This is a genomic window from Parenemella sanctibonifatiensis, from assembly GCF_002250565.1.
Lineage (GTDB): Bacteria > Actinomycetota > Actinomycetes > Propionibacteriales > Propionibacteriaceae > Parenemella > Parenemella sanctibonifatiensis.
This window is the reverse complement of sequence record NZ_NMVJ01000010.1, coordinates 1-115,343: the sequence shown is the minus strand read 5'-3', so window position 1 is coordinate 115,343 and position 115,343 is coordinate 1. Positions and strand designations below refer to the sequence as shown.

95 protein-coding genes, 4 tRNA genes and 3 pseudogenes are annotated in these 115,343 nt (G+C 67.8%); 46 read left to right on the top strand and 56 right to left on the bottom strand.

From position 1 onward, the window contains the following. Nucleotides 1-57 precede the first annotated feature (57 nt). Together CGZ91_RS12290 and CGZ91_RS12285 are read left to right on the top strand one after the other, a co-directional pair. A complete protein-coding gene (locus tag CGZ91_RS12290) occupies nt 58-951 on the top strand; it encodes an aminoglycoside phosphotransferase family protein (RefSeq protein ID WP_229116610.1) in 894 nt (297 codons plus the stop codon). Nucleotides 952-1,265: 314 nt separating this feature from the next. After that, nucleotides 1,266-1,475 (top strand): hypothetical protein, encoded by a 210-nt coding sequence (locus CGZ91_RS12285; RefSeq protein ID WP_144276900.1) that lies wholly within the window; start codon nt 1,266-1,268, stop codon nt 1,473-1,475. A 37-nt stretch (nt 1,476-1,512) separates the two neighbouring features. Here CGZ91_RS12285 and CGZ91_RS12280 read toward each other — a convergent pair whose 3' ends face one another. Continuing rightward, nucleotides 1,513-2,538 (bottom strand): 6-phosphofructokinase, encoded by a 1,026-nt coding sequence (locus CGZ91_RS12280; RefSeq protein ID WP_094450902.1) that lies wholly within the window; start codon nt 2,536-2,538, stop codon nt 1,513-1,515. A 126-nt stretch (nt 2,539-2,664) separates the two neighbouring features. Between CGZ91_RS12280 and treY the strand changes: the two genes are divergently transcribed. Both treY and CGZ91_RS12270 read left to right on the top strand, forming a co-directional pair. After that, nucleotides 2,665-4,962: a malto-oligosyltrehalose synthase gene (treY, locus tag CGZ91_RS12275; protein WP_229116609.1), complete on the top strand. Its 2,298-nt coding sequence runs from the start codon at nt 2,665-2,667 to the stop codon at nt 4,960-4,962. An 87-nt stretch (nt 4,963-5,049) separates the two neighbouring features. Continuing rightward, a complete protein-coding gene (locus tag CGZ91_RS12270; protein ID WP_094455571.1) occupies nt 5,050-5,736 on the top strand; it encodes a hypothetical protein in 687 nt (228 codons plus the stop codon). 103 nt (nt 5,737-5,839) lie between these two features. Here the strand turns inward: CGZ91_RS12270 and tuf are convergent, their stop codons facing one another. From tuf to rpsL, 4 genes are all read right to left on the bottom strand, one after another. Then, nucleotides 5,840-7,030, bottom strand: a complete 1,191-nt coding sequence (gene tuf / locus CGZ91_RS12265) for an elongation factor Tu (RefSeq protein ID WP_094450771.1) — start codon at nt 7,028-7,030, stop codon at nt 5,840-5,842. Between the two features lie 193 nt (nt 7,031-7,223). Then, the gene (gene fusA / locus CGZ91_RS12260; protein ID WP_229116625.1) at nt 7,224-9,266 is read right to left on the bottom strand and encodes an elongation factor G; all 2,043 of its coding nucleotides are present in this window, start codon (nt 9,264-9,266) and stop codon (nt 7,224-7,226) included. Between the two features lie 116 nt (nt 9,267-9,382). Further along, on the bottom strand, nt 9,383-9,853 hold the full coding sequence (gene rpsG / locus CGZ91_RS12255) for a 30S ribosomal protein S7 (RefSeq protein WP_094450769.1): 471 nt from the start codon (nt 9,851-9,853) through the stop codon (nt 9,383-9,385). Continuing rightward, nucleotides 9,853-10,224, bottom strand: coding sequence for a 30S ribosomal protein S12 (gene rpsL, locus CGZ91_RS12250; RefSeq protein WP_094450768.1), 372 nt, complete (start codon nt 10,222-10,224; stop codon nt 9,853-9,855). The genes rpsG and rpsL overlap by 1 nt, the downstream gene beginning before the upstream one ends. 369 nt (nt 10,225-10,593) lie before the next feature. Between rpsL and CGZ91_RS12245 the strand changes: the two genes are divergently transcribed. Then, complete coding sequence (locus tag CGZ91_RS12245) at nt 10,594-11,181, top strand: AAA family ATPase (protein ID WP_229116041.1); 588 nt, start codon at nt 10,594-10,596, stop codon at nt 11,179-11,181. A gap of 15 nt (nt 11,182-11,196) precedes the next feature. Here CGZ91_RS12245 and CGZ91_RS12240 read toward each other — a convergent pair whose 3' ends face one another. The 5 genes from CGZ91_RS12240 to rplJ all read right to left on the bottom strand — a co-directional run bounded on the left by CGZ91_RS12240 (nt 11,197) and on the right by rplJ (nt 20,977). Further along, nucleotides 11,197-12,051: a metallophosphoesterase family protein gene (locus CGZ91_RS12240; protein ID WP_094455566.1), complete on the bottom strand. Its 855-nt coding sequence runs from the start codon at nt 12,049-12,051 to the stop codon at nt 11,197-11,199. Between the two features lie 120 nt (nt 12,052-12,171). Continuing rightward, nucleotides 12,172-16,038, bottom strand: coding sequence for a DNA-directed RNA polymerase subunit beta' (locus tag CGZ91_RS12235; RefSeq protein WP_094455564.1), 3,867 nt, complete (start codon nt 16,036-16,038; stop codon nt 12,172-12,174). Nucleotides 16,039-16,128: 90 nt separating this feature from the next. Then, on the bottom strand, nt 16,129-19,608 hold the full coding sequence (gene rpoB / locus CGZ91_RS12230) for a DNA-directed RNA polymerase subunit beta (RefSeq protein WP_179229353.1): 3,480 nt from the start codon (nt 19,606-19,608) through the stop codon (nt 16,129-16,131). A 337-nt stretch (nt 19,609-19,945) separates the two neighbouring features. Beyond that, nucleotides 19,946-20,341 carry a 50S ribosomal protein L7/L12 gene (gene rplL / locus CGZ91_RS12225; protein ID WP_094450764.1) on the bottom strand — a complete coding sequence of 132 codons (396 nt, stop codon included), beginning with the start codon at nt 20,339-20,341 and terminating at the stop codon, nt 19,946-19,948. A 15-nt stretch (nt 20,342-20,356) separates the two neighbouring features. Continuing rightward, nucleotides 20,357-20,977 (bottom strand): 50S ribosomal protein L10, encoded by a 621-nt coding sequence (rplJ, locus tag CGZ91_RS12220; RefSeq protein ID WP_094455560.1) that lies wholly within the window; start codon nt 20,975-20,977, stop codon nt 20,357-20,359. 373 nt (nt 20,978-21,350) lie between these two features. Between rplJ and CGZ91_RS15030 the strand changes: the two genes are divergently transcribed. Then, complete coding sequence (locus CGZ91_RS15030) at nt 21,351-22,136, top strand: septal ring lytic transglycosylase RlpA family protein (RefSeq protein ID WP_407670881.1); 786 nt, start codon at nt 21,351-21,353, stop codon at nt 22,134-22,136. A gap of 4 nt (nt 22,137-22,140) precedes the next feature. Here CGZ91_RS15030 and CGZ91_RS12205 read toward each other — a convergent pair whose 3' ends face one another. Then, nucleotides 22,141-22,347, bottom strand: coding sequence for a hypothetical protein (locus CGZ91_RS12205; protein WP_179229352.1), 207 nt, complete (start codon nt 22,345-22,347; stop codon nt 22,141-22,143). Between the two features lie 218 nt (nt 22,348-22,565). Here CGZ91_RS12205 and CGZ91_RS14685 point away from each other — a divergent pair, with 218 nt between their 5' ends. The 3 genes from CGZ91_RS14685 to CGZ91_RS14680 all read left to right on the top strand — a co-directional run bounded on the left by CGZ91_RS14685 (nt 22,566) and on the right by CGZ91_RS14680 (nt 24,705). Then, complete coding sequence (locus tag CGZ91_RS14685) at nt 22,566-22,880, top strand: nucleoside phosphorylase-I family protein (protein ID WP_229116608.1); 315 nt, start codon at nt 22,566-22,568, stop codon at nt 22,878-22,880. An 85-nt stretch (nt 22,881-22,965) separates the two neighbouring features. Then, nucleotides 22,966-24,399 carry a sugar porter family MFS transporter gene (locus CGZ91_RS12195; RefSeq protein WP_229116607.1) on the top strand — a complete coding sequence of 478 codons (1,434 nt, stop codon included), beginning with the start codon at nt 22,966-22,968 and terminating at the stop codon, nt 24,397-24,399. A 15-nt stretch (nt 24,400-24,414) separates the two neighbouring features. Beyond that, a complete protein-coding gene (locus tag CGZ91_RS14680) occupies nt 24,415-24,705 on the top strand; it encodes a PIG-L deacetylase family protein (protein WP_324252665.1) in 291 nt (96 codons plus the stop codon). Between the two features lie 37 nt (nt 24,706-24,742). Here the strand turns inward: CGZ91_RS14680 and rplA are convergent, their stop codons facing one another. The 6 genes from rplA to CGZ91_RS12160 all read right to left on the bottom strand — a co-directional run bounded on the left by rplA (nt 24,743) and on the right by CGZ91_RS12160 (nt 29,043). Further along, nucleotides 24,743-25,447, bottom strand: coding sequence for a 50S ribosomal protein L1 (gene rplA, locus CGZ91_RS12185; protein WP_094455554.1), 705 nt, complete (start codon nt 25,445-25,447; stop codon nt 24,743-24,745). A gap of 71 nt (nt 25,448-25,518) precedes the next feature. Next, a complete protein-coding gene (gene rplK / locus CGZ91_RS12180; protein ID WP_094450760.1) occupies nt 25,519-25,950 on the bottom strand; it encodes a 50S ribosomal protein L11 in 432 nt (143 codons plus the stop codon). A 136-nt stretch (nt 25,951-26,086) separates the two neighbouring features. Then, the gene (gene nusG / locus CGZ91_RS12175; RefSeq protein WP_094455552.1) at nt 26,087-26,920 is read right to left on the bottom strand and encodes a transcription termination/antitermination protein NusG; all 834 of its coding nucleotides are present in this window, start codon (nt 26,918-26,920) and stop codon (nt 26,087-26,089) included. Nucleotides 26,921-26,947: 27 nt separating this feature from the next. Beyond that, complete coding sequence (gene secE / locus CGZ91_RS12170; protein ID WP_229116604.1) at nt 26,948-27,523, bottom strand: preprotein translocase subunit SecE; 576 nt, start codon at nt 27,521-27,523, stop codon at nt 26,948-26,950. An 82-nt stretch (nt 27,524-27,605) separates the two neighbouring features. Next, a tRNA-Trp gene (locus CGZ91_RS12165) sits at nt 27,606-27,678 on the bottom strand. Between the two features lie 126 nt (nt 27,679-27,804). Next, nucleotides 27,805-29,043, bottom strand: a complete 1,239-nt coding sequence (locus CGZ91_RS12160) for an aminotransferase class I/II-fold pyridoxal phosphate-dependent enzyme (RefSeq protein ID WP_094450757.1) — start codon at nt 29,041-29,043, stop codon at nt 27,805-27,807. Nucleotides 29,044-29,157: 114 nt separating this feature from the next. On the opposite strand from CGZ91_RS12160, the pseudogene CGZ91_RS15025 reads away from it, so the two are divergent. Beyond that, nucleotides 29,158-29,256 (top strand): annotated as a pseudogene (locus tag CGZ91_RS15025) (twin-arginine translocation signal domain-containing protein); the annotation flags it as partial. Between the two features lie 12 nt (nt 29,257-29,268). Beyond that, complete coding sequence (locus CGZ91_RS12155; RefSeq protein WP_229116603.1) at nt 29,269-33,285, top strand: heparinase II/III domain-containing protein; 4,017 nt, start codon at nt 29,269-29,271, stop codon at nt 33,283-33,285. Between the two features lie 132 nt (nt 33,286-33,417). On the opposite strand, the gene treZ is transcribed toward CGZ91_RS12155, so the two are convergent. Then, nucleotides 33,418-35,244 carry a malto-oligosyltrehalose trehalohydrolase gene (gene treZ / locus CGZ91_RS12150; protein ID WP_229116602.1) on the bottom strand — a complete coding sequence of 609 codons (1,827 nt, stop codon included), beginning with the start codon at nt 35,242-35,244 and terminating at the stop codon, nt 33,418-33,420. Nucleotides 35,245-35,426: 182 nt separating this feature from the next. On the opposite strand from treZ, the gene CGZ91_RS12145 reads away from it, so the two are divergent. Further along, nucleotides 35,427-35,738 (top strand): hypothetical protein, encoded by a 312-nt coding sequence (locus tag CGZ91_RS12145; RefSeq protein ID WP_229116034.1) that lies wholly within the window; start codon nt 35,427-35,429, stop codon nt 35,736-35,738. A 23-nt stretch (nt 35,739-35,761) separates the two neighbouring features. Here CGZ91_RS12145 and CGZ91_RS12140 read toward each other — a convergent pair whose 3' ends face one another. From CGZ91_RS12140 to CGZ91_RS12105, 8 genes are all read right to left on the bottom strand, one after another. Then, nucleotides 35,762-37,531, bottom strand: coding sequence for an acetyl/propionyl/methylcrotonyl-CoA carboxylase subunit alpha (locus CGZ91_RS12140; protein ID WP_094455543.1), 1,770 nt, complete (start codon nt 37,529-37,531; stop codon nt 35,762-35,764). Continuing rightward, nucleotides 37,528-39,276 (bottom strand): 5-oxoprolinase subunit B/C family protein, encoded by a 1,749-nt coding sequence (locus CGZ91_RS12135; RefSeq protein WP_094455541.1) that lies wholly within the window; start codon nt 39,274-39,276, stop codon nt 37,528-37,530. The genes CGZ91_RS12140 and CGZ91_RS12135 overlap by 4 nt, the downstream gene beginning before the upstream one ends. 12 nt (nt 39,277-39,288) lie before the next feature. Continuing rightward, entirely contained in the window at nt 39,289-40,032 is a 744-nt protein-coding gene (locus CGZ91_RS12130; RefSeq protein WP_094455539.1) for a LamB/YcsF family protein, read from the bottom strand. A 37-nt stretch (nt 40,033-40,069) separates the two neighbouring features. Then, nucleotides 40,070-41,167, bottom strand: a complete 1,098-nt coding sequence (gene ald, locus CGZ91_RS12125; protein WP_094455537.1) for an alanine dehydrogenase — start codon at nt 41,165-41,167, stop codon at nt 40,070-40,072. A 51-nt stretch (nt 41,168-41,218) separates the two neighbouring features. Continuing rightward, nucleotides 41,219-42,319, bottom strand: a complete 1,101-nt coding sequence (locus tag CGZ91_RS12120; RefSeq protein WP_094455535.1) for a UDP-N-acetylmuramate dehydrogenase — start codon at nt 42,317-42,319, stop codon at nt 41,219-41,221. After that, a complete protein-coding gene (locus CGZ91_RS12115; RefSeq protein WP_094455533.1) occupies nt 42,316-42,732 on the bottom strand; it encodes a MaoC/PaaZ C-terminal domain-containing protein in 417 nt (138 codons plus the stop codon). The genes CGZ91_RS12120 and CGZ91_RS12115 overlap by 4 nt, the downstream gene beginning before the upstream one ends. Further along, complete coding sequence (locus tag CGZ91_RS12110) at nt 42,729-43,124, bottom strand: FAS1-like dehydratase domain-containing protein (RefSeq protein ID WP_094455531.1); 396 nt, start codon at nt 43,122-43,124, stop codon at nt 42,729-42,731. Before CGZ91_RS12110 ends, CGZ91_RS12115 begins: the two co-directional genes overlap by 4 nt. A 65-nt stretch (nt 43,125-43,189) precedes the next feature. Then, on the bottom strand, nt 43,190-43,831 hold the full coding sequence (locus CGZ91_RS12105; RefSeq protein WP_179229351.1) for a helix-hairpin-helix domain-containing protein: 642 nt from the start codon (nt 43,829-43,831) through the stop codon (nt 43,190-43,192). Nucleotides 43,832-43,981: 150 nt separating this feature from the next. On the opposite strand from CGZ91_RS12105, the gene CGZ91_RS12100 reads away from it, so the two are divergent. The 8 genes from CGZ91_RS12100 to CGZ91_RS12065 all read left to right on the top strand — a co-directional run bounded on the left by CGZ91_RS12100 (nt 43,982) and on the right by CGZ91_RS12065 (nt 50,854). Further along, on the top strand, nt 43,982-45,742 hold the full coding sequence (locus CGZ91_RS12100; RefSeq protein WP_179229350.1) for a heparinase II/III domain-containing protein: 1,761 nt from the start codon (nt 43,982-43,984) through the stop codon (nt 45,740-45,742). A gap of 16 nt (nt 45,743-45,758) precedes the next feature. Next, nucleotides 45,759-45,831, top strand: a tRNA-Thr gene (locus CGZ91_RS12095). 63 nt (nt 45,832-45,894) lie between these two features. After that, a tRNA-Met gene (locus CGZ91_RS12090) sits at nt 45,895-45,971 on the top strand. 35 nt (nt 45,972-46,006) lie between these two features. Further along, the gene (gene rpmG / locus CGZ91_RS12085) at nt 46,007-46,174 is read left to right on the top strand and encodes a 50S ribosomal protein L33 (protein WP_094450747.1); all 168 of its coding nucleotides are present in this window, start codon (nt 46,007-46,009) and stop codon (nt 46,172-46,174) included. Nucleotides 46,175-46,331: 157 nt separating this feature from the next. Next, nucleotides 46,332-46,694, top strand: a complete 363-nt coding sequence (locus tag CGZ91_RS12080; protein ID WP_094455525.1) for a YciI family protein — start codon at nt 46,332-46,334, stop codon at nt 46,692-46,694. An 11-nt stretch (nt 46,695-46,705) separates the two neighbouring features. Then, on the top strand, nt 46,706-47,059 hold the full coding sequence (locus CGZ91_RS12075; protein ID WP_094455523.1) for a YciI family protein: 354 nt from the start codon (nt 46,706-46,708) through the stop codon (nt 47,057-47,059). 1 nt (nt 47,060) lies between these two features. Beyond that, nucleotides 47,061-48,317 (top strand): RNA polymerase sigma factor, encoded by a 1,257-nt coding sequence (locus tag CGZ91_RS12070; protein WP_094455521.1) that lies wholly within the window; start codon nt 47,061-47,063, stop codon nt 48,315-48,317. A gap of 107 nt (nt 48,318-48,424) precedes the next feature. After that, nucleotides 48,425-50,854, top strand: a complete 2,430-nt coding sequence (locus CGZ91_RS12065) for a lamin tail domain-containing protein (protein ID WP_094455519.1) — start codon at nt 48,425-48,427, stop codon at nt 50,852-50,854. 490 nt (nt 50,855-51,344) lie between these two features. Here the strand turns inward: CGZ91_RS12065 and CGZ91_RS12060 are convergent, their stop codons facing one another. After that, nucleotides 51,345-52,346 carry a helix-turn-helix transcriptional regulator gene (locus CGZ91_RS12060; protein ID WP_179229349.1) on the bottom strand — a complete coding sequence of 334 codons (1,002 nt, stop codon included), beginning with the start codon at nt 52,344-52,346 and terminating at the stop codon, nt 51,345-51,347. Between the two features lie 183 nt (nt 52,347-52,529). Between CGZ91_RS12060 and CGZ91_RS12055 the strand changes: the two genes are divergently transcribed. From CGZ91_RS12055 to CGZ91_RS12045, 3 genes are all read left to right on the top strand, one after another. Next, nucleotides 52,530-52,730, top strand: a complete 201-nt coding sequence (locus CGZ91_RS12055) for a hypothetical protein (RefSeq protein WP_094455515.1) — start codon at nt 52,530-52,532, stop codon at nt 52,728-52,730. A gap of 79 nt (nt 52,731-52,809) precedes the next feature. After that, nucleotides 52,810-52,891, top strand: a tRNA-Tyr gene (locus CGZ91_RS12050). Between the two features lie 229 nt (nt 52,892-53,120). Beyond that, entirely contained in the window at nt 53,121-53,849 is a 729-nt protein-coding gene (locus CGZ91_RS12045; RefSeq protein WP_179229348.1) for an alpha/beta fold hydrolase, read from the top strand. 31 nt (nt 53,850-53,880) lie between these two features. Here CGZ91_RS12045 and CGZ91_RS12040 read toward each other — a convergent pair whose 3' ends face one another. Beyond that, nucleotides 53,881-54,693 carry an exodeoxyribonuclease III gene (locus tag CGZ91_RS12040; RefSeq protein ID WP_094450897.1) on the bottom strand — a complete coding sequence of 271 codons (813 nt, stop codon included), beginning with the start codon at nt 54,691-54,693 and terminating at the stop codon, nt 53,881-53,883. Between the two features lie 102 nt (nt 54,694-54,795). Between CGZ91_RS12040 and CGZ91_RS12035 the strand changes: the two genes are divergently transcribed. Then, complete coding sequence (locus CGZ91_RS12035) at nt 54,796-55,677, top strand: peptidoglycan DD-metalloendopeptidase family protein (RefSeq protein WP_094455511.1); 882 nt, start codon at nt 54,796-54,798, stop codon at nt 55,675-55,677. Nucleotides 55,678-55,774: 97 nt separating this feature from the next. Here the strand turns inward: CGZ91_RS12035 and mptB are convergent, their stop codons facing one another. Next, a complete protein-coding gene (gene mptB, locus CGZ91_RS12030; protein WP_094455509.1) occupies nt 55,775-57,310 on the bottom strand; it encodes a polyprenol phosphomannose-dependent alpha 1,6 mannosyltransferase MptB in 1,536 nt (511 codons plus the stop codon). Nucleotides 57,311-57,356: 46 nt separating this feature from the next. Beyond that, a complete protein-coding gene (locus tag CGZ91_RS12025) occupies nt 57,357-59,234 on the bottom strand; it encodes a glycoside hydrolase family 2 protein (RefSeq protein ID WP_094455507.1) in 1,878 nt (625 codons plus the stop codon). Between the two features lie 94 nt (nt 59,235-59,328). Between CGZ91_RS12025 and CGZ91_RS12020 the strand changes: the two genes are divergently transcribed. The 3 genes from CGZ91_RS12020 to CGZ91_RS12010 all read left to right on the top strand — a co-directional run bounded on the left by CGZ91_RS12020 (nt 59,329) and on the right by CGZ91_RS12010 (nt 62,586). Beyond that, a complete protein-coding gene (locus tag CGZ91_RS12020; RefSeq protein WP_179229347.1) occupies nt 59,329-60,408 on the top strand; it encodes a LacI family DNA-binding transcriptional regulator in 1,080 nt (359 codons plus the stop codon). Between the two features lie 79 nt (nt 60,409-60,487). Next, nucleotides 60,488-61,639 carry a Gfo/Idh/MocA family protein gene (locus CGZ91_RS12015; RefSeq protein WP_229116601.1) on the top strand — a complete coding sequence of 384 codons (1,152 nt, stop codon included), beginning with the start codon at nt 60,488-60,490 and terminating at the stop codon, nt 61,637-61,639. Beyond that, nucleotides 61,639-62,586: a DUF6807 domain-containing protein gene (locus CGZ91_RS12010; RefSeq protein WP_094455501.1), complete on the top strand. Its 948-nt coding sequence runs from the start codon at nt 61,639-61,641 to the stop codon at nt 62,584-62,586. Before CGZ91_RS12015 ends, CGZ91_RS12010 begins: the two co-directional genes overlap by 1 nt. A 6-nt stretch (nt 62,587-62,592) precedes the next feature. Here the strand turns inward: CGZ91_RS12010 and CGZ91_RS12005 are convergent, their stop codons facing one another. Then, entirely contained in the window at nt 62,593-63,498 is a 906-nt protein-coding gene (locus CGZ91_RS12005) for a sulfatase-like hydrolase/transferase (protein ID WP_144276898.1), read from the bottom strand. A 36-nt stretch (nt 63,499-63,534) separates the two neighbouring features. Between CGZ91_RS12005 and CGZ91_RS12000 the strand changes: the two genes are divergently transcribed. The 9 genes from CGZ91_RS12000 to CGZ91_RS11960 all read left to right on the top strand — a co-directional run bounded on the left by CGZ91_RS12000 (nt 63,535) and on the right by CGZ91_RS11960 (nt 71,557). Next, the gene (locus CGZ91_RS12000) at nt 63,535-64,002 is read left to right on the top strand and encodes a LacI family DNA-binding transcriptional regulator (protein ID WP_094455496.1); all 468 of its coding nucleotides are present in this window, start codon (nt 63,535-63,537) and stop codon (nt 64,000-64,002) included. A 251-nt stretch (nt 64,003-64,253) separates the two neighbouring features. After that, a complete protein-coding gene (locus CGZ91_RS11995) occupies nt 64,254-64,712 on the top strand; it encodes a hypothetical protein (RefSeq protein ID WP_094455494.1) in 459 nt (152 codons plus the stop codon). A gap of 9 nt (nt 64,713-64,721) precedes the next feature. Further along, nucleotides 64,722-65,114, top strand: coding sequence for an MmcQ/YjbR family DNA-binding protein (locus CGZ91_RS11990; protein WP_094455493.1), 393 nt, complete (start codon nt 64,722-64,724; stop codon nt 65,112-65,114). 80 nt (nt 65,115-65,194) lie between these two features. Next, nucleotides 65,195-65,587, top strand: coding sequence for a YceI family protein (locus CGZ91_RS11985; RefSeq protein ID WP_094455491.1), 393 nt, complete (start codon nt 65,195-65,197; stop codon nt 65,585-65,587). Further along, on the top strand, nt 65,587-65,880 hold the full coding sequence (locus CGZ91_RS11980) for a substrate-binding domain-containing protein (protein WP_094455489.1): 294 nt from the start codon (nt 65,587-65,589) through the stop codon (nt 65,878-65,880). Before CGZ91_RS11985 ends, CGZ91_RS11980 begins: the two co-directional genes overlap by 1 nt. Nucleotides 65,881-66,191: 311 nt before the next feature. Then, nucleotides 66,192-68,135 carry a 2-oxoacid:acceptor oxidoreductase subunit alpha gene (locus CGZ91_RS11975; RefSeq protein WP_094455487.1) on the top strand — a complete coding sequence of 648 codons (1,944 nt, stop codon included), beginning with the start codon at nt 66,192-66,194 and terminating at the stop codon, nt 68,133-68,135. After that, on the top strand, nt 68,132-69,250 hold the full coding sequence (locus CGZ91_RS11970; protein ID WP_094455485.1) for a 2-oxoacid:ferredoxin oxidoreductase subunit beta: 1,119 nt from the start codon (nt 68,132-68,134) through the stop codon (nt 69,248-69,250). The genes CGZ91_RS11975 and CGZ91_RS11970 overlap by 4 nt, the downstream gene beginning before the upstream one ends. 289 nt (nt 69,251-69,539) lie before the next feature. Then, entirely contained in the window at nt 69,540-69,956 is a 417-nt protein-coding gene (locus CGZ91_RS11965) for a DUF485 domain-containing protein (RefSeq protein WP_094455482.1), read from the top strand. After that, the gene (locus CGZ91_RS11960) at nt 69,953-71,557 is read left to right on the top strand and encodes a solute symporter family protein (protein ID WP_094455480.1); all 1,605 of its coding nucleotides are present in this window, start codon (nt 69,953-69,955) and stop codon (nt 71,555-71,557) included. The genes CGZ91_RS11965 and CGZ91_RS11960 overlap by 4 nt, the downstream gene beginning before the upstream one ends. 31 nt (nt 71,558-71,588) lie before the next feature. Here CGZ91_RS11960 and CGZ91_RS14675 read toward each other — a convergent pair. Together CGZ91_RS14675 and CGZ91_RS14670 are read right to left on the bottom strand one after the other, a co-directional pair. After that, a pseudogene (locus tag CGZ91_RS14675) lies at nt 71,589-71,819 on the bottom strand (integrase core domain-containing protein); the annotation flags it as partial. Nucleotides 71,820-71,822: 3 nt separating this feature from the next. Then, nucleotides 71,823-72,104, bottom strand: a pseudogene (locus tag CGZ91_RS14670) (transposase); the annotation flags it as partial. A 74-nt stretch (nt 72,105-72,178) separates the two neighbouring features. Here CGZ91_RS14670 and CGZ91_RS11950 point away from each other — a divergent pair. Both CGZ91_RS11950 and CGZ91_RS11945 read left to right on the top strand, forming a co-directional pair. Continuing rightward, nucleotides 72,179-73,564: a hypothetical protein gene (locus CGZ91_RS11950; protein WP_094455476.1), complete on the top strand. Its 1,386-nt coding sequence runs from the start codon at nt 72,179-72,181 to the stop codon at nt 73,562-73,564. Next, nucleotides 73,561-74,664, top strand: a complete 1,104-nt coding sequence (locus CGZ91_RS11945; RefSeq protein ID WP_094455474.1) for a hypothetical protein — start codon at nt 73,561-73,563, stop codon at nt 74,662-74,664. Before CGZ91_RS11950 ends, CGZ91_RS11945 begins: the two co-directional genes overlap by 4 nt. A 3-nt stretch (nt 74,665-74,667) precedes the next feature. Here CGZ91_RS11945 and CGZ91_RS11940 read toward each other — a convergent pair whose 3' ends face one another. Continuing rightward, entirely contained in the window at nt 74,668-74,874 is a 207-nt protein-coding gene (locus CGZ91_RS11940) for a DUF5302 domain-containing protein (RefSeq protein WP_094450728.1), read from the bottom strand. Nucleotides 74,875-75,029: 155 nt separating this feature from the next. Between CGZ91_RS11940 and CGZ91_RS11935 the strand changes: the two genes are divergently transcribed. Continuing rightward, nucleotides 75,030-76,946 (top strand): M13 family metallopeptidase, encoded by a 1,917-nt coding sequence (locus CGZ91_RS11935; protein ID WP_094455780.1) that lies wholly within the window; start codon nt 75,030-75,032, stop codon nt 76,944-76,946. Further along, nucleotides 76,943-78,160, top strand: coding sequence for a glycosyltransferase 87 family protein (locus tag CGZ91_RS11930; protein ID WP_179229346.1), 1,218 nt, complete (start codon nt 76,943-76,945; stop codon nt 78,158-78,160). The genes CGZ91_RS11935 and CGZ91_RS11930 overlap by 4 nt, the downstream gene beginning before the upstream one ends. Nucleotides 78,161-78,267: 107 nt before the next feature. On the opposite strand, the gene CGZ91_RS11925 is transcribed toward CGZ91_RS11930, so the two are convergent. Further along, nucleotides 78,268-79,737: an amidase gene (locus CGZ91_RS11925; protein ID WP_094455470.1), complete on the bottom strand. Its 1,470-nt coding sequence runs from the start codon at nt 79,735-79,737 to the stop codon at nt 78,268-78,270. Nucleotides 79,738-79,876: 139 nt separating this feature from the next. On the opposite strand from CGZ91_RS11925, the gene CGZ91_RS11920 reads away from it, so the two are divergent. Both CGZ91_RS11920 and CGZ91_RS11915 read left to right on the top strand, forming a co-directional pair. After that, on the top strand, nt 79,877-83,128 hold the full coding sequence (locus CGZ91_RS11920) for a hypothetical protein (protein ID WP_094455468.1): 3,252 nt from the start codon (nt 79,877-79,879) through the stop codon (nt 83,126-83,128). Between the two features lie 165 nt (nt 83,129-83,293). After that, a complete protein-coding gene (locus tag CGZ91_RS11915) occupies nt 83,294-86,653 on the top strand; it encodes a family 16 glycosylhydrolase (RefSeq protein WP_094455466.1) in 3,360 nt (1,119 codons plus the stop codon). 142 nt (nt 86,654-86,795) lie between these two features. Here the strand turns inward: CGZ91_RS11915 and CGZ91_RS11910 are convergent, their stop codons facing one another. Further along, a complete protein-coding gene (locus CGZ91_RS11910) occupies nt 86,796-88,055 on the bottom strand; it encodes a sensor histidine kinase (RefSeq protein ID WP_094455464.1) in 1,260 nt (419 codons plus the stop codon). 233 nt (nt 88,056-88,288) lie between these two features. Between CGZ91_RS11910 and CGZ91_RS14665 the strand changes: the two genes are divergently transcribed. The 3 genes from CGZ91_RS14665 to CGZ91_RS11895 all read left to right on the top strand — a co-directional run bounded on the left by CGZ91_RS14665 (nt 88,289) and on the right by CGZ91_RS11895 (nt 91,696). Further along, nucleotides 88,289-88,966 (top strand): response regulator, encoded by a 678-nt coding sequence (locus tag CGZ91_RS14665; RefSeq protein ID WP_267490245.1) that lies wholly within the window; start codon nt 88,289-88,291, stop codon nt 88,964-88,966. 74 nt (nt 88,967-89,040) lie between these two features. After that, a complete protein-coding gene (locus CGZ91_RS11900) occupies nt 89,041-90,141 on the top strand; it encodes a fatty acid desaturase family protein (RefSeq protein ID WP_094450723.1) in 1,101 nt (366 codons plus the stop codon). A gap of 76 nt (nt 90,142-90,217) precedes the next feature. Next, on the top strand, nt 90,218-91,696 hold the full coding sequence (locus CGZ91_RS11895) for an Hsp70 family protein (protein ID WP_094455462.1): 1,479 nt from the start codon (nt 90,218-90,220) through the stop codon (nt 91,694-91,696). Nucleotides 91,697-91,890: 194 nt separating this feature from the next. On the opposite strand, the gene CGZ91_RS11890 is transcribed toward CGZ91_RS11895, so the two are convergent. The 16 genes from CGZ91_RS11890 to CGZ91_RS11815 form a co-directional block, all read right to left on the bottom strand. Then, nucleotides 91,891-92,790: a polyprenyl synthetase family protein gene (locus tag CGZ91_RS11890; protein WP_094455776.1), complete on the bottom strand. Its 900-nt coding sequence runs from the start codon at nt 92,788-92,790 to the stop codon at nt 91,891-91,893. A 75-nt stretch (nt 92,791-92,865) separates the two neighbouring features. Beyond that, a complete protein-coding gene (gene nuoN / locus CGZ91_RS11885) occupies nt 92,866-94,482 on the bottom strand; it encodes an NADH-quinone oxidoreductase subunit NuoN (protein WP_094455460.1) in 1,617 nt (538 codons plus the stop codon). Next, on the bottom strand, nt 94,479-96,041 hold the full coding sequence (locus CGZ91_RS11880; RefSeq protein ID WP_094455458.1) for an NADH-quinone oxidoreductase subunit M: 1,563 nt from the start codon (nt 96,039-96,041) through the stop codon (nt 94,479-94,481). Before CGZ91_RS11880 ends, nuoN begins: the two co-directional genes overlap by 4 nt. Nucleotides 96,042-96,051: 10 nt before the next feature. Further along, on the bottom strand, nt 96,052-97,941 hold the full coding sequence (gene nuoL, locus CGZ91_RS11875) for an NADH-quinone oxidoreductase subunit L (protein WP_094455774.1): 1,890 nt from the start codon (nt 97,939-97,941) through the stop codon (nt 96,052-96,054). A gap of 28 nt (nt 97,942-97,969) precedes the next feature. After that, nucleotides 97,970-98,269, bottom strand: coding sequence for an NADH-quinone oxidoreductase subunit NuoK (nuoK, locus tag CGZ91_RS11870; RefSeq protein WP_094450719.1), 300 nt, complete (start codon nt 98,267-98,269; stop codon nt 97,970-97,972). Next, nucleotides 98,266-99,078, bottom strand: coding sequence for an NADH-quinone oxidoreductase subunit J (locus CGZ91_RS11865; protein ID WP_094450718.1), 813 nt, complete (start codon nt 99,076-99,078; stop codon nt 98,266-98,268). The genes nuoK and CGZ91_RS11865 overlap by 4 nt, the downstream gene beginning before the upstream one ends. Then, nucleotides 99,075-99,641: an NADH-quinone oxidoreductase subunit NuoI gene (nuoI, locus tag CGZ91_RS11860; protein WP_094450717.1), complete on the bottom strand. Its 567-nt coding sequence runs from the start codon at nt 99,639-99,641 to the stop codon at nt 99,075-99,077. Before nuoI ends, CGZ91_RS11865 begins: the two co-directional genes overlap by 4 nt. Then, entirely contained in the window at nt 99,641-101,023 is a 1,383-nt protein-coding gene (gene nuoH / locus CGZ91_RS11855) for an NADH-quinone oxidoreductase subunit NuoH (protein ID WP_094450716.1), read from the bottom strand. The genes nuoI and nuoH overlap by 1 nt, the downstream gene beginning before the upstream one ends. Then, a complete protein-coding gene (locus CGZ91_RS11850; protein WP_094455456.1) occupies nt 101,020-103,449 on the bottom strand; it encodes an NADH-quinone oxidoreductase subunit G in 2,430 nt (809 codons plus the stop codon). Before CGZ91_RS11850 ends, nuoH begins: the two co-directional genes overlap by 4 nt. Then, nucleotides 103,446-104,765 carry an NADH-quinone oxidoreductase subunit NuoF gene (gene nuoF, locus CGZ91_RS11845; RefSeq protein WP_094455454.1) on the bottom strand — a complete coding sequence of 440 codons (1,320 nt, stop codon included), beginning with the start codon at nt 104,763-104,765 and terminating at the stop codon, nt 103,446-103,448. Before nuoF ends, CGZ91_RS11850 begins: the two co-directional genes overlap by 4 nt. Then, nucleotides 104,762-105,505, bottom strand: coding sequence for an NADH-quinone oxidoreductase subunit NuoE (gene nuoE, locus CGZ91_RS11840; protein WP_094450713.1), 744 nt, complete (start codon nt 105,503-105,505; stop codon nt 104,762-104,764). Before nuoE ends, nuoF begins: the two co-directional genes overlap by 4 nt. 40 nt (nt 105,506-105,545) lie before the next feature. After that, the gene (locus CGZ91_RS11835) at nt 105,546-106,901 is read right to left on the bottom strand and encodes an NADH-quinone oxidoreductase subunit D (RefSeq protein WP_094455452.1); all 1,356 of its coding nucleotides are present in this window, start codon (nt 106,899-106,901) and stop codon (nt 105,546-105,548) included. Continuing rightward, entirely contained in the window at nt 106,901-107,767 is an 867-nt protein-coding gene (locus CGZ91_RS11830) for an NADH-quinone oxidoreductase subunit C (protein WP_094455450.1), read from the bottom strand. Before CGZ91_RS11830 ends, CGZ91_RS11835 begins: the two co-directional genes overlap by 1 nt. Beyond that, nucleotides 107,764-108,318, bottom strand: coding sequence for a NuoB/complex I 20 kDa subunit family protein (locus tag CGZ91_RS11825; protein ID WP_094455448.1), 555 nt, complete (start codon nt 108,316-108,318; stop codon nt 107,764-107,766). Before CGZ91_RS11825 ends, CGZ91_RS11830 begins: the two co-directional genes overlap by 4 nt. A 12-nt stretch (nt 108,319-108,330) precedes the next feature. Next, nucleotides 108,331-108,690, bottom strand: a complete 360-nt coding sequence (locus CGZ91_RS11820) for an NADH-quinone oxidoreductase subunit A (protein ID WP_094450709.1) — start codon at nt 108,688-108,690, stop codon at nt 108,331-108,333. 73 nt (nt 108,691-108,763) lie between these two features. After that, on the bottom strand, nt 108,764-110,089 hold the full coding sequence (locus CGZ91_RS11815) for a geranylgeranyl reductase family protein (RefSeq protein ID WP_094455446.1): 1,326 nt from the start codon (nt 110,087-110,089) through the stop codon (nt 108,764-108,766). Nucleotides 110,090-110,264: 175 nt separating this feature from the next. Here CGZ91_RS11815 and CGZ91_RS11810 point away from each other — a divergent pair, with 175 nt between their 5' ends. Further along, nucleotides 110,265-111,548: an isochorismate synthase gene (locus CGZ91_RS11810; RefSeq protein ID WP_094455444.1), complete on the top strand. Its 1,284-nt coding sequence runs from the start codon at nt 110,265-110,267 to the stop codon at nt 111,546-111,548. A gap of 7 nt (nt 111,549-111,555) precedes the next feature. Here the strand turns inward: CGZ91_RS11810 and CGZ91_RS11805 are convergent, their stop codons facing one another. From CGZ91_RS11805 to CGZ91_RS11790, 4 genes are all read right to left on the bottom strand, one after another. Next, the gene (locus CGZ91_RS11805; protein ID WP_094455442.1) at nt 111,556-113,214 is read right to left on the bottom strand and encodes a DUF6297 family protein; all 1,659 of its coding nucleotides are present in this window, start codon (nt 113,212-113,214) and stop codon (nt 111,556-111,558) included. After that, nucleotides 113,207-113,872, bottom strand: a complete 666-nt coding sequence (locus CGZ91_RS11800; protein WP_407670883.1) for an ABC transporter ATP-binding protein — start codon at nt 113,870-113,872, stop codon at nt 113,207-113,209. Before CGZ91_RS11800 ends, CGZ91_RS11805 begins: the two co-directional genes overlap by 8 nt. A gap of 165 nt (nt 113,873-114,037) precedes the next feature. Next, nucleotides 114,038-114,607, bottom strand: coding sequence for a hypothetical protein (locus CGZ91_RS11795; protein ID WP_144276897.1), 570 nt, complete (start codon nt 114,605-114,607; stop codon nt 114,038-114,040). A 50-nt stretch (nt 114,608-114,657) separates the two neighbouring features. After that, the coding region (locus CGZ91_RS11790) for an IS256 family transposase (RefSeq protein WP_144276896.1) at nt 114,658-115,343 on the bottom strand (686 nt) is incomplete at its 5' end.

Below are 115,343 nucleotides of genomic sequence, written 5' to 3'. Positions count from 1 at the left end.
GGGGGGCCGCTGTCTTCGCCACGGAGAGGCCCTCGATTGACTCCTAGGGTGGTGCTCATGCCCATCCCGCCGGCCGAGGTGCCCATCGATGCCGAGCTGGTGCGCGCTCTGCTGGATGTCCAGCACCCTGACCTGGCCGAGTTGCCGCTGACGGCCGCCGGCGAGGGTTGGGACAATGCGTTGTTTCGTCTCGGCCCAGACCTGGTGGTGCGGCTGCCACGGCGAGCCCAGGCCGTGGCGCTGATTGAACATGAGCTGCGCTGGATGCCCACCGTGGGCGCCGAACTGCCGGTGCCGGTGCCCACCCCGGTGCGGCAGGGAGTGCCGGGCTCGGGATACCCCTGGCCGTGGTCGATCTGCCGTTGGGTGGATGGCACCTCGGCCGTGGCCCTGGACGCCCGTGCGCGCGACGGCTACGCGGCCGAGTTTGGGACGGCCCTCGCCAAGGTCCACCGCATCGCCCCGGCCGGGGCGCCACCGAATCCCTTTCGCGGGGTGGCACTCACCGACCGGGCCGACAGACTCCGGCAACTGGCGGCGTCGACACGATCGGTCGCGCAGTGGGCCATCATCATCGAGGATGCTCTGGCCGCCCCCGCGCACCGGGGCCGGGCGCTGTGGGTGCACGGTGACCCCCACCCGGGCAATGTGGTCGTTGATGTCAGCGCTGGGAGCACTCGCCTGGCTGGTCTGGTCGACTGGGGTGATCTGACGGCAGGTGACCCGGCCAGTGACCTCGCCTGCCTGTGGTTGCACTTCACGCGTGCTGGTCACGAGCGGGCCTGGGCTGGGTACTGTGACGCCCGGACGCCACTGGTCGACGCCGGGAGTCTGCATCGCAGGGCTCGCGGCTGGGCTCTGATGATGACGGCGGTCATGCTGCAGCACGAGCCGTCCGACCCTATGTGGGCCTGCGGCATCCACGCCCTCGAGCGGCTGGAATCGGAGTAGTCGACCCACAGAAACCTTGACGACAGGGTGTCCTCATGATTGGCTGGAGCGCGTTAGAGACACCCTGTCGCATCCGCTGGATGCCGCGCTGTCGCCACATTCGTCGCCATGAACGCCACCACCCCCGCCCGCTGGCAGCCTTTCTTCTGGGCCAGCGCCATCTTCACCGCCGTGGGCCTGCTGTCGGGTCTGTTCTACCGCGAGTTCACCAAGCACTACGAGTTCGAGGCGCCGCCTGACTCCGACTCCCGTCGCAGGGAGTCGGAGTCCGCGGCCCGATGGCGAGGTCCCGAATCGGCGGCACAGTGGGCGGCATGGACATCACCCAGCTACTCATCACCGTTGGCTCGGTCTTCGGCATCGTCATCATCTGTGCGCTGGCGATCGTGCCGTCCATCCCCAGCGTGCCGATGTCGGAGAGCCGCCGCTGGCCGGTCGAGATCGACGAGCCGACAACGGGGACCGCGTCATCCACTACAGCCGCAAAGGCCGCCGAGACCCGGGAACGAGACCTGGCCGCCTGATCCGCGCCCGGCAGCGCCCCCTCCAACGCCCTGGCCCTCAGGCCAGGGCGTTTGCCGTGCGCAGGAGATCCTCGGGCACGTGCTTCACCTTGCCCTCCACCTCTGCCAGATCCACCAGTTCGATGTCCATGCCGCGCTTGGCGGTCATCACATTGGATCGGCCCTGCTGGATCGCATCCACGGCCGCCACCCCGAAGCGCGACCCCAGGATCCGGTCCGTCGGCAGCGGCGAGCCGCCCCGTTGGACGTGACCGAGCACCGTCAGCCGGGTCTCGAAGCCGGTCCGCTGCTCGATCTCTCGGGCCACCACGCTGCCCACCGAGCCGGCGATCAATTCACCGTGCTTGCCGTACGCCACCTCGTAGTCCAAGGTGCCTTTGGCCGGATGAGCGCCCTCGGCGACCACCACGATCGAGAAGGACTTGCGGGCCCGGTGCCGGTGCTTGAGGAAGCGTTCCACCCGATCCATGTCGAACGGCGCCTCGGGCGCGAGCACGATCTCGGCGCCGCCGGCAATGCCGGCCATCACCGCGAGCCAGCCGGCACTACGGCCCATCACCTCCAGCACCATCACCCGGTTGTGGGACTCGGCAGTGGTGTGGAGCCGGTCGACCGCTTCGGTGGCGATGTTGACCGCCGTGTCGAAGCCGATCGTGGAATCGGTCATCACGACGTCGTTGTCGATGGTCTTGGGGATGCCGACCACGTTGATGCCGGTCTCGGCAGCCACCCGCGCGGCCGCCGACAGGCTGCCGTCACCGCCGATGCAGATCAGGGCCGAGATCTTCTCCTCCTCGATGGAGGCCGCCACCGCAGCCATGCCGGCACCGTCCCAGTCCGGGTGGTAGCGGGCGGTGCCGAGCAGCGTGCCGCCCAGCGGCAGTACATTGCGTACGTCGTTGCGTGACATCGGCTGGGCTGCGCCCTCAGCGAGCCCCTTCCAGCCGTGCCGGAAGCCCACCACTGAGTGTCCGTAGCTGTTCTCGGCATGCTTGACCACGGCCCGAATCGCCGCGTTGAGTCCCGGGCAGTCGCCCCCGCCAGTGATCAGTCCAATCCGCATGATGCCCCTGTCGCCTCGTGTCCCGGGCCCCAAGACGGTGGCCCGACTCGCCTGCAGCGCCGCTGGCCGTCCCCAGCGTATCGCCGCCCTGCCGAGCCGAAACAGGGTCGCTCTAGGCTTGGACCCGTGAGCACACCGACTTCGACCTACCGCCTGCAGATCACCGCCGACTTCACCTTGACCGATGCCGCCGCGCTGGTGCCCCAGTTGCGTGACCTCGGTGTCGGCGCCCTCTATCTCTCCCCCGTCCTGCAGGCCACCAGCGGGTCCGACCATGGCTACGACACCACCGACCCAACCATGATCGATGTCTCCCGCGGCGGCGAGGAGGGCTGGCGCACCTTGATCACCGCTGCCCGGGAAGCCGGGCTCGGCGTCGTCGTCGACATCGTGCCCAACCACCTCGGCATCTCGGTCCCGCACGAAAACCCGGCCTGGTGGGATGTGCTTGCGCAGGGGCAGGACTCCCCGTACGCCGACTGGTTCGACATCAGCTGGGAGGAGGGACCGATCCTGGTGCCCGTGCTCGGCGATGACGAAGACAACCTGCTCCTCGACACCGAGGCCGGCGAGATCCGATACCACGAGCACCGCTTCCCGCTGGCGCCGGCCAGCTTCCGGCCGGGCGATGACCTGGCCGAGGTGAGGCAACGACAGCACTATGAACTGTGTCACTGGACCGAGGGAGACCAGCGGCTCACCTATCGCCGCTTCTTTGCGATCAGCACGCTGGCCGGCGTACGCCAGGAGGACCCGGCCGTCTTCGCTGCCACCCACCAGCGGATCGCCGGCTGGATCGCCGACGGCGAGGTGACTGGCCTGCGGGTGGACCATCCCGACGGCCTCACCGACCCGGCCGACTACTTCACCCGGCTGCGCGAGCTGGCACCGGACGCTTGGATCGTGGGCGAAAAAATCCTCGAACCGGGCGAGGACCTGCCGGCCTGGCCGATCGCCGGCACCACCGGCTACGACGCCCTCAACGAGGTGCTGTGGCTGTGGTTCGACCCGGCACGCGAGGCCGAGGCCACCGCCGGCTGGCAGCAGCTGACCGGGGACCAGGGCGATGCTGCGGCCCACATCCGCGACGGCAAGGAGCTCGCCGCGACCACCATGTTGGCCGCCGAAACCACCCGGGTGGCGCGTCTGGTCGCTGAAGCCGGAGGCCGCGCATTCCCACAGGAGCTCGAGGCAGCGATCGCCGCGCTGGCCATCCACTTCGAGGTGTATCGCAGCTACCTCCCCCACGGCCGGGAACTGCTCGACCGAGCTGCCGAGCTGGCCCGCGCGGCGCAGCCGGACCTCACCGACACCATCGCCGCCGTCCTACCGGTGCTGGCTGACCCGACCCAACAGGCCGCGCGCCGCTTCCAGCAACTCACCGGCGCGGTGATGGCGAAGGGAACCGAGGACACCGCGTTCTATCGGTACGCCCGCGCCATCGCCCTCAATGAGGTCGGCGGTGACGCCGCCCGCTTCGGCACCGCCCTGGCCGACTTCCACACCGCTCAGGAACGCCGCCAGCACCACTGGCCCGACGCCATGACCGCCCTGTCGACCCACGACACCAAGCGCGGCGAAGACGTCCGGGCCCGGTTGGCGGTGTTGTCGGAACTGCCGCGGGAGTGGCAGGGGTACGCCCGGCAGTTCGTCGAGACCGGCGCCGAACTCGGTGTCGATGCTCCGATGGCGTACCTGTTGGCGCAGATCCTGGTCGGCACCGGACCGCTCACCGACCGGCAGCGGCTCTACGACTACGCCGACAAGGCGGCCCGGGAGGCGGGCACGCGGACGCGGTGGACCCAGCAGGACCCCAGCTATGAGCAAGCCCTGCACGCGCTGATCGACCGCGGTCACGACAACTCCGGCCTGCGTGATGCTCTCGGGCGGCTGCTGGGAGTGGTGGCGCCCGCAGGTCGGGTCAACGCGCTGAGCCAAAAGCTGGTGCAACTCACCATTCCGGGCGTCCCGGACGTCTATCAGGGCACCGAGTTGTGGGATGACTCGCTGGTGGACCCCGACAACCGGCGACCGGTCGACCATGACCGACGCCGACAGTTGCTGGCCGAGATCGACAGCTGCCCGCCACTGGACGAGACCGGCCGGGCCAAGTTCTGGGTGGTACGCCAGACCCTGCGGCTGCGCCGGGAGCGGCCTGAACTGTTCACCGGTTACACCCCAGTCCTGGCCGAGGGCGAGGCACGCGAGCACCTGGTCGGATTCGACCGGGGCGGCGTGATCACGCTCGCCACTCGACTCCCGGTAACGCTCGGAGCACACGCGGGCCCTGGCTGGCCCGACACGACGGTGCAGTTGCCCTGGTCGGCCACCGATGTGCTCACCGGGAGGCAGTGGTCTGCCGGCGCGCTGGCGCTCAACGCGGTCTTCGACCGGCTGCCCGTGGCCCTGCTGGTGAAGGACTGAGCCCAAAGGACTGAACTGGCGCGAGCGTCCCAACCGGCCTCCCGAATGGCCCGTCGCGACGCCGCCGTAGGCTGGCGCCATGAAGGAGTGGTTGGATCCACCGCCCACTGGACCAGGCTCGGCGAGGTCAACCACGCGCTGTGGCCGGGGCGTGACTGGCTGCCGGTGGAGGCGCTGCCGCTGGACAGCATCGCACCCGCGGCAGCCCTGCCCGCCACTACTGCACCGGTGGTACGCCTGATCGTCGACTCGCTGGGTCGGACCACCCTGATGCGCGAGGACCAGGACCGCAGCCTGCACGCCAATGGCGGCTGGATGCCGCGGCTGGACCTGTCCTCAGTCTCCGGCGCCCGCGCGGCGATGGCTGAGCTGGCGGCAGCGACCGGCCCTACGGCCACCGCCGTCGGCTCCTTCGGAGACTCGCTGTGGGTTGACCTGTGGCATGCTCTCGCGCGGCGCCAGCTGCGGGCGTGGCGCTCACCCGACAGCCCGGTCCGCACCACAGACATCTGGGGTGGCGAGGAAGCACAGCCGCCGCCGATGTTCGATCCGGCGACGCTCGATCCGGCCCAGGCGCTCCAGGGCTGGTCGACCATCGTCGAACGGGCCGGCCTGCGGCGCGGCCGGGTCACGAGTTGGGCGTACCGGATCCCCCGGCTCCAGCACCAGGAACGGGGGCCGCTGCTGGTCTACAGCATCGGCAGTACGCCCGCGGTCCAGGTCTGGGTCGGCCCCGACGACGAGGTGATCTCGGTAGAAGCCACGGACTACTGAGCCGCGGCGCCAGGGCCGTTCGCCCCGGGGAACAGCAAACGGGGCCCCCGCCGCAGCGGGAGCCCCGTTCAACTGATCAGATCAGTTCAGCCGATTGGCTGGGTCACTTGATGACCTTGGTCACACGACCAGCGCCGACGGTGCGACCACCCTCGCGGATGGCGAACTTCAGCTGCTCCTCCATGGCGACCGGCTTCTTGAGCTGGACGGTCATGTCGGTGGTGTCACCGGGCATCACCATCTCGGTGCCGTCGGGGAGCTCGACCTCACCGGTCACATCGGTGGTGCGGAAGTAGAACTGCGGGCTGTAGCCACCGAAGAACGGCTTGTGACGGCCGCCCTCGTCCTTGGTGAGGATGTAGACGTTGGCCTCGAAGTCGGTGTGCGGGGTGGTGGTGCCCGGCTTGATGACGACCATGCCGCGCTCCACGTCCTCCTTCTTGGTGCCGCGGAGCAGCAGGCCGACGTTCTCGCCTGCCTGGCCCTCGTCGAGGATCTTGCGGAACATCTCAACACCGGTGATGGTGGTGGTCTGCTTCTCCTCGCGGATGCCCACGATGTCGACGGTCTCGCCAGTCTTGACGATGCCGCGCTCGATACGGCCGGTCACCACGGTGCCACGACCGGTGATCGTGAAGACGTCCTCGACGGGCATGAGGAAGGGCTTGTCGACCTCGCGCTCCGGGGTGGGGATGTACTCGTCAACGGCGTCCATGAGGGACAGCACGGAGTTGACCCACTTCTCCTCGCCCTGCAGGGCGGGGAAGGCAGCGACCTGGACGACCGGGCAGTCCTCGTCGAACTCCTGGCTGGCCAGCAGTTCGCGGACCTCCATCTCGACGAGCTCGATGAGCTCCTCGTCGTCCACCATGTCGCACTTGTTGAGCGCAACGACCATGGCGGGAACGCCAACCTGACGGGCCAGCAGAACGTGCTCGCGGGTCTGGGGCATCGGGCCATCAGTGGCGGCCACGACCAGGATCGCGCCGTCCATCTGCGCGGCACCGGTGATCATGTTCTTGACGTAGTCGGCGTGGCCGGGGCAGTCAACGTGCGCGTAGTGACGGTTCTCGGTCTGGTACTCGATGTGAGCGATCGAGATCGTGATGCCGCGCTGACGCTCCTCGGGAGCCTTGTCAATCTGGTCGAACGGCGACTGCTCGTTCAGGTCCGGGTACTTGTCGTAGAGCACCTTCGAGATCGCCGCGGACAGCGTGGTCTTGCCGTGGTCGATGTGCCCGATGGTGCCGATGTTGACGTGCGGCTTGTTCCGCTCGAACTTGGCCTTTGCCACTGGGGCTCCTTCTGGATTCTCACCACGCGGCCGCGCGGCGATGGAAATGAACTGTACTGCTGGTCACTGTGACCATCGGTCATGGTCCCGGCAAGGGACCCGGACCATTTTTGTGCACGGTGACAGCAGAGTCAAACTGGATTCTGCTGTCACCGCGCTTGCTGGGTGTCGGGTGGGGCGAGAGCCCCACGCCTCACTCCCCGCGAACCTTGGCGATGACCTCGTCGGCCACCGACTGCGGGCACTCGCCGTAGGAGTCGAACTCCATCGAGTACGAGGCCTGACCCGAGGTCTTGGACCGCAGGTCACCCACGTAGCCGAACATCTCCGACAGCGGAACCAGAGCCGTGATGACCTGGTTGCCGTGCTCGGCCCGGGTGCCCTGCATCTGGCCACGACGGGAGTTGAGGTCGCCGATCACCGTGCCCAAGTGGTCATCCGGAGTGGTGACCTCGACGCGCATCAGCGGCTCGAGGATGGCGGGGCTGGCCTTGCGGGCCGCCTCCTTGAAGACGGCGATGCCGGCAATCTTGAAGGCGAGCTCGGAGGAGTCGACGTCGTGGTACGCGCCGTCGAGCAGGGTGACCTTGATGTCCTCGACCGGGTAACCGGCCAGAACGCCGAACTGCATGGCCTCCTGGATGCCCTGGTCCACCGCGGGGATGTACTCCTTGGGGATGCGGCCACCGGTGACGCCGTTGACGAACTCGTAGCCACTGCCGGCTTCCTGGGGCTCCAGGTTGATGATCACCTTGGCGAACTGGCCCGAACCACCCGACTGCTTCTTGTGGGTGTACTCGACCTTCTCCACCGGCTTGCGCAGGGTCTCGCGATAGGCGACCTGCGGCTTGCCGATGTTGGCCTCGACCTTGAACTCACGACGCATCCGGTCGATCATCACCTCGAGCTGGAGCTCGCCCTGACCACCGATGATGGTCTGGCCGGTCTCCTCGTCGGTGTGAACCTTGAAGGTCGGGTCCTCCTCGGCGAGACGCTGGATGGCGACGCCGAGCTTCTCCTGGTCGGACTTGGTCTTCGGCTCGATGGCCTGCTCGATGACGGGGTCGGGGAATTCCATCGACTCCAGGATCACCGGGGAAGCCGGATCGCACAGCGTGTCACCGGTGGTGGTGTCCTTCAGACCCATCACGGCGCAGATCTGACCGGCGCCGATCTCGGAGATCTCCTCACGCTTGTTGGCGTGCATCTGGTAGATCTTGCCGATCCGCTCCTTGCGCTGCTTGTTGCCGTTCTGCACCTGCGAACCAGCGGTCAGGACGCCGGAGTAGACGCGTACATAGGTCAGCTTGCCCAGGTGCGGGTCAGCGGCGATCTTGAAGGCCAGCGCGGCCAGCGGCTCATCGGCGTCAGCGTGACGCTCGATGACATCCTCCGGATGCCCGGGCTTGAAGCCCTGGATCGCGGCGACGTCGGTCGGCGCAGGCAGGTACGCCAGCACCGCGTCGAGCAGCGGCTGGACGCCCTTGTTCTTGAACGAGGTGCCACACAGCACGCCGGTCACGGAGCTGGAGAGCACCGCGCGACGGATGCCCTGCTGCAGGTCCATGTCGGTGAACTCGCCCTCGAGGTACTTCTCGGCGAAGACATCGTCATGATCGGCGATGACCTCGAGCAGTTCCTCACGAGCGGTGGCCGCCTTGTCGGCGAGGTCGGCCGGGATCTCCTCGACCTCGTAGTCCTCGCCCAACGCGGTCTCGCCGCGCCACACCAGGGCGCGCATCTTGACCAGGTCAACGACACCGATGAAGTCAGCCTCGGAACCGATCGGCACCTGCAGCACGGCCGGGGTGGCGTTCAGCCGATCCCGGATGGTGCCCACGCAGAAGTCGAAGTTGGCACCGGTGCGGTCCAGCTTGTTGACGTAGCAGATGCGCGGCACGCCGTACTTGTCGGCCTGACGCCACACGGTCATCGACTGCGGCTCGACACCGGCAACACCGTCGAACACCGCGACAGCGCCATCAAGGACGCGGAGCGAGCGCTCCACCTCAACAGTGAAGTCGACGTGCCCGGGGGTGTCGATGATGTTGATCTGGTGGTCCTTCCAGTGGCAGGTCGTCGCAGCGGACGTGATCGTGATGCCGCGCTCCTGCTCCTGCTCCATCCAGTCCATCGTTGCGCCACCCTGATGGGTCTCACCGATCTTGTGGTTGATGCCGGTGTAGAACAGGATGCGCTCGGTCGTGGTGGTCTTGCCCGCATCAATGTGGGCCATGATGCCAATGTTGCGGACTTTGCCCAGGTCGGTCTCGATTGCGACTGCCACGGAAGGATTCCTCTTATCTGATTCGGGTGTTCAGCGATGGATGCCGGCGCGCTGCGACAGCAGGTTCACCAGCGGTAGTGAGCGAAGGCGCGGTTCGCCTCAGCCATCTTGTGGGTGTCCTCACGACGCTTCACCGAAGCACCGAGGCCGTTGCTGGCGTCGAGGATCTCGTTCATGAGTCGCTCAGCCATCGTCTTCTCGCGGCGCTGCCGGGCGAAGCTCACCAGCCAGCGCAGCGCCAGCGTGGTGGAACGGCCGGGCTTGACCTCAACCGGCACCTGGTAGGTGGCGCCACCAACACGGCGGCTGCGCACCTCGAGGGAGGGCTTGATGTTGTCGAGCGCACGCTTGAAGGTCTGGACGGGGTCAACACCAGTCTTCGCGCGGGTGCCCTCCAGCGCGGTGTAGACGATCTGCTGAGCCACGGTCTTCTTGCCGTCATAGAGGATCTTGCTGACGAGCTGGCTGATCAGCGGCGACCCGTAGACCGGGTCGACCATGACGGGACGCTTCGGGGCGGGACCCTTGCGAGGCATTACTTCTCCTTCTTGGCGCCGTAGCGGGAACGGGCCTGCTTGCGGCCCTTGACGCCCTGGGTGTCAAGGGTTCCGCGGATGATCTTGTAGCGCACGCCCGGCAGGTCCTTCACACGACCACCGCGGACGAGCACCATGGAGTGCTCCTGCAGGTTGTGGCCAACGCCAGGGATGTAGGCGGTGACCTCGATGCCACTGGACAGCTTCACGCGCGCCACCTTGCGAAGCGCCGAGTTCGGCTTCTTGGGGGTCGTCGTGTAGACGCGGGTGCAGACGCCGCGGCGCTGGGGCGAACCCTTGAGCGCAGGGGTGTTGCTCTTGCTGGCCTTGTCGGCTCGTCCCTTGCGGACAAGCTGCTGAATTGTGGGCACCGGCTGGTATCTCTTTCGTCTCGGGAAACCGAAGATGTTTCGGCAAGCTCCTTGGTGGCGAACTCTGTGCGGACCATGGCACCGCGTTGCCAGGACGGTTGATCCGGCACCTGCGGGTCACGCTCTCCGCATCTGATCGAGGGCCGCTTCCACGGCCGCGCTCAGGCGAATTCGCCGTGTGTGAGTCCAACTGCGCGAAATCACCTCTCAGGGATGACACGCTCGGGCACACACGAGGTGCCCGGTCAGCCCGGGCACACTGCTCTAGATTAATCGCCAGTCCCTCGCAGGTCAAAATTTCCCGGTTCAGCGGGGAACACACCCACGCACCTGGCCCGGTTCCGCACCAGCGTTGGCATACTTGGGCCCGTGGCTGACGAGGCGGATCTGGCTGACCGGCGGGACGAGGAGGTTCGGATTCCCGCCCAGTCCCAAGGGCGGGTTCTGGTGATCACCGGCGCCATGGCCTCCGGCAAGTCCACGGTAGCCGAGTTGCTCGCGAGCCGTTTCGAGCGATCCGTTCACGTACGCGGCGACAGCTTCCGACGCATGATCGTCAACGGCCGCCAGGAGATGACCCTCCACCCCAGCGACGAGGCAACCGCGCAGCTGAAGCTGCGCTACGACATGGCCGCGGCCGTGGCGGACCAGTGGGCTGCGGCCGGCTACGACGCGATCGTCCAGGACGTCATCATCGGCGCCCACCTGCAGCATTTCATTGATGCGATCGCCACTCCGCAGCGGCATCTGGTGGTGCTCTCCCCCAGCGTGTCCGCCCTGGAATGGCGTGAGCAGCAGCGCCACAAGGCGGGCTACGTCTACTTCTCCCCCGGCGCGATGGATCAGGTGCTGCGCCAGGAGACCCAGCAGATCGGCTACTGGCTGGACTCCAGCGCACAAAGCCCGTCCGAGACCGTTGACGAGATCCTCGCCAACCTGGACCTCGCCCGGGTCTGATGCTGACAGCCCGACTCAGGCCTCGGTGTGTTCAGCCAGCCAACGCTGGTCCGCAGCCGCCAACTGCTCGGCGACGTCAGCCACCTGCTCCAGATCCGGGTCCTGCTTCACCCTGGTGTCGGGGGCGGCGGCGTACACCTGTGAGGTCCACCCGCCGTCGGGCCGGATCTCGGTGTGGACGACGCCGCTGGCCACCAGCCAGCGTTCGCGCTCCGCCGGCAGCCGGGTGTCGACCAGGTAGGTGATCGCCGGTGCGACCTGGACCGGCACCCGCCGGTTGCCCACCACCCCATCGGTGTGAAGGTGGTAGTGCAGGTGCCCCGCCAGCACCATGCGTACGTCCTCGAAGTCACCGATCAGTTCCCACAGCGCCTCGTGGTCATGCAGCCGGATCCCTCGCTGCAACCTGGTCAGCGGATCCACAGGCGGATGGTGCAGTGCCAACACCGTCGGCTCGCCGGGCCGGTCGCTGAGTTCCTGACGCAACTGGCCCAACTGCTCGGCGCCAACCACACCGCCCACCAGTCCAGGCCGGTGGCTGTCGATCATGATGATCCGGAAGCCGGCCACCCGGTGCACCGCGATGGCGCCCAGCGGCACATGCAGCTCCGCGGCCATGGTGGGACCGTCGTCATGGTTGCCGACCGCCCACAGCACCGGCACTTCGCCGGCCCAGCCCTGCACCAGATCGTGGACCTTGCGATAAGCCTGCGCACTGCCGTCCTCGCTCACGTCACCGGTGTGAATCACCACGTCGACGTCGCGCTCACAGCCCGCGAGCATCTCCTCCAACGCTGCGGTGGTGTCACGCCCGTGATGCCGTCCCCGATTGGCCAACAGATGGGTGTCCGAGAGGTGCAGGATCCGCATGCGGACACTCTAACCGGCGCCCGGGCGCCGGACAGCAACGGCGGGACAGGAACGAGCACGGGCCGGCGTACCAGTTGGTACGCCGGCCCGTGAGGTGCCTCAGTTCGTGACGGTACGCCCTCAGGCGCGGTCGAAGTCACCGCCCAGGTCGTACTCCTCCAACGGCACTGCGTCACCGGAACCGGTGCCGAAGTCGAAGCCGTAGGCGTCGTAGGACATCGTGTACGCCGCCGCCTTGGCATCGGCGGTGGGCTCCACCCGGACGTTGCGGTAACGGTCCAGACCGGTACCCGCCGGGATCAGCTTGCCGAGAATGACGTTCTCCTTCAGGCCGACCAAGGAGTCCGACTTGCCGTTGATGGCCGCGTCGGTGAGGACCTTGGTGGTCTCCTGGAAGGAGGCCGCCGACAGCCACGACTCGGTCGCCAGCGACGCCTTGGTGATGCCCATCAGCACCGCACGACCCTGAGCCGGCTGGCCGCCCTCGGTCACGACGCGACGGTTCTCGGCCTCGTAGGACAGCCGGTCCACCAGCTCACCCGGAAGCATGTTCGCGTCGCCGGACTCGATCACGGTGATCCGTCGCAGCATCTGGCGAATGATGATCTCCAGGTGCTTCTCGTGGATACCGGCGCCCTGCGCCTCGTACACCTTCTGTACCTCGCTGACGAGGTGCTGCTGCACCGAGCGGACACCCCGCACCCGCAGGACATCCTGCGGATCCGGCGTACCCGTGGCCAGCTGGGCACCGGCCTCGACGGCCTGGCCGTCCTCGACCAGCAGTCGGGCCCGCTTGGCAACGGTGTACTCCAAGTCCTCGCCACCGTCGTCACGGGTGATGATCAGCTTGCGGCTGCGCTCACCCTCCTCGATCGTGACGCGGCCGGCGGCATCGGAGATGGGCGCCTTCCCGCGCGGCGTACGAGCCTCGAAGAGCTCGGTGACACGGGGCAGACCCTGCGTGATGTCGTCACCGGCCACACCACCGGTGTGGAAGGTACGCATCGTCAGCTGGGTGCCGGGCTCACCGATCGACTGGGCTGCGACGATACCGACGGCCTCGCCGACGTCGACCAGCTTGCCGCTGGCCAGCGAACGGCCGTAACAGGTGGCACAGGTGCCCACCGTCGACTCACAGGTGAAGACCGAACGGACCCGGACCTCGGTGACGCCGGCGCGGATCAGCGTGGCGATGTTGGCATCGCCGAGGTCGGCACCGGCCGGGACCAGCACCTCCCCCTTGTCGTCGACGGCATCCACCGCGAGGGTACGGGCGTACACCGCGGTCTCGACCTCGTCGTGAGGCACCAGGGTGCCGTCCTCGTCCTGGGCGATGAGCTTGGTCAGACCACGCTCGGTGCCACAGTCCTCCTCACGGATGATGACGTCCTGGGCGACGTCCACCAGTCGACGCGTCAGGTAACCGGAGTCTGCGGTACGCAGCGCGGTGTCGGCCTGACCCTTTCGACCACCGTGGGTGGAGATGAAGTACTCCAGAACCGTGAGGCCCTCACGGAAGTTCGACTTGATCGGACGCGGGATGATCTCGCCACGGGGGTTGGCCACCAAGCCACGCATGGCGGCAATCTGGCGGACCTGCACGAGGTTTCCTCGTGCGCCCGAGCGCAGCATCATGAAGATCGGGTTGGTCTCCGAGAAGGTCTTCTCCATCTCCGAGCCCAGCCGTGCCACGGCGTCGGTCCAGATCTGGATGAGCTCCTGACGGCGCTCCTCCTCCGTAACCGCACCACGCTCGTAGAGCTTGTCGATCTTGGTGGCCTTCTCCTCGTAGAAGGCCATCAGTTCCGGCTTGTTCGGCGGCGTGGTGACGTCGCCGATCGATACGGTCACACCGGAGCGGGTGCCCCAGTAGAAGCCCATGTCCTTGAGCCGGTCCAGGGTGTCGGTGACGTCAGCCTTGGTGTAACGCTCGGCCAACTCGTTGACGATCCGACCAATCGCCTTCTTGCCGACCAACTCCTCCACGAAGGGGAAGTCCTTGGGCAGCGACTGGTTGAAGACCAGTCGTCCGAAGGTGGTCTCCACTACAGCAGAGCCGTCGGAAGCCAGGTCGATCGACTGGCCCACCGAGGGGGTGTAGTTCGGGACCCGGACCCGGATCTTCGAACCCACCTCGATCTCACCGTTCTCGAACGCCATCTGCGCCTCGGCGGGCGAGCTGAAGCGACGCCCCTCACCCTTCGCGCCCTCGATGAGCATGGTGAGGAAGTACATGCCGATGATCATCTCGTGCGAAGGCATCGTGACGGGACGACCGTCAGCCGGCTTCAGGATGTTGTTCGTCGACAGCATCAGGATGCGCGCCTCGGCCTGGGCCTCGGGGCTCAACGGAAGGTGCACAGCCATCTGGTCACCGTCGAAGTCAGCATTGAAGGCGGCACAGACCAGCGGGTGGAGCTGGATGGCCTTGCCCTCGATCAGCTGCGGTTCGAACGCCTGGATGCCGAGTCGGTGCAGCGTGGGGGCGCGGTTCAGCAGCACCGGGTGCTCGGAGATGACCTCTTCGAGGACGTCCCACACGATCGGGCGCTGACGCTCCACCATCCGCTTGGCGGACTTGATGTTCTGGGCGTGGTTGAGGTCGTCCAGCCGCTTCATGACGAAGGGCTTGAAGAGCTCCAGCGCCATCGCCTTGGGCAGACCACACTGGTGCAACTCGAGCTGCGGACCAACCACGATGACCGAACGGCCGGAGTAGTCGACGCGCTTGCCGAGCAGGTTCTGACGGAACCGGCCCTGCTTGCCCTTGAGCATGTCCGAGATCGACTTCAGCGGGCGGTTGCCCGGTCCGGTGACCGGACGGCCCCGGCGACCGTTGTCGAACAGCGAGTCCACGGCCTCCTGCAGCATCCGCTTCTCGTTGTTGACGATGATCTCGGGCGCGCCCAGATCCAACAGCCGCTTGAGGCGGTTGTTGCGGTTGATGACGCGACGGTAGAGGTCGTTCAGGTCGGAGGTGGCAAACCGGCCACCGTCGAGCTGGACCATCGGACGCAGGTCCGGCGGGATGACCGGGACGGCGTCCAGGACCATGCCGCTGGGGGCGTTGGTGGTGTCGCGGAAGGCGGCGACAACCTTGAGGCGCTTGAGGGCACGCGTCTTGCGCTGGCCCTTGCCGCTGCGGATGGTCTCGTGCAGGCTGGCCGACTCGGCCTCCAGATCGAAGTCGATGAGCCGGCGCTGGATCGCCTCGGCACCCATCGATCCGCTGAAGTACTTGCCGAACCGGTTCTTCATCTCGCGGTAGAGGATCTCGTCACCCAGGAGGTCCTGGACCTTGAGCGACTTGAACTGACTCCACACGGCATCGAGGCGGTCCAGCTCACGCTGGGCACGGTCGCGTACCTGCTTGATCTCCTTCTCGGAGCCGTTCTTGACCTTGTTGCGTACATCGGCCTTGGCGCCCTCGGCCTCGAGACGGGCCAGGTCCTCCTCGAGCTTCTGCATCCGGGTCTCGATGTCGGCGTCGCGACGGTTCTCCAGCTGCTTGCGCTCGACGTCGACCTTGCCTGCGAGCTGCTCCAGGTCACGGTGGCGGGCATCCTCGTCAACCGAGGTGATCATGTACGCCGCGAAGTAGATGACCTTCTCCAGGTCCTTCGGGGCGATGTCCAGCAGGTAACCCAGCCGGCTCGGAACGCCCTTGAAGTACCAGATGTGGGTGACCGGGGCGGCCAGCTCAATGTGGCCCATCCGCTCACGGCGGACGTTGGAACGGGTCACCTCGACGCCACAGCGCTCGCAGATGATGCCCTTGAAGCGGACACGCTTGTACTTGCCGCAGTAGCATTCCCAGTCCCGGGTGGGACCGAAGATCTTCTCGCAGAACAGGCCGTCACGCTCAGGCTTGAGGGTGCGGTAGTTGATGGTCTCGGGCTTCTTGACTTCGCCATGCGACCACTCGCGGATCTGGTCGGCAGAGGCCAGACCGATGCGAAGCTGATCGTAGTAGTTGACATCCAGCACGGTGGTTTTCTCTTTCTGTCGAATCTGTCTGAGTCCGGCGCCGGAGCGGGCGAGAAGAGCTCACCCGCACCGGCAGGGCGGGGTCAGGACTCAGAGGTCGTCGACGCCAGCGAAGGAATCGGAGCCAGGTCGGCGGGAGAGGTCGATGCCGAACTCCTCGGATGCGCGGAAGTCATCCTCGGAGTCACGCAACTCGACGATCGTCCCGTCCGAGGAAAGGACCTCGACGTTCAGGCAGAGCGACTTCATCTCCTGGATCAGCACCTTGAAGGACTCAGGGATGCCGGGCTCGGGGATGTTCTCGCCCTTGACGATGGCCTCGTAGACCTTCACGCGGCCGGGGACGTCATCGGACTTGATGGTGAGCAGTTCCTGGAGCGCCCACGCTGCACCGTACGCCTCCAGAGCCCACACCTCCATCTCACCGAAGCGCTGACCACCGAACTGCGCCTTACCACCCAGCGGCTGCTGGGTGATCATCGAGTACGGACCGGTCGAGCGGGCGTGGATCTTGTCGTCCACCAAGTGGTGCAGCTTCAGCATGTACAAGTAGCCGACACCGATGCGGTCCGGGTAGGGCTCACCGCTGCGACCGTCGTACAGCTGTGCCTTGCCGTGTCCGTCAACCATGCGGTTGCCGTCGCGGTTGGGCATGCCGTGGTCCAGCAGACCGGTGATCTCTTCCTCGCTGGCACCGTCGAAGATCGGGGTGGCCAGACGGGAGTCCGGATCGACCTTCTCCAGGCCGACCTCGCGCAGGCGCTCGGCCCACTCCTCGGAGACACCGGAGACGTCCCAGCCGGCCTTGGCGATCCAGCCGAGGTGCATCTCGAGGACCTGACCCAGATTCATCCGGGAGGGCACACCGAGCGGGTTGAGCACGATGTCGACGGGAGTGCCGTCCTCCATGTAGGGCATGTCCTCGACCGGCAGGATCTTGGAGATGACGCCCTTGTTGCCGTGACGGCCGGCGAGCTTGTCACCGTCGGAGATCTTTCGCTTCTGGGCGATGTAGACGCGGACCAACTGGTTCACGCCGGGCGCCAGCTCGGCGCCCTCCTCACGCTCGGAAACCCGGATGCCGATGACGGTGCCGGTCTGGCCGTGCGGCACCTTCAGGGAGGTGTCGCGGACCTCGCGGGCCTTCTCGCCGAAGATGGCGCGCAGCAGGCGCTCCTCGGGAGTCAGCTCGGTCTCGCCCTTGGGGGTCACCTTGCCAACCAGGATGTCACCGGCAGTCACCTCGGCGCCGACGCGGATGATGCCGCGCTCGTCGAGGTTGGCCAGCATGTCCTCGCTGACGTTGGGGATGTCCCGGGTGATCTCCTCGGGGCCCAGCTTCGTGTCGCGGGCGTCAACCTCGTGCTCCTCGATGTTGATCGAGGTGAGGGTGTCGTCCTGGACGAGGCGCTGCGACAGGATGATCGCGTCCTCGTAGTTGTGGCCCTCCCACGGCATGAAGGCGGTGAGCAGGTTCTGCCCCAGCGCCAGCTCGCCGTTCTCGGTGCAGGCACCGTCGGCAATCGGCGTACCGGCCTCGACCCGGTCACCCTCACGCACCAGCGCCCGCTGGTTGATGCAGGTGGCCTGGTTGGAGCGCACAAACTTCTTCATGCGATAGGAGTCGTAGGTGCCGTCATCGTTGCTGATGTCGATGATGTCGCCGCTGAGCGAGGTGACCACACCCGGCTTGGCTGCGACGGTGACCTCACCGGCGTCGATGGCCGTACGCCATTCCATGCCGGTGCCGACCAGCGGGGCCTCGTTGTGAACCAACGGCACGGCCTGCCGCTGCATGTTCGCACCCATGAGGGCGCGGTCGGCGGCGTCGTGCTCCAGGAACGGAATGAGGGCGGTACCCACTGACACCATCTGGCGCGGCGAGACATCCATGTACTGCACCTCGGCCCGCGGGATGGTGTCCACGTCGCCGTGGCGCTTACGCACCAGCACCCGCTCCTCGGCGAAGGACCCGTCCTCGTCGAGGATGGCGTTCGCCTGGGCGATCACGTAGCGATCCTCCTCACCAGCGGTGAGGTAGTCGATCTGGTCGGACACCTTGCCGTCGATGACGCGGCGGTAGGGGGTCTCGATGAAGCCGAACGGGTTGACCCGCGCGTAGCAGGCCAAGTAGCCGATCAGGCCGATGTTCGGGCCTTCCGGCGTCTCGATCGGACACATACGCCCGTAGTGCGAGGGGTGGACGTCACGGACGTCCATGCCGGCGCGGTCACGGGACAGACCGCCCGGGCCGAGCGCGGACAGACGCCGCTTGTGGGTCATGCCCGACAGCGGGTTGTTCTGGTCCATGAACTGCGACAGCTGGGAGGTGCCGAAGAACTCCTTCAGCGCCGCCGAGACCGGGCGTACGTTGATCAGGGTCTGCGGCGTGATCGCCTCGATGTCCTGAGTGGTCATCCGGTCGCGCACGACGCGCTCCATGCGACCGAGGCCGGTACGCAGCTGGTTCTGGATCAACTCGCCAACGGTGCGGACGCGACGGTTGCCGAAGTGGTCGATGTCGTCGACCTCGACCAGAACGCCACCGGGCAGCTCGGTGCGACCCTCGTGCAGCGCGACCACGTAGCGGATGGCGGAGACGATGTCGTCCTCGGTCAGCACCTGCTGGTCGAAGGCAACCTCGAGTCCGAGCTTCTGGTTGACCTTGTAGCGGCCCACCTTGGCGAGGTCGTAGCGCTTCTCGTTGAAGTAGTAGTTGTTCAGCAGCGTCTCGGCGGCCTCACGCGTGGGCGGCTCGCCCGGACGCAGCTTGCGGTAGATGTCGAGCAGCGCTTCGTCGGTGTTCGACGTGTGGTCCTTCTCGAGGGTCTGGCGCATCGACTCGTACTCGCCGAACTCCTCCAGGATCCGATCCTCGGTCCAGCCAAGAGCCTTGAGCAGGATCGTGACGGGCTGCTTGCGCTTCCGGTCCAGGCGTACGCCGACCTGATCGCGCTTGTCGACCTCGAACTCCAGCCAAGCGCCGCGGGAAGGAATGATCTTGCAGGTGAAGATGTCCTTGTCCGAGGTCTTGTCCGGGGTCTGCTCGAAGTAGACACCGGGCGAACGGACCAACTGGGACACGACGACCCGCTCAGTGCCGTTGATCACGAACGTGCCGTGATTGGTCATCAGCGGGAAGTCACCCATGAACACGGTCTGCGACTTGATCTCGCCGGTCTCGTTGTTCATGAACTCGGCAGTGACGAACAGCGGCGCCGCGTAGGTGACGTCCTGCTCCTTGCACTCCTCGACGCTGTACTTCGGGGCCTCGAAGCGATGCTCGCTGAAGGACAGCGACATGGTCTCGCCGAAGTCCTCGATCGGCGACAGCTCCTCGAAGACCTCCTCCAAGCCGGACCGGGTGTTGATGTCGGTACGTCCCTGCTCCAGGGCGGCGTTGACGCGCTCCACCCACGGTTCAGCAGCGATCAGCCACTCAAAGGACTCGACCTGGAGGTCGAGGAGATCGGGGATCTCGAGTGGTTCATGAATCTTTGCGAAGGAGATCCGCCCACTGGGCGAGATGACGTTGGTGTTCTTCTTCGAGGCAGTGCGCGAGGCGGCCAAGAGTCGATCCTTCCAAGCACCGCTTGCGAGGCGGTTCATTGCAGGCGGAACGGCCCGTGTCAAGACACGGGGCGTCGACGAGCGTGGGGCAAATACTTAGCATAGTGATTGGGTGCACGCAACGCAAGTGGGTCACGGATCGCGACACTCGCCGACGCGTCGCCGGCTCCGGCGTCACTGCCGAACGGGACCCACGATACCGGACCTGTCACCCTTGTCCAGCAGGTGCGCGCCGGCACGTCGCTGCCATCGGGACAGCACGGAGACGCAGACGTGGCGGCCACCCCAAGGGTGACCGCCACGCGTACAGCTGGGTGAATCCCTGGCGGGGATCAGATCACTTGAAGCTGACCTTGCCGCCGGCAGCCTCGAGCTTCTCCTTGGCAGCCTCGGCGTCTTCCTTCTTGACGCCCTCGAGGACGGCCTTGGGGGCGCCCTCGACGAGGTCCTTGGCCTCCTTGAGGCCGAGGCTGGTGAGCGCGCGAACCTCCTTGATGACCTGGATCTTCTTGTCGCCAGCGGACTCGAGGATCACGTCGACCTCGTCGCTGCCAGCGTCAGCAGCGTCGCCCTCGCCGCCGGCCGCAGCAGCGCCCGGAGCAGCGGCAACCGCGACCGGAGCGGCGGCGGTGACGTCGAAGGTCTCCTCGAAGGTCTTCACGAACTCGGAGAGCTCGATGAGGGTCATTTCCTTGAAGGCCTCAAGGAGTTCTTCGGTGGTGAGCTTTGCCATGGTGGTGGTCCTTCCTCAGTTTGCAGCGTCGGCCGCGTCGGCCGCGTCGTCGGTGTTCGCAGCAGCAGCTGCATCGGTGGTGTCCTGGTCGGTGCTGCCAGCACCGGCAAGGGCGGAGGGGTCGGCCTCGGCCTTGGCCTGCAGCGCACCGAGGGCGCGCGCAGCCTGCGCCAGCGGCGCGTTGAACAGCTGAACGGCCTTCTGCAGGGACCCCTGCATGCCGCCGGCCAGCTTGGCCAGGAGGACCTCACGCGACTCGAGATCAGCAAGCTTGCTGACCTCGGAAGCGTCGAGGACGCGCCCGTCCATGTATCCGCCCTTGAGTTCCAGGAGCGGGTTGTCCTTGGCGAAGTTCTTCAGACCCTTGGCGACGCTGGCAACGTCACCGGTGATGAACGCGATGGCGGTCGGCCCGAGGAGCTGGTCATCCAGTCCCTCGATACCGGCTTCCTTGGCCGCGATCTTGGTCAGAGTGTTCTTCGTCACGGCATAGGTGGCGTGCTGTCCGAGGTCGCGCCGAAGTTGCTTCAGCTCGGCCACCGACAGACCGCGGTAATTGGTGAGCACGACGGCGTCAGAATTGCTGAAGCGTTCCTTCAGCTCTGCCACCGCGGCCACCCGATCCGGGCTCGCCATGGGGTCTCCTTCCCACTTCTGTGCAGTAACCGCCGAAGACTGCTGGGAAGTTCCCGGACATCAAAAAAAGCCCCATGCACAGGAGCACGGGGCAGGAACACGACTGAGTCGTGCCACCATTCCAGTTCAACCTGCGCGGGCCACGTCCGCCCCACTCACGCGGGGCTGAAGCACTTGGGGTCCAGGGACCAACCAGCGGTCTTCGGCAGCCACGAACTCTACGCGAGGTCGGGGCGTACGCCAAATCGACGCTGTTCCGAATCGTCAGCCCGCAGCCTCAACCCGAGGTCAACACCCCGATTGCCAGCCTGCCGCGGGTGTGATTCGGTCAGCTTGCTCGATCTGCACGTACTTCCCCACCGCAAGGAGCACCATGTCCGCATGGACTTCCCGGGCCCGGTCCGTCCTGGGCCGCGGCGCCATCGCCATCGCTCTCGGCACCGCTCTGGTGATGCCGAGTCAGGCGTACGCCGCCGTCACCGCCCTGGACTGCGACACCAGCGGGGTGTTGTGCGGCTCCTCGGAGCGGGTCGACCCGCCGCTGCAGCAGGGCGATCGGGGCCCGGATGTGGTGCGCCTGCAGCAGTGGCTGAGCACGGTCGGGATCACCGTGCCCGACACCGGCAACTACCTCGAACAGACCACCGCCGCCGTCCGCACCGCCCAGGAACGTTACGGCCTGTCGGTCACCGGTCGCGCGGACGCGGCCCTGTGGAAGGCACTCGACGCCGACATCCAGGACGGCCTGCCCACCCCGGAGCCGCAGCCCGAGCCTGAGCCGCAGCCCGAGCCTGAACCCGAACCCGAGCCGGAGCCGCAGCCCGAACCCGAGCCGGAGCCGCAGCCCGAACCGGAACCGGAACCGGAGCCCAGCGGGCCGGTGCAGCGGTGCGGTGCTTCCTTCTATTCCGATCCGCAGCCCACCGCCTCGGGCGAACGGTTCGACCCGACCGCCCTGACCGCTGCCCACAAGGAACTGCCCTTCAACACCCGCGTGAAGGTCGCCAACCCCTCCAACGGCAAGAGCGTGGTGGTCCGGATCAACGACCGCGGCCCCTACATCGACGGTCGGTGCCTGGATCTCTCCCGGGCTGCCTTCGCTGAGATCGCCGATCTCAACCAGGGCGTCCTGGAGGTGGAATACCAGGTCCTCGACTGATCGCTCAGACCGTGAAGCCGCGGTGCCACCTCAGCAGTACATCCAACACTGACCGGACCACCGAGGAAACCGCCGCGGCATCCAGCGGAGCCAGGGCGAGGTGCTCGCCGTGCTGGCGGGTCATCAGCATCAGTTGCTGCACGATCCAGCTGGTCCCGGGCTGGGCAGTGACCAGTAGCAGCAGCGGCAACTCACTGGTCTTGCGCGCCATCAGCCACAGCACCCCTTCACCGACGGGAACGGCCGCACGGGCCGAGCGCGGGTCCACGCGATGCTCGCGGGCAAGGGGCTGACCAGCACCACCGCGCCCGTCTCCGCCGGGCTGCTCACAGATCTGGAGGCGTACACCGCGGCGCTGACCGCCTATCGCGCGCGGGCGACGCCCGGCCGATCGTCGAGGAGTTCGCGCGGGCGGGGCGCTTCGCCGCCGTGACCGCGACCCGACTGGTGGACGACCTCTCCGCGCAGCTGGACGAGGATCGCGCTCACCTGGCCGGGCTGCGCCGCCACGCCCTCGCCTGGCGGGTGCTCCCGCTGCTGGTCGGGCAGCCGATCGTCGCCGCCGCCCATCTGCGGGACGTGCTCGAGGTCCCCGCGATGTCGGCCCAGCGCGCCCTCGCCCAGCTCGCCGAGGCCGGGATCCTGCACGAGGCGACCGGTCGGACCAGGAACCGCGTCTGGCAGCACCGCGACCTCCTGGCGATACTCGACGACTACGCGGAGCAGGTGCGCCGCAGCGGGTGAGCTGCAGTCCTCGCCCGTCCCCGGGGGTGTACGGTGACCGGCACGTGGACGACGCATCTGACGCCGACCCGAGGAGATGGTCCCCATGAGCGCACCCGCACAGACCCTCAACCCGAAGGTGGTCGGGATCAGCATCGCCGCGGCCGTCGGCGGCTTCCTGTTCGGCTTCGACACCTCGGTGATCAACGGCGCGGTCGGTGCCCTCTCCGCGGAGTTCTCGCTCGGGGCGGGCCTGACCGGCTTCGCCGTCTCCTCCGCGCTGCTCGGGTGCGCCGTGGGCGCCTGGTTCGCGGGCTCCCTCGCCAACCGCTTCGGCCGCATCCCGGTGATGGTCATCGCCGCGATCCTGTTCTTCGTCTCCGCGATCGGCTCGGGCCTCGCCTTCGGGGTGTGGGACCTGATCGTGTGGCGCGTCGTGGGCGGGCTCGGCGTCGGCGCCGCGAGCGTCATCGCCCCGGCGTACATCGCCGAGGTCGCACCCGCGAGATACCGCGGGCGCCTCGGCTCGCTGCAGCAGCTCGCGATCGTGCTGGGCATCTTCGCGGCGCTGCTGTCCAATGCGGTGATCGCGAACACCGCCGGCGGCGCCGCGGAGTCCCACTGGTTCGGGGTCGCCGCCTGGCGCTGGATGTTCATGATCGAGGCCGTGCCCGCCGCGGTATACGGCGTGATGGCCCTGTTCCTGCCGGAGTCGCCGCGCTATCTCATCGGGAAGGGCGAGCGGGACAAGGCCTCGAAGGTGCTCTACGACTTCACCGGCGAGCTCGACGTGAACCTCAAGATCCAGCAGATCAGCCACTCCCTGGAGCGGGAGAGCAGGGAGAGCCTGCGGGACCTGCTCGGCGGCCGCTTCGGGCTGCTGCCGATCGTGTGGCTCGGGATCGCGCTGTCGCTGTTCCAGCAGCTCGTGGGCATCAACGTGATCTTCTACTACTCGACCACGCTGTGGCAGTCGGTCGGCTTCGACGAGTCGCAGGCGCTGCTGACCTCCACCATCACCTCGGTGATGAACATTGTCGCGACGATCATCGCGATCCTGCTGGTGGACCGGGTGGGCCGCCGCGTCATGCTGCTCGTCGGCTCGGCGGGCATGACGGTGTCGCTGGGACTCATGGCGCTGGCCTTCTCCTTCGGGAAGACGGCGGCCGGGGCGGAGTCGGTGTCGCTGCCCGATCCGTGGTCGACCGTGGCGCTGATCAGCGCCAACGCCTTCGTGATGTTCTTCGGCACCACCTGGGGCCCGCTGGTCTGGGTGCTGCTGGGCGAGATCTTCCCCAACCGGATCCGCGCCTCGGCCCTCGCGGTCGCGGCCGCGGCCCAGTGGGGCGCGAACTGGGCGGTCTCGGCGACCTTCCCGACGCTCTCGGAGATCGGCCTGACCTTCGCCTACGGCCTGTACGCGGCCTTCGCACTGCTGAGCCTGCTGTTCGTGGCGCGCTGGGTGCCCGAGACGAGGGGCCGCGAGCTGGAGGACATGGACCAGCTGCGCCTGGGACGGCGGGGGGCGACCGACGGCTGAGCACAGTCCCACCGCCTGGACCTGTCGGAGCCGCCCGAGATCGTCGCGCCGCTGCGCGAGACGGAGCAGCGCAGCGCCTGCGCACAGGTCGACGTGGAGGACCTGCGCCATCTCGACCACCCCGACGGGATGCTCGAGCACGGCCTGACGCTGCGCCGGGACATCGCCCGCGTGATCCGGCAGGTGCGCCCCGACCTCGTGCTCACCTCGGCCGAGCACGATCCAGCAGGCATCCACCACGCTCGCCACGGGGGACGCCGAAGCGGCGAAACGTTGCTGGCACAAGTAAAGCGGGACCGGTCCTGATGACCGATCCCGCTTCACAGGTGCGTCAGGTGTCGCCTCAGGCGGTCGCCTCCGACTTGACCACGTTGCCGTCGACCAGGACGCCGGGGCCCATCGTCGAGGAAACCGTGATCTTGCGCAGGTACTTGCCCTTGGAAGCGCTCGGCTTGAGTCGCAGCACCTCGTCGAGAGCAGCGAAGTAGTTCTCCTCCAGCGCCTCCTGGGAGAAGCTGGCCTTGCCCACGACGAAGTGGAGGTTGGAGTGGCGATCCACGCGGAACTCGATCTTGCCGCCCTTGATGTCGGACACGGCCTTGGCCACGTCCATCGTCACCGTGCCGGTCTTCGGGTTCGGCATCAGGCCACGGGGGCCGAGCACGCGGCCCAGTCGGCCGACCTTGCCCATCATGTCGGGCGTCGCGACGACCGCGTCAAAGTCCAGGTACCCCTCCTGGACCTTGGCGAGCAGATCATCGGAGCCGACCTCGTCGGCGCCTGCGGCCAGCGCCTGCTCGGCACGCTCACCGGTGGCGAAGACGAGGACCCGAGCCGTCTTGCCGGTGCCGTGCGGCAGGTTGACCGTGCCGCGGACCATCTGGTCCGCCTTACGGGGATCAACACCGAGACGGATCGCGACGTCGACGGTCTCGTCGAACTTCGCGGAGGCGCCGCCCTTGACCAGGCTGAGGGCCTCACTCGGTGCGTAGGCCTTCTCGGCCTCAATCCGCCCGGCGGCGGAGGTGTAGTTCTTGCTGCGCTTCATGGCTGGACTTCCTTCGTGTTGTTCCAGATGTGGTGCGGGCCGCGCTTGGCCCTCCCACGGGGTGCGGGCGGTCAGCCCTGGACGGTCACGCCCATCGAGCGGGCAGTGCCCTCGACGACCTTCATGGCGGCATCAACGTCGTTCGCGTTGAGGTCAGGCATCTTGGTCTGGGCGATCTCGCGGACCTGGTCCTTGGTGATCTTGCCGACCTTGTCCTTGTTGGGAGCGCCCGAGCCCTTGCTGACACCGGCGGCCTTGCGGATCAGGTCCGCGGCCGGCGGGGTCTTGGTGATGAACTCGAAGCTGCGGTCCTCGAAGATCGTGATCTCGACGGGGATGACGCTGCCACGCATCGACTCGGTCTGCGCGTTGTACGCCTTGCAGAACTCCATCATGTTGACGCCGTGCGGGCCGAGAGCGGTACCGACCGGCGGCGCGGGAGTGGCTGCGCCAGCGTTCAGGGCGATCTTGACGACCGCGGCAACCTTCTTCTTGGGGGGCATTCTGGGTCCTTAGGTAAAACGGGTCACTGTGGGTGAATGATTGCGGCTCCACATCGGCCGCCACGCGGGCGGCTCCACCTGCAGAGCGCACAACCACTCCATCCTAGACCAGCCGATCTGATTCTCAGAATCGCGGTCAGATGGCCTTCTGCACCTGGCTGAACGTCAGGTCGACCGGGGTGGACCGGCCGAGGATCTCGACCAGCGCCTTGATGCGTTGGCTGTTGGCGTTGATTTCGGTGATGCTCGCCTGGACGCCAGCGAAGGGACCGTCGATGACCTCGACGGAGTCGCCCACCTCGAAGTCGGCGACCTCGATGGCCTGACGCTTCGGCTTGGACGATGCCACCGGCTCCAGGGCCGACAGCACCGAGGGGGCCAGCATCCGCTCGACCTCATCGAGGCTGAGCGGGATCGGATCCTCGCCGCCGGCGACGAAGCCGGTGACCGAGGGGGTGCCACGTACGCCGACCCGGGCCTTGTCGGTCCAGTACATCCGGACCAGCACATAGCCGGGCAGCACGGTGCGGGTGACGTTCTTCTTCTGTCCCTTGCGGATCTCGGTGACGGTCTCAGTGGGGACGACCACCTCGAAGACGTCATCCTCGAGCTGAAGCGACACGATCCGGTTGTCCAAGTTCTGCTTCACCCGGTTCTCCATGCCGGAGTAGGTGTGGAGCACGAACCAGTCACCGGGCTTGGACCGCAGCTCCTCGCGCAGTTCCTCGAGAGCAGCCTCCTCCCGAGCGGCCTGCTCGTCCTCGGCGGCCCCGTCAGTCTCGTCCTCGTCATCACCGAGGTCGATGTCGTCATCGGCTGAATCGGACTCCTCACCCAACTGGCCCAGATCGATCTCGACATCGTCACTGTCGCCGGACTCGGCACTGAAGTCACCGAGGTCGATCTCGATGTCGTCGGTCGGGTCGCCGGAGGTCAGGTCGACCTCGGCTTGTTCGTTCTCAGACACGATGTTCCTTTTCGTTGATGTGGGCTCGCATCAGCCCAGCAGCTCGAGCAGCGCGGTGCCCAGGGCGAAGTCCAGCAGGCTCACCAAAGCGATGATGAACACCACGAAGACCAGAACGCCGATGAAGTACTGGCGCAACTCGGTGCCGGTGGGCCAGACCACCTTACGCAATTCGACAACCGAGCCCTTGACGAAGGCAACCGGGCCCTTCCCGCCGAGATCATCGTCGGTGGTGGCGATCTCCTTGCGGACGGGACGCTTCGAGGCGGGAGCCTCGTCCTCGTCCTCGTCCTCGTCTTCGGAGTCGTCGTCCTTGTCGAGGTCAACCTCGTCCAACTCGGCGACCTCGGCCTCGGCGTCCTCCAGCTGGGCGCGGTCGATGTCCACACCTTCGCCGTAGGGCTCGTCCTCGGTCAGTTCCTCGGCGTCCGGATCGTCGATGTCTTCGACCTCAACCTCATCCGGATCAGCATCGACGTCCGACTCGTCCTCCACCAGCTCATCGTCCGCCAGCTCATCGGCCTCATCAGCAGGGTCATCACGGACGGCGTCGTCGTCTGCAGGATCATCCGAAGCCCGCTTGGGCCTGCGCTCCTGGTCTGCCACGTCGTTCCTTCGCTGTTTCGGCTGCATGCTGGCGACGGCTGCCGCCGCGCCGGCGCGGCGGGCGCCTCAACGACGTGCGTCGCAGGGCAAGAGGGACTCGAACCCCCAACCTTCGGTTTTGGAGACCGATGCTCTGCCAGTTGAGCTATTGCCCTTCCGGTGGCTCCGAGGGCCGCGCGGACGCGGCTCAGCGGTGTTGGGTGCCACCAAGAGGTTGAGTGTAGGCCCTCCATCCCCAATGGTCGAATCTGTTGACCCGCCGATGGGATGGCCGGCCCCGCTCAGGCCTGAGAGGGTACCTCGGCGGCAGCAAGGCGTACGCAGATGGCGACACCTTCGATGGCCGCCTCCAGCTGGGCCAGCGAAGGCATCGTCGGCGCCAGCCGGATCACCCGGTCATCGGGGTCATTGCGGTAGGGATGGCTGGCGCCGGCCGGGGTCAGCGCGATGCCAGCCTCCTTGGCGAGCTGCACCACCCGGGTCGCGGTGCCGTCAGCCACCTCGAGGGTGATGAAGTAGCCGCCAGCCGGATGGGACCAGCGCACCGCCTCGGCGTCACCGAGCCGCTCCTGCAGGATCCGCAGTGCCAGGTCAAACTTCGGTGCGATGATCTCGCGGTGCCGTCGCATGTGGGCACGGACGCCCTCGGCGTCTCCGAAGAACCGCACGTGTCGCAGCTGGTTGACCTTGTTGGGGCCGATGCTGCGGAAGCCGGCGTAGTTGCGGAACCAAGCGATGGTCTCGACAGAACCGCCCAAGAAGGCCACCCCTGCACCGGCGAAGGTGATCTTGGAGGTGGAGGCGAAGCTGATCACCCGGTCCGGGTTGCCGGCTGCCGCGGCCAGCCCGTGCACGTCGATGGGGGCCGGCTCCTCGTCGGTCAGGTGGTGCAGGGCGTACGCGTTGTCCCACATGATCGTGAAGTCCGGCGCCGCGGTCGGCATCGAGACCAGCGCGCGTACGGTCTCCTCGTCATAGACCGCCCCAGTGGGGTTGGCATAGGTGGGCACCGTCCAGATGCCGACGATGCTGGGGTCCTCGGCGACCAGAGCGGCGATCTGCTCGACGTCGGGGCCGCGCTCCCCCAGTGCCACGGGCACCATCTCGATCCCCATCGACTCACACAGCGCGAAGTGGCGGTCGTAGCCGGGCACCGGGCACAGGAACTTGACCGAACGGCCCGCCCAGGGTTCCGCCCCGTTGCGGCCGTGCAGCAGCGAATAGACCAGCACGTCGTGCATCAGCGAGAGGCTGGAATTGTCCAGCGCCAGCAGCTGCGCGACCGGAACATTGAGCAGTTCGGCGAAGATCTCGCGCAGTTCGGGCAGGCCCTGATCGCCGCCGTAGTTGCGGACGTCGACGCCGGCGGCGCTGAGATGGTCGCCGGCACCGGGCAGGGACAGCATTTCCTCGGCCAGATCGAGCTGTTCGGGAGCCGGCTTGCCCCGGGTCAGGTCCAGAGCCAAGCCCTGGCCCAGGAGATCGTCGTACGCGCGCTGGAAGTCGGTCGCCTCAGTCATGTGGCTCAGCCTATCGACTGCTCACCGGTGTGAACGTGTCGTTCCGCGGCAACGGGGTTGACCTGAAGAATCCGTTCTCTAGGCTGTACCTCACCCAACGACGAAGAGGTCATCATGCACGGATCACCTGATCCCATCCCCCATCACATCTCCCGACGTGCCGTGCTCCAGGCGTCCGCCGCTGGTGCCGTGGCCGCCGGGATCGGCACCGGAACGGCCCATGCCATGTCACCCACGGTCCCCAGCCAGGCCACCCCGGCCCCCAACTCGGCCGAGATCGTCTTTGCCCGCGACACCGCCTTTGTCGGCGATCACCTCACCGTGCCGGTGCGGGCGTACGGCGCGGACGGGATTCTGATCCCCCGCGAAGCCCTGGAGGCGACCTGGTCGGTCTCCGACACCGCGCTGGCCACCATCGACGAGGCCGGTGTCCTGACGGTGCTGGCGGCCGGCTCCGTGACGGTCAGCGTCGAGCTGACCAACGCCGGTGGCCTCACCGCCAGCGCCGAGCTCGCTCTCGAAGAACTGGTCACCCACAAGACCCGCAGCACCATCCACACCGATGAGAAGCGAGCCAACGCGGCGACCAACATCGCCAACCTGGCATGGGCGGCAGGCATGCGCGACGCCGCGGTCGCCGACGCCAAGACCTGGCTCGACCTCGGCCCGGAGAAGCTGTGGGACCTGGTTCCCTCCCAGCAGATCCCGCGCAGCTACGCCAAGCGCAGCGTGGAGAAGCTCGGTTGCCTCAACTGTGGTGAAGCGGTGCACGCCTTCGGCAACTACCCCTACACCGCTGATCCGATCAACGATCCGTGGAAGATCACGTGTCCGAATTGCTCGATGCGATTCCCGACCAACGATTTCGCCGCCTACTACCAAGGCGGTCTGGATGAAAACGGGCTCTTCGACGCCGACGTCGCCCGCAGCCACAACGAGCAGCTCATCGCCGACGGCGGCACCGGCAACCTGGTCAATGTCGAAGCCCCCGACAAGGGCGCCGACTGGGGCGTCGACGCCGGACCGGGCGTGATGCTGGACGACGGCGCCCGCTACACCCCGGTCGCCTACTACGCCCACTGGCAGCTGTGGCATTCCGGTGGTGTCCTGATCCGGGCCGTCGGGGCGCTGAGCCAGGCGTACCTGCTGACCGGTGACGTGGCGTACGCCTCGACCGGCATCGCACTGCTGGACCGGGTCGCCGACATCTATCCCGACCTCAATCTGGATGACTGGACCTATCCCGACGGCTATCTGAACTCCAACGGCAACTCCAGCCGCGGCAAGGCCATCGGGTCGATCTGGGAGACCAGTGGGGTGCGCAACTTCCTGCTCGCCTATGACGCCTTCTATCCGGCGCTGGCGGACGGCACTGCGGATCCGGTGGACTCCGCCGTGTTGGCGATGTTGGACGAGCGCAGCAACCTGATGGACAAGACCAACCCGGCCCGGATCCGTCGCAACATCGAGGACGGGTTGCTGCGCCAGATCCTGCCGGCGGTCAAGCGCGGCGAGATCCGGGGCAACAACGGCATGCACCAGGCCACTCTGGCTGCGGCGGCCGTGATTCTGGACCATCTCCCCGAGACCAAGGAGATGATGGACTTCAACTTCGCCACCGGCGCAGTCACCGGTCAGAAGGTCGAGGGCGGCAACATGGCCTCCATCTTCGTGGACCTGATCGACCGCGACGGCAGCGGCAATGAGGGCGCCCCGGAGTACAACTCGCTGTGGCTGGGGACCTTCAGCACCGCCGCCAGCTATCTGGACGGCTATCAGTTGGAGGGCTTGGAGCCCTATGACCTCTTCGAACACGCGAAGTTCCGCAAGCTCTATGACTCGCAGTATCCGCTGACCATGATCAGTGCGTACACCCCGACCATTGGTGACTCCGCCAAGACCGGCAACCCGGGCACCACGGTGAATGCCTCGTACATGACGACCGCCTTCAACCGTTACCAGGATCCGGTCCACGCCCAGGTGCTCTTCGACGCCAACGGCGGCACCACCCGCGGGCTGCGCGGCGGCATCTTCGACGCCGACCCCGACGGGCTGGCCGACCAGGTCCAGGCCGTGATCGACGAGCTCGGGCCCCGCATCGAGACCAGCAACATGCTCACCGGATTCGGATTCGCGGCGCTGCGCACCGGCGTCCGCCCTGACAATCCAGTGCCGACGCGGGTCGAGATCAGCGCGGTCGACCTGCCCATCGTCGAACAGGACCAGCCGACGAAGTACTTCGAATCCAATGGCACGGTCCAGTTCGAAGCCACCGGGGTGGGTGACTCGATCACCTTCGAGTTCACCCTCGAGCAGGCTGCCGAGGAGCACTTCCTCATCGACATGTGGACCGCGGCGACCTACGGGAAGTATTCGGTCCAGATCGACGGCACCGAGATCAACCCATCCTTGTCCTTCCAAGGCTCCGGGGCACAGACCAAGCCGGTCGGACCGGTGACCTTGGAGCCTGGCACCCACACCCTGACGTTGACCGTGGTCGACGCCACCGGCGGTCCGAAGGCGGGCCTACGGGCGCTCGTCTTCGGTGTGCAGGATCCCAGCGACGCGGACCCGGGCACCGAGCGCGGCGCCTGGCTCTATTTCGGTCGCAACACCGGCCACGGCCACAAGGACACGCTCAACCTGGGCTACCACGCGTACCGGATGGACCTGTTGGCCGATCTGGGCTACCCCCGCTATGCCAACAGCATCGACATGCACCGCAAGTCGCTGGTGATGAACACCATCGCCCACAACACCGTCGTGGTGGACAAGCTGCGGCAGGATTCGCAGGTGGTCGCCAAGCCGCTGCTCTTTAGCCAGTCCGACTGGGCGCAGGTCATCGACGTCGACGCGAGCACCGCGTACGCCAAGGCGAGCGAGTACCGGCGCACCACCTTCCTCATCAACACCGGCGAGAACAGCTCCTATCTGGTCGACCTGTTCCGCGTCACCGGCGGGTCGGAGCATCTGTTCAGCTTCCACGCCCAGGAGTCGGAGGCGGTCGAGTCCTCGGCCGAGCTGACCCCGCAGCGCGACGCTGCCGGTGAGTACGTCGGCAGTTACGCCGGCCCGGACGTGCCGTATGACGATGAGGTGGACGACCCGACCGGGCAGTCCTACTTCTTCTCCGTCGATCGGTCCGCAGCAGCAGTGGACTCCCCCACCATCACCTGGTCGCAAGTCCGCGACACCTGGAACGTGCTCGGCGCCGGAGCGCACGCTCCGACCGACGTGTCGGTCCGGGCCCGGATGTTGACCTCCTTCGACGAAGTCGCCCTGGCCGACACCGAGCCGCCGAACAACAAGCCCGGCAACCCGGAGCGGGTGCGCTACCTGTTGGCGAAGCGAGCTGCCGAGAAGTCGCTGTTCACCTCGGTGATCGAGGCCTACCAGGGGTCGGAGACGGTGACCGGGGCCATCCCGGTCGAGGTCACGTTGGCCGACGGAACTGCGGCTGCCGAGCATGAGGTGCGCGCGGTGCAGGTCAGCCTGGCCGACGGGCGTACCGATCTGGTCGTCCACGCACTCAACGCCGACCAGACCTACAGGGTCGGCGGGCGGACCTTCCGGGGCTCGGCGGGTGTGCTGCGCACCGGCGGAGAGGCCGAGGAGGTCTTCGTGGCGGGCGGTTCGGAGTTTGGTCCGGCGTACGCCCAGTTGCCAGCGCTGACCGGCACAGTCGACAGCTTCACCGAGGAGCTGAAGTGGGAGAACGAGCTGCGAGTCAGCTTCGATGCTCACCAGGCCTTCCGCCTCACCGCGGACGATCTGGTCGGCCGCTATCTGGTCGCCGAGCACACCGGCGATCGCAACGCGGTCTATCGGATCCATGCGGTGCGGGGCTGGAGCGAGGCCGGCTGCGTGCTGGACATCGATAGCCAGAGCCCGATCCAGGCCTATCTGGATGCCAACGACCTGGACCAGGGCTTCCGCTACGACTTGGTGGCCGGGGCGAGCTTCCGGATCCCACTGACCGCGACCTCGGCCACCGACGGTGAGGCGCAGCTGCGGGCGGCCGTCAGTCATCTCGATGCTGCGGGAGAGCTGGCACCGCCGGCCAAGGCGCAGTTGCCGAAGATCATCGACGAGGCGGCCACGGCCGACTCGGCGACCCGACGGCAGACCCAGCTGCGGCGGTTCACTGCCCAGCTCGAGCTGCGGCCGGTCCGGCAGGCGCTCTCGGATGCGGGCTACACGCTGCTGAAGGCGACCGCCGAGGGATGGGCGAAGCAGGCCTGACCCGATCGCCACAGCAGAGGGCGGCGTCGAGGATTCCTCGGCGCCGCCTGTCTGTCGTCCGGCCTGTCCGTGTCGTCTGGCCTGTCTGTGTCGTCTGGCCTGTCTGTGTCGTCTGCCAGCTCGTGGTGGACGTCAGTCCTGGTCGCGTACCAGCTTGAGCACGGCCGCGCCATGCCCACCCAGCGTCAGGGTGTACGCCGGAGGCTGGTCCGGCTGGTCGGTCACCTCGGCCTCATGGATCACCTCAGGGTTGGCCGCCAGTCCGACCTCGCCCACCTCCAACACCAACTCCTGCTCCTCATCCAGGGGCACCTGAGCCGGTTCGGCACCAAAGTTGAGCGCGACCGCCATCTCTTCGCCGCGGTCGATCACCAACCAGGACTGGCCCGCTTCGTGCCGGGCCGACACGGAGTCGAAACGCGGATCTGTGAAGTCGGGATGGCTGCGGCGCAGGTCGATCAGTCGCCGGTAGAGGTCGAGCAGGTCCCGGTGGGGCTGCTGGTCGACTTCGTCCCAGTCAAGCTTGGAGGACAGGAAGGTTTCCCGGTCCTGGGGGTCGGGCACCGTCGCCGGATCCCAGTCCATCTTGGCGAACTCCTCCAGCCGCCCCTTGCTGACGGCCTCGGCCAGGTCGGGCTCGGGGTGGGAGCTGAAGAAGGTGAAGGGAGTGCTGGCACCCCATTCCTCACCCTCGAAGATCATCGGCGTACAACCGGACAGCAAGGTGACCACGGCGGCCAGAGCCAGCTGTTGGCGGCTGACCCGACTGGACAGCCGGGAACCGTCGGCACGATTGCCGATCTGGTCGTGGTTGTCGGAGCAGACCACCAGCCGCCAGGTGGGCGTGGTGGGGATGTCGATGCGGCGACCGTGCCGGCGGCCGCGGAAGCTGGACTCGGTGCCGTCGTGGTAGAAGCCGTTCTCGACCACCTTGGCCAGCGCCGAGACCTGCGCGAAGTCGGCGTAGTAGCCGGACGAGTCACCGGTGAGGTTGGCGACCACGGCGTGGTGAAAGTCGTCGCTCCATTGCCCTGCCAGCCCATAGCCGCCGGCCTCGCGCGGGGTGATGAGGCGCGGATCGTTGAGGTCGGACTCGGCGATCAGGCTGAGCGGTCGCCCCAGGAAGGCGCTGGTGGCCTCGGTCTCGATGGCCATCTCCTCCAACACGTGGATCGCAGTCCGGTCCACCAAGGCATGCACCGCATCCAGCCGCAGTCCGTCGACGTGATGGTCGACGAACCACATCTTCAGGTTGTCCAGGATGTAACGGCGCACCTGGTCGGAGTCCTCGCCGTCGAGATTGACCGCCGCGCCCCAGCCGGTCTGGACGTCGTCATTGAGGTAGGGCGCGAACACCGGCAGATAGTTGCCGCTCGGCCCGAAGTGGTTGTAGACGACATCCTGAATGACGCCCAGGCCGCGCTGGTGGGCAGCATCGACGAACCGCTGGTAAGCCCTCGGGCCGCCGTACGGGGCGTGCACGGCGTACCAGTCGACACCGTCGTAACCCCAGCCGGCCTCACCGTTGAAAGCGTTGACCGGCATCAGTTCGATCAGGTCGATGCCCAGATCGGCCAAGTGATCCAACTTGTCGATGGCGGCATCGAGAGTGCCCTCGGGGGTGAACGTGCCGATGTGCAGTTCGTAGATCACTGCGCCGGCCAGCTGCCGCCCGGTCCACTCCTGATCGCCCCACTGGTACGCCTCGGGGTCAAAGGTCCGTGACCGGCCGTGGACGCCGTCGGGCTGCCAGCGGCTGCGCGGGTCCGGCAGCACGGTGTCGGAGTCGTCGTTGACGATGTAGCCGTAGTCGACTTCGCCACTGGTGACCTCCTCGGGCAGGTCAGCCGCGGGCCGCCACCAGTCGTCCGCGTCGCGCTCCATGGCGTACGTGACGTCGCCCGCGATCAGGGCCAGGTCGGTGACGCGCGGCGCCCAGACATCGAACGAGTTGGTCACAACTGCCTCCATGTGGTCGGATCAAGCGGCTCGGATCAATCGGCATTGCTGAATTGACGCTGCGGTCGGACGGCGCAGCCAAGCCGGCCCGCCGCTTTGCAGGATAGCGGCGGGGTCGGACCTCTCTGTGACGCCGGGCAGGCGGGCGTCCACGGAGCTGAGGTCAATGGCAGGATGGCCTCATGGCGGAGATGCAGATGGATGGTTCCTTGGTGCGAGCAGCACGCCACCTCTCCCAGGTCGCAGTACGCACGGTGGCCGGCCGGGCCAAGGTCGACCCCAAGGCGCTTCGAGACTTCGAACGCGGGGGTGCCGCGTTGGACAGGGACGAGCTGCAGCGCGTGACCGCCGCCCTGGAGCACTACGGCATCCAATTCATCCGTGAGGACATCAACGGCGGCGTGGGCGTACGCCGTCGCATCCCTCGGTCGACGGTCACCATGATCGAGCGCTGGGAGGGCGAAGGCGGGCCGGTCGGCGAGGACGACATCTGAGGCTGAGGACTCTCTACTCCCGCTCAGTCGATTCGCGCGACCTCGTCACCACGGTTCACCGCGGACCCCGGCTCCGCCATCAGCCTGAGCGTCCCGTCGACCTGGGCGATGATCGGGGTCTCCATCTTCATCGCCTCGATCGTGCCGACCCGCTGGCCCTCGGCGACGGTCGCACCATCGACCTCTCCCCAGACACCGAGGGTCCCGCTGACGGGCGCGCGCACCGCTCCCTCATCCGCTTGCTTCCCCGGCCCCGACTGATCATGGTTTCTTGCGCCGCCATCATGATCAGTACGGCGGCCGAGCGAGCCCACCAAGCCCGCCGGGATCCCGACTCGGACCCGCCTCCCCTCAATCTCCAACCAGGTCCGCTCCACCGGTTCAGCCTCGGCTGGATCGGTGGCCGGTTGCCCCTCGAAGCGTTCGGTGAACTCCTCCTCGACCCAGGCAGTATGGACGCCGAAGTCGTCCGCGAACTCCGCAGCTTCGAGGACCGCGGCCAGGAACGGCGCCACCGTGGCGACTCCGACCACCTCGACCTCGGCGAGCGCACGTCGGGCCCGGGCGACCGCGATGGCGCGATCCGGTCCGGACACGATGATCTTGGCCAGCAGCGAGTCGAAAGCCTCCGGCACGGCGTCACCTGCCTGATAGCCCGCGTCCACGCGTACGCCTGGACCGGCCGGCAGATCCCAGCGCGCCACCTTCCCCGGGGAGGGCAGGAAGCCCCGCCCCGGATCCTCGGCCGTCAGCCGCAGCTCAATGGCGTGACGGCGCTCGGCCCCGGACAGGGCCGCCTCGCGTGCAGCCCATACGGTTGGCCCCAGCTCCGCTCCCGCGGCAATCGCCAACTGCCAGCCGACCAGGTCCAAGCCGGTCACCTCCTCGGTGACCGGATGCTCGACCTGCAACCGGGTGTTGACCTCAAGGAAGGCCAGGGTGCCGTCCTCGGCCAGCAGGTACTCGACCGTGCCGGCTCCGACGTAACCGGCAGCCCGGCAGATGTCCTCGGCCGAGGTCAGCAGCCGACGCCGAAGCGGCTCCGGCAGGTCGGGCGCCGGAGCCTCCTCCACCAGCTTTTGGTGGCGACGCTGCACCGAGCAGTCCCGAGTGCCGATGGCGGCGACTCCGCCGTGGGCATCGGCCAGGATCTGCACCTCGACGTGGCGGGGTCGGACCAGGTAGCGCTCCGCGAAGCATGCACCCTCACCGAAGGCCGCGATCGCCTCCCGGACCGCGGCGGCGTACAGCTCGGCCACGTCCTCGAGCCGGCGCACGATCCGGATCCCGCGCCCGCCACCGCCGTGAGCCGCTTTGATCATGATCGGCAGGCCCGCCTCACGGGCGAAGGCCACCGCCTCGCCCGCATCGACCAGCGCCCCGTCGGACCCGGCCGCCAGCGGCGCCCCCACCTCGAGTGCGAGCTGTCGCGCCGTCACCTTGTCCCCCAGGACCCTGATCACCTCCGCCGGCGGGCCGACCCACACCAGGCCGGCCTTGATCACTGCCGCGGCGAAGTCGGCATTCTCGGAGAGAAACCCGTAGCCCGGATGGATCGCGTCCGCGCCGGCCCGGCGAGCAACCTCGATCACCGCCGCCCCATCCAGGTAGCCGTCGGCCGTCGACAGCGCGTACGCCTCGTCGGCCACCCGCACGTGCATCGAGTCGACGTCCTCATCTGCGTACACGGCAATCGAGGTACGCCCGGTGTCGCGGCAGGCGCGCGCCACGCGTACGGCGATCTCGCCGCGGTTGGCGATCAGCACACGCTGCGGTGTGGGCCGTTCGATCATGGTTTCCTCCCGTTGTCGCCGTCGTGAGGGCGCCGCGGCGTCACCGTGGTGGTGAACCGCACCCGGCTGCCCGGCCACCGTTGTGCCAAGGTCGGCAGCGCCTCGGTCGTGACGGTGGCGAGCACCGGATAGCCACCGGTCACCGGATGGTCGGCCAGGAACACCACCGGCTCACCGGACGGCGGCACCTGGATGGCGCCGGACACCATCCCCTCGCTGGGCAGTTCCCCGGTGCGCGCCCGGGCCAGTTCCGGCCCGTTGGTCAGGCGTACGCCGACGCGGTCCGCCCGGTCCGAAACAGTCCAGGTCGCCGCGAGGAAGGCCTCGAGCGCCTCGGCGGTGAACCAGTCCTGCCGGGGGCCGAGCACGATCTCGAGATCCACGATGTCCTCGGGCAGAGCTGGCCAGGGTCGTGGCGCCTCGACGGCAGCGCGGGCGGCGTCCCCGACCCGCAGCAGGTCTCCCTCGGCCAGTGGTGCCGGCCCGAGCCCGGACAGCGTGTCGGTGGCGGCGCTGCCCAGCGCCGTGTCCGCGACGACACCGCCGCGAACGCCAAGATAGGAGCACAGTCCGGCCGATGGCTCCCCGAACGCCAGGACGTCGCCCGGGGAGAGCGCGACGGCGCGAACGTCCTCGACCATGATCGTTCGACCGCTGGCGCGACGGATCTGCACCGGTACCCGCGCCCCGCCGACCGCGAGGGTCACCTCCGCCCGTGCCTCCAGCTCCAGGCCGCCCAGGGTCACCTCGACGCCAGCCGCATCCGCCGGGTTGCCCAGCAGCCGGTTGACCTCCCGCAGCGCCGGCCCGTCCAGGGCACCTGAGGGCGAGACGCCCAGCGCGGCATGGCCGGGGCGGCCGGCGTCCTGGACCAGGGACCGCAGCCCTGGTTGGCGGACCAGGAGTGCACCGACGCCGTCGGTCGGCGTGGGTGACGCGGGCGCTGCGGTGGTCGCCGACGTCGGGCTGGATGCCGAGGTCGAGGGCGGGGTGTCCGGCTGCTGCGCCACTGGAGTCGTGGTCGTGTCGGCCACGAAGCGCACCCGAGCCCCGGGCCGGACCAGCGCCGGCTCCTCGCGGGCCAGGTCCCACATGTCGACCAGCGCGGTCCCGATCAGCTGCCAACCGCCGGGGCTGGCGCGGGGATAGACGCCGCTGAACTCCCCTGCCAACCCGACCGCGCCAGCCGGCACCTGCGGTCGCGGGTCGGACCGGCGCGGAACGTTCAAACTGGTACAGGCGGGCAAACTGGTACAGGCGGGCAAACTGGTACAGGCGGGCAAACTGGTACAGGCGGGCAAACTGGTACAGGGCAGGTCAGCTGGGGTGAGGTAGGCGAAGCCCGGCGCAAAACCGGCGAAGGCCGCGACCCACTCGGTGCCAGTGTGACGCTGAACGACCTCATCCTCCGAGGTCCCCAGCAGCCCGGCGACCTCGGCCAGATCCTGCCCGTCATAGCGGACCGGGATCTCGACCAGCGTTCCAGCATCAGTGTCTCGCGGCGGAGCCGGAGCGCTCGCGAGGTGGCTGGCGAGGGCGTCACGGTCAGCGCTCAACGGATCGAACACCACCAGCACGGTCCGCGCCGCCGGCACGATCTCCCGCACGCCGGCCAGCCCGGCCCCGACCACTGCGTCGGCCAGCGCGATCACCTCGGCGAGGTCGCGGCAGTCGACCAGCAGCGCCGCGTCCCCGACCCGGCGTACGTTTCTCACCCCGGCCTCCTCAGCGCCCTGTGCTGTCATGCCATCCCTGCCTCACGCGAATGCGCGAAGCTCGACCCCGGCCCGTCGCAGCCCGTCCGCCACCGACTGCGCCAGCGCCAGTGCCCCCGGAGTGTCGCCGTGGACACACACCGACCGGGCCGCCACCGGCACCGCGCCCCCGTCGATGGTGGCGATCCGCCCCGTCTCCAGCCAGCGGCGTACCCGCGTCACGACGATCTCGGGATCATCGATCACTGCGCCGGGGACGCTGCGCGGCACCAGCGTGCCCTCGCTCGTGTAGGCCCGATCGGCGAACACCTCCCCCACCACGCGCAGCCCGGCCGCTTCGGCCACCCGCGCCGCCACGGTGCCGGGCTGACACAGCAGGGCCAGGTCGGCCGACACCTCGACCACCGCGGCGACCACGGCCTCGGCTTGGCGTTGGTCGTGGGCGATCACGTTGTACAGCCCACCGTGGGGTTTCACGTACGCCACCCGGGTCTCGAGCGCCTCGGCATGCCGCTGCAAGGTGCGGATCTGGTCGGCGACCAGCGCGGTCAGCTCCGCGCTGGCGGGTTCCTGCGGCGTACGCCCGAAGCCTTCCCGATCCGAATAGGAGGGGTGGGCACCGATGGTGACGCCTGCCGATCGTGCCGCCGCGACGGTGGTGGCCATCACCTGGTCCGAGCCGGCGTGTTGGCCGCAGGCGACGTTGGCACTGGTCACCACCCGGAGCAGCTCGGCATCGGAGCCGCACTCCTCCCCCAGGTCGGCATTCAGGTCGACGCTGGCCATGACGTACTCAGCTGTCCCTTCGCTCCGGAGATCACATTCAGAAGATCGGCTTCGCGGTGAGGCCGTGGGCCTTCGCGACTGCCTCGTTGGTGACGGCGCCGGCGTGGACATTGAGACCGCGGGCCAACCCAGAATCCTGCTCCATCGCCTCCCGCCAACCATGATCAGCAAGCGCCAGCAGCGGCGGCAGGGTGGCATTGGCGAGCGCGCCGGTCGAGGTCGTCGGCACCGCTCCGGGCATGTTGCCGACGCAGTAGAACACCGTGCCCTCGACCATGAAGGTCGGGTCGGCATGGGTGGTGGGTCGGCTGTCCTCGAAACAGCCACCTTGGTCAACGGCGATGTCCACCACGACCGACCCGGGCCGCATCGTGGCCACCAGCTCGTGACTGACCAAGGTCGGCGCCTTGCCACCAGGGGTCAGCACCGCGCCGATGACGAGGTCCGCGGCCGTGACGGCCTGCTCCACCTGCAAGGGGGTGGAGGCAAGGGTGCGGATCTGGCTGCCGTAACGCCGCAGCAGCTCCCGCAGCTTGTCCAAATCGGTGTCAAGCACCGTCACCTCCGCGCCCAGACCGACCGCCACGTCGGCGGCGTTACGGCCGGACACACCACCGCCGAGCACCACGACGCGAGCCGGTTCGACACCGCCGATGCCACCCATCAGCACGCCCCGGCCGCCCTGCGGCCGCATCAGCGTGTACGCCCCCACCTGGGTCGCGAGCCGACCGGCAACCTCACTCATCGGCTGCAGCAGCGGCAGCCCACCGCCGTCGGGCTGCACGGTTTCGTACGCCACTGCAGTCGCCCTGGACTCCAGCAGGGCATGGGTGAGCTCCGGCTCCGCGGCCAGGTGGAGATAGCAGAACAGCGTCAGGTCCTCGCGCAGATACTGGTATTCCTCGGCGACCGGCTCCTTCACCTTGACGACCAGATCGGCATCCCAAGCGTCCTGCGCTGACCCGATCGTGGCGCCCTGGGCGGCGTAGTCCTCATCGGTGATCGAGGAGTCCACGCCTGCTCCGGCCTCGATGATGACCTCGTGGCCACGGCCCACCAGGGCGTGCACGCCGGCGGCGGTGATGGCCACCCGGCCCTCGCCCTCCTTCACCTCTGTCGGGACGCCGATCTTCATTGAATTGCTCCTTCTGCTGCTGCGCTGGTGGCTCAGAGTTCCAATGGTGGCTCAGAGTTCACAGTTGACGAGGTTGGGCTCGGGCACCAGGCGTACCCCGAAGGCATCCTCCACGCCGGCGCGGACCGTCCGCGCCAGAGCGACGACATCGGCCGCGGCGGCCTCGCCCCGGTTGGTCAGCGCCAGCGTGTGTTTGGTCGACAAGGTTGCTGGCCCGGTGCCGAAACCGGGCGCGAACCCGGCGTGCTGGATCAGCCAGGCCGCCGACGACTTCACGGTGCCGTCCGGTTGCGGAAACCGCGGCGCGCCCGCGGGCAGCTTCGCGGCTGCCTCGGCGGTCAAGATCGGGTTGGTGAAGAAGGATCCTGCGCTCCAGGTGTCGTGATCGGCCTGATCCAGGACCATTCCCTTGCCGGCGCGCAGCGCCAGCACTTCCTCCCGCACTCGGGCCGCGTCGGCGCGCTCGCCGACCTCGACCCCGAGCCGACGGGCCAGTTCGGCATACTTGATCGGCGCCGACATCTCCCCGATCCGGAACTGGAACTGCACCTCGAGGATCAGGTAACGGTCCGGCTCCTGCTTGAAGCGCGAGTCGCGGTAGCTGAAGCCACACTCGTCGGCGGTGAAGGTGCGCTGGCCATCGGTCTGCCGGTCCCAGCAGCGCACCCTGGTGATGGTTTCCGCGACCTCGGCACCGTAGGCACCGACGTTCTGGATCGGAGTCGCGCCGACCAGCCCGGGGATCCCCGACAGCGGCGCCAGGCCCACCCACTGCTGGGCCAGCGAGGCTGCGACCAGGTCGTCCCACACTTCGCCGGCGGCCACCGTTGCCATCGCACCAGCGCAGTCGGAGGTCTGGAACGTGAGCCCGCGAGTCCGGATCAGCACTACCCGGCCGTCGAAGCCATCGTCGCCGACCAGCATGTTGGAACCGCCGCCAACCAACAGCACCGGCTGCCCGGCGCGGTCGGACTCGCGAACCGATTCGCGCAGCCGCTCCTCGGTGTCGGCCACCACGATCTCGGTGGCCTCGCCGCCGACACGCAGAGTCGTGTACGCCGACAGCTCACCGCCCCGGTCGCCGCCCAGCGGGTGCTGGTGCGAGGTGAGATCGGCGCCGGAGACGACGCAGGTCGGATCAGCTTCGGTCACCGGCGTACCCCGACTGTGAAGGCGGTGAGGACCTTCTCGTCCCCGCACCGGGTCTCCAGCGCGATGGTGGCCTGGTCATCGGCCACCTCGGTGACGCTGCCGGTCACCGTCAGGTGGGCGCCGACGCCGTCATCGGGGACGACCACGGGCTTGGAGAACCGGACCCCGATCGAGGCGATCCGGTCGACGCCGAGCCAGTCGGTGACCGCACGCAGTGAGGAACCGAGCGTCAGCATGCCGTGGGCGACCACACCGGGCAGCTCGACCTGGCGGGCGGCATGGTCGGAGTGGTGGATGGCGTTGAAGTCACCGGAAGCAGCGGCGTACCGCACCAGATCCGTGCGGGTCAGGGTGAATTCCAGCAGCGGCACCTCGGTGCCAACCTCGATGGTGGGCGTGATCTGCTCGCTCATGCTGCCTTCCGATGGATCAGGGTGGAGGTGGAACTGCCGACCGGTTCACCCGCGACGGTGAAGTCGACCACCAAGGTGATGAAGGCCATCGGACCGCGGGCCTTGACCCGGGCGATGGTGGCCTGGGCGACGACCTCGTCGCCGACCCGCAGCGGCCGCGCCACGCTGAAGCGTTGCTCGCCGTGAATGGTGTGGTTGAGGTCCAGCCCCAGCTCCGGGTCGGTGAACAGCTGCTGCCAGGCCGGCGACGCAAGCTTGGCGCCGAAAGTGGGCGGCGCCACGTCGCTGGCGGGCATGCCCAATGCCTCGCTGAAGGCCGCGACGGCTTCGGCGGTCACCGCGACCGGGGACACGGGCGGATAGGTCCGCCCCTCTGCCTGCGAAAGATCCATGGGGACATGCTAGGGCCCCGACTCCCGGCGCTTCCGAGGAGTGGCGCCGCGTGGCGGGACCCTGGTCAGGCCCGCCAGGCCAGCGCGACGACCTCCGCGAGTACGTCGAGATTGGCCTGCGCCAGAGTCGGGACGTACACGCAGCCGGCTCCCAGCCGGTGCCGGCCCAGCTGGACCAGGTGGTCCTGGGCGCCCGGCACCTGCAGCCCGTAGAGCGAGATCGCCGAGGACCGCGGGCTGAAACCGACCTTGGCAGTGTCACCCTCGCGACCGGACGCGTACCGATAGTGCAGCGCGCCATAGCCGACGATGGAGGGGCCCCACATCACCGGTTCCACGCCGGTCGCCTTGCCGAAGATCTGCAGCAGTTGGGCACCGTCGTCGCGCTGCCGGGCCGTGGGCAGCGAGGCGATCCACTCGGCGGGCACCACGTCGGTGGGCCCGGTCTGGTTGTCATTGCGGTCCGGTTGCCGGCCCGGGGTCACCAGGGGTTCGGCCGGCGGCGCACCGACGGACAGGTCATCGTCGGTGAAGGACCAGCCATGCTCCTCCATCGCATGCCGCAGCGCCCCGATGCCGCGCGGCCCCATGCCGTGCAGCTCCAGGATCGATGCCATCGGCACGCCATCGAGTTCGTCCAGATAGGTGTATCCAGCGTGTTCGAGGGCGCTCATCGCCGGCCTGGACATCGCAGGAAACTCAATCATGGGGCCGATCCTACGGGGGATCTGCGCAAGATCTGTCCAACGATGCCGGTTGACTGTGGCAAGGTGACGACGAGCTTCCGCGGCACCACGGCCCAGCAGGAAGGGCACCGCCGCCCGCAGAAGGAATGGCACCGTCGCCCAGGAGGAACGATGACGACCATCAGCACCCACGCGGACTCGCCGTGGCTGACCGAACTGGCCCGTCGCGCCGAAGCGGCCGTCGAGGCGTACGCCATCAGCGTGGACTATTACCGGATCCGGCGCCGGCTCGCGTGGCCGCGCCCGGTCACCGCGCTACCGACCGAGGCCGGCGTGGCGCTCGATTTCACCGGCTATCCGTGGTCGATCTGGTTCTGCTGGACCTGGGAGGACCGGCTGTACGCCCTCAGTGCGGTGGCCGACTCCGACGACCGGGCCCGGGCCACGCTGCGGGAGGATCTCGGCGCGATGCTGGGCTGGCCCCGCTTCCACCAGTTGTCGCGACCCGACCTGGCGCTGGGGCACCTGGGGCGGATGCTCGCCGACCCCCAGCTGACCAGCCATGCCGACCCGCAGGCGTTGACGGCGGCCCAGCACCGGCTGGTGGAGCAGGGCCTGGCGTTGGTGCGAGATCACCGCGCGGCATCGGAGCAGGCCCTGCAGCAGGACCCGACTGACTGGGACCTGACCACCGCCAAGCGGGTGATCGCCAACATCCCCATCATCGGCACGCTGGGCACCCTGCTGGCCGCCCGCGCGGCCGACCATCCCGACACCGACGAGCTCGAGGCGTACGCCGCAGCGCTGGTCCGGGCCCGCGCCGCTCGACATCGCACCGGCCTGTCCGAGACGGTCGCCTACGACGGCTACGTCGCCTCGTTCCTGTTTCCGACGGCGTCCTCCGGGCACCTGAATGCCCACGCGAAGCTGGAGCTGGATCCGGTGTGGACGTCGCTGCAGGAGTCCAGCCTGTGGCTCGGCGTCCCCGGCAATCCGGCCCTGGTGGCGCCGCTGGGTGACTGCGAACCGGTGCAGATGCCGCACCACTTCGAGGCCGTCAGCCACGCCGTCCGGCACGGCCTGCCGACTCCGGCCGGGGCCGCGGAGGCGCTGGGCACGTTGCCGGCGCGGGCACTCACGACTCGGACGCTGCTGGATCTGGTCGGGGCCGACGTCCGCCCGGCCGAATCGCAGGCACTCCCCCACGGGCACCGGCAGCTCGCCTCGACCGCCGTGCTCAGCACCGGCCGCGGCGCCGACGACGTCACCGTCGCGGTGTCCACCCCGAGAGACGGGTTCAGCCACATCGTCGGCGACGCCGGCTCGATCGTCGTGGGTTCCCGGGGCCGCTGGCTGGTCGACGACCCGGGCTACCAGCAATATCTGGCCACCAGCGAACGCGAGTTCACCACCGGTGTCCGCGCCCACAACGCTCCGGTCGTCAACGGTCAGCACGCCGCCGGCGTACCGGGCGAGGTCACGGTCACCGACGGCCGGATCACGATCGATCTGACCCCGGCGTACTCGAGCACACCAGGCCGGGTGACTCGCGAGATCACGCTGTCTGCCTCGGGACAGGTCGAGGTCACCGACCGGTGTGACGCCGCGGCCGAACTGTCATGGACCTGGCACGGCCATCCCGGCGCGGCGTGGAGTTTTGGCGAGCAGGTCGGACTGCACGAGCCGGTCGGACTGCATTTCGGCTCCGAGGAGCGAGGGTGCTGTGGCACGCCCACCGCACCCTGCTGTGGCGGCGACGACTGGCACCTGACGGTGACGGGCCTGACTGCTGCGATTGAGCCGGGCTGGCAGCATCGGCTGCGCGGATCCCGGGGCCAGCAATCCCTGTGTACGCCGACGTTTTCGCTGCCTGCAGGGGCCGCCGTGACCTGGACGTTCGCGCGATTGGATCGCACGCCCAGAAGTGTGTAAAGTAGTCCCTCGGCTGGCCCCTATAGCTCAGTAGGTAGAGCGTCTCCATGGTAAGGAGAAGGTCTGCGGTTCGATTCCGCATGGGGGCTCTGCGTGTGTCAAGGCGTGTGGTTCGGGAATCCCTGGCGGCTCGCCCGCGTTACACGCTTCGTGGCGGGGTAGCTCAGTTGGTGAGAGCGCACGACTCATAATCGTGAGGTCGCGGGTTCGAATCCCGCCCTCGCTACCACGAACCGCCACACCTGAAGCACCGAGGAGACCACCATGGCAAAGTCGTCTGACGTACGCCCCAAGATCACGCTCGCCTGCACGGAGTGCAAGGAGCGCAACTACATCACCAAGAAGAACCGGCGCAACAACCCGGATCGTCTGGAGATGAAGAAGTACTGCCCGCGCTGCAACTCGCACACCGCGCACCGCGAGACCCGCTGACCGCAGCGGGCCCCTGCCCGCTCCAGCACCGACCGCCGTCCCAGCAGCAGCTGGGGCGGCTTTCGTGTTTTTTTGGGGGCCTGTCGAAATGTGTCATTCCCGTTCGACATGCTGGTGAGGTCGCACCCCGCGGCCCACAAGCGAAGGGAAGTGCACCATGGCTGAGTACACCGTTCTGATCGTTGGCGACAGCGACCGCTGGTGGACGTCGATGAGTCTGGCCGAACGCAAGGGCGGCTACGCGAAGTACGGCGAGTTCAGTGAGGCTCTGGCCAAGGGCGGACACAAGATCCTGTCCGGCGGCGAGCTGACCCAGACCAGCGAGGCCCGATCGATCCCGGCCGGTGGCGGCCCGGTCACCGAGGGCCCTTACGCCGAGTCCGTCGAGCAGGTCGGCGGTTTCTACCAGATCGAGACCGATGACCTGGACGGGCTGCTGGAGTGCTGCCAGATCATCGCGTCGGTCGGCGAAGGCATCGAGGTACGCCCCAACGTCACCGCCGACCAGCGGCCGAGCTGAGGGACACTGTCATGAAATATCTGGTGTTGCTCGTCGCCGACGGCGACGAGCCGGCCTGGGGACGTCAGACCGAGGAGCAGCAGGCCGCGGCGATCGCCAGGTTCGGCGCCTTCGACGAGGCCTGCGCGGCCCGCGAGGGAGTCGAGATCCTGGCCGGGGAAGCCCTGCAGACCCACGACGCGGCCACGACCGTACGCCACCGCGGCGGCCAACAGCTGGTCACCGACGGTCCGTACGCCGAGGTCATCGAGGCGATGGGCGGGTTCTACCTGCTCGAAGCGCCCAACCTGGACGTGGTGCTGGAGTTGGTGAAACTGCTGCCGCCCTACGACATGCAGATCAACCCGATCGACGACCTGAGCTGACGTGGACGCCGATGCCGCGCTGACGACGGTGGCGCGCGAGGAGTGGGGCCGCTTGGTGGCCCAGCTCCTCGCGCGGCACCGCCGCCTCGACTTGGTCGAGGACGCCCTGTCCGACGCCTTCGAGGCCGCGGCCCGGCAGTGGCAGCCGCGCCCAGACGACCCGCACCATCAGACGGTGCCGGCCAACCCGACGGGCTGGATCCGGACTGTCGCCGAACGCCGCATCGTCGACCGGGTGCGCGCCGAGGCGATGGCGCGCCGCAAGTACGCCCTGCTGGCCGTCGACGTCACCCGACAGGAACCGCGTGGCGACCCAGCACGACAGGATCTCGACGCGATCGAGGACGACGTGTTGCGGCTCATCCTGATGTGCACCCACCCGGCCATCAACACCGAATCTGCCGCGGCATTGGCGTTGCGGCTGGTGCTGGGCGTCTCGACCGCCAACATTGCGCACCTGTTTCTGGTGAAGGAAGCCACGATGGCGGCCCGGATCACCCGGGCGAAGCAGCGGATCGTGACGACCGGCATCCCGCTGGCGCTGCCCACGGCGGGGGCGCTGCCCGATCGCATGGACTCACTGAGTCAGACCATCCACCTTGCCTTCACCGCCGGCTATGCACCGGCTCACAGCGAAGACCTGATCAGCATCGAGCTGGCGGGTGAGGCGATCCGGCTGGCCCGGCAGGCGTACCAGCTCAGACCGGATCCGGCGCTGCGGACGCTGCTGGCGCTGATGCTGTTGCAGCACTCCCGACGTCACGCCCGCCTCGACGACGACGGCGACTTGGTGCTGTTGGCCGACCAGGATCGCCGCCGGTGGCACCACGAAGAGATCACCGAGGCGGTGGCGCTGTTGGACGGGCTGGATCCGACCCAACCGCTGACCACGCGTACGGTCATCCACCTGCTGCAGGCCAGCATCGCCGCAGAACACGCCACCGCTGCGACGGCCGAGGCGACCCGGTGGGACCGGATCGTTGACCATTACGACCACCTGCTGGTCCTCGACCCCTCCCCTGCGGCTGGACTGGCCCGGGCCGTCGCGGTTGCCGAGGCGCAGGGCCCGCAGGCCGGGTTGGCCTCACTGGACCAGCTCGGGCCGGTGCCGGGACATCGCCCGTGGGCAGTCCGGGCCGAACTGCACACTCGCTGCGGCGAGGTCGAGGCGGCCCGGCACGCGTACGAAGAAGCTCTGAGCCGATGCCGGAACGCCGTGGAACACCGCCATCTGAGCGGTCGCCTCGCTCAGCTCTGACGGCAGCCGAGATTTCCTGCGAAGTTCGCTGATCGTTCATTCCAGTCGCGCTCGACGGCGTAGCGACGCCGATTGAATGAGCCCGTCCCCTTCCGGAAGGAACACCCATGTTCGTACGCCGTAGTCTGGCCGCGGTTGCCGCGGCGGCTCTGGCCCTGGCAGTCCCGCTCACGGCCATCCCAGCCGTGGCCCAGACCGTGCCCGCCGTCGTCATCAACGAGATCAAGACCACTGGCGACGGACCCGACGCCATCGAGCTGTTCAACGCCGGTGAGGCCGATGTCGACCTGAGCGGCTACATCGTCAAGGACGACAACGACGGCCGCACCGACGCTCTGCCCGAGGGAAGCATCATCACCGCCGGCGGCTACCTCGTTCTGGAGGAGGACAACGGCTTCAGCTTCGGCCTCGGCAACGGCGACGCCGCCCGGCTCTTCCTTCCCGACGGCCAGACCCTGGTCGACGGACACAGCTTCCCCAGCCACGGCCAGCCCAGCTGGGGCCGCTGCCCCGACGGCACCGGCGACTTCGTCCGGACGGCCGCGCTCACCCTCGGCGCCGCCAACGACTGCCCGACCGCCGAGGGCGGCGTCGTGATCAACGAGATCGAATCCCAGGCTGGCGACCCCGGCGACTGGGTCGAGCTGACCAACTCGGGCTCCGCGCCGATTGACCTGAGCGGCTACGTCCTCACCGACGACCCCAACGATCCGGACCACATCTTCACCATCGAGGCCGGCACCGTGTTGGAGCCCGGCGCTTTCATGGCCTTCGACGTCGACCCGGTCTTCGGTCTGGGCGGCGCCGACCACGTACGCCTGATGGCCCCCGGCTTCGACCCGACCGACGAGCCCGTCGACGAGCACCAGTGGCAGCAGCACTCGGCCACCTCGATCGGCCGCTGCCCCGACGGCACCGGCCCCTTCATGGACACCCGCGAATCCAGCAAGGGTGCCGCGAATCTGTGCGGCCCGACCGTGGTCATCAACGAGATCAAATCCACCGGCGGCGGCCCGGACGCCATCGAACTCCTCAACCGCGGCAACGAGGACGTCGACCTGAGCGGCTACGTCATCAAGGACGACAACGAGGGGCGTACCGACACGCTGCCCCGGGGCACCACCATCACCGCTGGCGGCTTCTTGGTCCTGGAGGAGGAGCGCGACTTCACCTTCGGTCTCGGCAACGGCGACTCCGTCCGGCTCTACCTGCCCGGCGGCGAGGCGCTGGTGGATGGTCACACCTACAAGGCGCACGGCAACCCCAGCTGGGGCCGCTGCCCCGACGGCAGTGGCGACTTCATCGTCACCGGCGAGCTGACGCTGGGCGAACCGAACGTCTGCGAGACCCCGATCCCCGAGGGTGAGCCGTGGCCCGGCGGCCCCGAGGCCGACCCAGCTGAGCTGGTCTTCCTGGAGGACTCCTCCGGTCTGGACTTCCAGTGGGACGGCTCCACCGGCATCCTGTGGGCGATCGACAACGGCACCGGCACTCTGTGGAAGGTCACCGTCACTCCTGAGGGTGAGATGGCCTTCGCGGAGGGCTGGGAGGACGGCAAGCGAGTGCGCTTCATCGCCGATGCTGACAGCCCGGCCGCCGAGGGTCCCGACGCCGAGGGCGTCACCATGGCCGGCGACGGCTTTGTCTACGTCGGCTCCGAGCGCGACAACTCCAACGACAGCATCAACAAGAACACGATCCTCAAGGTTGATCCGACCGGCACCGACGACGACCTGGTCGCCGTGCAGGAATGGGACCTGACTGAGTCCTTGCCTGCCGTCACCGCCAACACCGGCATCGAGGCGATCGAGTGGATCCCCGACAGCGTGCTCGAGGGTGTCCTGTGGGACAACTCCACCGGCGCGGCCTACGACCCCGCGGCCCATCCCGGCCACGGCGACGGCCTGTTCTTCGTGGCGGTCGAGGACAACGGCACGATCTATGCGTACGCTCTGCGCGAGGACGGTTCCTTCACCTTGGTGACGCAGCTGACGCCCGGCCTGGGTGGTGTGATGGCGCTGGACTGGGACTCGGTGACCAACCGGCTGTGGGCGATGTGTGATGACGGCTGCCAGAACACCGGCAGCCAGATCGAGTTCCTGCCCCAGGCTGGCGAGAACGGCGAGGCCGGCGCGAACGTCACCTTCATCCTCTCCCCCGAGGGCCTACCGGTGGCCAACTTCGAGGGCTTCGCGATCGGCAGCCAGGAGATGTGTGTCGACGAGTCGCGGCCGGTCTACTGGTTCGAGGACGGCATCAGCGAGGACCAGCTGCGGGTCGGCAGCCTGCCCTGCGAGGCCGATGTGACCACTCCGGCACCGACCACCCCGGCACCGACCAGCCCGGCGCCGACTGACGAGGACACGGCCGGACCGACCACGGGTGCCCCGACCACTCCGGCTCCGACCGGTGGCACGCCGTCTGCCTCACCGACGGCTGGCCCGGGTCTGCCGGACACCGGCGGTCAGGGTCTCGGCATCATCACCGCCGGCCTGCTGGCCGTCGGTGCGACGGTGGCGCTGCTGCGTCGCCGCTGACCGACCACCTGAACGCTGAGCGCCGGGTCCCCATCGGGCCCGGCGTTCGGCGTATCCGGCTACGGGCGTGCCCAGGTAACGGCGGCCGGCGTTCAGCATGCTGACCAGCAGCAATGCAGGGTCACTGGGATCACCGGGCCACCGCGACAACGCATGGCCACCTGCGGTCGCCAGAACGCTTTTCCACGTCCGATGTCCCACTTCGGCCACGGCTGGTGTTGGCCGCTAGAAAACGATGCGCTGGACGACTCAAGGCACTAGCGTTTCAGTTGTCAACATGACACCCACCCCCCCTGAGGCGGCAGGGACGGATCAGCGGAGATCCGTCCCAACGCCGTCCGGGATGCTGAACACCAGTCACCACACCAGGCCAGTTGATCGTGCACCATCCGAGCCAACGCCTCGGCAGCAGACGACCGCTGAACAGCGGAATGGACCCGTTGGCGTACGAAAACCGCGCCTTGCCGCCCATCAGGCTGCGAATCGCGGCTCACTCCTCGCCGGGCGTCAACCATCCCAGCCGGGCGGCCATGACACCGGCCTGGAAGCGGCTCTCGGCGCCGAGCTGTTCCAGCAGAGCCGACACCAGCCGGCGTACGGTCCGGGTGGAGATGTCCATCCGTCGAGCAATGGCCTCATCCTTCATGCCGCCAGCCATCAGCACAGCCACCAGCCGGAGCCGGTTCTCAGGGGTGTCGCCGGGCTGGGCGACATCGGCGCTGCCGAACGGCACCGCCGAGAGCCACAACTGCTCGAACAGGATCACCAGCGGCTTCACCAACGCCTCACCGTGCAACACGTGAGCACCGGTGCCGTCACGGCCCTGATGGGGCACCAGACCGACCTTGCTGTCGACGATGACGGTCAACACCGGCACCGAGGACATGATGCGCACCCGGTGCCCCAACTCAGCCGTCTTCTCGAGGTAGTCATTCCAGTGGCGCGGGCCGAGCGACTCCCGCGGGAAGATGTTGCGCGAGACCACACCCCGCGCGGCCAGCTCCCGGTCCAGCGCCAGCGAGTCCGCGGTGGCGGCCTCACTCAACGCCGGCCCCTGATGGGTCGTCCACAAGGCTTCGGAGGCCTGGTGCACCAGCTGTCGGAGCCGGGCCCGGACCACGGTGGGGTCATCGATGAGTTCGACCAGGTCGCTGTGCTGCTGCACCCGGGCCCGGACGTAGTCGTCCAACAACGGCGTCGCGGCCTCGCGGGACAACACCAGCTCAGCGCGCCGCCGCTCCAGCTCCTCCTCCTGCCGTCCGATGAGGATCTCGACCGCGGTGTGCGGGGGCACGATCCGGAAGCCGTGCTCGCTGGGGTCAGGGGCCGTCAGGCCCAAGTCGGCCAGCGTCGCCAGTGCGGCGCTCACCTCGCTTTCGGGCTGCCCCAGTGCCGCTGCCAGCGACGCTGCGGAGGCCACGCCGGAGTTCACCATCTGCAGATAGACGGCCTCAGCCGTCGGATCCACGCCCAAGCTCGCAAAGAGCGACATCGCACCTCCTGTTGCCCAGAGTCTAGGAGGTGCTGACCTAAAGGGGTCAATCATCCCACCAACGAAAACGTCCGGTCGCGGCCATGGCTTCAACTGGCCAGAATTGCTTTGCCGTCATGGCTAGCAGTTTGTCGTCCCGGACCCTGACAATGGGCGCAACGGTTCCCGGAGATAGGACTTCCCATGCGTATTGCCAAGCGTCTTGCCGCAGCAGCTGCTCTGCTGACTCTCGGTTTCGGTGCTGTGATCGGAGGCAACGTCGGCTGGCCCGACAGCCGCGACACCACCGCAGGCGAGGGCGTTGGCTGGCCCGACATCGCCAACACCACCTCCGGCGATCCGGTCGGCTGGCCCGACATCGCCGGCGACAGCTCCGACGCCTGATCACCTCCGTCGCTGATTGGTGCTCCCGGCGCCGAGGTTGCTAAAGTAACTCCTCGGTTCCACTCTCGGGCGGAACCACGGCAGGTTGCCCGAGCGGCCAAAGGGAGCGGTCTGTAAAACCGTCGGCTTCGCCTACGTTGGTTCGAATCCAACACCTGCCACACGACCCAGCCCCCGTCCTGAGGACGGGGGCCCTCGTGTTTCATGAGGTCCTGTTGTCATGAGGTGCTGGCTCGGCGCGTACGCCAGGCGGGCCAGACGGGCGTACGGTCCGAGCGTGCAGAAACGACGGCGATCCGCCCCGATCTGCATCCTGAGTGCGCCAACCTCGATATGCACGTCGATTCTGCACGCGTACGCCGGCCCACCCGGCGTGCCAGACTGGCCAGCATGAGCGCTGACCCCTTCGACACGCGCAGTGTCGACCCGAACAGTGTCGACCCAAGCAACGCCGACCCGAACGGTGGCGACGAGCGTCGCCAACCACCGAAGCCACTGGTGGTGCTGATCCACGGCGAGGGGCAGATGCCGACCTCGTGGCAGTCCCAGGTCGAGGCGCTGGCCGATGACTTCCAACTGGCCGCACCGTGGATCCGCGGGCTGCGCCCCGGCGCCAAGGACGACTTCGACATGGCCCGCGCCGCCAGTGATCTGATGATGCTGCCGATCAGCCACGGGGTCCGCAGCATGCACGTGGTCGGACTGTCGCTGGGTGGCACCATCGCGTTGCGGATCGCCCTTGAGCAGCCCGATCTGGTCGATCGGCTGGTCCTGGTCAACACCCATCCCGAGCCGTCCTCGATGCAACTCAAGGTCCAGGCCGCGGCGCTGAAGATGATGTCCCGGCGCCGACTCGCTGCCCAGGGCATCAACAAGGACGCCGCCCAGGCCGTCCTGAAGTCGATGGCGGCCGATCGGGTCGGCGACCGACTGGGTGAGATCCAGGCTGACACCCTGGTGATCGCCAGCGCCGGCGACCGCAATCGGAGCGACGCCGCCACGAGGCTCGCCACCACCATTCCGGGTGCGACGATGGAACTACTGGCCGGCGGCCAGCTGCTCAACAGTGACAACCCGGACGGCCTCAACGACCTGCTGGTCCGCTTCCTCAAGCCCTGAGGTCGTACGCCGACTCAGACCGGGCCACCGCTCAGACGTCGTAGTCCACCGTCACCGGCGCGTGGTCGCTGATCCGTGACTCATAGTCGGCATCCCGGTCGGTGCCACCGGACACGGAGGCTTCCGCCAGACCGCGGCTGGCCAGGTGGTAGTCGATCCGCCAGCCCGCGTCATTGGCAAAGGCCTGACCGCGCCAGGACCACCACGAATACGGGCCGTCCTGGTCGGGGTGCAGCCGGCGTACGACATCGTGCAGAGTCCGCGGCCCCAGCAAAGAGCCGAACCATGCGCGCTCCTCGGGCAGGAAGCCTTCGGACTTGCGGTTGGTACGCCAGTTCTTCAGGTCCCGTTCGGTGTGGGCGACATTGAAGTCACCCATCACCACAAACTCCCGCCCGCGGGCGGCCGCGGCCAGCCGAGCCTTGGTCAGATAGCGCGCGAAGGAGGCCATGAAACGCATCTTGCGGCGATACTTCTTCTCCGCGGCAGGCCCGCCATCGGGTACGTCGCCCTTTGGCAGATACAGGCTGCCCACGGTGATCGGCGCCTCGCCGAGGTCCACCTCGATGTAGCGGCCCTCATGCGCGAACTGCTTGTTGCCGAAGCCGACCCGGACCTCGGCGAACGGCGTACGGCTCATCACGGCCACCCCGTTGCGTCCGGCCAGGGTGCCCGCGTCGTAGGCCCACTCCCAGCCCGCCAGCAGGTCGGTGGGGAGTTGCTCCACCGGACACCGGACCTCCTGCAGCGCCACCACATCGGGGGCCCGTTCGGCCAGCCACGACCCGAGGCCACGGCGCTCGGCGGCCCGGATTCCGTTCACGTTCACTGTTGAGATGCGCAGCACGCCGCCACGCTAGCCGACCCCGCCGACAGAGCTGGCCCGCCAACCTTCTAATGTGCACATCATCGGTTCCCCGCCCCCATCGCAACCGAGGAGACACCCATGTCCGATTCCCTGAGCCGCCGTCGACTCCTTCAACTCGCCTCCGTCACCGGTCTGGCCGTCACCGGCGGCGCCGTCTTCGCCAGCACCGCGCAGGCCGCCAGCTACAGCTCACCGGTCGAGGTCGGTTCGCGCTACACCTCCGGCTACGGATGGCGCGACCTCGACGGCAACGGCACGAAGGAAAACTTCCACGCCGGCTCCGACTACGCCCCGCCGACGCCGGGCCAGACCGGACGCCCGGTGTACGCCGCGGCCGCCGGCACCGTGGTCCGCCGCCAGACCGGCGCGATCCCGCTCCACACCGGCTACGGCATCGTCATCGATCACGGCAGCTACTTCTCCTACTACGGCCATTTGGCTGCGTACGCCGTCAGCAACGGCGCCAGCGTCGCGGTCGGCCAGCGCATCGGCACCATGGGCGCGACCGGCAACGCCCAGGGCATCCACCTGCACTTCGGCATCTTCACGGGATCGCCGAGCAACCCGTCCTTCCAGAACCCGCACACCTGGCTGGCCAACAAGGGCATCATCCCCGGAAAGACGCCGCCGGTCACCGGCGGGGGCGGCGGCACCTGGCCCGATGTGGCACTGCCGGTCACCGACAGCCACACCGCCGCCTCCCACGCTGCCTGGGTGAAGCTGATGGCCGACATCGGCTACACCAACAGCTCGCTCACCAAGAACATCCAGAGCTGGCTGAAGGCCAAGGGCTTCTACACCGGCGTCATCGACGGCGTGTTCGGCGCGATGACGGTCAAGGCGCTGCAGACCACGCTGAAGCAGCGCGGCTTCTACACCGGCACCATCGACGGCAACCGTGGCCCGCTGACGATCCGGGCCGAGATCGCCTTCCTCAACGACCAGCGTCGCTTTTACTGAGCGCTCCAATGTGTCGCCTTTACTGAGCGCTCCAATGTGTCGCTTCTACTGAGCGCTCCAATGATTCGCTTTTACTGAGCGCTCCAATGATTCGCTTCTACTGAGCTTCTGCTGACCGATCCGGCTCGCCCGCGTCGTCACCCGACGGGACGGGCGAGTCGCGTCTGGTGGCGGTCTCATCGGGGTTGGCGACATTCTTCACGAGCCGTTCGTGGTGGGTCACCTGCCACACCAACACCGCCGCGGCGGCCACCCCGAGCGCCCACCAGCCGTTGCGGCCGGCGAGTGAGATCGCGTTGTACGCCAGCAGCGCGACGCTGGCCCACCCGATCACCCGCACCATCCGGGTGGACAGCTTGGTCAACGGCAGCAGCACCCCGCCCCACAGCATGTACCAGCCGTGCAGCGCCGGTACGCCGAGCGCGATGACGATGTAGGCCCAGGCCAGGAAGGTGATCGGCCGTTTGGGGGCGACGCGGAAGGCCAGCCAGATCACGATCAGGGCCGCGATCGCCATCCCGATTGTCCGCGACCAGCGCACCGCCACCGACCCGGTCGGATCGAGATTGAGGAGGTTCAACACCCACTGGATGACGGTGCCGACCACGGTTGCCGGGGAGACGGTGGTGACCGACCCCGGTACGCCGGCGGCGTTGATCCAGCCGAAGCCGAGCCCACAGGCCAACGAGATCACCACGAAAGTGGCGACTGCGATCAGAGTCACCAGGGCGCAGCGACCCAGCACCGGCAGGAACGCCCTGGGACGCCAGCCCCGCCAGGTCGAACACAGGATCCCGATCGGGAAGGCCGCCAGCAGCGCCGGCTGTTTCACCGCGGTGGCGACCCCGACCACGATCGCAGCCCACACCAGTCGTTTGTCCATCGCCAGCCACAGCGCGAAGACCACCAGTCCCACTTGCAGTGAGTCGTTGTGGGCGCCGCCGACGAAGTCGGTGATGAGGACCGGGTTGAGGATCGCCGCCCAGCCGATGAGGCGTTGGTCGGCGTGGATCCGGCGCCCGATCTTCGGCAGGAAGACGACGATCAGTGCGACGCCGATGAGAGCCGGGATCCGCATCATCATGCCGGCCAGATAGGGCTGGTTGAAGGTCAGGATCACCATCAGATGGGCGATCTGCAGGCTCAGCGGGCCGTACGGGGCCGGCGTGTAGCGCCACACCGTCGGCACCTGGTCGGCGAAGGTGCCCGGCAGCGTACCGGGGCCCACGTCGTAGGGGTTGAGGCCGTTGCGCACCAGCCAGCCCTGGGCGGCGTACGAGTAGGCGTCATGGCTGAAGATCGGCGGCGCCAACAGGAAGGGAAGGCTCCAGATGATGAGGACCGCGACCGGGTTGACGTCCTGACCACGGGCCGGCCGCAGCCCGAACCAGCCGTCGATCAGCAGCCCGATCCCGGCCAGCGCCGCGACGGTACCGAGGATGGTGCCAGGCGTACTGGCCAGGTGCAGCACGTTGAGGACCGTCCACCACGGACTGGCCTGCGGCAGGAAGGCCGGAGTGAGGGAGCCGAGCACGATCAGGACGGCGCCGAAGAAGCCGCGCTTCACCGGCGTCAGCCGCCAGGCCGCGGACAGTTCCGCGCCCCACCGCCTCAGCAGGCCCTGATCAGTCACCCGCTCAGGGTAGTGGGCGGCGACGGGGAACCGCCCGGTTCGCGGGTCACTCGGTGCGCTTCTCGTACGCCGCCACGTCCGACTGCGCCTGCCGCACCCGCGCCACGTCAAGCTTGCGGGACCGGTCGAAGCGATAGATCCCGTTCTCCTCCTGGAAGACATCGGTGAGCTGGGTGTAGCAGTAGCCGAACATCTGCGGATTGCCCGACAGCACCTGGGTCAGGCCGGCAAACCGGGCGTGGAACTCCTCCTCGTCGGAGACCCGCTGGCCATAACCCCAGGAGTGCGCGGAATCGTTGCCGCGCGCCGCCGCGGCAGCTTCCGGATTCCACCAGATGCCGCCGTACTCGCTGCAGAACATCGGCTGCCCCTGGTAGGGATAGCCGTACGCGGCCCCGTCGTGGGCCCGGTTCTCGTACGGCTTGCCCTCGGCCAGTCCGCTCTGCTGCTCAGCGAACGCCGCCGGGTCCTGTTCGTAGCTGTGGTTGTCCCAGATCTCGGTGTCGCGGACCCGGTGGGAGTAGCCTGAGGCGTCCAGCACCGGCCGAGTGGTGTCGGCCAGTTTGGTCGCCAGATACATGCCCTGGGTGACGTCGTCGAGGACGGTGATCCGGTCGTGCATCACCTGGTGGGTCTCGTTGAGGGGGCACCAGCCGACGATGGCGGGGTGAGAACGGTCCCGCTCCAGCACCTCCAGCCATTGGGTGATGAACGAGGCGGTCGGCTCCTGGTTGTCGCCGCGCGGGCCGCGACCTGACACGCCCCAGTCGCCGAACTCGCCCCACACCAGATAGCCCATCCGGTCGGCGTGATGCAGGAAGCGTTCCTCGAAGACCTTCTGGTGCAGTCGGGCACCGTTGAATCCGGCCTCCAGCGCCAGCTCGATGTCGTGCACCATCGCCTCGTCCGACGGCGCCGTCATCAGGCTGTCGGGCCAGTAACCCTGGTCCAGCACCAGCCGCTGGAAGACTGGTTCACCGTTGATGAGGAAGCGGTCCCCCACCAGGGTCACCGACCGCAGCCCGGCATAGCTGGCGACCTCGTCGACCACCTCGCCGTCGTCGATGAGGGTGAGGTCGATGTCGTAGAGCTCGCCGTGGCCGGGGCGCCACAGGCGTACCCGATCGGCCGGGATCGGGAGCCGCAGCGTCGGCGTACGGTCCGCGTCCGCCAGCGCTTCGGCCTGGCTGATGACGCCTGCTTGGTCACGCAACCGGGCACGTACCACCAGACCGGCGGCGTTCGCCGAGACCGGCACCTGCACGGTGAAGGCGGGGTCCCCGAGCTCGGGGATGATGTGTGGCCGCCCCAGATGGTGTTCGCTGACCGGCTCGGCCCAGACGGTCTGCCAGATGCCGGTGGTACGCGTGTAGTTGCAGGAACTGTTCGCATACCAGGTGGCCTGCTTGCCGCGGGCCTGCGGCTGGTGCCGGGAGTCCCGCGCTCGGACCACGATGGTGGCGGCCGTGTCCTGCCCGGGCGTACGCCGCAGGGCCGCGGTGATGTCGGCGCTGAACGAGGAGAACCCACCGCGGTGTCGGGCCACTTCGACGTCGTTGACCCAGACGGTGGCGTCGTGGTCGACCGCGCCGAAGTGGAGCAGGATCCGCTGGTCCCAGTCGGCCGGGAAGCTGACCTCGCGGCGATACCAAACGGCCTCGTGGAAGTCGACGTCGCCGATCCCAGAGGCGGTCGACTCGGGGCAGAACGGCACCAGGATGTCGCGGTCCAGCTCAGCGGTCCGCAGGCCGCGTTCCTCGCCGGAGTCACCGGAGTCGAAACTGAACTGCCAGCGGCCATTGAGGTTCAGCCAGCGTTCCCGGACCAGCTGCGGGCGCGGGTATTCCGGGCGAGGCTGGTCGGGACTGGCGGCCGCGGCGTGCTGGTCTGCAGCGCGCTGGTCGGATCCGGCGTCGTGCGTCATCGGAGCGTCCTTGGTCGAGAGGGCTGACAACAGCGGGGGGTGGTCCGCTCAAGGCAGAATACAACGTGGTAACGGCGGCGCTAGGATGCCAACCATGACCGAGACGACGGGGACCGGGATGGCGCCACCGCCGCGCCGCCCCAGCATCAAGGACGTCGCGAAGCGGGCCGGCGTGTCGTGGAAGACCGTCTCCAACGTCCTGCACGATCGCCCCCACGTCCGGGCCGAGAATCGCGCCGCGGTGCAGGCCGCCATCGCTGAGCTGGGATATCGCACCAGCTTGGCCGGCAGGCAGCTGCGGCAGGGCCGCACCTCGATCGCCGCGCTGGCGCTGCCCGACATCACCTCGCCCTACTTCGCTGCGCTGGCCCAGGAACTGATCCACAACGCCCGCGGCCGTGGGTTGACGGTGTTGATCGACGAGACCGGCGGCGACCCGGAGCGGGAACTGGCGGCCGCGGGCGGCTATGACATGCACTTCGCCGACGGCGTCATCATGTCCCCGATCTCGGTGCACAGCTTCCAGATCAACGAAGTCCAGCCCCGATCTCCGCTGGTCCTGCTCGGCGAGCGGGAGGACCTCGCCGAGCAGTCGCTGCCCTATGACCACGTCGCGATCGACAACCCGGCCTCCGCGGTCGAACTGACCCGGCACCTGCTCGACCAAGGCTGCCGCCGGTTCGGATTCATCGGCGCCGAGGAGCGGTTCGGGACCGGTTATGTACGCCATCAGGGGGTACGTTCCGCGCTGGCCGAGGCCGGCCTGGAACTGGTCGCCTCGGCGCCCGCGGAGGCCTGGACCCGCCCGGCAGGCGAGGAGGCCGCCTCCGAACTGCTGGCCAGCGTCGGCCACCAGCAGGACCGCGCCGGCCGGACCGATCCCGGCATCGACGCGCTGATCTGCGGAAACGACCTGCTGGCGATCGGAGCGATGCGCACCCTGCGGCAGCAGGGCATTCGGATCGGCGCCGAGGTCGCGGTGGCCGGCTGGGACGACATCCCGGAGGCGGCGTACGCCGAACCGGGTCTCACCACGGTCGGCGCGGACCTGGCGGCGCTGGTGGATGCCGCCCTGGACCGACTGGAGGCCCGCATCGCCGGCGCTGACGAACCGGCCGTGGTCCGGCTGGTCCCGCACCGTCTCCACCTGCGGGTCAGCACGCAGCGCGCGTGACCCAGCCCACGACCCCAGCCGTACCCGAGCGAGCCACCACGACAGCCACCTGAATCCACCCAACCCAAAGGAGCAACCGGTGGACACGTCCAATCCAGACACCAGCCCGGCAGCCAGCAGCCCAACCGATCCGCCCCACGTACGCCGCCATCCGGTCGCCATCGTCGGCACTGGCGGCATCGCCCACGCCCACGCCCGAGGGCTGGCGGAAACCGGCCGCTTCGAGATCGTCGCCGCCGTCGACGTCGACCAGCAGCGCTGCGCCGACTTCTGCGAGAAGTGGGACATTCCGAGCCACCACCCCGACCTGGCCAGCCTGCTGGACAGCGAAGAGGTTGCGGTCGTCCACCTGTGCACACCACCGGGCTCCCACCGTCCGCTCGCGGTCGAGGCTCTCGAGCGCGGTGTCACGGTGCTGTGCGAGAAGCCGCCGGCCATGACGCTGGCCGACATGGACCTGATCCTGGCGGCGGAGGCAACCTCCCGGGGCAGTTTCGCGACTGTCTTCCAGCACCGGTTCGGCAGCGCGGGCGCCCTGCTGGCGCAACTGGCCCACGACGGGTCGCTGGGGCAACCGATGAGCGCGGTCTGCAACACGCTGTGGTTCCGCGACGATGCGTACTTCTCCCCCGACTGGCGCGGCAAGTGGACCAACGAGGGCGGCGGGCCGACGATGGGCCATGGCATCCACCAGATGGACCTGATGCTGGCGGTCCTGGGGCCTTGGTCGCAGGTCACCGCCGTCGCGAAGCGGCAGGCGCGCCCCACGAACACCGAGGACCTGTCGGCGGCGATCGTGGAGTTCGACAACGGCGCGGTCGCCACCGTGCTCAACAGTCTCACCGCGCCTCGAGAATCGAGCCACCTGCGCTTCGACTTCGCCCGCGCCACCGTCGAGGTGGAACACGTCTATGGCTATGCCCCCGAGGACTGGCGTTTCACGCCGGCCATGGACGACCCGGACGCGGCTGAGCTGTGGCGGCCGGCCCCCGACGCCAAGTCAGGTCACGCCAGCCAGTTCCGAGCCATCGCCGACGCGCTGGACGCCGGCGTACCGATCCCGGTCACCAGCGACCAGTCCCGGCTGACGATGGAGCTGGTCGCCGCGATCTATGCCTCCGCCTTCGAAGGGCGGCCGGTGCAGCGCGGCGACATCACCCCCAAATCCCCCTTTGCCACACTCATGGATGGCCACCAGACCCCGTGGCCCGACGTCAAGGAGCCCCACTGATGCGTACGCCCCAACCCGAGCCGGTCCGTCCCGGCCTGTCCCTGACCGAAAACTTCGACGTGGATCTGGCGGTCCACCACACCGCCGCTGACGGCAGCCAGGTGCAGCTGGTGCGCTACGTCTATCACCCCTGGGAGCCGCAGCTGGAGTCGCCGCGGCCCTACTTCCACCCGATCCGCACCTTGGGCGGCAATCTGGTCAGCCTCTATCGCCCCCATGACCACGTCTGGCACAAGGGCATCGCCTATTCGCTGCCCAATGTCGGCGAGGAGAACTTCTGGGGCGGTGTCACCTACGTCCGAGACCAGGGCTATCAGCAGCTCGACAACAACGGCGCCATGGTGCACACCGGCTTCACCAGCCGCGATCATGAGGACGACCGGATCCGGGCCCGGGAGGAGCTGCGCTGGGTCACCCAGGCCGGCGCGGAAATCGTCTGCGAGGAGCGCGACTTCACCATCCGGCTGCTTGACGACACTGCTTGGGTCCTGGAGTGGGGCACCCGCTTCACCAACATCAGCGAGCAGACCTTCCCGATGGGCAGCCCCACCACCCATGGCCGCGAGATGGCCGGCTACGGCGGCCTCTTCTGGCGTGGCCCGCGTTCCTTCACCGGAGGCAAGGTGTACGCCGATGGTCACTCCGCCGGTGACGAGGACCTGATGGGCATCGACGCGACCTGGATGGCGTACGTCGGCCAGCACGACGAGATCGGCGGCGCCAGCACGGTGGCCTTCGTGGACCAGACCCCCGAGCCGCGTCACGGCGGCCGCAGCTGGTTTGTGCGGACCCAGCCGTTCGCGGTGATCAGCCCCTCGCCGTTCTTCTTCGATGAGGTCGACTTCGCCCCGAAGCAGACCTTCAGCTATCGCTACAGCGTCATCATTGCCGACGGTGAACGGCAGCCGAGCGAGATCGCCGAGCTGGTCGCCAGCCTTGACCGCTGAGGGGCCTCACCCGAAGCCCAGCTCCTGACGACGGGCCCGCAGCTGCGCCACCTGGTCGGCGTAGGTCGGGTCCGCCGTCACGTCCCGGGTCTCGCCCGGGTCGACCGCGAGATCGAAGGTGACCTCGGGCGCGGTTTCCCTGTCATCGGCAGGGGCGTACCACTGATATTTCAGGGCGCCCCGTTTGATCATCAGGTTGGTCAGGTCGAACTGGCTCAGCACCTCGTCCCCGGGCAGGGTGGCAGCCTCGCCACGCGCCAACGGCACCAGCGAGCGCGAGTCCAGCCCTGCCGGGCACGGGATCCCCGCCAGCTCGGTGAGGGTGGCGAAGGTGTCGACGGTGCTGACATTGCCCTCGACGCTGGCACCGGCCGCCAGCCCCGGCGCGGCCAACAGCAGCGGTACGCCGACGCTGGCCTCGAAGAACTTCTGCTTCTCCCAGACCCCGTGCTGGCCCAACATTTCGCCGTGGTCGGAGGTATACATCACCACCCACTCCGACAGATCCTGACCGGCGCTTTCCAGCGCCTCGAGCAGCCGCCCCACTCGAGCATCCATCGTCTCGATCATCGCGCAGTACGCCGCTGTCGCCCGCCGCGCTTCGGCCTCGGTGACTTCCCGGCCGATCCGGGCCCGGAACCGCCCGCCCAGGAACGGGTGGTCGAAGGCCTCCTCGTCGAAGGGCTCGACGCGGTCCAGGTAGTGGTCGACCAGATCCGCGCGCGGGGTGGCGTACGGGTAGTGCGGCTCGTTGAGGCTGAGCATCAGCAGCAGCGGAGCCTGGGGGGTGGCTCGGCCGTAGTGCGGGTCGAGGAAGAATCGCTCGACCAGGTGCAGTGCGCCGGTCAGCGCGTACTCGTCCTCGGCCGTCAGCGGGTTGTCGCCGACCCCGCCGCGCCTGATCTCCTCCACGATCGCCCCCACGTCCGGGCCGAGAATCGCGCCGCGGTGCAGGCCGCCATCGCTGAGCTGGGATATCGCACCAGCTTGGCCGGCAGGCAGCTGCGGCAGGGCCGCACTTCGATCGCCGCGCTGGCGCTGCCCGACATCACCTCGCCCTACTTCGCTGCGCTGGCCCAGGAACTGATCCACAACGCCCGCGGCCGTGGGTTGACGGTGTTGATCGACGAGACCGGCGGCGACCCGGAGCGGGAACTGGCGGCCGCGCGCGGCTATGACATGCACTTCGCCGACGGCGTCATCATGTCCCCGATCTCGGTGCACAGCTTCCAGATCAACAAAGTCCAGCCCCGATCTCCGCTGGTCCTGCTCGGCGAGCGGGAGGACCTCGCCGAGCAGTCGCTGCCCTACGACCACGTCGCGATCGACAGCGGGTTGGACAACATCGTCGCCCAGGCCCGTGACCTCAACCAGGGCGCCTGGAAGAACATGGAGCAAAAGGGGCCGATGCCCTGAACTCGGGCAAGAACGTCGAGGTGTTCACCGAGGTCCACTACGGTAGTGGCAGTAGACCAACAGGCTTCACTGTCAGGTACGAAATCGACGGTGAACCGTTCAAACAAACCTTCGACCAGTAACCCGATGGGGAGCGACGCTCGCAAGCCGGCGCTGAGCTGCCCCGGCGGCACGCCACCGTCAGGTGAGCCCCGGGCTCCAGGACCCATCGGGACCACCCATCCACCAACAAGCCAACCGATGGAGGAAGCATGAGCGAGGCGTCCAACGAACAGGTGCAGCACGCCTACGAGGCCTACACCAAACACACCCTGCAGACTGCGGTCAACTACATCGAGGGTGACCCAGCGGTGGACACGATCTGGATTTACACCCTGATCAGTCACGGCGCCCTGGAAACCACGGCCTTCTTCCGCTTCAACGGCAAGTTCGTGGACGCCTACGACCTCGCCGAGGCCGACGCCAACCGGGACTACGACCCCCACCAACTGGTCAGCGACCTGGCCCGCGACGAACATCGCGCCCTGGGCAAGGCACTGAAACTGCTGCCGCAGCCCCCCGAGCGCATCATCACCACCTACAACCCACAGTCTGGCGAAGTCAAGGGCGACTGGGACTATGGGGGCGTCATCCTTGACGAGGACGACACCCCGGGGCGGGCCCGCGACCGCTGGATCACGTCCATGGGCGGCACTCCGCTCCTCACCTAGGCTGGGTTCATGCCCCACGCCCAGATGTTCGACGAGGACGACCCCACACTGGCTCGCCTGGAAGAGCTGTGCCTGGGCTTTCCCGACGCCAAGATGAAAGTCAGCCACGGCCGTCCGGCGTTCTACACCACCAAGGTGTTCGCCTACTACGGCGGCTCGATCAAGGTGGACGGCAGCTACGTCCAGCATGGTCAGTCGCTGGTCTTCCTGCCATCACCCGACGAGGCCGAGGCCTTGGCCCAGGACGAGCGGATCTATCGCCCGGCCTACTTGGGCGCCTACGGTTGGCTGGGCCTGGACCTGGGCCCCGACCCCAACTGGGACGAGGTCGCCGAGTTGGTCGAGGAGTCATTTCGACTGACCGCCACCCGCGCCGCGATCGCGGCGTTGGCCGCCCGCTGAAAGTTCCAGGAGAGTTTGCCCGGCGGGAATGGTCCGGTGCTACCGAGTACTTGAATGTTCAATCATCAAGGGAGTCTCACATGACCGGCCTGACCACCATCAACGGAACCTTCGCCATCGACCCCAGCCACACCCGCCTGGGTTGGACCGCTCGCCACGCCATGGTGACCAAGGTTCGCGGCGTCTTCGACGAGGTTGAGGGCACCGCCTCGGGCGATGGCGCCAACCCCGAAAGCGCCCAGATCGACGTCACCATCCAGGCTGCCTCGATCTCGACCGGCAACGCCGACCGCGACAACCACGTCCGCAGCGCCGACTTCCTCGACGTCGAGCAGTTCCCCACCCTGACCTTCAAGTCCACCAAGGTTGAGGTTGAGGACGAGGACACCCTTAACGTGACCGGCGACCTGACCATCAAGGGCCAGACCCAGCAGGTCACGCCGATGGTCACTCCGCCGGTGACGAGGACCTGATGGGCATCGACGCGCTGATCTGCGGAAACGACCTGCTGGCGATCGGAGCGATGCGCACCCTGCGACGGCAGGGCATTCGGATCGGCGCCGAGGTCGCGGTGGCCGGCTGGGACGACATCCCGGAGGCGGCGTACGCCGAACCGGGCCTCACCACGGTCAGCGCGGACCTGGCGGCGCTGGTGGATGCCGCCCTGGACCGGCTGGAGGCCCGCATCGCCGGCGCTGACGAACCGGCCGTGGTCCGGCTGGTCCCGCACCGTCTCCACCAGCGGGCCAGCACGCAGCGCGCGTGACCCATCCCACGACGACAGCTAGCCGTACCCGAAGCGAGCCACCCCCACGACAGCCACCTGAATTCACCCTCAACCAGAGGAGCAACCGGGTCTCGGTTCTCCACCTGCAACTGCGAGCCGCTGGTTGGCCCCTTGGACAAATTCATTCTGTTCCAGCGTCGTGCGGGTTGCGATCCTCCAAAGGTGATTTTCGCAACATCTTCCGGCCGCATCTCACGGCGGGGCTTTTCTCCTGCGCTGACGAAGTAGCATGGGGCAGGTTGCCGCGGGTGCCCCGCAGGCTGATTCGTACGAGAAGGAAGCTGGTGTCTGTGACCGCCGTCCACACCCTCGACCGTGTTGTGATCCGATTTGCCGGTGACTCCGGCGACGGCATGCAGCTGACGGGTGACCGATTCACGGTCGACTCCGCCCTGGCCGGCAACGACATCTCGACGCTGCCCAACTTCCCGGCCGAGATCCGCGCTCCAGCGGGCACCCTGCCGGGTGTGTCGAGCTTCCAGCTCCACTTCGCCGACTACGACATCATGACCCCCGGCGACCGCCCCGACGTGCTGGTCGCGATGAATCCGGCCGCCCTCAAGGCCAACATCGCCGACCTGCCCCGCGGCGGTCTGCTGATCGTGGACTCGGCCGATTTTTCCAAGCGCAACCTGACCAAGGTCGGCTACGACTCCAACCCGCTGGAGGACGGCACTCTTGCCGACTACCAGTTGCATGCCCTGGACCTCACCGGCATCACCGTCGCCGCGGTCAAGGAGTTCGGGCTGGGCCGCAAGGAGGCCAGCCGCTCCAAGAACATGTTTGCGCTGGGCATGCTGACGTGGCTCTACAGCCGCCCCACCGAGGCGACCGTCGACTTCATCGCCGACAAGTTCGCCAAGAAGCCCGAGATCCGCGACGCCAACATCGCCGCCTTCAAGGCCGGGTACGCCTTCGGTGAGACCACCGAGACCTTCGCCGTACGCTACGAGGTCGCACCAGCCCCGGTGCCCGCCGGCGACTACCGGCAGATCTCGGGCAATGCGGCGCTGGCGTACGGGCTGATCGTCGGCGCCCACAAGGCCGGGCTGCCGATGTTCCTGGGCGCCTACCCGATCACCCCGGCCTCCGATGTGCTGCACGAGCTGTCCAAGCACAAGCGGTTTGGCGTCACCACCTTCCAGGCCGAGGACGAGATCGCCGCGATCGGCGCCGCCCTGGGCGCGAGCTTCGCCGGCCATCTGGGCGTCACCGCCTCCTCGGGCCCCGGCATTGCCCTCAAGGCCGAGACGGTCGGCCTGGGCGTGATGACCGAGCTGCCGATGGTCGTGTGCGACATCCAGCGCGCCGGACCCAGCACCGGCATGCCGACCAAGACCGAACAGGCCGACCTGCTGCAGGTGATGTATGGCCGCAACGGCGAGGCGCCGGTCCCGGTGCTGGCCGCCCAGTCCCCCTCGGACTGCTTCGCGACCGCGATCGAGGCGATCGACATTGCGGTCACCTACCGCACCCCGGTGATCATCCTGTCCGACGGCTATCTGGCCAACGGCGCCGAACCGTGGCGCCTGCCCTCGATCGATGACATCGCCTCGATCGACCCGCGCCAGGAACCGGCCCCGGGGGCTGACGCCGAGACGTTCCTGCCCTACAGCCGGGACCCCGAAACGCTCGCACGCCCTTGGGCGATCCCCGGCACCCCGGGGCTGGAGCATCGCATCGGTGGCATCGAGAAGGCCGACCGCACCGGCAACATCTCCTACGACCCGGCCAACCACGAGAAGATGACCGAGCTGCGGGCCCAGAAGGTCGCCGGCATCGCCGACCGGCTGCCCGAGATCACCGTCGATGACCCCGACGGCGCCGACCTGCTGGTGCTGGGCTGGGGTTCGACCTTCGGTCCAATCACCGCCGCGGTACGCCGGGTGCGCGCCGCAGGCGGCAGCATCGCCCAGGCCCACCTGCGTCATCTCAACCCCTTCCCGAAGAACCTCGGCGAGGTGTTGCGGCGCTACGACAAGGTGGTGGTTCCCGAGATGAATTCGGGCCAGCTCGCCATGATGCTGCGTGCGGAGTTCCTGGTGGACATCCAGTCCTACAGCCGGGTCCGCGGCCTGCCGATCTCGCTGTCGGAGCTGGCCAGCGACCTGCTCGCGATGTTGGGGCTGCCGCGCCCCGAAGACGTCGGCGACGAACCCGACGGCGACCACGATCCGATTTCCGAGCCCGGGCATCCGGCCGGCTCGGAGCCCTCGAAGGAGGAGAACGTATGAGCCTCGACTCCGTTTCCACCAACCCCGATCTGGACCCGTCCCGCCCGCGCGGGCTGGCCGGCGTACCGCTGTCCATCGAGCCGCTGACCCGCAAGGACTTCACCTCCGACCAAGAGGTGCGCTGGTGCCCAGGATGCGGCGACTACGCCGTGTTGGCGGCCTTCCAGGGGATGATGCCCGAGCTCGGCATCAAGCGCGAGAACACCGTCATCATCTCCGGCATCGGCTGCTCCTCGCGGTTCCCCTACTACGTCGACAGCTACGGCATGCACTCGATCCACGGCCGCGCGCCGGCGATCGCGACCGGCGTGGCGACCGCGCGAGAGGACCTGGCCGTCTTCGTGGTGACCGGCGACGGTGATGCGCTGTCGATCGGCGGCAACCACCTGATCCACGCGCTGCGCCGCAACGTCAACATGACGATCCTGCTCTTCAACAACCGGATCTATGGCCTGACCAAGGGCCAGTACAGCCCGACCTCGGAGATCGGCAAGGTCACCAAGTCGACCCCGTCGGGGTCGGTGGACACGCCGTTCAATCCGGTGTCGGTGGCGCTGGGCGCCGAGGCCAGCTTCGTGGCCCGGGTGATGGATTCGGATCGCAAGGGCATCAACGAGATCGTCAAGGCGGCGGCCGCGCATCGCGGGTCCGCGCTGGTGGAGATCTACCAGAACTGCCCGATCTTCAACGACCACGCCTTCGACGCCTTCAAGGGGGCCGCCTCGGAGGAGGCGATCATCCCGCTGCGCGACGGTGAGCCGATCACCTTCGGTGCGGTCGCGGAGGGCTCCGGGCTCGGCACCTGGGCCGTGGTGCGTACGGGTCGCGGTGCCGGCCTGGAGGTCGTCGAGACCGCCTCGGTGAGCCGCGAGCAGATCGTGGTCCACGACGAACACGATCCGGACCCCTCGATGGCGTTTGCGCTGTCGCGGCTCACCGACGCCGGCGTCCTGCACCGCGCCCCGATGGGCATCTTCCGCAACGTCGAGCGCCAGACCTACGACGACGCCGTACGCGAGCAGGTCCGCCAGGCCGCCACCCCGGCCCCGACGACCGCCGATCTGGAAGCCATGCTGGCCGGCCGCGACACCTGGACGGTGGGCCAGCGCGACTGAGCGCGTACGCCGGAGCCTCCGCCAGAGCGCCGGCGATCATAGTGGTCGACTCGATCACCCGGGAGGCGCCATCCTGAGCGAGGCCGCTGATCGAGTCGCCCAAAATGATCGGGTCACCGTCTCAGATTCGACGCGCCAGCGAGCCGCCCGTAGCGGGTGACATCTCGACAGAAAAGCTGTACCCGTGACCGTTATGTCATCGTTACGAAATCTCCCATAGTCCGGCCGTTGCTTTCCGTGTTAGCTTCCGATCAATTTCTCGGCAGCCACACCGGAGAGGCAACGCTTCATGTCAACCGAGCACCCCCAAGGCCAATCGCCCCTGCCCGACGGAGCCGACTCCGTCCGGCCCGCGATCACCCCCGAAGCTTTCCAAGAGGTCCAGGCCAGCGAGGACTTCGCTGAGCTCCGCCGGCGGTTCCGCCGGTTCGCCTTCCCGATGACCGCGGTCTTCCTGGTCTGGTACGGCGCCTACGTCCTCGCCTCGACGTACGCGCCGGAGTTCATGGCGACCCGCGCGATTGGTGAGGTCTCGATCGGCATGCTGTGGGGCTTCGGGCAGTTCCTCTCCACCTTCGTCATCACCTGGCTCTACATCCGCCACGCCAACCGCCGCATCGACCCGTTGGCGGGCAAGCTCCGCGAGCGCCTGGAGTCCGGCACGTCGGGCACCTCGGCCACCGAACTGGAAGGGGGCCAGGCATGACCGCGCTGCAGACCCAGCTGGGCAACCCGCTCATCAACATTGCGATCTTCGCGATCTTCGTCGTGGTGACGCTCACCATCGTCATCCGCGTCTCCCGCCAGCCCAAGCGCCACAGCGGCGCCTTCTACACCGGTGGCGGCAGCTTCTCGGGCCGCCAGAACGGTTTCGCCATTGCCGGCGACTACCTGTCGGCGGCCTCGTTCCTGGGCATCGTCGGCGCCGTCGCCCTCTACGGCTACGACGGCCTGCTCTACTCGATCGGCTTCCTGGTCGCCTGGCTGGTGGCCCTGATGCTGGTCGCCGAGCCGTTGCGCAACACCGGCAAGTACACGATGGCCGACGTGCTGAGCTTCCGGATGCGGCAGCGACCCGTACGCCTGGCCGCCGCCATCTCGACGCTCGCGGTCTCCTTCTTCTACCTGCTGGCCCAGATGGCCGGCGCCGGCTCGCTCGTGTCGCTGCTGCTGGGCATCCACGGCGACCTGGCCGAGAGCGGCGTCATCGCGCTGGTCGGTCTGCTGATGATCACCTACGTGCTGATCGGCGGCATGAAGGGCACCACCTGGGTCCAGATGATCAAGGCGGTGCTGCTGGTGACCGCGGTCGTGGTGATGACGGTGTGGTTGCTGGTGCTGTCCGGTTTCAACCTCTCCGACCTGATCACCCAGGCCGATGCGACCACCGACACCGACCTGGTCCGACCGATGGCCCAGTACGGCAACAACCCGCTCGGCTTCGTCTCGCTCGGGCTGGCGCTGGTGCTCGGCACCGCCGGCCTGCCGCACGTCCTGATGCGCTTCTACACCGTCCCCACCGCCAAGGAGGCACGGCGCTCGGTGACCTGGGCGATCGGCCTCATCGGCGCCTTCTACCTGTGCACCTTCGTGCTCGGCTTCGGGGCGGCCTGGCTGGTAACCGGGGAGACGATCAAGGGGCTGCCCGGCGGCGCCAATGCCGCGGCGCCGGCACTGGCGTACTGGCTGCCCGGTCAGGGCGCGGCGGGCTCCATCGTGCTCGGAATCGTCGCCGGCATCGCCTTCGCGACCATCCTGGCCGTGGTGGCCGGGCTGGCGATCACCGCCTCGGCGTCCTTTGCCCACGACATCTACAACTCGGTCATCAAGGACGGCAAGGCCGACCCGGCCAAGGAGGTACGCGTGGCGCGGACCACCGTCGTCGTGATCGGCATCCTGGCGATCATCGGCGGCATCGGCGCCAAGGACCTCAACGTCGCCTTCCTGGTGTCGTTGGCGTTCGCGGTGGCAGCCTCGGCCAACCTGCCCTCGATCCTCTACTCGCTCTACTGGAAGAGGTTCAACACCCAAGGCTCGTTGTGGTCAATCTGGGCCGGCCTGGGCTCGGCGATGATCCTCATCATCTTCTCCCCCTCGGTATCCGGCGCCCCCTCGGCGATGTTCCCCGACGCCAACTTCGCGTGGTTCCCGCTGGCGAACCCGGCCCTGGTCAGCGTCCCACTCGGCTTCCTCGGCGGCTGGCTCGGCACGGTCATCTCCAAGGAACGCGCCGATGCGGCCAAGCAGGCCGAGATGGAGGTCCGCTCGATGACCGGCGCGGGCGCGGAGAAGCCGCTCGAGCACTGAGGGGTGAACAGACGCAGGTTCTCTGCCGCTTCTATACGGTTTGCGGCTCTCGGTTGAGGGACGCGTAGTGGGCTTGCTCGTACTCTACGGGAGGCATTATCTCCAGGCTGCTGTGGAGGCGTCGGTTGTTGTACCCGTCGACCCAGCCGGCGGTGGCGTACTCGACCTCGGCGAGGGTCCGGTAGGGCCCGGGCTGGAAGACCGTGGTGCGGATGCACTCGGTCTTGTAGAGGCCGATCACGCATTCCATCAGCGCGTTGTCAGCCGAGGCCGCCTCCAAGATCTCGTTGGCCCGCCGCAACTCGGCGTTCTCCTTCTTGAGCCTCTTGATCTCGGCGATGTCCTCGGTCGTCTTACCGGGCTTGACCCCGCCATCGATCTCAGCCTGCCGCACCCACTTGCGCAGCGACTCAGGGGTAGTGATCCCCAACTTGCTCGCCACGGACTTGATCGCCGCGGACTCATGGGGATGGTCCGCCCGGGACTCCATCACCATCCGCACCGCGCGCTCACGCAACTCCGGGGTGTACTTCGAGGGACGTGCCATGACAGTGATCCTTTCAACGAATCAACCCTCCAGACACGCCGGGGCGGTTCACTAGCCCCGGCTAAGGTGCTCGGGTGACCGATCCGCGCCAGCCTGACCCGCGTGAGCCCGTACGCCCACCGTCCGGCCCTACCGAGGATGCTGCCTCGATCGCGACGCCGCCTCGACGGTCCGGGGACCGGCCCGCGGCGCCACGTCCCCACCAGGAAGCACCCAACCCGGGTGGGCCGGCGTACGGAGCGCCCCCGACCGTCGGCCAGTCCGGTCACACCGAGCCCCCGCGTCCGGCGGCACCCAGGCCCGGCGAACGCAGCTGGACCCCACAGCCGGGCAGTTCACCGGACCAGCCGGCCGGCCCGCGCTACGTCCCGCAGGCGCCCGGACCGCGCATCGACGCCCCGCAACACGACGCCGAGGAGGTCTGGGTCAATCAGGGCACCGGGCGAGACTTCGCGGCACCCTCGACGGCACCGAAGTCCAAGCGCCCGCCGATCTGGGTGATCGCGCTGATCGCCGGTCTGGTGTTCGCGCTGCTGGGCGGCGGCCTGTTCTGGGTGCTCGGCCAGCGCAGCGGCCCTCAGGTCGCCGACCCCAACGACCCTGACGCGCAGACCGGATCGGGGCCGGTGCTGGCCTATCTGAATGCGTTGGCCGCGGGCGACATCGACACCGCGCTGAGTCTGGGTCCGCGCGGGCCCGGCGCCGACACCCTGCTCAACGCGGAGGCGTTGCAGGAGTCGCTGACCCGCACCCCGCTGCGCGACATCACCGTCTACGAGCCCGACCCGGCCGCGCCCAACCTGGTCAACGCGGCGTACACCCTGGGCGGTCAACAGGTCCGCACCAGTTTCGGCGTCCACCGGGAGAACGACGGCTCCTGGGTGCTGGACCGCAGCACCGTCACCCTCACCATCACCGCCACCCGCACCGACGGCGTACCCCTGCTCATCAACGGCATCGAGGTCACCGAGAACACCCTCGAGGTCGTGCCCGGTTCGTACGCCATCGCCACCGGGCTGCCGTTCCTGGACTACGACCCGGCCGGCGACGTCCTGGCCACCAGCCTGGACGCCTACCCCTCCCTCACCATCCTGGAACCGCGCCTGACCGAGGAGGGCACCGAGGCGCTGCAGGCCCGCGCCAAGGAGTCCCTGGCGGAATGTCTGACCCGGCGCAGTGTCGATCCGGACGGTTGTCCGCAAAGCGTTGACCCGGGCAGCGCCGTGGTCCCCGACAGCGCCCGCTGGACCAGCGCCAGGGATCCATGGCCGCAGGCGCAGCAGCGGCTCTCGGCCGAGGACAAGGGCACCGCCGAGATGTCGGTGCCGCTGGACCTGCGGCTCACCGTCACCTTTGCCTCCGGCGGCACCACCAGCGATGCACCGGTCCAGATCGCGGCGATGCTGAACGCTGACATGCGCGTCACCTCCGAGGACGCCATCGAGATCGTCTGGCAATGACCACCCCCGGCGCTGCAGACCTGGCTGGGATCGTCGTCGAGGCCAGCGAGCTGCTCGGCGAACCGCTCGCCGACCCCGAGCTCCTGAGGTCCGGCCCACGGGCCACGGTCATCCGGGCCAGCCGCTGCACCGGAACCGTCGTGGTCAAGCGCTTTCGCTCGTCCCGGCCGTGGGTCTCGGGAGGCTTCGGGTTTGCCCGGGAGTGGGCCGGCTTGCAGTGCATCCCCTTCGCCCCGGAGCTGTACGCCGCCGCCCCCGGCCTGATCGTGATGGAGGACGTGGGCCGTGGCCCCACCCTCGCTGACCTGCTGCTCGGCGACGACCCGGACGCCGCCCGGGAGGGGCTGCTCGCCTGGGCCACGGCGTTGGGCACCTCGCTGGAGGCTGCTCGGGGCCGGGTCGATCGGTTCCGCGACCTGATCCGGCAGGTCGACCCGCAGACCCGCACCGCGGGCGGGCCACCCTCGCCGGGGCTGCCCCGACGGGCACTGGATCGGATCTCCCAGCACGTCCCCCTCGACCCGCGGGCGACCGCCGAGGTGGTGGCCCTGGCCCTGCCCGAGCCACCCGAGGACGACGACCCGTTCACCGCCAGCAAGATCACCGTCGGCGCCGGCGATTTCTGCCCCGACAACGTCATCATGGCCGACGCCGGCCCCCGGATCATTGACCTCGAAGCGAGTTCGGTCATCCACGTGGCGGCCGCGGGGATCGACGTGGTGCAGCCGTTTTCGACCTGCTGGTGTCTGGCGTCACTGCCGACCGAGCTGGCGTGGGAGACCCAGCACACCTTTGACCGCGCACTCGATCCGGTCACCTTCCGTACGCCGCTGTCGACCATCCACCTCCAGCGCGCCGGCGCGGCTGCGGCCCTGACGATGACCGAAGTCAGCCTGCCCGGGCTGCTGCGGGCCCGCCCGGACGACGGCGCGCCGCCGGGCATGACAGCACCCAGCGCCAGCCGGACGCGGATGGCGTACCGATGGCGCTGGGTGGTGGAACGTTGCCCGGACCTGCCCGGCCTGCAGCAGACCTGTGGCCGGCTGCTGGAGCACTTCGGGTGGGACAGCGAGCTGCCGCCCTACCCGGCGTTCAACTGAGGGTCAGGACCCGCCCCCACCGGCCTTGCGCCGATAGGACTGGGTGTCCACGTGTCCGGAGACGCCATGCATCTTCTGCTCCGGGTCGACACCGACGGCACCCTCGGTCGGGTGGGAACGCTGCTTCTTGCGCTCCAGGGCCTCGCGCATCTTCTCCTTGATGTCGTCGGCCCCGGAGGGATCCGGCTTCTTGCGGCTGTTGTTACTCATCACCACTCCTTCGTCAAGGTAGGTGCCCATCCTGCCGTCTCCGCGCGTCATCGCCAAGGGGTTTGTCAGCCGCGCCCCTGCTGCGGGCTGCCGCTGGCTAGGCTGAGCGCGTGAGCGACAACGACACCCAGACCACTGTTTTCAACCGCGACTGGATGGATCCTGAGGTCCGTCCCGCCGACGATCTCTTCCGCCACGTCAACGGCGGCTGGCTGAAGACCGTCACCATCGACCCCGACAAGCCGATGGCGGCTGCCTTCACCGACCTGCGCGACGCCGCCGAGGAAGCCGTACGCGACATCATCACCGGGTTGGAATCAGGCGCTCCGGGCAGCGAGACCGCCAAGGTTGCCGACCTGTACGCCAGCTTCATGGACGAGGACCGGGTCGAAACCGCCGGCCTGGCGCCGATCGCCGACCAGCTGGCAGCCATCGCCGCCATCGATTCGGTTGACGCGCTTGCCGACCACCTGGGCTGGGCGATCAGCCACGGCGTCGGGTCGCTGCTCGACTTCGGCGTCGACTCTGACCCCGGCGACCCGCAGCGCTACGTGCTGTTTGCCGACCAGTCCGGCATCGGCCTGCCCGACGAGGCCTACTATCGCGAACCTCAGCACGAGGCGACCCGCACGGCGTACGTCGACCACATCGAGGCGATGTTCACCCTCGCCGGCCTCGACGACCCGCGGGCGCAGGCCGAGGCCGTGATGGAGCTGGAGACCGAGATCGCCTCGCACCACTGGGACCGGGTGACCCGCCGCGACCTGAAGAAGATGTACAACCTGCAGACCTGGACCGACTTCGCCGGCACCGGGCTGCCGCTGGCGCGGGTCGCGGAGGCGGCGGGACTGTCGGCGTACCCGATCGAGGACGTCGTCAACTCCCAGCCCAGCTTCTTCACCGATGTCGCAGCGCTGGTGTCCGAGGATCGGTTGCCCGCCTGGCGCAGCTGGGCGGCCTGGCAGCTGCTGCACGCAATGGCACCGCTGCTGAGCTCCGCCTTCGTCGCCGAAAACTTCGCCTTCTACGGCACGACCCTGATGGGCACCGAGGTGCTGCGGGACCGCTGGAAGCGCGGCGTGACGCTGGTCGAGTCCTACCTGGGCGAGGCCGTCGGCAAGATCTACGTCGAGCGCCACTTCAAGCCCGCCGCCAAGGAGCGGATGGACGAGCTGGTCGCCAATCTGGTGGCGGCCTACCGGGAGTCCATCAGCCAGCTCGACTGGATGACCGAGGCGACCCGGCAGGAGGCTCTCACCAAGCTGGCCGCCTTCCGGCCCAAGATCGGCTATCCCGACAAGTGGCGGGACTACTCCGCGCTGGAGATCAGCGCCGACGACCTGGTCGGCAACGCCTTCCGGGCCGCCGACTTCGAGCTGAAGCGGCAGCTCGGCAAGCTGGGCGGGCCGATCGACCGCGACGAATGGCTGATGACCCCGCAGACGGTCAACGCCTACTACCACCCGCTGCTGAACGAGATCGTCTTTCCCGCCGCGATCCTGCAGCCGCCCTTCTTCCACGCCGAAGGCGACGACGCGGTCAACTACGGCGGCATCGGAGCCGTGATCGGCCACGAGATCGGACACGGTTTCGACGACCAGGGCTCCACCTGCGACGGCGAGGGCCGGCTGCGGGACTGGTGGACCGAGGAGGATCGCACCGCCTTCGAGGACCGCACCAAGGCACTCATTGGCCAGTACAACGCGCTGTCCCCCGAAGGCGCCGACGGTCAGCACGTCAACGGTGAACTCACCATCGGTGAGAACATCGGCGACCTCGGCGGCCTGTCGATCGCGTACGCCGCGTACAAGCTGGCGCTGGACGGCACCGAGCCGGAGCCGATCGATGGCCTCACCGGAGACCAGCGGTTCTTCTACAACTGGGCCGCGGTGTGGCGCGCCAAGCTGCGTCCGGAGGCCGTCAAGCAGCGGCTGGCCACCGACCCGCACTCCCCGAACGAGTTCCGCTGCAACCAGATCCTGCGCAACGTGCCGGCCTTCTACGACGCCTTCGGCGTCACCAAGGACGACCAGTTGTGGCTGGATGAGGGCGACCGCGTCAAGATCTGGTGACCAGCACCTCCGGCAGCTCCGGATCCAGCAGCGCCGCCCCGAGCACCCCGCGCACCATCGCCGCGTGGGGGTTCGGGGCGGTGCTCGTGTTGTACGCCGGGCTGGCCCAGGCCCGAATCGTGCCGCTGTTGGGCGAGCATCCGGCCGGTGAGGACTTCGCCGTCTATCAGCGCGCCGGCCAGGCGATCTGGTCCGGCGGCGACCCCTATCTGACCCGAGAGGGATTCCCTTTCATCTATCCGCCGATCGCGGCGTGGCTGTTCGGCCCGTTGGCGCTGCTGTCGTTTCCGGTGGGGTTGGCGTTGTGGTCGGCCGTCAGCGCCCTGCTGACGTGGTGGATCACGTGGCGGGCCGGCGTACGCCGGGTGCTGCTGTCGGCGGGGATCGCGGCCGCAGTGCTGTTGGCCGCGGCTCCGTTCACCAGAACCGTGTCGTTGGGGCAGCTGGGGGTGTTGCTGACGGCGGCGGCACTGCTGGACTTCGGGCGGCCAGCGGGCCGACCCGGGGGCTGGTGGCGCGGCATCGCCACCGGCGTCGCCTCGGCGGTCAAGCTCACCCCGGCCCTGTTTCCGGTGTGGGCGTTGCTGTCCCGGCAGCGCCGGGTCGCGATGGTCGCGATCCTGACCGCGATGGCGTTGACGCTGGTGGGGTTGATGGCATCGCCGGGGCTGACGTGGGACTTTGCGATGGGCCTGCTGCAGGGCGAGACCGGGATCGGGGACCGTGCCAATTCGATCAGCAACCAATCCGTCGGCGCGGCGCTGCGGCGCCTCTTCGACAGTTCGACCGTGGTGTCGGCGCTCACCATCGTGCTGAGTCTGGCCACGGTGGTCGTGGCATTGCTGGCCGCCCGCCGGTGGCACCATGCGGGCCGCGAACTGTTTGCCGTCTGCCTGGTCGGGGTTGCCACCCTGGTGGTGTCGCCGGTGTCGTGGGTGCACCACCACATCTGGGTGCTGCCGCTCGCGGTGGCGCTCATCCTCGAGGGCCGCGGCATCGGCCCCGCGCGCTGGATCGGCCTGGCGTGGGCCGCGTGGCTGGCGTTCTTCCCGCCCCGGCTGGTCCCGACCGACCCCGAGGTGTGGGTCTATCCGTGGTATCTGGACCTGCTCGGCGCGGTCAGCGTAGTGCTGGCGCTCGCGCTGCTGGTGGCGGCGCTGGTCAGCGCGCCGCGGGCCACCCGGCCAAGCCAGCGGCCTGAGCGGACCGGGTAGCCACGCTGCGTGGTCACCAGCTGCCACTCAACGCCGAGAAACGGGGTTACTTCGCAAATATTCGGGTTGAGCGGCAGCTCACGACCATTTTTCGCTGAGCCCTGACCTCAGCTGCCCGGCCGAAGCGGCCACGGATCGGTCTGCTCCAGCAGCCGACCGGCCCGCAGCACCAGCAGGTCCTCGCCGGGTCGGCCCCAGATCGAGGCTCCGAAGGGCAGCTCCTCCCCGCTCCCGTCCTCGTCGCCAACAACCGCCCGGTGGATCGGGACGTTGAGGCAGGGACGGCCCGTCAGGTTGGCGACGCTGCTCCACGGCGTGAACTTCATCTGCGCCAAGAAGTCCCCGGCGGGGTCCTCGTCGTCGCGGAGCGCCCCGACCGGCAGCGGCGGCTGTGCCAGCGTCGGCGCGATCACCAGGTCCAGGTCGGCCCAGCCGTGGGCCACATCACGGTTGAGCTGCTGGACCGCGGCGACCGCCTCCGCGTACGCCAGCCCGCTCACCTCATCGGCACCGGACCGCAGCCACCGGGTCAGCGGCCGCAGCATCGACTCTGCTTCGGGCGGCACCGGCACCGACTTCGCCATCACCGACCACAGTGCCCGGAAGGAGTTCCAGGCGTCGGCGGGGAACGGAACCGGCGCCTCGACCAGCTCGTGGCCGGCAGCCTCCAGCCCCGCCGCGGCACGTTCGGCCGCGCGGATCGCCTCTGGGTGGATCTCGGTCTCAGCCACCACCAGCGGCGCGGTGAGCAGCCCGACCCGCAACCGCGCGGCCGGCTCCTCGATTCGTTCGAGCGCGTCGGCGGGCAGCTGCCGGGACCGAAACCAGTCACCATCGGCACGGCCCTCGTCGCCCTGTCCCACAGTGAGTGCCTGAATGCCAAGCACTTGGTCGCGGACGGTCCGGCTCAACACTCCCGGCACCGCCAGACCTGCGCCGTCGACGCCGGGAGCCGGGGAGATCAGGCCCCGGCTCGGCTTGTGCGCCACCAGGCCACAGCAGGACGCGGGGATGCGCAGCGAACCGCCACCGTCGGATCCGTGGGCGATCGGGAAGAGCCCCGCCGCGACCCCGGCTGCGGCACCGCCGGATGATCCGCCCGCCATTCGGGTGCCGTTGCCCCAGGGGGTGGTAGCCGCCGGCCGGCCCTCCGGTTCGGTATAGGCGGGCAGTCCGAACTCAGGGGTGGAGGTCTTGCCGATGATGACGGCCCCGGCTGCGCGGGCCCGGGTCACCAGCGGGTCGTCGGTGTCGGCGACATTGCCGGCCAGCAGTGCGCTGCCTGCCTCGAACGGCAGACCCGCGACCTGGTTGAGGTCCTTGATCGGGAAGGGCACCCCGAGCAGCGGTGCATCCGCGACGGAGGTGGGGTCATCGGCAAGGGCGTGGTCGAGTTCGACGGCGCGTGTCCTGGCTGCCTCCGCGGCCACCGCGACATAGGCGCCGTTGCGGTCGGTCTCGGCCAGCGCCAGGAAATGGTCGGTCACCTCGGCGACGCTGACCTCGCGGATACGGATGGCGGTCGCCAGCGCCTCCGCACTGAGGTCGTCGAGTCCGGATGCATGCTCTTCAGCCATGAGGCCCACCGTACGCTGAAGTCTCGCCCTCAGCCTGAGGGTTCGCAGAAACCCTCGCGCTGGCCACGTTCGCTGTGCTTGTATTCCGGCATACGAGGGGGCGCGATCGCGCGCTGGAGCGCAACGAAGGGGCATCCACATGTCTGTCATCAACCGAGTCGTCATGGCACTGCTCGCCGCAGTGCTGGCCGTGTCAGGGGCGGTGATCGCCGTCGCACCGGCCGGTGCCGCGCCGACGCAATGGCCGGCACCGCAACAGGTCCAACTGCCGACACCCACCTTTGACGACGCTGCCTCCAGCGTCACGCTGCCCGCAGCCGATGGAGTGACCTGGACGATCAACGACGAGGCGTACGAGCCCGGCACCCACACCTTCGACGCCGGCGACCGAGGCCTCGACGTGACCGTCGTCGCCACCAGCGGTGAGCAGACCCAGACCTGGACCCACGTCCTGCCCCACGTCATCACCGCCACGCCGCCGACCTTCGAGGCCGACCGCGCCCGCGTCTTCGTCCGCAACCCCGCCGGCGCACAGTTCTTCCTCGTCACAGAGGCCAACCCCGCAGGCGTCGGCATGTCCCCCGCCGTGTGGACCGACCTCAGCGAGTACGCCGGCCAGACCGTCACCGTCGAGGTACGCCCCCGCAGCGAGCGCCACCTGGTGCTCGAGCCCAGCAGCTGGTCCTTCGATGTGCCCGGGACGCTCGCGGCGCCCACCTTCGACGACGCCGCCTCCAGCGTCACGCTGCCTGCAGCCGACGGCGTGACCTGGACCATCAACGGCGAGGCCTACGAGGCCGGCACCCACACGTTCGACGCCGGCACCACCGGCCTCGACGTGACCGTCGTCGCCACCAACGGCGTCGAGTCCCAGACCACCACGCACGTCCTGCCCCACGTCATCACCGTGGCCGAACCGACCTACGAGGGCGATCGTGCCCGCGTCCACACCCGCAATCCGGCCGGCGCCCTGTCCTACCTGGTCACCGACGCCAACCCCGAAGGCATCGTGCTGTCCACGGCCGGATGGCAAGATCTCAGCGAGTACGCCGGCCAGACGGTCACCGTCGAGGTCCGCCCGCGCAGCGACCGGCACCTGGTGCTCGAGCCCAACAGCTGGTCCTTCGACGTGCCCGAGGCCCTCCCGGCACCCACCTACGACGACGCCACCTCCAGCGTCACCCTGCCCGCCGTCGACGGCGTCACCTGGACCATCAACGGCCAGGCCTACGAGGCCGGCACCCACACCTTCGATGCCGGCGACCGGGGTCTGGACGTGACGATCGTCGCCACTGCCAGTGAGCGGAGCCAGACCTGGACCCACGTGCTGCCGCACCTCATCACCGCCGAGGCGCCGACCTTCCAGAACAATCCGATGCGGATCTGGGGCCGGTCCGCGACCGGCGCCCAGTATTTCGTGGTCAGCGACGCCAACCCTGAGGGCGTCGTGCTGCAGCCCGGCTGGAATGACGCCGCGGCGTACAACGGCCAGACCGTGACCGTCGAGGTACGCCCGCGCAGTGACCGGCACCTGGTGCTCGAGCCGAACTCGTGGACCCACACCTTCCCGAACCGGCCCAGCTATGACATCAGCACCGGTGACGAGTTCAACGGCGAGGGCCTGTCGACCGAGTGGAGCGTCGTCGCGACCGACGAGCCCTACAAGGGCAAGGCGTACTTCCTGGAGGAGAACCTCACCGTCCGCGACGGCAACCTCGAGATCCGGATCCGGCGCCACTGCCTGACCCGCCCCGACGAGATGCCCAGCGATGCCAACTCGACCGAGGGTGTCTGCCCGGCCGGGACCACCACGACCTACAGCTCGGGCCGGATGGTTGGCCCGTACACGATGGAGACTCCCGGCAAGATCAGCGTGCGGGCGCGGATGGATGACCAGCACCGCGGTCTGACGCTGGCGGCCTGGGCCCACAGCCAAGGCCAGTTCTGTGGCGGCCCGTACCGCACCTCTGAGGTCGCCGAGCTCGACGTTCTCGAGGTCTGGGGCACCCAGGACAGCACCGCATCCAGCCACATCACCTGTGACAACGGCCGCAACAACAGCTACCACGTCAACACCAAGCAGGGCTTGGAGGGCAAGTGGATCGAGTGGTCGATGGAGTTCGACGGCCATTCGCTCTACTACTACCTGCAGGTCGAGGGTCAGCAGCGCGTACGCCTGGACGGCTCGAAGGGGCCGGCCGTCAACGGCGCCTCGCTGGGCATCACCCAGGAGCGCTTCCTCGCCGCGATGCATGACAACAACTTCCGGTTCATCGCGGGCGTCCACCTGCCGGTGAACACCTCCTGGGCTCCGCACGTCCCCGACGACCAGCCCTTCCCGGAGACCATCGACTTGATCGACTACGTCCGCTGGGAGCCGCTCAACCTGGACGGCTGCAAGCCCACCGGCGCGATCGGGCAGGAACATGCCGCCAACCCGCAGCTCGGCAACCACGTCAGCTGTGCGATGGCCGTCGACGGCGTCCCCGGCGCCCAGGTCCAGCACTTCGAGAATGGCCAGATTTATTGGTCGCAGGCCACTGGTGCGCATGCGGTGGTGGGTCGGATCCTGGACAAGTACCTCGCTTCCGGCGGTCCGGCTGCATTGGGTCTGCCCGTCGATGGTGAACTGACCGGCCTGCGCGACGGCGGCGCCTCACAACGCTTCCAGAAGGTCACGATGTTCTGGTCCATCGCCACCGGAGCGCACTGGGCCCGGGGCGACATCCTCGCCAAGTACGCCGCCAACGGCTGGGAAACCGGCAGCTTCGGCTACCCCATCACCGACGAAATCTGCGGCATCCGCAACAACGGCTGCTACCAGAAGTTCCAGTACGGCAACACCCACGTCTACTGGTCACCGGCCACCGGAGCCCACTTCATCCGCGGCCGCATCTTCGACAAGTACACCGAAAACCGCTGGGAAAACGGCGACTTCGGCTACCCCACCACCGACGAAATCTGCGGCATCCGCAACAACGGCTGCTACCAGAAATTCCAGAACGGCAACACCCACGTCTACTGGACCCCGGCCACCGACGCGCACTTCATCCGCGGCCGCATCTTCGACCGCTACACCGCGCTCGGTTGGGAGAACAGTGACATCGGCTACCCCACCACCGACGAAATCTGCGGCATCCGAGGCGGCGGCTGCTTCCAACGGTTCCAGCGAGAGAACGGTCACATCTACTGGACCGGTTCCACCGGAGCCTGGGAAGTCCGCGGCCTCATCTATGGCCACTACGCCAGCCTGCGCTGGGAAAACGGTCGCCTCGGCTACCCCACCGGACCCGAACAATGCCGCACCCTCACCGGCGGCACCCGCGAATGCACGCAACGCTACCAACGCGGCACCATCACCTGGAACAGCCGCACCGGCACCCGCAGCTGAACCAGATTCGCGCGCACCACGTGCAGGAACCGACCAACCCTCACCTTCGAGTAACAAAACGATCACGCCACGTGACGGGAAGCGTGGCTCCTTGATTGGATGACGACGTCACCTCGGCCCACGTCCCTGCAGCGACCTGCAGGCGCGTGACAGGAAAGGAACTCCATGCTCAAGCGACTCTCGCGCGCAGTTGGGGCAGCGATCGCGGTCACCCTCGCCATGGCGCTCGGCGTCGGCACCGCTCTCGCGGCCCCCGGGCCCGTACCGATGCAAACCTTCCAGAAGCCGACGTTTGACTTCCCGACCAGCTCGATCACGCTGCCGGACGTCGACGGGATTACCTGGACGATCCAGATGATCGAACCCACCCCCGCCGGGGAGGTGGTGGCCTACGAGTCCGGCATCCACGCCTTCGACGTGACGGCCTCCCAGGGCCAGCGCTACTCGGTGGTCGCGACCCGCGCCAGCGACGGCCAAACCCAGGAGACCACCGGCTGGCTCCCGCTGATTCTTGAGCCGACCGCCCCCGACTTCCGCGAGAGTGACGAGTTCGTCCGGGCTCCCAGCCATGCCGGCACCAAGTGGTACGCCATGCTGCCCGACGGCACTGAGCAGGAGCTGAAGGCGCTCACCTGGACCAACCTGTCCGACGTCGAGGGTGACTTCACCATCGAGGTCCGCCCGGGAGACTCGAGCGGAAAGCGGGTCTGGCTCGTCGGCCAGACCTCTTGGACCCACAACTGGAACGCCGACGACTTCCCCGAGCCCGCCTTCAATGACGTCGAGGGCACCGTCGAGCTGCCCGCCAAGCCGGGCTTCACCTGGACCATCAACGACGAGCCCTACGAGCCCGGCACCCACGCCTTCGAGGTGCCCGAGCGTGGCGGCCTGCCGATGACCGTGGTATCCGCCCGCGCCGCCGACGGTGCCACCGACAGCACCCTCCACACCCTGCCCGAGGTCTACGAGGCCCCCGCCCCTGCTTTCAGCCAGGCCGACCGCCGGGTAAGCGTGACCCCGCGCTGGGGCATGGAGTGGTATCTGGTCACCGACGACACCGACACCAAGCTGGCGTACGGCGGCCAGGTCGTCGACGTCGAAGGCGACTTCACCATTGAGGTCCGTTCCAACAGTGGCGGCAAGCAGCTGCTGCTGGTCGGTCAGACCAGCTGGGACTACAACTGGTCCGCGAACGTCTTCCCCGAGCCGACCTTCAACTACCGGGACGGCAGCATCACCTTCCCCGAGAAGGACGGCTACACCTGGACCCTCCAGCCGATGAAGGGCAACGAGTACGCCGGCGACAAGATCAGCTACGCGCCCGGCCCCCGTGACATCGCGGTGCCCGAGCGCGGCCAGCGCTACGAGGTCGTCGCCACCCGCACCAGCGACGGCCAGACCCAGGCGTGGCGCGACTGGCTGCCCGAGGTCTACACCTCCCCGGCGCCCACGTTCGACAACGGCGAGCTGAAGGTCTACACGCCGGGCCGCTGGGGCACCACCTGGTACGCCATCCTCGCCAACGGTGAGGAGCGCAAGCTCAACTCCAACAGCTGGTCGCTGATGTTCGACCAGCAGGGTCAGCCGGTCACCTTCGAGATCCGCTCCAACAGCAACGGCCAGCAGCTGCTGCTCGCCGGTGACACCAGCTGGACCCACACCTGGCCGGCCCGCCCCGACTACGACCTCAGCGGCGGCGACGAGTTCAACGACGAGGGCATCTCGGCACAGTGGATCGTCTCCGAGCGGGACACCCCCGCCAAGGGCAAGTCGGTCTACAAGGCCGACAACCTGACCATCGGCGAGGAGGACGGCGAGAGCGTCCTCAAGATCCGGTCCCGTCGTCACTGTGTCGCCTCGCTCGACGAGCCGCTGACCGATGCCAATGGCATCCCGGACGGCGCGACCGGTCAGGCCACCATCTGCCCGCCCGGCACGGTCACGACCTACTCAACCGGTCACATGATCACCGAGTTCATCTATGACGCCCCCCAGCGGGTCGAGATCCGCGCCAAGATGCCCAAGCCGCACGTCGGTCAGACGCTGGCGCTGTGGATGCACAACGACAACAAGTTCTGCAACAGCAATGCTGACTCGCCGAACGCCGACATCGGCGAGCTCGACGTCCTCGAGGTCTGGGACGTCGACAACACCGTTGCCTCAACTCACATGGCCTGCACCGACGGCAAGCTGCGCAGCTTCAGCGTGGGCACCAACGCGGAGCTCCGCGAGGAGTGGCACACCTGGGCGGTGGAGTACGACGGGTACGCCATTCGCTACTACTTCGACGGCGAGCAGCTGGGCGACCGCAACAACCCGGCGGGCGGCCCGATCGACGTCACTGCGCAGCGGATGGGCATCAGCCAGGAGCGCTTCAACAGGGTCATGGAGGATTACGCTTGGCGCTTCATTGCCGGCATCCACATGCCCAAGGATGGCGGCTGGGCGCCGTGGGCCCCAGATGACCGGCCCTTCCCCACCCAGTACGACTTGATCGACTACATCCGGATCACGCCCTACGATCCGGCCAACTGTGCGCCGACCGGTCCGATCGGGCAGGAGTACGCCGCCAACCCGCAGCTGGGTGAGCCGCTCGGCTGCGCCCAGGATGCCGGCGTGGCCGGTGCTCGGATGCAGCGCTTCGAGAACGGGACGATTTATTGGTCGCAGGCCACTGGCGCGCATGCGGTGGTGGGTCGGATCCTGGACAAGTACCTCGCTTCCGGCGGTCCGGCGGCTTTGGGTCTGCCCGTCGATGGTGAACTGACCGGCCTGCGTGACGGTGGCGCCTCGCAGCGTTTCCAGAAGGTCACGATGTTTTGGTCGCTGAAGACCGGCGCCCACTGGGCCCGAGGCGACATCCTCGCCAAGTACGCCGCCAACGGCTGGGAAACCGGCAGCTTCGGCTACCCCATCACCGACGAAATCTGCGGCATCCGCAACAACGGCTGCTACCAGAAGTTCCAGTACGGCAACACCCACGTCTACTGGTCACCGGCCACCGGAGCCCACTTCATCCGCGGCCGCATCTTCGACAAGTACACCGAAAACCGCTGGGAAAACGGCGACTTCGGCTACCCCACCACCGACGAAATCTGCGGCATCCGCAACAACGGCTGCTACCAGAAATTCCAGAACGGCAACACCCACGTCTACTGGACCCCCGCCACCGACGCCCACTTCATCCGCGGCCGCATCTTCGACCGCTACACCCAACTCGGCTGGGAAAACGGCGCCTTCGGCTACCCCACCACCGACGAAATCTGCGGCATCCGAGGCGGCGGCTGCTACCAACGCTTCCAACACTCCAACGGCCACATCTACTGGCACGTCACCACCGGAGCCTGGGACGTCCGCGGCCTCATCTTCAACCACTACGCCACCCTGCGCTGGGAGAACGGCCGCCTCGGCTACCCCACCGGACCCGAACAATGCCGCACCCTCACCGGCGGCACCCGCGAATGCACCCAGCGCTACCAACACGGCACCATCACCTGGAACAGCCGCACCGGCACCAGAAGCTGAACCAGATTCGCGCGCACCACGTGCAGTCCATTCCCGACAACCCTTCGAAACCGGGGTCCCACGGCATCGACTGCACGTGGTGCGCGCGAACCGAGACCTGAGCCGTCACAACCGCCGATCGAGACGACCGGACCGGGCAGCCTCAGCGGGTTGGGCGCCGCAGCGGGATGACCGCGCGTACCGCCCAGCCACCCTCAGGCGTCGGGCCGGCGCGGACCGTGCCGCCGACTGCGCCGGCGCGTTCCCGCATCCCCCGCAGGCCCAGCCCGCTGCCGGTCAGGTGCGGGTCGCTGTCCGGCGGGGTGTTCTCCACGGTGATGGTGAGGTTGTTGGCAGTCACCGCCAGGCGTACCGAGATCTCACTGCCGGGGGCATGCCTGACCGCATTGCTGAGCGCCTCCTGGACGATCCGGTACGCCGTCAGCGAGTTGACGTCAGAGACGACCGATTCGTCGACGTTGCCGCTCGTCTCGAAGTGGACCGTACGCCCACTGCGCCGGGTGCTCTCGACCAGATCCGGGATTCGGCTCAGGGTCGGCTCCGGCGTCAGATCCTGGCTCGTCTCGTCCTGCCGCAGCACCTGCAACAGCACCCGCATCTCCACCAGCGCCTCACGAGCCGAGGCAGTGATGTCGTCCAACTCGGCCACCACTTCGGGCGCCACGCCGTCGATCCGGTAGTGCACCGTCGAAGCCTGGATCGAGATCACCGACAGGCTGTGGGCCACCACGTCGTGCAGTTCCCGGGCGATCCGGCTGCGTTCCTCGACCAGTTGACGCCGTTCGGACTCAGCCTCGGCGCGTTGCTGCTGTTCGATGGCGCGTGCCCGGCTCGCGACCCAGAGGCGGATCACAACACCGAAGGCGATCACCAGGATCAGAATCGAGAAGAGCGTCACCAGGTTGCCCGAGATCGGCTGCCCGTCAGCCGGGTCGCCCAGCAGCACACCCCAACCGGTCGCCAAGGTCACTGACAGCGCCGCCGCGGAGCTGGCCACCGGCCACGGCTCGCGTACCGCCAGCAGCAGACAGGTCACCGTCACCGCCAGCAGCGACACCACCGGCACCGGCCAGGGGAAGCCGTGGTCGCCGGCGGTCAGCGGCACCACCACCGCGATGCTCAGGGCCGTCACCGCCACCGACCACCAGGGGCGTACCAGCGCCAACAACAGACCGGCCGAGTGCAGCGCCGAGATGGCGAAGGCGAGAGCGACCGGCACCGGATAGATGGTGGGCAGCAGGGCCGCGCTCAACACGGTCAGGACCACCGCGGCGCCGATCGCGACCACCACGATCACCCGCCTGGATGCCAACGGCTCACCCGGATGGCGCATCAACATCTGGAACCAGCGCGGCAACGGCTGACTGCCGGGGTCGCCCCCGCGAACGCCCGGTGCTCTCATCGCCGCCTCCCTGGTGCCACCATCGCCGCACCGGGCAGCGATCGTCCAACCATTTCTCCGGGCTGGCCGGCTGCCGTAGGCTCGGCGTCACCACGGGCGGATCCGGATCCGCCGTTGCTCGTCCTGGTGACCATGTCACCAACCTACGCAGCAGCGTGCGGTCGTGCATCACTCCCGGGTGGAGCGCGGCCGTCATACCTGGGAGTGACCGCATCATCGTGGAGAGGAAGCTGGTGGACGCACCGCTGGACCGGCCGATCAGGCTGGTGATCATCGACGACCAGGAGATGGTGCGCAAGGGCTTCGGGGCGCTGCTGCAGGCCCAGCCCGACATGGAAGTGGTCGGTGAGGCCGCCGACGGCAGTCGCGCGATCGACTTGGTCACCAGCACTGACCCGGATGTCGTGCTGATGGACATCCGGATGCCCGAGGTGGACGGATTGGAAGCGGCCCGCCAGATTGCCGCGCTGCCGGACCACTCCCCCCGGCTCATCATGTTGACCACCTTCGACATCGACCACTACGTCTTCGATGCACTGCGGGCCGGCGCCAGCGGCTTCCTGCTCAAGGATGCGCGGGTGGAGGACCTGATCCACGCCGTACGCGTGGTGGCCGCCGGCGAGGCGCTGTTGTCCCCCTCTGTGACCCGTTCGCTGATCGCCGAGTTCGTCGCGCGCCCGGACCGGCAGCACGCCCCGGTACGCCTCGAGGAGCTCACCGAGCGGGAGCTGGAGGTGATGCGGCAGGTCGCTCGCGGCCTGTCCAACAGCGAGATCTCCGCGGAGCTCTTTGTCGCCGAACAGACCGTCAAGACCCATGTCAGTCGGGTGCTCGCCAAGCTCGGATTGCGTGACCGCGCCCAGATCGTGGTCGCGGCGTACGAGTCCGGAGTTGTCACAGCCGGGGACTAGTCACTCCCGGGTAGGGGTCCAGGTCGGACCGAGGGAGTGACGTTTTTGGGCGCTGTCGCGGCCACGATTGCTGCATGACCCAGCTGCTCACCACGTCGAGCCCCGACGCCGCCCCACGGCGCACCAGCCGCAACCCGTTCGCCAACCTGATGGCCACGGTGAAGCAGGAGGGTCTGTTCGCGCGTTCGTACGCCTACTACTGGACCCTGCTGATCACCCTGACGCTGGTCGGTGCCGGGTTGTTGACTCTGTCTGCTCTCATCGGCGACAGCTGGTGGCAGATCGCGATCGCAGTCGGCATCGCCTTGGTGATGACCCAGTTCGGCTTCCTGGGCCACGATGCTGCCCACCGGCAGATCTTCACCAGCGCCCGCTGGAGCGACGGTGTCGCACTGGTGGTCGCCAACCTCTTCGTCGGATTGGGCATCAGCTGGTGGAAGAAGAAGCACACCCGACACCACGGCGGCCCCAACAAGATGGGCGTCGATTCCGACATCGACAACGGTGTGGTCGCCTTCACCCCGAGTGACGAGCAGACCCGGCTGGGACGCTGGATGCGACGCCGTCAGGTCTGGTTCTTCTTCCCGATCGTGTCCCTGGTGGGACTGCAGATGGACGTCAACTCCTTCAAGCACCTCTTTGCCCGCGGCGAGGTGAAGAACCGGTGGCTGGAGCTGGCGCTGCTGACGATCCACCACGCCGGGATGACGATCTTCGCCTTCTGGGCGATGTCGCCGGCGATCGCGATCACCTTCCTGGTGGTGCACAAGCTGGTCTTCGGCTTCTATCTGGGCATGGTGTTCGCCACCAACCACATCGGCCGACCCACCGTCGGCCCGGACGTCAAGATCGACTTCCTCAGGCGTCAGGTGCTGATGAGCCGCAACATCTCCGGCGGCCCGGTGGTCTCATTCCTCATGGGCGGGCTGAACCACCAGATCGAGCACCACCTCTTCCCGTCGATGTCGCGCCCCAACCTGGCCCGAGTGGTCCCAATCGTGAAGGACTTCTGCCGCGAGCAGGGCATCGACTACCACGCGACCACGCTGTGGCAGGGCTACGTCGAGGTGGCGCGTCACATCGACGAGGTCGGTCACGGCGACATCGACATGTTCGAGTGCCCGATCGCCGCCGCGATGGCACCGGCCAACCACCCCAGCCTGATGCGCGCCTGACCGTACGCCGCGCAGTCTGCTCATCCGAGCGCAGGCTGTTCATCCGCTGCTCACCCGGGGCATCTACGCTGCGGCCATGCGCTTGGGCATCGACTTCGGCACCACCCGCACCCGAGTCGCGCGGGTGGACCGGGGCAACTATCCGGTCGTCAGCTTCACCGACCTCAACTCCGACGCCGTCGACCACATCCCCAGCCTGATCGCCCGCGGTGCCGACGGTGCCTTGCGCTATGGCTTCGCGGCGCTCGCTGCCCACCAGCAGTCCGGTACGCCGCTACTGCGCAGCCTGAAACGTCACTTCGCCGATCCCGCCGTCACCGCCGACACCGTGATCGAGGTGGGCGGTCGCCCCGAACGCCTCGCCGACCTGTTGGCAGGCTTTCTGGGACACGTCCGCCAGGCCCTGCTGGCGGCCCTTCCCGACGCCGCCGACGAACCGCTGGAAGCGATGATCGCCACCCCGGCTCATGCACCCGGCGTCCAACGTTTCCTCACGCTGAGCGCCTTCACCGAAGCCGGCTTCACGGTGCTGGGCATCGTGCACGAACCGTCAGCGGCCGGCTTCGAATACACCCATCGGCAGCCGCGCACCCTCAACTCCCGCCGGGACCAGGTGGTGGTCTATGACCTGGGCGGCGGCACCTTCGACGCCTCGCTGATCCAGGTCGCGGGCGGCCGCCACGAGGTGCTCGACTCCCGCGGCGACAACCGGCTCGGCGGCGACGACTTCGACGCCGCGCTGGCGGGACTGGCCGCGCCCGGCGTACGCGCCTCGCCGGATCTGCTCGATGAGTGCCGCACCGTCAAGGAAGCGATCCAGCCGCAGACCCGCCGGATCGTGGTCGAGGTCGACGACGACCTCATCACCATCCCGATCACCGACGTCGCCACCGCGGTGGCGCCCTTGGTCGATCGCAGCATCGACACCATGACCGGTCTGGTCGGCGACTCCCTGAACGACACGTCGGTCGCCGGCATCTATCTGGTCGGCGGCGCCTCCGGGCTGCCGCAGGTGGCCCGCCAGCTGCGAGACCGATTCGGCCAGCGGATCCACCGGTCACCGCATCCGTCAGCCTCCACCGCGATCGGGTTGGCCATCGCCGCCGACCCCGATTCGGGTTTCAGCCTCACCGAACGATTGTCGCGCGGCTTCGGGGTGTTCCGAGAAGCCGAGGGCGGCCAGCGGGTCAGTTTCGATCCGATCTTGGGGCGCGAGGCTCGGGTCGGCGGACCGGCACAGACGCGGCGTTATCGGCCCCAGCACGACATCGGCCGGTTTCGCTTCGTCGAGTACGCCGACTTGGACCCGGCAGGCATGCCCACCGGGGACATCGCGCCCTTCGCCGACGTCGTCATCCCGTTCGACCGGGCCCTGCGACATGCACCGGTGTCGGCCGAGGCGCCGGCGCACCGGACCGGACCCGGGCCGCTGATGGAGGAGAGCTACACCGTCGACGAGAACGGCCTCGTCGAGGTGACCATCACGGACCGCGAGGACGGCTGGTCACTGCGGCACTCGATCAGCTACCCAGCCGGCGAAGCCCCAGCGCACTGAGGAAATGCAGCTCAGATCGCCGAAATCGGGCGTACAACCACGCGAAGCTGTAGTTGTGCCCGTCCGGCGGATCGGGTGCGTACGCCGGCTCAGTCGGTGGCGTCGTCGGCGGCCGCTGCCCGGCGTACCTGCCGGCCCAGCAGTCGGTCGTACGATCCGCGACTCAACCTTTTGACGGACCCGTTCGCCAGAGCTCAGACCGAGCGGGTCACCACCGAGTCGCACATCTCACTCAACGCATCGCGGGCGGCGCCGGCCGGCAGCGCCGCCAGGTGGGCTCGGGCCTTCTCGGCCCGGGCCGCGATCGACTCACGGGCAGCGTCGATGGCGCCGTGCTGGCGCAGCAGTCGCAGCGCCTCGGGCAGGTCTTCCTCGCTGACCGGGCCGCTGATCAGCTCCCGCAGCCGGGCGTTCGCCTCGGACTCGTCCTCCAGAGCGAGCAGCGTCGGCAGGGTCAGGACACCCTCGCGCAGGTCCGTGCCGGGAGACTTGCCCGACACGTCGGAGGTGACGTCCAACAGGTCGTCGCTGAGCTGGAAGACCAGCCCGATCTCTTCTCCGAACTGGCCCAATGCCTCCAGCTGCTCGGCTGGCAGCCCCGCCACCATGCCACCGAAGACGGTCGAGGCGGCAATCAGCGAGCCAGTCTTGTCAGCCAACACCGCGAGATAATGCTCGAAGGCGTCAACCCCGTCAGCGGGGCCGGTGGTCTCGTTGATCTGACCGGTCACCAACCGGGCAAAAGTGTCGGCCTGCAGCGCGACGTAGTCGGGGCCCAGCTGTGCCACGACCGCAGAGGCGCGGGCAAAGAGGTAGTCACCCACCAAGATCGCCATCGAATTGGACCAGCGAGCGTTGGCGCTCGGTGCGCTGCGGCGTACGGAGGCCTCGTCCATGACGTCGTCGTGATAGAGGCTGGCCACGTGGGTGAGCTCCACCACCACGGCCGCGTCCACGATCCGCTCCCTGGGCGCGTCGCCGGACAGCTGGGAGGCCAGCACCACCAGCCCGGGCCGGAACCGTTTCCCGCCAGCCTTGATGATGTGCTGGCTCGCCTGATTCATGAGGTCACTGCGAGCAGCGGCCATGTCCATCAGCCGCTGCTCGATGTCAGCCAGACAGGACTCCCAGATCCGGTCCAGGTCCTCGCGTGTGGTGGCCAAGTTCTCCTACCTCAGGAATCCACCGGCTTGGGCTGCGAGCTCCAACACCGGTCCGGGCACGACGCCCAGCACGAGGGTAGCGACCAGCCCGATGCCGAGCGTGACGGCGGTGCCCCAGCCCGGGACGACGACCTCGCCAACCTCACCCTCAGGATCACTGAACCACATCGCCACGACAACCTTCAGGTAGATGAAGGCGGCCACCACGCTGACCAGCACCGCAACCACGACCAGCCAAGCGTAGCCGCCGCTCCAGGCGGCCGCGAAAACGGCCCACTTGCCCATGAAACCGGCGGTCAGCGGGATGCCGGCGAAGCTCAGCATCAGCACCGTGAAGATGCCGGCGACCAACGGGCTGCGACGTCCCAGGCCGGCCCACTGGTCCAGTCGGGTCGCCTCGGAACCGTTGCCCTCCCGCACCATCGTCACGATGGCAAAGGCGCCCAACGTCGCGAAGCCGTAGGTGACCAAGTAGAACAGCACCGACGAAACCGAGCCGAGCTGAGCGACCGAGCCTTCTTCGGCAACGCTGGCGCCCACGACTGCAGTCATGAGGAAGCCGGCATGCGCCACCGAGGAGTACGCCAGCAGCCGCTTCATGTCGGTCTGCACGATCGCCATGATCGAGCCGATCAGCATGGAGGCGACCGCGACGACGGCGAGCATGATCTGCCAGTCCCAGCGGTAGCCACCGAAGGCGACGAAGAAGAGCCGCAGCAGCGCGATCATCGCGGCAAACTTGGTGCAGATCGCCATGAATCCGGTGACCGGCGTCGGGGCACCCTGGTAGACGTCAGGCGTCCAGGAGTGGAAGGGCACCGCGCCGACCTTGAACATCAACGCCGCACCCATCAGCGCCATCCCGGCCAGGATCATCCCGTCGGACTCGGGCAGCGCGGCTGCCGCGGCGATGGCGGCGAAGTCCAGCGACCCGGCGTACCCATAGGTGAGCGCCATGCCATAGACGAAGAAGCCCGAGGACAGCGCGCCCAGCAGGAAGTACTTCATCGCGGCTTCCTGCGACAGCAGTCGGCGGCGCCGCGCCATCGCGGACAGGATGTACAGCGGGAAGGACAGCACCTCCATCGCAATGAACATCGTGACGAGGTCGTTGGCGGCCGGGAACATCAACATGCCCGACAGCGCGAAGAGCACCAGCGGATAGACCTCGGTGAGCTCGATGCGGGCAGCGGTCGCCTCCCGCTCCGTCGGCGACCCGGGCGGGGCCGCGGCGTTGGAAGCGAAGGCGCTGACGCCGTGGTAGACCTTCTTCTCGGCCATCAGCAGAACCGCCAGCCCACCGAAGATCAGCAGTGCGGCCCAGCTGAAGTACGCCGGTCCGTCCACCATGATCGAGCCGAGACCGGCCAGGCCACCGACACCGGCGGACCAGTTCATGACGGTCGCCACCAGGGCGGCAACGATGGTGATGAGCGTCAGGCCGACCTGCAGGCCGTGCCGTGCCTCACGCGGCGCGAGCGCCTCCACCAGCACACCGATGCACGCCCCGCCGAGCAGGAAGAGAATCGGCAGCAGCAGTCCCAGCTGCAGGTCGCTGATGGCAGGCTCGGGAAGCCTGGTTTGCAGCACCGCATGCAGTGGGCTCAGGAACAGCGGGCTCATCGGTTGGCCCCCTTCGGCTCAGGGTCGGTGACTCCGGCGTGCTGCTGGATCTCCTGCGACACGGGAGTGATGACGTCGAGCATCGGCTTCGGGAAAAAGCCGAGCACGAGGATGAGGGCGATCAGCGGGCCGATGGCCAGCTTCTCCCGCCCGGACAGGTCGGAGGTGAAGGTGTCGGAGACCTGCTCGGTCACCGGCCCCGTCATCGTCCGCTGATAGGTACGCAGCACGTAGACAGCTGCCAGCACCACCGCGATCGCGCTGATCGCGGCGGCCCAGGGGTAGCGGCCGAACGTGCCGGCCAGCACCATGTATTCGGAAACGAAGCTCGACATGCCCGGCAGCGCCAAGGTCGACAGTCCCGCCACCAGCAGGACGCCGGCGGCGATCGGCGCGACCTTCTGTACGCCACCGAAGTCGGCGACCACTCGGGAGCCGCGACGCTTGGTGAGGTAGCCGACCGCCAGGAACAGCGCCGCCGTCGACAGGCCGTGGCTGACCATGTAGAAGATCGCGCCGGTGAGCGACTGGGTGGTCAGCGCGAAGATGCCCAGCACGATGAAGCCGAAGTGGCTGATCGAGGTGAAGGCAACGAAGCGCATCAGGTCCCGCTGTCCGATCGCGGCGAGCGCGCCGTAGAGGATCGAGATGACGGCCCAGATGATGATCAGCGGGGTCGCCCACTGGCTGGCCTCGGGGAAGATCCCCAGGCAGATCTTGATCATGCCGAAGGTGCCGAGCTTGTCGAGGATGCCCGTCAGCAGCGTCGCGCCGCCCGGCGTCGATTCCTCAGCCGCCGCCGGCAGCCAAGCGTGTACGCCGACCATCGGCGCCTTCACCGCGAAGGCGATGAAGAAGCCCACGAACAACCAGCGGCCGACGTTGCCGTCGATGCCGGTCTGAGCGAGCTCGGAGATCAGGTAGGTGGGGCTGCCCTGACCGGCGGAGGCGGCGTACAGACCGATCACCGCAGCCAGCATCAGCAGACCACCGGCCAGCGAGAAGATCAGGAACTTCACCGCTGCGCTGGCACGCTTCGCGCCGCCGAAACCACCGATGAGGAAGTACATCGGGATCAGCGTTGCCTCGAAGAGGAGGTAGAACAGGAAGACGTCGGAGGCCATGAAGACCAGCACCGCCAGGCCCTCCAACGCCAGCGCCAGGCTGACGAAGGCGACGCCACCGAAGCGCTGCTGCGGCACCAGCTTGGAACGGCGGCCGGGCTCCGGGTCGGCTTCGCCGCGCGGATGGGCGTGGTGGTCCGGGTCGTCCCAGGTGGCGATCAGCACCACCGGCACCAGCACCACGGTCAGCAGCACCATCACCAGCGCGAGCGGGTCCAGCGCCAGCGCGAAGTGGGCGCCGATCATCGGAATCCACTGGATCGCACCGTCCAGGCTGCCATCGGACCCGGTCACCGCGGCGTACACCGCCAGCGCCAGTGTCACCACGGCAAAGCCCAGTCCTACCCAGCGGGCCGTGGCCCCCTTGAGGAAGGCCACCACGAGCGCGCCCACCAACGGCACCGCGCCCAGAATCGTCAGCATCACAGGAAACATGTCGATCCCCTCAGGCCAACCGGCCGATGATCAGCACCAGGCCGACCGCGAGGCCGCCCAGCACCATGGTCAGGGCATAGCTGCGGACGTAACCGTTCTGCAGCTTGCCGATCGCCTTGGACAGTCCGCCGGTCGCCGCGGCGCTGGTGTCGAGGCCGCCGGAGAAGAATCCGTCGTCCACCGCGGTCACGCCGCGCACCAGACCCATCACCGGAGCCACGACGGCACCGTGGTTGATGGCATCGCCGAAGAGGTCGTTGCGACCGATCACCGCGAACGGGTTGCGGGTGCGGGGCTGCTTCTGCGGGAGGTCCCCGCGTCCGTACGCCAGCCACCCGATGACCACGCCGATCGCTACCACGGCCAGCGTCGCGAAGGCGACCGGGCTGGTGGCGAAGATGGCAGGTTCGTGGTGGACCTCGGCACCGATCGGTTCGAGCCAGTGCCCGATCCAGCTGTTCATCACGAAGCCGGCAGCCACCGACAGCACCGCCAGGATGATCAGCGGCACGGTCATCGAGGCCGGTGACTCGTGCGGATGGACACCCTCACGCCAACGCTTGGCGCTGAAGAAGGTCATGAACATCAACCGGGTCATGTAGAAGGCCGTCACGCCGGCACCGAGGATGGCCAGCGAACCCACCACCGCGTTGTGCTCGAAGGCCGCCTCGATGATGTGGTCCTTCGAGTAGTAACCCGACAGGAACGGGAAGCCGATGATGGCCAGGTAGCCGCAGGCGAAGGTGCCGAAGGTGATCGGCAGCACCCGGGCCAACGCACCGAAGCGGCGCATGTCCACGTCGTCGTTCATCGCGTGCATCACCGAACCGGCGCCCAGGAACATGTTCGCCTTGAAGAAGCCGTGGGTGATGAGATGGAAGATCGCGAAGGCGTAGCCTGCCGGACCGATGCCGGCGGCGACCATCATGTAGCCGATCTGCGACATGGTGGAGCCAGCGAGCACCTTCTTGATGTCGTCCTTGGAGCAGCCGATCCAAGCGCCGGCGAGCAGCGTGATGGTGCCGATGATGACGACCACGGTGGTGGCGGTCTCGGACTGGGAGAAGATCGCATCCGAGCGGACCACCAGATAGACGCCGGCCGTGACCATGGTCGCGGCGTGGATCAGCGCCGACACCGGGGTCGGACCTTCCATGGCGTCCAGCAGCCACGCCTGCAGCGGCACCTGGGCCGACTTCGCGCAGGCACCGACCAGCAGCAGCAGACCCAGCAGGGTCGCCGTCGGGCCGAGGTTGGCGGCGCCGGCGTTGACATCGGCGTACGCCGTGCTGCCGAACCAGGCCAGCATCAGCATCATCGCGATGGACATGCCGACGTCACCGACACGGTTGATGACGAAGGCCTTTTTGGCGGCGGCCGCCGCGGACGGCTTGTGCTGCCAGAAACCGATCAGCAGGTAGGAGGCCAGACCAACGCCCTCCCAGCCCACGAAGAGCACGATGTAGGAGTCGGCCAGCACCAGCAGCAGCATCGCGGCGACGAAGAGGTTGAGGAAGGCGAAGAACCGTTCCCGGCGCTCGTCGTGAGCCATGTAGCCGATCGAGTAGATGTGGATCAGCGAGCCGACACCGGTGATGAGCAGCACGAACAGGATCGACAAGACGTCGACCTGAAGGCCGACCTCGATGGTCCAGTTGCCGGTCGAGAACCAGTCCCACAGGGTCTGGTTGACCTGACGCGCTTCGGGCGCGGCCGCGAGCAGCTGAACGAACATCGCCACGCCCAAGCCGAAGCTGCCCAGCACGGCAGCCGTGGCGAGGTAGTGGGCGAAGCTCTTGGCGTACGAGCCGAGCAGCAGCAACACACCACTGACGACCAGCGGCAACGCGATGATCAGCCAGGCGAGTGAGAACACGCCAGTCGGTTCGGCTGCCTGCATGGGCAGCCCCAGAAATGCGTTCACGACTTCACCACTTCAGCAGGTTGGCGTCGTCGACCGAGGCCGAACGGCGGGAGCGGAAGATCGCCACGATGATCGCCAGTCCGATGGCGACCTCGGCGGCTGCGACCACCATGATCATGAGTGTCGCGAACTGGCCATCAAGCGTGCCGTGGTGCCGGGAGAAGGCGACCAGCGCCAGATTGGTGGCGTTGAGCATCAGCTCGGCGCACATGAACGCGATGATGGCGTTGCGGCGGATCATCAGACCCACGGCGCCGATCGTGAAGATGATTGCCGAGAGAATGATGTAGTGCTCGGTGCTCACTCCTCGTCCTCCTCGTCATCGGACAGGCTGGCAGAAATCGCGCGGTGCACGTCGTGGTGGGCGTCGGCCAGACGCTCCCCCTCCAGCACCTGCCCGCGGGCGCGCAGGGTCGGCGAGACCGAATTCTCCGCGACGGTGCCGTCGGCCAGCAGCGCCGGGGTGTCGATCGCGTTGTGCCGCGCGAAGGTGCCCGAACCGGGCAGCGGGCCGGGGTGGACACCCTGCTCGGAGTAGCGACGCATCCGCTCGGCAGCCAGCTCGGGCTGCGTCTTCTTCTTGGTGAGGCGCTCGCCATGGGCCAGCACCATCGCCGCCACCGCGGCCGTGATGAGCAGGGCGGCGATCGCCTCGAAGACGAAGATGTAGCGGTGGAAGATCAGTTCAGCCAGCGCCTCGGCGTTGCCGATCGAGTTCGCCTCGGCCAGCCCGGCGGGTTCACCCGTGACGGCATTGCCGATCGCGAGGAACAGCAGCGCAAACAGGCCGACACCGGCGACCAGCACATACCAGCGCTGGTTCTTGATGGTTTCGATGGTGGAGTCGGAGGAGTCGACGCCCACCAGCATCATCACGAAGACGAAGAGCATCAAGATGGCGCCGGTGTAGACGATGATCTGGATCACGAAGAGGAACGGCGCATCAAGGGCGGCGTACTGGATCGCGAGGCTGATCATCACAGCAGCGAGGCAGACGGCGCTGTGCACTGGCTTGCGAGCCAACACGGTGCCCAGAGCACCGAGCACGATCACCGGGGCGAGCAGCCAGAAGGCCACCTCCGCCCCGGCTGCCATGGCAACGACGGGGGTCATCGTCCCTCATTCCTGGTCGAGCTGCCGGTGGCGGCCGGCCCCGTACGCGTGTCCGGGGCGCCCGTGGCGGGCAGCCCCAGGAAGTACTCCTGCTCCGAGTCACCGAGGCGACGCGGGTGCGGCGGCTGTTCCATGCCGGGCAGCAGCGGCGCCAGCAGGTCATCCTTCTCGTAGATCATCTTCGCCCGCGTGGTGTCGGCGAGCTCGAAGTCGTTGGTCATCGTCAGCGCGCGCGTGGGGCACGCCTCGATGCACAGACCACACAGGATGCAGCGCAGATAGTTGATCTGATAGACCCGGCCATACCGCTCACCCGGGGAGTAACGCTCCTCCTCGGTGTTGCCGGCGCCCTGGACATAGATGGCGTCGGCCGGGCAGGCCCAGGCGCACAGCTCGCAGCCGACGCACTTCTCCAGCCCGTCGGGCCAGCGGTTCAGTTGGTGCCGGCCATGGAAGCGCGGCGCGGTCACCTTCGGACCGTTGGGGTAGCTCTCGGTGAAGGGCTTTTGGAACATGGTGGCGAAGGTCACGCCGAATCCCGCCCAAGCGTCGAAGAATCCCATCAGCGATCAGTCTCCTCAGGGGCATCAGTGTCGGTCGCCGAGGAGGCGCCCACCTTTTCCTCGGTGCGATCGTTCTCATCGTCGGGCGAGCCGCGGACCACACCCGCCAGCTCGGGCAGCACCTGGTCGCCCATCGGCGGCACCGGGTAGCCACCGGCGAAAGCGTCGAACTCGCCGCTGGTGTCGGCCGGTCCGTCCGGTTCTGGTTCCTTGCCGCCGAACAGCGCCAGACCCAGCAACAGAACGAAGATGACGGCGACCGCGATCATGAAGACCGGGCCCTCGAACCAGCCGACCCGCTGTCCGTAACGGAACACGGCCAACAGGATCACCCACACCAGACCGGCGGGGATGAGCCACTTCCAGCCGAGCGACATGAACTGGTCGTATCGCAGTCGCGGCAGTGTGCCGCGCAGCCAGACGAACACGAACATGAAGAGTTGGACCTTGAGGATGAACCAGACCGGCCCCATCCAGGCAGAGTCCAGCGCCGGAATCATGTTGAACGGCACTGGGGCGCGATAACCACCCAAGAACAAGGTGGTCGCGATCGCCGACACCGTGGCCATGTTGATGTACTCGGCCAGGAAGAACATGGCGTAGCGGAAGCCGGTGTATTCGGTGAGGTAACCCGACACCAACTCCGACTCACACTCCGGCAGGTCGAAGGGGGCGCGGTTGGTCTCGCCCACCATCGAGATGACGTAGAGCAGGAAGGAGGGGAAGAGCACCACGGCGTACCAGGTCGGCAGCGGCAACTCGAAGCCGCCCAGCGCCAACGTGGAAGCCTGATTCTGCGCGTCGACAATCTGGGAGGTCGACATCGAGCCGGACATCATGAACACGCCGACCAGGGCCAGGCCCATCGAGACCTCGTAGGAGATCATCTGGGCGCTGGAGCGCAGGCCGCCGAGCAACGAGTAGGGCGAGTTGGAGGCCCAGCCGGCCAGCACCACGCCGTAGATGCCGATCGAGGCAACCGCCAGCAGGAAGAGCACCGAGACGTTGAAGTCGGTCAGCTGGAGCCGGGTGGTGACGCCGAAGATCTCGACCTCGCCGCCGAACGGCATCACCGACCAGGCGGTGAAGGCACACACACCCATGACGATCGGGGCCAGCGTGAAGACAACCACGTCGGCCTTGGCCGGTCGGAAGTCCTCCTTGAGGATCAGCTTGGCGCCGTCGCCCAGCGCCTGTCCCAGGCCGAACGGGCCGTTCATGGTCGGGCCGAGGCGGTGCTGCATCTTGCCGACCACGCGGCGCTCGTACCACACGTTGAAGATGGTGTACGCGAGCAAGAAGACGAACAGCACCACGACCTTCAGCAGCACCAACCACCACGGGTCGTTGCCGAAGATCTGGTCGAGTTGTGCCGGGATCATGCCTGACCTCCTGCTGTGGTGGCCCGGGCCACCCGGACCACGTCGCCGCCGACGGCGGCAAGGTGTTCGCCGACCGACAGGCCGGGAGCGTTACGGGGCACCCAGACGAGCCCCTCGACCATGTCGAGGACCTCGAGCGGCAGGGTGAGCTCGCCGCGGCCATTGACCACGGTGACCTCGTCACCGTCGGCCAGGCCGAGATCGGCGGCGGTGGTGACGCCGAGTCGTGCCACCGGCGTACGCGCGGTGCCCATCATCGCCGGCTCGCCGTCATTGCTGCGGGAGTCGTCGATCATGGTGCGCCACGTCGACAGCACCAGTTCGCCTCGGGGCTGCTGGAAAGGCTGGGCGGTCGGCGCCGGTGCGTCGATCTTGGCGCCCAGCCAGGGCTCCAGCTCATCGATCTCAGCGCGGGCCTGCTTGGGGGTACGGATCCCCAGCGGCTTGCCGAGGGCATCGGCCAGCGCGGCCAGCACCCGCAGGTCGGTCATGGTGTTGCGTCGCTTGATGACGGTGTTGACCTCGCCCGGGCGGTGTTCCCAGTTGAGGAAGGTGCCGCTGCGCTCCTCGGTCAGGCCGACCGGGAAGACCACGTCGGCCCGCTCGGTCACCTCCGAGTGACGCTGCTCGATGCTGATCACGAAGGGCGCGTTCTCGAGGTTCTCCCGAGTCGCCTGCGGATCGCGGAAGTCCCGCGGCTCCACTCCGCCCACGATCAGCGCGCCGAGCTCACCGGCGCCGACCGCTGCCAACTGCTGGGCTGCGGACAGGCCGGGCGTGGCGGGCAGACCCTCCACACCCCAGGTGGCCTGCACGTCGACACGAGCGGCCGGATCACTGACCGGACGGCCACCGGGCAGCAGGGTCGGCAGGCAACCTGCTTCGACGGCACCGCGGTCACCGGCACGACGCGGCATCCACGCAAACTTCGCGCCAGCCTCCTCGGCGACCCGCTGGGCGGCAGCCAGGGCACCGGGCGAGTACGCCGCCCGCTCCCCCACCAGGACCACCGAACGCTCGTCCAGGTCGACGTCGAGTCGGCCCAGCAGCTCGGTCTCCTGACCGGGTGCGCAGGGAATCACCTCGGCGTTCAGCTTGGCGCTGCCACGGCTGGCGTACGGGGCCAGCGTGATGACGCGCACGTTGTTCTTGCGTACGCCGCTGCGCAGGCGCAGGAACACCACACCGGTCTCGTCCTCGGGCTCGAAGGACACCAGCAGCACCGTGGAGGCATGCTCCAGGTCGGCGTAGGTGGCGCCCTGACCCAGCTGCCTACCCGCGACGTGGGCGGCCAGGAAGTCGGCCTCCTCGTCGGTGTGCGGCCGGGAGCGGAAGTCGATGTTGTTGGTGCCGATGACGGCGCGGGCAAACTTCGACCAGCCATACGCATCCTCGGCGGTCACCCGACCACCGGAGATCAGACCGACCTTGTCGCCGGCAGCGGAGATGCCCGTGACAGCGGCATCGATCGCCTCCGACCAGGAGGCCGGCTGCAGTTCACCGTCGACACGGACCAACGGCATGGTGAGCCGGTCACCCTGACGGCCGGAGTGGAAGGCGAACCGACCCCGGTCACAGTTCCATTCCTGGTTGACCTCGGGCTTGTTGCCGGCGTTGCGGCGCTGCACCTCGTACTGACGATGGTCCACCCGCAACTCACAACCGGCGGCGCACAACTCACAGGTGGTGACCGTCGAGGTGAGGTCGAAGGGGCGGGCCCGGAATCGGTAGGCCGCGTTGGTGAGGGCACCGACCGGGCAGATCTGGATGGTGTTGCCCGAGAAGTAGGACTGGAAGGGCTCCTTCTCGTAGATGCCGACCTGTTGCTCGGCGCCTCGGGCCACCAACTCGATGAAGGGGTCACCGGCGATCTGCTCGGAGAAGCGGGTGCAGCGGGCACACAGCACGCAACGTTCCCGGTCCAACAAGATGTTGGTGGAGACGTTGATCGGCTTGGGGTAGGTCCGCTTGATGTCGTGGAAGCGGGACTCGCCGTGGCCGTGACTGAGCGCCTGGTTCTGCAGCGGGCACTCGCCGCCCTTGTCACAGATCGGGCAGTCCAGCGGATGGTTGATCAGCAGGAACTCGAGCATGCCCTTCTGGGCCTTCTCGGCAACCGGCGAGGTCTCCTGGGTGGCGATCTTCATGCCCGGCATCGCCTCGAGGGTGCAGGAGGCCTGCGGCTTGGGCATCGGACGGCCACGGCCGTCGTCGGGGACGTCAACCATGCACTGACGGCAGGCGCCCACCGGGTCCAGCAGTGGGTGGTCGCAGAAGCGCGGGATGTTGATCCCGAGCATCTCGGCGGCACGGATCACCAACGTGCCCTTCGGCACCGACAGCTCAGTGCCGTCGATGGTGATCTGGACCTCTTCGGGCTTGGGTACCGGGGTCGCAGCCGTGTTCTTGTCGGCGGTGACACTCATGCCTTCACTCCTGCCGGCTCGGTGGCGAACAGCGTGGTCCGCTCATAGGGGAAGAGCTCCCAGGCCGGGGTGTGGTAGCCGGCCTCGAACTCCTCACGGAAGTGTTCGATGGTCGAACGGATCACCGCGGCAGCGCCGTCGGCGAGGGCGCAGAAGCTACGTCCGGCGATGTTGTCGGCCAGGTCGAGCAGCTTGTCGACGTCGCCTTCCTCGCCCTGACCTGCCTCGAGACGCTTGAGGATCTGGACGACCCACCAGTTGCCCTCACGACACGGGGTGCACTTGCCACAGGACTCGTGCTTGTAGAACTCGATCCAGCGCAGCGCCGCACGCACCACCGAAGTGGTCTCGTCGAAGATCTGCAACGCCTTGGTACCCAGCATCGACTTCGCACCCGCCATGCCTTCATAGTCGAGCGGAATGTCGAGGTGGTCGGCGGTCAGGATCGGCGTCGAGGACCCGCCCGGGGTCCAGAACTTCAGCTCGTGACCCTCCCGGATGCCGCCGGACAGCTCCAGCAGCGTACGCAGGGTGATCCCCATCGGCGCCTCGAACTGACCGGGTCGCTTCACGTGACCCGACAGTGAATACAGAGTCATGCCCTTGGACTTCTCGGTGCCCATCGAGGCGAACCAGTCAGCACCCTTGTCGATGATGCAGGGCACCGAGGCGATCGACTCGACATTGTTGATCACGGTGGGGCTGGCGTACAGACCAGCCACCGCGGGGAACGGCGGGCGCAGTCGCGGCTGACCGCGACGCCCCTCCAGGGAGTCCAGCAGCGCGGTCTCCTCACCACAGATGTACGCGCCGGCGCCCGCGTGGACGGTGATCTCGATGTCCACGCCGGTACCGAGCAGATTCTTGCCGCAGTAGCCGGCCGAGTACGCCTCGCGCACCGCCTGCTGGAGCCGGCGGATGACGTGGAGCACCTCGCCGCGGCAGTAGATGAAGGCGTGGCTGGCGCCGATGGCGTACGAGGAAATGATGACGCCCTCGACCAGCGTGTGAGGGCTGGCCATCATGAGCGGCATGTCCTTGCAGGTGCCCGGCTCGGACTCGTCCGCGTTCACGACCAGGTAGGTCGGATTCGGGTTGTCCTTGGGCACGAAGCTCCACTTGACACCGGTCGGGAAGCCCGCACCGCCACGGCCGCGCAGACCGGCGTTCTTGACGACCTCGCCGACCTCGCTGGGCTGCATCTTGAGCGCCTTGCGCAACGCCTCGTAGCCGCCCCGGCGTTCATAATTGGTGATCTTCCAGGCCCGGTCCTCGCCCCAGTTGGCCGAGAGCACCGGTGTCAGCGTGTCACTCACTTCGACTCCTCCTCAGCGGCCGGTTCCGGCTTGGCGTCATCCGCGGGTGCGGTCCAGCCACGTTCGGCTGCGACCTCGTGGCCCAGCAGCGACGCCGGCCCAGCGGTCGGTCCTTCGTCAGCGCGGCCGTCGGGGAAGCCGGCGAGCACCCGCTCGGCTTCCTTCCAAGAGGTGATGGTGGCGCCACGGGTGGAGCGAACCTCGTCACCGGCCTGCAGCGCGTCCAGCAACTGAGCGGCCGAGTCGGGGGTCATGTTGTCCATGAACTCCCAATTCACCATCATCACCGGCGCGTAGTCGCAGGCCGCGTTGCACTCGAGGCGCTCCAGCGAGATCGAGCCGTCCTCGGTGGTCTCGTTCTCACCGATGCCCAGATGCCGCTCGCAGGCGGCGAGGATTTCGTCACCGCCCATGATCGCGCACAGCGCGGTGGTGCACACGCCGACGTGGTGCTTCCCGGCTGGCTTGCGCTTGTACATGGTGTAGAAGGTCGCCACACCACTCACCTGGGCGGTGGTGATGCCCAGCACCTCGGCGCAGACCTCGATGCCGCGCGGCGAGATCCGGCCGTCCACCGATTGCACCAGGTGCAGCATCGGTAGCAGCGCCGACCGCGGCTGCGGATAGCGCGCCGCGATCTGACGCATCTCCTCGATGGTCGTCTCGTCGATGTTGGTGGACTGGTCGTCCTGGTCGACGCCGGTCTCGGCGAAGTGCGTCTGGAACTCATGCCCAGTCATCAGCGCTGCTCCTTCATTACCGCGCGAAAGCATCCAAGGTTCATCGGTCCACGCCACCCATCACTGGGTCGATGGACCCGATCGCGAGGACCAGGTCGGAGATCATGCCGCCCTCGCCCATCACCGGCAGCGTCTGCAAGTGGTTGAAGCCGGGGTCGCGCATGTGGACCCGATAGGGGTTGGTGCCCCCACTGGACACGACGTGGGCGCCCAGTTCGCCCTTGGGCGACTCGATCGGGACGTACGCCTGTCCGGCCGGCACCTTGAAGCCCTCGGTGACCAGCTTGAAGTGGTGGATCAGCGCCTCCATCGACTCACCCATGATGTGGCGCAGGTGCTCATTGGAGTTGCCCTGACCATCGGCCCCCACCGTCAACTCGGCGGGCCAGGCCAGTTTCGGGTCATCGACCCGGATTGACTGGCCCTCGGTGGCGGCGAGTCGCTCGGCGCACTGCTCGACGATGTGGAGGCTCTGGTTGATCTCCTCGAGCCGGATCCGGAATCGGCCGTACGCATCGGGCTCGTCCCAGGTGACGACCTCGAAGTCGTAGTCCTCGTAACCGCAGTAAGGCTGCTTGCGACGCAGGTCCCAGTCATAGCCAGTCGAGCGCAGCGGCGGGCCGGTGACACCGAAGGCCATGCAGGTCGCGAGGTCCATATGGCCCACGCCCTTCATGCGGCCCTTGAAGATTGGGTTCTCGTTGCAGAACTTGGCGTACTCCGGCAGCCGCTTCTTGAGCCAAGCGATGACTTCCTTGAGCTGCGCAAGTGCGTTGTCAGGCAGGTCGGTGGACACGCCGCCGGGGCGGATGTAACCGTGGTTCATCCGCAGACCGGTGACGGCCTCGAAAAAGTCCAGGATCATCTCCCGCTCGCGGAAACCGATCGTCATGACCGTCAACGCGCCGGCCTCCATGCCACCGGTGGCGATGCACACCAAGTGGGAGGCGATCCGGCACAGCTCCATCATCAGGACCCGGATGACCTGGGTCCGCTCGGGGATCTCGTCCTCGATGCCGAGCAGCCGTTCCACCGACATCGAGTAGGCCGCCTCGTTGAACAACGGGGCGACATAGTCCATCCGGGTCACGAAGGTCGAACCCTGGGTCCAGCTGCGGAACTCCATGTTCTTCTCGATGCCGGTGTGGAGATAACCGATACCGGCGCGCAGGTTCTGGATGGTTTCGCCGTCCAACTCCAGCATCAGGCGCAGCACGCCGTGAGTGGAGGGGTGCTGCGGGCCCATGTTGATGACAACGGTCTGGTCGTCGCTGTCGGCGTGCTCGGCCGAAATTTCGGACCAATCACCACCAGCAGCGGTGTAGACGCGGTCGACGTTCTCCTCGTCGCCACGGGCGTACGGGTCAGTGTCGATCGGCGAGATGGTGTCGCTCATCAGTACCTCCTGCGCTGGTCGGGCGGCGGGATGACCGCGCCCTTGTACTCAACGTCAATGCCACCGAGCGGGTAGTCCTTGCGCTGCGGGTGCCCGACCCAGTCGTCGGGCATCAGGATCCGGGTCAGGCCGGGATGGCCGTCGAAGACCAGGCCGAACATGTCCCAGGTCTCGCGTTCGTGCCAGTCGGCCATCGGGTACGTCGCCACCACCGAATCGACATGGGGGTCGGCGTCGGGGACCCGCGCCTCGAGCCGGAGCCGGCGGTTGTGGGTGAAGGACTGCAGGTGATAGACCGCGTGCAGTTCCCCATCGGTGTCGTGGGGGTAATGCACTCCGGAGACACCCGAGAGCATCTCGAAGCGAAGGTACGCATCGTCACGCAGCGCCCGCGCCAACTCGGCGATGTGCTCGCGGTGGATGTAGCAGGTGAGTTCGCCGAATTCGGTGCTGACCCGGTCGATGGCGCCGGGCACCAACTCGGCCATCCGGTCCACGACCTCGTCGAACCAGCCGCCGTAGGGCCGGCTGGCCGTCTTCGGCGGCAGCCACTCACGCTCGATGCCGCCGTAGCCCGAGGTGTCCCCAGGCTGGGGCCCCCACATGCCGCGGCTCTGGCCGTACGCCGTGGGCTCGGCTGAGCGAGACTCGTCGACAACCGCGACCTGCTCCTGGGCCTGGTCCTGGTCGACCCCGGCGCCGGCATCCTCGCGCTCCACACCGGGGCTCTTGGCCGCCGGGGTCTCCGACTGCTGAGGCTTGGCGGGCTGGTCCGGCGCCTGGCCGGCCGCGCGCGCCTGCTCGTCGGGCTTGGTGTTCTCGTCGGGCTTGGTGTTCTCGTCGGGCTTGTTGGTCTCGTCGCTCATCGCAGCAGCCCCCGCATCTCCTCAGTGGCCGGCGCGACCAGGGCATCGGCCTCGGCCTGCGCCTGGGCCTTGCGCTGGTTTTCGGCCATCGGTGCGTTCTGGACCATCTTGCGCAGCTTGAACATGCCGTCGATCAGCATCTCCGGGCGCGGCGGGCAGCCGGGCACGTAGATGTCGACGGGCACCACGTGGTCGACGCCCTGGACGATCGCGTAGTTGTTGAACATGCCGCCTGAGGAGGCGCACACGCCCATCGCCATGACCCACTTGGGGCCGGGCATCTGGTCGTACACCTGGCGCAGCACCGGGGCCATCTTCTGGCTGACGCGGCCGGACACGATCATCAGGTCGGCCTGGCGCGGGGAGGCGCGGAAGACCTCCTGACCCCACCGGCCGGCGTCCGCGCGCGGGGTGCCGTAGGCCATCATCTCGATCGCGCAGCAGGCCAGGCCGAAGGTGGCCGGCCACAGCGACGTCTTGCGCATCCAGCCGGCGACGGCTTCAACCGTGGTGAGCAGTACGCCGCTGGGGAGCTTGTCTTCAAGACCCATGTCGAATTCCCTTCAGTCCCAGTCCAGCCCGCCGCGGCGCATCTCGTAGTAATACGCCACGAAGATCGTCACGAGGAAAAGAATCATTCCGCCCAGCGCCAAGCCGCCGAGCGCATCGAAATGCACGGCCCAGGGATACAGAAACATGATCTCCACGTCGAACACGATGAAGAGCATCGCGGTTGTGTAGAACTTCACCGGGAATCGACCGCCGCCGCTGGGCTGGGGCGTCGGGTCGATGCCGCATTCGTAGGAGTCGTACTTGGCGCGGTTGTAGCGCGCCGGCCCCACGTTGGTGCTGAGGATGACGCTGACGACCACGAAGATCAGCGCGAGCAGCGCCAGGCCGACGATCGGCAGATAAGGATTCATGCCTTGCAACCCCTTGTGGTGAGGCTCAGGTGAGCGATGCAGTCGATGGTGCTGGAGACGTCGATGTAACTCGTCATGCTGAGGGTGCCACCTTGCTGAGGGCCACGATGATGCGGTCCATTGCATCGCCGTCGCGCTCGTCGGTCAGGTTCGCCAGCATCTTCAGCGTGAAGCGCATCAGCGTCTTGCGGGGCAACCCGTACTTGGTGCACAGCTGCATGATCCTGGGGTTGCCGATCAGCTTCACGAAGATGGTGCCGAGTCGGTAGTACCCACCCAAGGAGGCGCGCAGCGCAGTCGGGTACGCCTGCAGCGCACGCTCGGCGCTGCTGGTGCCGACGCCGCGGTAGTGGGCCTCCGCGATCGCGTCGGCGGCGAGTTCAGCGGCCTCCATGGCGTACGCGATGCCCTCGCCGTTGAAGGGGTTGACCATGCCGCCGGCGTCACCGACGAGCAGGAGTCCGCGATTGTTGTACGCCGGCTGTCGGTTGAATCCCATCGGCAGCGCCGCACCCTGGATCTCGCAGGTGCGGTTCTCCTCGCCGAATCCCCATTCGGGCGGAGTGTTGTCCAGCCAGCGCTGCAGCAGCGCCTTGTAATCGGTCTTGCCAAAGGCCGGCGAGGTGTTGAGGATGCCGAGACCGACGTTGGAGGTGCCATCCCCCATACCGAAGATCCAGCCGTAGCCGGGCAGCAGGTTGGACTCGCCGGGCTGGCCGTCCCACAGCTCCAGGTGGGACTCGAGGTAGTCGTCGTCACTGCGGGGACTGGTGTAGTAGGCGCGGACCGCGACGCCCATCGGGCGGTCCTTGCGTACCTTCAGTCCCATCTTGATGCTCAGTCGGGAGGAGTTGCCGTCCGCGGCGACCACCATCGGCGCCCGGAAGGTACGCCCGTCCTTGGTCGTGACACCGACGATGCGGTCGGTGCGCTCGTCGATGATCGGGTCGGTGACGTGAGCACTGGTGTACATCGTGGCGCCAGCCTGGATCGCATGGTTGGCGATCAGCTGATCGAAGTCCGCACGGGGCCGCACCAGTCCGTAGGAAGGGAAGTCGGCCAGTTCGGGCCAGGGCAGCTCGAATGCCTGTCGGCCACCGCCATAGATCCGCAGTCCGTAGTTGTGGAGCCAGCCGGCTTCCTCGCTGGTGTCGATGCCGAGGCGGATCAGCTGCCGGGTCGCGCGCGGAGTGAGACCGTCGCCGCAGACCTTGTCGCGGGGAAACTCTTCCTTCTCCAGCAGGGCAACCTTGAGGCCACGTCGGGCGAGGTGCAACGCGGTGGAGGCTCCGCCGGGACCGGCGCCGACGACGATCGCATCGGCCTCGACCGGCCCATCAACCTCGAACTGCCCGGCCTGCGGTTCCGGACCACCGGCCTTGGTCGGCTCGACGGACATCCGATCCTCGTCCTCTCCCAGTCACAACTTTGGCGCTTGAACACCGTCACTCTACGCAGATTTTCGGGGTGGGTCGATTCACGTTCCAGCGTGTTTTAGGCAAGCGTTTCCTTGCGGAAATTGTTCGCTTCAGAGGTCGGCCTTGCGGCCGTCGTGGGTGTACTAATCTGCTGGGGTGAGCCTCCATCCGACTGCCTCCCGGTGGCGGGCCCGGACGGTCGCCATCGACGACCCCGGCCCGCTCGAAGACCTGCTGCCCGAACGTAACGCTCTGGCGTGGATTCGCGAGGGCGAGGGCGTCGTCGGACTGGGTGAGGTGGCCCGGTTCACCCCCGGCAGCATCGGCGAGGCCGACCAGTGGTGGCAGGAGTTCTGCGGCACCTTGGAGTTTGAGTCGGAGATGCCCGGCGAGTCCGGCACAGGCCCGTTGGCCTTCTGCAGCTTCTCCTTCGATGTGATGAACACCACACGCCCCTCAGTGATGGTGGTGCCCGAAGTGATCATCGGTCGCCGCAATGGCGTGACCTGGATGACCAGGCTCGGGCTGGATGATTTCGACGACACTCCGCCCGAGGCGCAGGACCCGCCGACCCGTCCCAGCCAGGTCAGCTATCGCGACGGCTCGCTGAGCCCGTTGGAATGGGCCGGCATCGTCAAGGACGCGGTGGCCCGGATCAGTCAGGGCGATGTCGAAAAGGTCGTGCTCGCCCGTGACCTCGTCGCGACCACCGCCGAACCGCTGGACCTGCGATGGTTGGTACGCCAGCTCGCCCCGGCGTACCGGCGCTGCTGGACCTTCCTGGTGGACGGACTGGTCGGGGCCTCCCCCGAGCTGCTGATCCGCCGCTCGGGCGGGCTGGCCACGTCCCGGGTGTTGGCCGGCACCATTGGCCGCCCGGCCAGCAGTGACACCGAGGCGTTGGCCGCGAAGCTGACCCAGTCCCAGAAGGAGCTGGACGAGCACCGGCTGGCGGCCGAGTCGGCCGCCCGGGCGCTGGCGCCGCACTGCCTGGGGATGCACGTGCCGGACCAGCCGTTTGTCCTGGCGCTGCCCAACGTGTTGCACCTGGCCTCCGACATTGCTGCGGTCGCCGACCCCAACACGTCGGCGCTGCAACTGGCCGAGGCGCTGCACCCGACCGCAGCGGTGTGCGGCGCACCCACTGATGAGGCCCGCGAGATCATCCGCGACCTCGAAGGGATGGATCGGGGCCGGTACGCCGGACCGGTCGGCTGGATCGACGCCCAGGGTGATGGCGAGTTTGCGATCGCCCTTCGCTGCGGTCAGGCCGAGTCAGACCGGGAGCTGCGCCTGTACGCCGGCTGCGGCATCATGCGCGACTCCGACCCGCAGGCCGAGCTCATCGAGGCGGACGCGAAGTTTCTGCCGATGCGCGACGCCCTGGAGGCCACCGCCCTGCCGGAGTCCAGCCAGCCCATCCCGGCACCGCAGACCTGAGGCGCCGTCAGCGGCGCTTGGCGGCTGCCTTCTTCTGGGCTTCCTCACGGGCCTTCTCGGCGAGGGCCTTTTGCTTTTCCTGCTCCTCGCGGATCGCGTCGGAGTTCATGCCTCCGCTGAGCAGGATGTAGGCGATGACGCCGATGATCATGGAGACCCAGACCGGTGCTCCCAGCAGGTAGGGCGCGGTGATGAGGGCCACGATGTCGATGCCCTTGATCAGGTTGAGCATCACCCCGGGCGGCATCGCGCCGGCACCGGTGGCGATCATGGCGCCGCCGAAGTTGGGGCCCTTGGCCGTGATCCAGCGCACCGCACCGAGGAACCCTGCCAGTCCGGTGATCAGACCCATCTCGATCGCGGTCAGGATGCTCACCCGGTCCAGCGGGCTGGCCAACCCCCAGAAGGCCGGGATCGAGGCCAGCGTCCACCACACTGCCAGCAGTGCGGGCACCCGCATGCTGGCCGAGCGCAGCTGCCGTGGCGAGAAGGGAAACAGGCGCTCCAGACCCTTGGTACGCGACAGCACCCGCAGCGAGTTCATGAAGGGCACCAGCATCATCACCAGCACCAGCGCCGACAGCGCCGGCGCGACGACCCGCAGGCCAAGCGCGACGGCGGCGTACGGCACCACCAGGGCGGCAATCAGGCCGAGCAGCGGCACCGGATAACGCACCACCCGCTGCACGTCACGCCAGAACAGCGCGGCCAGACCTTCGCCGCGGCCGCGGGTCGGCTGCACGTGGCCGCGGCGTTCGGCTTCCTGTTCGACCAGGATGTCGCGGGCCAGGCCGAAGTCAAGGGAGGAGAATGCGCCCGACAGTCCGCTGACCAGGTTCCCGCCGGTGGTGAGGCGCATCCGGCGGATCCGGTTGAGCCGGGCGAAGGCCAGCGAACCGGCCGCAACGAGAACCGCGAAGGCGAGGACACTGACCGCGGCCAGGGCAATCTCCTCGGACTGGACGGTCACCGGCAGCGCCATCCAGTTCGCCGCAACGGCGATGACCACCATCAGTGCGGCGACCGCCAACGTCGTGGCGATCCACTGGAACGTCTTGACCCAGATGGACCGGTCCGCACCCTGCTCGGCTGCGGCCAGCGCGGTCATCGAGGATCCCAGCAGGGCCCCCGCGACCGCCCACAGCCCGATCAGCAGCGGCGCCGATCCGGTCACGGCCGCGACCAGCGCCGACAGTGCTGAGGCGGTCAACCCGGCCGCCACGATCACGGTCACCAGCCGGGGCCGCAGCAGCCGGGACCGGCGTACCGGGGAATCCATCAACCAGAAGCCCTCCGCGGCCGAGGCGACCACCGGCCCGAAGAGGTGGCAGGCGGCCAGGGTCAGGGCGAGGACCCCGGCCAGCATGGCCCAGGGCAGGAAGGTACGCGCGGCGTCGCAGTCGTCGGTGGCACAGACCGCCGAGGCGGACTGGGCCTGCACCACGCCGGTGACGCCCATGGCGCCGATCATGATGACGGCCAGGACGACGATGTAGGCGTCTTGGAAGGCCTCCCACAGGTTGCGGGTCGCGCGGCCCTCACGCCAGTCGCGGATTTGGAGCTGCAGGTCGCGCGGGTCGCCGGCCTCGTGACGGGGCGGTTCGACGTAGCCGAAGCCCTCGTCGGGGTCGTTGGGGCCGGGCAGCTCGCGTACCAGGTCAGTCATCGGCGGACTCCCGCTTGGGTCCGACTTCGAGGATCCGGGTGGCGACCTTGCCGACCAGTTCCGGTTCGTGGCTGGCCATGATGATGGCGAGGCCTTGGCGGCGTTCCTCGGCGAGACGGTCGGCGAGCCAGCGAACACCTTCCACGTCGAGGCGCTGCTCGGGCTCGTCGAGAATCAGGATGCGGCGCGGGCGTACGAAGGCTGTCGCCAGCGCCAGCCGGCGCCGCTGACCGGACGACAGGGTGCCAGGCAACTGACCCGACTGCGGCACCAGCTGGACCTGCTCCAGGATGTCGTCGACCAGGCCGTCGGCATCCGGTACGCCGTGGGCGCGCGCCAGCAGGTCGAGGTGCTCGACCACCGACAGGTCGGGGAAGAAATCCAGGTCGTCGATGACGGTGGCGACGTCGCGGCGGACGTCCGCATCGGTCTCCGACATCGGTCGGTCACCGATGAGGATCTCGCCCTCGTCCGCCTTGTCGGCGCCGACGAGGCAGCGTAGGACGGTCGACTTGCCGGCACCGTTGCGGCCGGTCAGGGCGATGGCATCGCCGGCGCGGACCTCGAGGTTGAAGTTGTTGACGATCGTCACCGGCCCGAAGGACTTGCGCAGTCCCTTGACCTTCATCACCACGGGTCGCTTGCTTTTCGCCATGATGCTCAGTCTTGCACGGTTGGCAGCGCCCTCGTGGCGGCGCGGACGCCGCTGAGCGCCGCGTCATGGGCCGAGCCGGGTCCGCACTGGACGAGGGGCGCCCGCCCGGGCAGTCCCCCTACGTTCCTCCTCGGACTCAGGCGGCTGCGGCATCAATCCTGGGGCGATTCATTTCGCATGGTTCCTCCTGCAGTAGACGAACGCCTCACCGTCATGAGCGCCGACGATGATTCCCTCGAGCTTAGTGACATCGACTTCACCCACTTCGATCACCCACCCATTAGGAAACTCGTCGAATATCAAGCCGACGTATAGAAACGTGGGGTGATGGGCATGGAGAACCTCGTTCACCTGATTCTGTCGGTCCTCGCGGATACGGTCCCACGCATACACCTCCTCAGAGATGACGCGCCATAAATATGGAACACTTGACAAGTGTGGATCAGTCAACCGAAAGAGCGGCAAGCCCACCAACACCTCCGCGTTCGGCCAAATATTACCAACCCACGGCGCAAGAAGCCCCGTTGGCGCCGTCCCCCGCCTGCCGTAACGGAGATCCTGACCCGACTCACTGGTACCTATGAAGCCGAAGGAATAGTCCGACAGATCCACCTCCTCAGCAACGCGCCTAGGCAGGGCCTGACCACTTCGAAGACTATCGAGGATCCAATCGTGCAACACTGAGTTAGACCACTTCATTTCGCCGGCTCCACGCGTCCGTCTGGGAACAATCTCCACCTTTTTCCTCTCGGGGGAGTGTCGGAATTTCTGTGTAAGTGGGCATCGGCTCAGTTGAGACCCAGGCGGTCGCCGTAGGTCAGGGACAAGACATTGAGGATGTTCTTCCAGCCGGCGATCTGTCCGGTTGGGTTGGTCCTGTTCGCTTCGCGACGTCGGATGGCCAGGTAGAGGACCTTCAACGCGGACTGCTCGTCGGGGAAGTGACCCCGACGCCGCGTGGCAGCCCGGAACCGGGCGTTCAGCGACTCGATCGCGTTGGTCGTGTAGATGACCTTGCGGACCTCGACCGGGAAGTCCAGGAACGGCACGAACTCCGCCCAAGCGTTCTCCCACAGCCTGACCATCGCCGGATACTTCTCCCGCCAAGCCTCCGCGAACTCCTCGAACTCCGACTCCGCAGACTCGACCGTGGGCGCGGTGTAGATCCGACGCAGCTCCGCAGTGATCTTCTGCCAATGCGCCCGAGACGAGTAGCGCAGACTGTTGCGGACCAGATGCACCACACACGTCTGCACCACGGCCTGCGGCCAGACGGCGTTGATCGCCTCCGGAAGCCCCTTCAGGCCGTCGCAGCACACGATGCATGCATCGAGAATCCCACGGTTCTTCAGTTCTGTCAGCATGTTGATCCACTGCTTCGCACCCTCCCCACCACTGGGCCCGACCCACATCCCCAACACGTCCCGGACGCCATCCAGATTGACGCCCATCGCCACATACACCGGCCGGTTCG

Bases quoted from the DNA above. Each gene is read 5' to 3' on its own strand.
- CGZ91_RS12035 (WP_094455511.1), top strand. From the start codon at position 54,796: ATGTCCGATTCCCTGAGCCGCCGTCGACTCCTTCAACTCGCCTCCGTC.
- CGZ91_RS11820 (WP_094450709.1), bottom strand. From the start codon at position 108,690: ATGAATCCTTATCTGCCGATCGTCGGCCTGGCGCTGCTCGCGCTGATC.
- rpsG (WP_094450769.1), bottom strand. From the start codon at position 9,853: ATGCCTCGCAAGGGTCCCGCCCCGAAGCGTCCCGTCATGGTCGACCCG.
- CGZ91_RS12080 (WP_094455525.1), top strand. From the start codon at position 46,332: ATGGCTGAGTACACCGTTCTGATCGTTGGCGACAGCGACCGCTGGTGG.
- CGZ91_RS11990 (WP_094455493.1), top strand. From the start codon at position 64,722: ATGCCCCACGCCCAGATGTTCGACGAGGACGACCCCACACTGGCTCGC.
- rplA (WP_094455554.1), bottom strand. From the start codon at position 25,447: ATGAAGCGCAGCAAGAACTACACCTCCGCCGCCGGGCGGATTGAGGCC.
- CGZ91_RS12155 (WP_229116603.1), top strand. From the start codon at position 29,269: ATGTCACCCACGGTCCCCAGCCAGGCCACCCCGGCCCCCAACTCGGCC.
- CGZ91_RS11850 (WP_094455456.1), bottom strand. From the start codon at position 103,449: ATGAGTGTCACCGCCGACAAGAACACGGCTGCGACCCCGGTACCCAAG.
- rplJ (WP_094455560.1), bottom strand. From the start codon at position 20,977: ATGGCGAGCCCGGATCGGGTGGCCGCGGTGGCAGAGCTGAAGGAACGC.
- CGZ91_RS12025 (WP_094455507.1), bottom strand. From the start codon at position 59,234: ATGACGCACGACGCCGGATCCGACCAGCGCGCTGCAGACCAGCACGCC.
- nuoI (WP_094450717.1), bottom strand. From the start codon at position 99,641: ATGGGATTCTTCGACGCTTGGGCGGGATTCGGCGTGACCTTCGCCACC.
- CGZ91_RS11910 (WP_094455464.1), bottom strand. From the start codon at position 88,055: ATGAGAGCACCGGGCGTTCGCGGGGGCGACCCCGGCAGTCAGCCGTTG.
- fusA (WP_229116625.1), bottom strand. From the start codon at position 9,266: ATGGCCCACATTGATGCGGGCAAGACCACCACGACCGAGCGCATCCTG.
- CGZ91_RS12075 (WP_094455523.1), top strand. From the start codon at position 46,706: ATGAAATATCTGGTGTTGCTCGTCGCCGACGGCGACGAGCCGGCCTGG.
- CGZ91_RS12195 (WP_229116607.1), top strand. From the start codon at position 22,966: ATGAGCGCACCCGCACAGACCCTCAACCCGAAGGTGGTCGGGATCAGC.
- CGZ91_RS12060 (WP_179229349.1), bottom strand. From the start codon at position 52,346: ATGTCGCTCTTTGCGAGCTTGGGCGTGGATCCGACGGCTGAGGCCGTC.
- CGZ91_RS12100 (WP_179229350.1), top strand. From the start codon at position 43,982: ATGACGACCATCAGCACCCACGCGGACTCGCCGTGGCTGACCGAACTG.
- nuoH (WP_094450716.1), bottom strand. From the start codon at position 101,023: ATGATCCCGGCACAACTCGACCAGATCTTCGGCAACGACCCGTGGTGG.
- CGZ91_RS11865 (WP_094450718.1), bottom strand. From the start codon at position 99,078: ATGACCCCCGTCGTTGCCATGGCAGCCGGGGCGGAGGTGGCCTTCTGG.
- CGZ91_RS11805 (WP_094455442.1), bottom strand. From the start codon at position 113,214: ATGACTGACCTGGTACGCGAGCTGCCCGGCCCCAACGACCCCGACGAG.
- CGZ91_RS11925 (WP_094455470.1), bottom strand. From the start codon at position 79,737: ATGGCTGAAGAGCATGCATCCGGACTCGACGACCTCAGTGCGGAGGCG.
- CGZ91_RS12065 (WP_094455519.1), top strand. From the start codon at position 48,425: ATGTTCGTACGCCGTAGTCTGGCCGCGGTTGCCGCGGCGGCTCTGGCC.
- rpmG (WP_094450747.1), top strand. From the start codon at position 46,007: ATGGCAAAGTCGTCTGACGTACGCCCCAAGATCACGCTCGCCTGCACG.
- CGZ91_RS11890 (WP_094455776.1), bottom strand. From the start codon at position 92,790: ATGGACATGGCCGCTGCTCGCAGTGACCTCATGAATCAGGCGAGCCAG.
- CGZ91_RS12285 (WP_144276900.1), top strand. From the start codon at position 1,266: ATGGACATCACCCAGCTACTCATCACCGTTGGCTCGGTCTTCGGCATC.
- CGZ91_RS11915 (WP_094455466.1), top strand. From the start codon at position 83,294: ATGCTCAAGCGACTCTCGCGCGCAGTTGGGGCAGCGATCGCGGTCACC.
- CGZ91_RS11985 (WP_094455491.1), top strand. From the start codon at position 65,195: ATGACCGGCCTGACCACCATCAACGGAACCTTCGCCATCGACCCCAGC.
- CGZ91_RS11900 (WP_094450723.1), top strand. From the start codon at position 89,041: ATGACCCAGCTGCTCACCACGTCGAGCCCCGACGCCGCCCCACGGCGC.
- CGZ91_RS12240 (WP_094455566.1), bottom strand. From the start codon at position 12,051: ATGCGGATCCTGCACCTCTCGGACACCCATCTGTTGGCCAATCGGGGA.
- CGZ91_RS12280 (WP_094450902.1), bottom strand. From the start codon at position 2,538: ATGCGGATTGGACTGATCACTGGCGGGGGCGACTGCCCGGGACTCAAC.
- CGZ91_RS11895 (WP_094455462.1), top strand. From the start codon at position 90,218: ATGCGCTTGGGCATCGACTTCGGCACCACCCGCACCCGAGTCGCGCGG.
- CGZ91_RS11830 (WP_094455450.1), bottom strand. From the start codon at position 107,767: ATGAGCGACGAGACCAACAAGCCCGACGAGAACACCAAGCCCGACGAG.
- CGZ91_RS11920 (WP_094455468.1), top strand. From the start codon at position 79,877: ATGTCTGTCATCAACCGAGTCGTCATGGCACTGCTCGCCGCAGTGCTG.
- CGZ91_RS11945 (WP_094455474.1), top strand. From the start codon at position 73,561: ATGACCACCCCCGGCGCTGCAGACCTGGCTGGGATCGTCGTCGAGGCC.
- nuoL (WP_094455774.1), bottom strand. From the start codon at position 97,941: ATGCAGGCAGCCGAACCGACTGGCGTGTTCTCACTCGCCTGGCTGATC.
- CGZ91_RS12105 (WP_179229351.1), bottom strand. From the start codon at position 43,831: ATGATTGAGTTTCCTGCGATGTCCAGGCCGGCGATGAGCGCCCTCGAA.
- CGZ91_RS12160 (WP_094450757.1), bottom strand. From the start codon at position 29,043: ATGACTGAGGCGACCGACTTCCAGCGCGCGTACGACGATCTCCTGGGC.
- nuoE (WP_094450713.1), bottom strand. From the start codon at position 105,505: ATGACTGGGCATGAGTTCCAGACGCACTTCGCCGAGACCGGCGTCGAC.
- CGZ91_RS11940 (WP_094450728.1), bottom strand. From the start codon at position 74,874: ATGAGTAACAACAGCCGCAAGAAGCCGGATCCCTCCGGGGCCGACGAC.
- CGZ91_RS11935 (WP_094455780.1), top strand. From the start codon at position 75,030: ATGGATCCTGAGGTCCGTCCCGCCGACGATCTCTTCCGCCACGTCAAC.
- CGZ91_RS11960 (WP_094455480.1), top strand. From the start codon at position 69,953: ATGACCGCGCTGCAGACCCAGCTGGGCAACCCGCTCATCAACATTGCG.
- CGZ91_RS11835 (WP_094455452.1), bottom strand. From the start codon at position 106,901: ATGAGCGACACCATCTCGCCGATCGACACTGACCCGTACGCCCGTGGC.
- CGZ91_RS12055 (WP_094455515.1), top strand. From the start codon at position 52,530: ATGCGTATTGCCAAGCGTCTTGCCGCAGCAGCTGCTCTGCTGACTCTC.
- rplL (WP_094450764.1), bottom strand. From the start codon at position 20,341: ATGGCAAAGCTCACCACCGAAGAACTCCTTGAGGCCTTCAAGGAAATG.
- CGZ91_RS11825 (WP_094455448.1), bottom strand. From the start codon at position 108,318: ATGGGTCTTGAAGACAAGCTCCCCAGCGGCGTACTGCTCACCACGGTT.
- CGZ91_RS12140 (WP_094455543.1), bottom strand. From the start codon at position 37,531: ATGATCGAACGGCCCACACCGCAGCGTGTGCTGATCGCCAACCGCGGC.
- ald (WP_094455537.1), bottom strand. From the start codon at position 41,167: ATGAAGATCGGCGTCCCGACAGAGGTGAAGGAGGGCGAGGGCCGGGTG.
- CGZ91_RS11970 (WP_094455485.1), top strand. From the start codon at position 68,132: ATGAGCCTCGACTCCGTTTCCACCAACCCCGATCTGGACCCGTCCCGC.
- CGZ91_RS11995 (WP_094455494.1), top strand. From the start codon at position 64,254: ATGAGCGAGGCGTCCAACGAACAGGTGCAGCACGCCTACGAGGCCTAC.
- CGZ91_RS12115 (WP_094455533.1), bottom strand. From the start codon at position 42,732: ATGAGCGAGCAGATCACGCCCACCATCGAGGTTGGCACCGAGGTGCCG.
- CGZ91_RS11980 (WP_094455489.1), top strand. From the start codon at position 65,587: ATGGGCATCGACGCGCTGATCTGCGGAAACGACCTGCTGGCGATCGGA.
- nuoN (WP_094455460.1), bottom strand. From the start codon at position 94,482: ATGAGCCCGCTGTTCCTGAGCCCACTGCATGCGGTGCTGCAAACCAGG.
- CGZ91_RS12135 (WP_094455541.1), bottom strand. From the start codon at position 39,276: ATGACAGCACAGGGCGCTGAGGAGGCCGGGGTGAGAAACGTACGCCGG.
- CGZ91_RS12045 (WP_179229348.1), top strand. From the start codon at position 53,121: ATGAGCGCTGACCCCTTCGACACGCGCAGTGTCGACCCGAACAGTGTC.
- CGZ91_RS11965 (WP_094455482.1), top strand. From the start codon at position 69,540: ATGTCAACCGAGCACCCCCAAGGCCAATCGCCCCTGCCCGACGGAGCC.
- CGZ91_RS12205 (WP_179229352.1), bottom strand. From the start codon at position 22,347: ATGGCGCGCAAGACCAGTGAGTTGCCGCTGCTGCTACTGGTCACTGCC.
- CGZ91_RS11880 (WP_094455458.1), bottom strand. From the start codon at position 96,041: ATGTTTCCTGTGATGCTGACGATTCTGGGCGCGGTGCCGTTGGTGGGC.
- rplK (WP_094450760.1), bottom strand. From the start codon at position 25,950: ATGCCCCCCAAGAAGAAGGTTGCCGCGGTCGTCAAGATCGCCCTGAAC.
- CGZ91_RS11815 (WP_094455446.1), bottom strand. From the start codon at position 110,089: ATGTCCGTCGAGCCGACCAAGGCCGGTGGTCCGGAACCGCAGGCCGGG.
- CGZ91_RS12020 (WP_179229347.1), top strand. From the start codon at position 59,329: ATGACCGAGACGACGGGGACCGGGATGGCGCCACCGCCGCGCCGCCCC.
- CGZ91_RS12145 (WP_229116034.1), top strand. From the start codon at position 35,427: ATGGCGGAGATGCAGATGGATGGTTCCTTGGTGCGAGCAGCACGCCAC.
- CGZ91_RS15030 (WP_407670881.1), top strand. From the start codon at position 21,351: ATGTCCGCATGGACTTCCCGGGCCCGGTCCGTCCTGGGCCGCGGCGCC.
- CGZ91_RS12010 (WP_094455501.1), top strand. From the start codon at position 61,639: ATGCGTACGCCCCAACCCGAGCCGGTCCGTCCCGGCCTGTCCCTGACC.
- CGZ91_RS12110 (WP_094455531.1), bottom strand. From the start codon at position 43,124: ATGGATCTTTCGCAGGCAGAGGGGCGGACCTATCCGCCCGTGTCCCCG.
- CGZ91_RS12290 (WP_229116610.1), top strand. From the start codon at position 58: ATGCCCATCCCGCCGGCCGAGGTGCCCATCGATGCCGAGCTGGTGCGC.
- CGZ91_RS12130 (WP_094455539.1), bottom strand. From the start codon at position 40,032: ATGGCCAGCGTCGACCTGAATGCCGACCTGGGGGAGGAGTGCGGCTCC.